At 69.4% G+C, this 110312-nt stretch carries 111 protein-coding genes and 2 tRNA genes (1 of these 113 running past the window's edge); 41 read left to right on the top strand and 72 right to left on the bottom strand.

Features of this window, described 5'->3' with window-relative positions; translation table 11 throughout:
• The 5 genes from V8J36_RS17915 to V8J36_RS17935 all read right to left on the bottom strand — a co-directional run.
• Window positions 1–107 (bottom strand): GTP-binding protein (locus tag V8J36_RS17915; protein WP_318339134.1); only part of this gene is annotated, 107 nt, incomplete at its 3' end.
• 88 nt (window positions 108–195) lie between these two features.
• Window positions 196–2319 (bottom strand): elongation factor G, encoded by a 2124-nt coding sequence (gene fusA, locus V8J36_RS17920; RefSeq protein WP_336468687.1) that lies wholly within the window; start codon window positions 2317–2319, stop codon window positions 196–198.
• Window positions 2320–2343: 24 nt separating this feature from the next.
• Window positions 2344–2814 carry a 30S ribosomal protein S7 gene (gene rpsG / locus V8J36_RS17925; protein WP_336460462.1) on the bottom strand — a complete coding sequence of 157 codons (471 nt, stop codon included), beginning with the start codon at window positions 2812–2814 and terminating at the stop codon, window positions 2344–2346.
• A gap of 11 nt (window positions 2815–2825) precedes the next feature.
• A complete protein-coding gene (rpsL, locus tag V8J36_RS17930; RefSeq protein WP_010399029.1) occupies window positions 2826–3197 on the bottom strand; it encodes a 30S ribosomal protein S12 in 372 nt (123 codons plus the stop codon).
• A 181-nt stretch (window positions 3198–3378) separates the two neighbouring features.
• Window positions 3379–4407 carry a DMT family transporter gene (locus V8J36_RS17935; RefSeq protein WP_336468688.1) on the bottom strand — a complete coding sequence of 343 codons (1029 nt, stop codon included), beginning with the start codon at window positions 4405–4407 and terminating at the stop codon, window positions 3379–3381.
• 121 nt (window positions 4408–4528) lie between these two features.
• Here V8J36_RS17935 and V8J36_RS17940 point away from each other — a divergent pair, with 121 nt between their 5' ends.
• Window positions 4529–5539, top strand: coding sequence for a glycosyltransferase family 2 protein (locus V8J36_RS17940; protein WP_336468689.1), 1011 nt, complete (start codon window positions 4529–4531; stop codon window positions 5537–5539).
• Between the two features lie 46 nt (window positions 5540–5585).
• On the top strand, window positions 5586–6059 hold the full coding sequence (locus V8J36_RS17945) for a hypothetical protein (RefSeq protein WP_336468690.1): 474 nt from the start codon (window positions 5586–5588) through the stop codon (window positions 6057–6059).
• Between the two features lie 93 nt (window positions 6060–6152).
• On the opposite strand, the gene rpoC is transcribed toward V8J36_RS17945, so the two are convergent.
• The 19 genes from rpoC to V8J36_RS18040 all read right to left on the bottom strand — a co-directional run bounded on the left by rpoC (window position 6153) and on the right by V8J36_RS18040 (window position 28079).
• Entirely contained in the window at window positions 6153–10394 is a 4242-nt protein-coding gene (gene rpoC / locus V8J36_RS17950) for a DNA-directed RNA polymerase subunit beta' (RefSeq protein ID WP_336468691.1), read from the bottom strand.
• An 82-nt stretch (window positions 10395–10476) separates the two neighbouring features.
• Window positions 10477–14613, bottom strand: coding sequence for a DNA-directed RNA polymerase subunit beta (rpoB, locus tag V8J36_RS17955; RefSeq protein ID WP_336468692.1), 4137 nt, complete (start codon window positions 14611–14613; stop codon window positions 10477–10479).
• Window positions 14614–14871: 258 nt separating this feature from the next.
• Complete coding sequence (rplL, locus tag V8J36_RS17960; protein WP_336468693.1) at window positions 14872–15246, bottom strand: 50S ribosomal protein L7/L12; 375 nt, start codon at window positions 15244–15246, stop codon at window positions 14872–14874.
• A gap of 67 nt (window positions 15247–15313) precedes the next feature.
• Window positions 15314–15829: a 50S ribosomal protein L10 gene (gene rplJ / locus V8J36_RS17965; protein ID WP_336468694.1), complete on the bottom strand. Its 516-nt coding sequence runs from the start codon at window positions 15827–15829 to the stop codon at window positions 15314–15316.
• Window positions 15830–16437: 608 nt separating this feature from the next.
• Window positions 16438–17136 (bottom strand): 50S ribosomal protein L1, encoded by a 699-nt coding sequence (rplA, locus tag V8J36_RS17970; protein WP_336468695.1) that lies wholly within the window; start codon window positions 17134–17136, stop codon window positions 16438–16440.
• A gap of 2 nt (window positions 17137–17138) precedes the next feature.
• Window positions 17139–17591 carry a 50S ribosomal protein L11 gene (gene rplK, locus V8J36_RS17975; RefSeq protein WP_336468696.1) on the bottom strand — a complete coding sequence of 151 codons (453 nt, stop codon included), beginning with the start codon at window positions 17589–17591 and terminating at the stop codon, window positions 17139–17141.
• A 108-nt stretch (window positions 17592–17699) separates the two neighbouring features.
• Window positions 17700–18233 (bottom strand): transcription termination/antitermination protein NusG, encoded by a 534-nt coding sequence (gene nusG / locus V8J36_RS17980; RefSeq protein ID WP_336468697.1) that lies wholly within the window; start codon window positions 18231–18233, stop codon window positions 17700–17702.
• A 212-nt stretch (window positions 18234–18445) separates the two neighbouring features.
• Entirely contained in the window at window positions 18446–18637 is a 192-nt protein-coding gene (gene secE, locus V8J36_RS17985; RefSeq protein WP_336468698.1) for a preprotein translocase subunit SecE, read from the bottom strand.
• Window positions 18638–18713: 76 nt separating this feature from the next.
• Window positions 18714–19403, bottom strand: coding sequence for a hypothetical protein (locus V8J36_RS17990; RefSeq protein ID WP_336468699.1), 690 nt, complete (start codon window positions 19401–19403; stop codon window positions 18714–18716).
• Window positions 19404–19573: 170 nt separating this feature from the next.
• A tRNA-Glu gene (locus V8J36_RS17995) sits at window positions 19574–19648 on the bottom strand.
• Between the two features lie 137 nt (window positions 19649–19785).
• A complete protein-coding gene (recJ, locus tag V8J36_RS18000; RefSeq protein ID WP_336468700.1) occupies window positions 19786–21534 on the bottom strand; it encodes a single-stranded-DNA-specific exonuclease RecJ in 1749 nt (582 codons plus the stop codon).
• A 50-nt stretch (window positions 21535–21584) separates the two neighbouring features.
• On the bottom strand, window positions 21585–22079 hold the full coding sequence (locus V8J36_RS18005) for a GNAT family N-acetyltransferase (RefSeq protein WP_336468701.1): 495 nt from the start codon (window positions 22077–22079) through the stop codon (window positions 21585–21587).
• Complete coding sequence (gene glpX, locus V8J36_RS18010; RefSeq protein WP_336468702.1) at window positions 22076–23041, bottom strand: class II fructose-bisphosphatase; 966 nt, start codon at window positions 23039–23041, stop codon at window positions 22076–22078. Before glpX ends, V8J36_RS18005 begins: the two co-directional genes overlap by 4 nt.
• Window positions 23042–23162: 121 nt before the next feature.
• The gene (locus V8J36_RS18015) at window positions 23163–23555 is read right to left on the bottom strand and encodes a VOC family protein (protein ID WP_336468703.1); all 393 of its coding nucleotides are present in this window, start codon (window positions 23553–23555) and stop codon (window positions 23163–23165) included.
• An 18-nt stretch (window positions 23556–23573) separates the two neighbouring features.
• Entirely contained in the window at window positions 23574–24860 is a 1287-nt protein-coding gene (locus V8J36_RS18020; protein WP_336468704.1) for a homoserine dehydrogenase, read from the bottom strand.
• A gap of 91 nt (window positions 24861–24951) precedes the next feature.
• Window positions 24952–25212, bottom strand: coding sequence for a hypothetical protein (locus V8J36_RS18025; protein ID WP_336468705.1), 261 nt, complete (start codon window positions 25210–25212; stop codon window positions 24952–24954).
• A gap of 96 nt (window positions 25213–25308) precedes the next feature.
• Window positions 25309–25875 (bottom strand): TadE/TadG family type IV pilus assembly protein, encoded by a 567-nt coding sequence (locus V8J36_RS18030; protein ID WP_336468706.1) that lies wholly within the window; start codon window positions 25873–25875, stop codon window positions 25309–25311.
• A gap of 9 nt (window positions 25876–25884) precedes the next feature.
• Entirely contained in the window at window positions 25885–26421 is a 537-nt protein-coding gene (locus tag V8J36_RS18035; protein ID WP_336468707.1) for a TadE/TadG family type IV pilus assembly protein, read from the bottom strand.
• Window positions 26418–28079: a TadE/TadG family type IV pilus assembly protein gene (locus V8J36_RS18040; protein ID WP_336468708.1), complete on the bottom strand. Its 1662-nt coding sequence runs from the start codon at window positions 28077–28079 to the stop codon at window positions 26418–26420. Before V8J36_RS18040 ends, V8J36_RS18035 begins: the two co-directional genes overlap by 4 nt.
• A 245-nt stretch (window positions 28080–28324) precedes the next feature.
• Between V8J36_RS18040 and V8J36_RS18045 the strand changes: the two genes are divergently transcribed.
• The 5 genes from V8J36_RS18045 (at window position 28325) to queG (ending at window position 33454) form a co-directional block, all read left to right on the top strand.
• Window positions 28325–29755, top strand: coding sequence for a Glu/Leu/Phe/Val family dehydrogenase (locus V8J36_RS18045; RefSeq protein WP_336468709.1), 1431 nt, complete (start codon window positions 28325–28327; stop codon window positions 29753–29755).
• Window positions 29756–29902: 147 nt separating this feature from the next.
• The gene (locus V8J36_RS18050) at window positions 29903–30319 is read left to right on the top strand and encodes a TadE/TadG family type IV pilus assembly protein (RefSeq protein ID WP_336468710.1); all 417 of its coding nucleotides are present in this window, start codon (window positions 29903–29905) and stop codon (window positions 30317–30319) included.
• Window positions 30306–31634, top strand: coding sequence for a pilus assembly protein TadG-related protein (locus tag V8J36_RS18055; RefSeq protein WP_336468711.1), 1329 nt, complete (start codon window positions 30306–30308; stop codon window positions 31632–31634). The genes V8J36_RS18050 and V8J36_RS18055 overlap by 14 nt, the downstream gene beginning before the upstream one ends.
• A gap of 127 nt (window positions 31635–31761) precedes the next feature.
• Complete coding sequence (gene fzlA, locus V8J36_RS18060) at window positions 31762–32430, top strand: FtsZ-binding protein FzlA (RefSeq protein ID WP_336468712.1); 669 nt, start codon at window positions 31762–31764, stop codon at window positions 32428–32430.
• Entirely contained in the window at window positions 32411–33454 is a 1044-nt protein-coding gene (gene queG / locus V8J36_RS18065) for a tRNA epoxyqueuosine(34) reductase QueG (protein ID WP_336468713.1), read from the top strand. Before fzlA ends, queG begins: the two co-directional genes overlap by 20 nt.
• Here the strand turns inward: queG and V8J36_RS18070 are convergent.
• Window positions 33451–33900, bottom strand: a complete 450-nt coding sequence (locus V8J36_RS18070; RefSeq protein ID WP_336468714.1) for a MarR family winged helix-turn-helix transcriptional regulator — start codon at window positions 33898–33900, stop codon at window positions 33451–33453. The genes queG and V8J36_RS18070 overlap by 4 nt on opposite strands.
• Before the next feature lie 110 nt (window positions 33901–34010).
• On the opposite strand from V8J36_RS18070, the gene V8J36_RS18075 reads away from it, so the two are divergent.
• Both V8J36_RS18075 and V8J36_RS18080 read left to right on the top strand, forming a co-directional pair.
• Window positions 34011–34433: an organic hydroperoxide resistance protein gene (locus tag V8J36_RS18075; RefSeq protein WP_336468715.1), complete on the top strand. Its 423-nt coding sequence runs from the start codon at window positions 34011–34013 to the stop codon at window positions 34431–34433.
• Window positions 34434–34544: 111 nt separating this feature from the next.
• Window positions 34545–34742 carry a hypothetical protein gene (locus V8J36_RS18080; protein ID WP_336468716.1) on the top strand — a complete coding sequence of 66 codons (198 nt, stop codon included), beginning with the start codon at window positions 34545–34547 and terminating at the stop codon, window positions 34740–34742.
• A gap of 99 nt (window positions 34743–34841) precedes the next feature.
• Here V8J36_RS18080 and V8J36_RS18085 read toward each other — a convergent pair whose 3' ends face one another.
• The 3 genes from V8J36_RS18085 to V8J36_RS18095 form a co-directional block, all read right to left on the bottom strand.
• Window positions 34842–36176, bottom strand: a complete 1335-nt coding sequence (locus V8J36_RS18085; RefSeq protein ID WP_336468717.1) for an AI-2E family transporter — start codon at window positions 36174–36176, stop codon at window positions 34842–34844.
• An 82-nt stretch (window positions 36177–36258) separates the two neighbouring features.
• Window positions 36259–36963 (bottom strand): winged helix-turn-helix domain-containing protein, encoded by a 705-nt coding sequence (locus tag V8J36_RS18090; RefSeq protein ID WP_336468718.1) that lies wholly within the window; start codon window positions 36961–36963, stop codon window positions 36259–36261.
• Window positions 36935–37237: a hypothetical protein gene (locus tag V8J36_RS18095; protein WP_336468719.1), complete on the bottom strand. Its 303-nt coding sequence runs from the start codon at window positions 37235–37237 to the stop codon at window positions 36935–36937. The genes V8J36_RS18090 and V8J36_RS18095 overlap by 29 nt, the downstream gene beginning before the upstream one ends.
• Before the next feature lie 172 nt (window positions 37238–37409).
• On the opposite strand from V8J36_RS18095, the gene V8J36_RS18100 reads away from it, so the two are divergent.
• The 5 genes from V8J36_RS18100 (at window position 37410) to V8J36_RS18120 (ending at window position 42105) form a co-directional block, all read left to right on the top strand.
• Window positions 37410–38045, top strand: coding sequence for a hypothetical protein (locus V8J36_RS18100; RefSeq protein WP_336468720.1), 636 nt, complete (start codon window positions 37410–37412; stop codon window positions 38043–38045).
• A 152-nt stretch (window positions 38046–38197) separates the two neighbouring features.
• On the top strand, window positions 38198–38794 hold the full coding sequence (locus V8J36_RS18105) for a ribonuclease HII (RefSeq protein ID WP_336468806.1): 597 nt from the start codon (window positions 38198–38200) through the stop codon (window positions 38792–38794).
• An 87-nt stretch (window positions 38795–38881) separates the two neighbouring features.
• Entirely contained in the window at window positions 38882–40003 is a 1122-nt protein-coding gene (locus tag V8J36_RS18110) for a site-specific DNA-methyltransferase (RefSeq protein WP_336468721.1), read from the top strand.
• Between the two features lie 261 nt (window positions 40004–40264).
• Window positions 40265–41329: a GSCFA domain-containing protein gene (locus V8J36_RS18115; protein WP_336468722.1), complete on the top strand. Its 1065-nt coding sequence runs from the start codon at window positions 40265–40267 to the stop codon at window positions 41327–41329.
• The gene (locus V8J36_RS18120; protein WP_336468723.1) at window positions 41326–42105 is read left to right on the top strand and encodes a hypothetical protein; all 780 of its coding nucleotides are present in this window, start codon (window positions 41326–41328) and stop codon (window positions 42103–42105) included. The genes V8J36_RS18115 and V8J36_RS18120 overlap by 4 nt, the downstream gene beginning before the upstream one ends.
• An 8-nt stretch (window positions 42106–42113) precedes the next feature.
• Here the strand turns inward: V8J36_RS18120 and V8J36_RS18125 are convergent, their stop codons facing one another.
• Together V8J36_RS18125 and mutY are read right to left on the bottom strand one after the other, a co-directional pair.
• Entirely contained in the window at window positions 42114–43193 is a 1080-nt protein-coding gene (locus V8J36_RS18125; RefSeq protein WP_336468807.1) for an alkane 1-monooxygenase, read from the bottom strand.
• Window positions 43194–43349: 156 nt separating this feature from the next.
• The gene (mutY, locus tag V8J36_RS18130; RefSeq protein WP_336468724.1) at window positions 43350–44408 is read right to left on the bottom strand and encodes an A/G-specific adenine glycosylase; all 1059 of its coding nucleotides are present in this window, start codon (window positions 44406–44408) and stop codon (window positions 43350–43352) included.
• A 118-nt stretch (window positions 44409–44526) separates the two neighbouring features.
• Between mutY and V8J36_RS18135 the strand changes: the two genes are divergently transcribed.
• From V8J36_RS18135 to V8J36_RS18145, 3 genes are read left to right on the top strand one after another with little or no spacing between them, the layout of a single operon-like run.
• On the top strand, window positions 44527–45072 hold the full coding sequence (locus V8J36_RS18135; RefSeq protein ID WP_442902508.1) for a DUF721 domain-containing protein: 546 nt from the start codon (window positions 44527–44529) through the stop codon (window positions 45070–45072).
• Between the two features lie 25 nt (window positions 45073–45097).
• A complete protein-coding gene (locus V8J36_RS18140) occupies window positions 45098–45760 on the top strand; it encodes a DsbA family protein (protein WP_336468725.1) in 663 nt (220 codons plus the stop codon).
• A gap of 4 nt (window positions 45761–45764) precedes the next feature.
• A complete protein-coding gene (locus V8J36_RS18145) occupies window positions 45765–46913 on the top strand; it encodes a CaiB/BaiF CoA transferase family protein (RefSeq protein WP_336468726.1) in 1149 nt (382 codons plus the stop codon).
• 60 nt (window positions 46914–46973) lie between these two features.
• Here the strand turns inward: V8J36_RS18145 and lpxK are convergent, their stop codons facing one another.
• Genes lpxK through V8J36_RS18160 form a run of 3 tightly spaced genes read right to left on the bottom strand, consistent with a single transcriptional unit; the run spans window position 46974 to window position 49471 of the window.
• A complete protein-coding gene (lpxK, locus tag V8J36_RS18150) occupies window positions 46974–47945 on the bottom strand; it encodes a tetraacyldisaccharide 4'-kinase (RefSeq protein ID WP_336468727.1) in 972 nt (323 codons plus the stop codon).
• Window positions 47945–49195: a 3-deoxy-D-manno-octulosonic acid transferase gene (locus V8J36_RS18155; protein WP_336468728.1), complete on the bottom strand. Its 1251-nt coding sequence runs from the start codon at window positions 49193–49195 to the stop codon at window positions 47945–47947. Before V8J36_RS18155 ends, lpxK begins: the two co-directional genes overlap by 1 nt.
• 30 nt (window positions 49196–49225) lie before the next feature.
• Window positions 49226–49471 (bottom strand): DUF4170 domain-containing protein, encoded by a 246-nt coding sequence (locus V8J36_RS18160; protein ID WP_336468729.1) that lies wholly within the window; start codon window positions 49469–49471, stop codon window positions 49226–49228.
• Between the two features lie 224 nt (window positions 49472–49695).
• On the opposite strand from V8J36_RS18160, the gene mtgA reads away from it, so the two are divergent.
• Entirely contained in the window at window positions 49696–50490 is a 795-nt protein-coding gene (gene mtgA / locus V8J36_RS18165; protein ID WP_336468730.1) for a monofunctional biosynthetic peptidoglycan transglycosylase, read from the top strand.
• 132 nt (window positions 50491–50622) lie between these two features.
• On the opposite strand, the gene V8J36_RS18170 is transcribed toward mtgA, so the two are convergent.
• The 10 genes from V8J36_RS18170 to V8J36_RS18215 are packed head-to-tail and all read right to left on the bottom strand — an operon-like array spanning window position 50623 to window position 60191.
• Complete coding sequence (locus tag V8J36_RS18170) at window positions 50623–50964, bottom strand: hypothetical protein (RefSeq protein WP_336468731.1); 342 nt, start codon at window positions 50962–50964, stop codon at window positions 50623–50625.
• Window positions 50961–52040: an EscU/YscU/HrcU family type III secretion system export apparatus switch protein gene (locus V8J36_RS18175; protein ID WP_336468732.1), complete on the bottom strand. Its 1080-nt coding sequence runs from the start codon at window positions 52038–52040 to the stop codon at window positions 50961–50963. The genes V8J36_RS18170 and V8J36_RS18175 overlap by 4 nt, the downstream gene beginning before the upstream one ends.
• A 6-nt stretch (window positions 52041–52046) precedes the next feature.
• Window positions 52047–52802 (bottom strand): flagellar biosynthetic protein FliR, encoded by a 756-nt coding sequence (locus tag V8J36_RS18180; RefSeq protein WP_336468733.1) that lies wholly within the window; start codon window positions 52800–52802, stop codon window positions 52047–52049.
• Window positions 52799–54820 carry a flagellar biosynthesis protein FlhA gene (locus V8J36_RS18185; RefSeq protein WP_336468809.1) on the bottom strand — a complete coding sequence of 674 codons (2022 nt, stop codon included), beginning with the start codon at window positions 54818–54820 and terminating at the stop codon, window positions 52799–52801. The genes V8J36_RS18180 and V8J36_RS18185 overlap by 4 nt, the downstream gene beginning before the upstream one ends.
• Window positions 54821–54870: 50 nt before the next feature.
• On the bottom strand, window positions 54871–55647 hold the full coding sequence (locus tag V8J36_RS18190) for a lytic transglycosylase domain-containing protein (RefSeq protein WP_336468734.1): 777 nt from the start codon (window positions 55645–55647) through the stop codon (window positions 54871–54873).
• A gap of 30 nt (window positions 55648–55677) precedes the next feature.
• Entirely contained in the window at window positions 55678–57789 is a 2112-nt protein-coding gene (locus V8J36_RS18195) for a hypothetical protein (protein WP_336468735.1), read from the bottom strand.
• A complete protein-coding gene (gene motA, locus V8J36_RS18200) occupies window positions 57786–58652 on the bottom strand; it encodes a flagellar motor stator protein MotA (RefSeq protein WP_336468736.1) in 867 nt (288 codons plus the stop codon). Before motA ends, V8J36_RS18195 begins: the two co-directional genes overlap by 4 nt.
• A 28-nt stretch (window positions 58653–58680) precedes the next feature.
• A complete protein-coding gene (locus V8J36_RS18205; protein WP_336468737.1) occupies window positions 58681–59337 on the bottom strand; it encodes a MotE family protein in 657 nt (218 codons plus the stop codon).
• The gene (locus tag V8J36_RS18210; protein WP_336468738.1) at window positions 59334–59687 is read right to left on the bottom strand and encodes a DUF6468 domain-containing protein; all 354 of its coding nucleotides are present in this window, start codon (window positions 59685–59687) and stop codon (window positions 59334–59336) included. Before V8J36_RS18210 ends, V8J36_RS18205 begins: the two co-directional genes overlap by 4 nt.
• Before the next feature lie 9 nt (window positions 59688–59696).
• Window positions 59697–60191 carry a flagellar basal body-associated FliL family protein gene (locus V8J36_RS18215; RefSeq protein WP_336468739.1) on the bottom strand — a complete coding sequence of 165 codons (495 nt, stop codon included), beginning with the start codon at window positions 60189–60191 and terminating at the stop codon, window positions 59697–59699.
• A gap of 117 nt (window positions 60192–60308) precedes the next feature.
• Between V8J36_RS18215 and fliF the strand changes: the two genes are divergently transcribed.
• The 11 genes from fliF (at window position 60309) to V8J36_RS18270 (ending at window position 73006) form a co-directional block, all read left to right on the top strand.
• On the top strand, window positions 60309–61904 hold the full coding sequence (gene fliF / locus V8J36_RS18220; protein WP_336468740.1) for a flagellar basal-body MS-ring/collar protein FliF: 1596 nt from the start codon (window positions 60309–60311) through the stop codon (window positions 61902–61904).
• Window positions 61901–62497 (top strand): FliH/SctL family protein, encoded by a 597-nt coding sequence (locus V8J36_RS18225; protein ID WP_336468741.1) that lies wholly within the window; start codon window positions 61901–61903, stop codon window positions 62495–62497. The genes fliF and V8J36_RS18225 overlap by 4 nt, the downstream gene beginning before the upstream one ends.
• Window positions 62494–62769 carry a FliM/FliN family flagellar motor switch protein gene (locus tag V8J36_RS18230; protein ID WP_336468742.1) on the top strand — a complete coding sequence of 92 codons (276 nt, stop codon included), beginning with the start codon at window positions 62494–62496 and terminating at the stop codon, window positions 62767–62769. Before V8J36_RS18225 ends, V8J36_RS18230 begins: the two co-directional genes overlap by 4 nt.
• Window positions 62770–63307: 538 nt before the next feature.
• The gene (fliP, locus tag V8J36_RS18235; protein WP_336468810.1) at window positions 63308–63967 is read left to right on the top strand and encodes a flagellar type III secretion system pore protein FliP; all 660 of its coding nucleotides are present in this window, start codon (window positions 63308–63310) and stop codon (window positions 63965–63967) included.
• Window positions 63968–64658: 691 nt separating this feature from the next.
• Entirely contained in the window at window positions 64659–65639 is a 981-nt protein-coding gene (locus V8J36_RS18240) for a quinone oxidoreductase family protein (RefSeq protein ID WP_336468743.1), read from the top strand.
• Between the two features lie 150 nt (window positions 65640–65789).
• Complete coding sequence (locus tag V8J36_RS18245; RefSeq protein WP_336468744.1) at window positions 65790–66614, top strand: flagellar motor protein MotB; 825 nt, start codon at window positions 65790–65792, stop codon at window positions 66612–66614.
• A 96-nt stretch (window positions 66615–66710) separates the two neighbouring features.
• On the top strand, window positions 66711–68015 hold the full coding sequence (locus tag V8J36_RS18250; RefSeq protein ID WP_336468745.1) for a flagellar hook protein FlgE: 1305 nt from the start codon (window positions 66711–66713) through the stop codon (window positions 68013–68015).
• A gap of 12 nt (window positions 68016–68027) precedes the next feature.
• On the top strand, window positions 68028–69482 hold the full coding sequence (gene flgK, locus V8J36_RS18255; protein WP_336468746.1) for a flagellar hook-associated protein FlgK: 1455 nt from the start codon (window positions 68028–68030) through the stop codon (window positions 69480–69482).
• A gap of 1 nt (window position 69483) precedes the next feature.
• On the top strand, window positions 69484–70491 hold the full coding sequence (locus V8J36_RS18260; RefSeq protein WP_336468747.1) for a flagellin: 1008 nt from the start codon (window positions 69484–69486) through the stop codon (window positions 70489–70491).
• Between the two features lie 23 nt (window positions 70492–70514).
• Window positions 70515–71594: a flagellar basal body P-ring protein FlgI gene (locus V8J36_RS18265; RefSeq protein WP_336468811.1), complete on the top strand. Its 1080-nt coding sequence runs from the start codon at window positions 70515–70517 to the stop codon at window positions 71592–71594.
• A gap of 542 nt (window positions 71595–72136) precedes the next feature.
• Window positions 72137–73006: a mechanosensitive ion channel family protein gene (locus V8J36_RS18270; RefSeq protein ID WP_336468748.1), complete on the top strand. Its 870-nt coding sequence runs from the start codon at window positions 72137–72139 to the stop codon at window positions 73004–73006.
• Between the two features lie 40 nt (window positions 73007–73046).
• Here the strand turns inward: V8J36_RS18270 and V8J36_RS18275 are convergent, their stop codons facing one another.
• Complete coding sequence (locus tag V8J36_RS18275; protein ID WP_336468749.1) at window positions 73047–73535, bottom strand: peroxiredoxin; 489 nt, start codon at window positions 73533–73535, stop codon at window positions 73047–73049.
• 95 nt (window positions 73536–73630) lie between these two features.
• Here V8J36_RS18275 and V8J36_RS18280 point away from each other — a divergent pair, with 95 nt between their 5' ends.
• Genes V8J36_RS18280 through V8J36_RS18290 form a run of 3 tightly spaced genes read left to right on the top strand, consistent with a single transcriptional unit; the run spans window position 73631 to window position 76058 of the window.
• A complete protein-coding gene (locus V8J36_RS18280; protein WP_336468750.1) occupies window positions 73631–74836 on the top strand; it encodes an NAD(P)/FAD-dependent oxidoreductase in 1206 nt (401 codons plus the stop codon).
• The gene (gene rsmD / locus V8J36_RS18285) at window positions 74833–75402 is read left to right on the top strand and encodes a 16S rRNA (guanine(966)-N(2))-methyltransferase RsmD (RefSeq protein WP_336468751.1); all 570 of its coding nucleotides are present in this window, start codon (window positions 74833–74835) and stop codon (window positions 75400–75402) included. The genes V8J36_RS18280 and rsmD overlap by 4 nt, the downstream gene beginning before the upstream one ends.
• Window positions 75402–76058, top strand: coding sequence for an HAD family hydrolase (locus V8J36_RS18290; protein WP_336468752.1), 657 nt, complete (start codon window positions 75402–75404; stop codon window positions 76056–76058). The genes rsmD and V8J36_RS18290 overlap by 1 nt, the downstream gene beginning before the upstream one ends.
• 1 nt (window position 76059) lies before the next feature.
• On the opposite strand, the gene V8J36_RS18295 is transcribed toward V8J36_RS18290, so the two are convergent.
• A complete protein-coding gene (locus V8J36_RS18295; protein WP_336468753.1) occupies window positions 76060–76518 on the bottom strand; it encodes an Lrp/AsnC family transcriptional regulator in 459 nt (152 codons plus the stop codon).
• An 83-nt stretch (window positions 76519–76601) separates the two neighbouring features.
• Complete coding sequence (mscL, locus tag V8J36_RS18300; RefSeq protein WP_336468754.1) at window positions 76602–77045, bottom strand: large conductance mechanosensitive channel protein MscL; 444 nt, start codon at window positions 77043–77045, stop codon at window positions 76602–76604.
• A gap of 245 nt (window positions 77046–77290) precedes the next feature.
• On the opposite strand from mscL, the gene V8J36_RS18305 reads away from it, so the two are divergent.
• The gene (locus V8J36_RS18305) at window positions 77291–77533 is read left to right on the top strand and encodes a hypothetical protein (RefSeq protein ID WP_336468755.1); all 243 of its coding nucleotides are present in this window, start codon (window positions 77291–77293) and stop codon (window positions 77531–77533) included.
• Window positions 77534–77728: 195 nt separating this feature from the next.
• Here V8J36_RS18305 and V8J36_RS18310 read toward each other — a convergent pair whose 3' ends face one another.
• Genes V8J36_RS18310 through V8J36_RS18330 form a run of 5 tightly spaced genes read right to left on the bottom strand, consistent with a single transcriptional unit; the run spans window position 77729 to window position 82319 of the window.
• Window positions 77729–78727 (bottom strand): branched-chain amino acid ABC transporter permease, encoded by a 999-nt coding sequence (locus V8J36_RS18310; protein WP_336468756.1) that lies wholly within the window; start codon window positions 78725–78727, stop codon window positions 77729–77731.
• Between the two features lies 1 nt (window position 78728).
• Complete coding sequence (locus tag V8J36_RS18315; protein ID WP_336468757.1) at window positions 78729–79616, bottom strand: branched-chain amino acid ABC transporter permease; 888 nt, start codon at window positions 79614–79616, stop codon at window positions 78729–78731.
• A 1-nt stretch (window position 79617) separates the two neighbouring features.
• On the bottom strand, window positions 79618–80334 hold the full coding sequence (locus V8J36_RS18320) for an ABC transporter ATP-binding protein (RefSeq protein WP_442902509.1): 717 nt from the start codon (window positions 80332–80334) through the stop codon (window positions 79618–79620).
• Window positions 80331–81107, bottom strand: coding sequence for an ABC transporter ATP-binding protein (locus V8J36_RS18325; protein WP_336468758.1), 777 nt, complete (start codon window positions 81105–81107; stop codon window positions 80331–80333). The genes V8J36_RS18320 and V8J36_RS18325 overlap by 4 nt, the downstream gene beginning before the upstream one ends.
• Window positions 81108–81116: 9 nt before the next feature.
• Complete coding sequence (locus V8J36_RS18330) at window positions 81117–82319, bottom strand: ABC transporter substrate-binding protein (protein WP_336468759.1); 1203 nt, start codon at window positions 82317–82319, stop codon at window positions 81117–81119.
• A gap of 190 nt (window positions 82320–82509) precedes the next feature.
• Here V8J36_RS18330 and V8J36_RS18335 point away from each other — a divergent pair, with 190 nt between their 5' ends.
• A complete protein-coding gene (locus V8J36_RS18335; RefSeq protein WP_336468760.1) occupies window positions 82510–83436 on the top strand; it encodes a LysR family transcriptional regulator in 927 nt (308 codons plus the stop codon).
• A 3-nt stretch (window positions 83437–83439) separates the two neighbouring features.
• On the opposite strand, the gene V8J36_RS18340 is transcribed toward V8J36_RS18335, so the two are convergent.
• The 7 genes from V8J36_RS18340 to V8J36_RS18370 are packed head-to-tail and all read right to left on the bottom strand — an operon-like array spanning window position 83440 to window position 90820.
• A complete protein-coding gene (locus tag V8J36_RS18340) occupies window positions 83440–85221 on the bottom strand; it encodes an adenine deaminase (RefSeq protein WP_336468761.1) in 1782 nt (593 codons plus the stop codon).
• 5 nt (window positions 85222–85226) lie between these two features.
• Entirely contained in the window at window positions 85227–86162 is a 936-nt protein-coding gene (locus V8J36_RS18345; protein WP_336468762.1) for a nucleoside hydrolase, read from the bottom strand.
• The gene (locus V8J36_RS18350; protein ID WP_336468763.1) at window positions 86155–87162 is read right to left on the bottom strand and encodes an ABC transporter ATP-binding protein; all 1008 of its coding nucleotides are present in this window, start codon (window positions 87160–87162) and stop codon (window positions 86155–86157) included. The genes V8J36_RS18345 and V8J36_RS18350 overlap by 8 nt, the downstream gene beginning before the upstream one ends.
• Window positions 87155–87928: an ABC transporter permease gene (locus V8J36_RS18355; protein WP_336468764.1), complete on the bottom strand. Its 774-nt coding sequence runs from the start codon at window positions 87926–87928 to the stop codon at window positions 87155–87157. Before V8J36_RS18355 ends, V8J36_RS18350 begins: the two co-directional genes overlap by 8 nt.
• The gene (locus tag V8J36_RS18360) at window positions 87928–88767 is read right to left on the bottom strand and encodes an ABC transporter permease (protein ID WP_336468765.1); all 840 of its coding nucleotides are present in this window, start codon (window positions 88765–88767) and stop codon (window positions 87928–87930) included. The genes V8J36_RS18355 and V8J36_RS18360 overlap by 1 nt, the downstream gene beginning before the upstream one ends.
• Window positions 88768–88814: 47 nt before the next feature.
• A complete protein-coding gene (locus V8J36_RS18365; protein WP_336468766.1) occupies window positions 88815–89837 on the bottom strand; it encodes a polyamine ABC transporter substrate-binding protein in 1023 nt (340 codons plus the stop codon).
• Window positions 89834–90820 (bottom strand): LacI family DNA-binding transcriptional regulator, encoded by a 987-nt coding sequence (locus V8J36_RS18370; protein ID WP_336468767.1) that lies wholly within the window; start codon window positions 90818–90820, stop codon window positions 89834–89836. Before V8J36_RS18370 ends, V8J36_RS18365 begins: the two co-directional genes overlap by 4 nt.
• Before the next feature lie 300 nt (window positions 90821–91120).
• Here V8J36_RS18370 and V8J36_RS18375 point away from each other — a divergent pair, with 300 nt between their 5' ends.
• Window positions 91121–92428 (top strand): NAD(P)/FAD-dependent oxidoreductase, encoded by a 1308-nt coding sequence (locus V8J36_RS18375; RefSeq protein WP_336468768.1) that lies wholly within the window; start codon window positions 91121–91123, stop codon window positions 92426–92428.
• 23 nt (window positions 92429–92451) lie between these two features.
• Window positions 92452–93378: a 2-hydroxyacid dehydrogenase gene (locus V8J36_RS18380; RefSeq protein ID WP_336468769.1), complete on the top strand. Its 927-nt coding sequence runs from the start codon at window positions 92452–92454 to the stop codon at window positions 93376–93378.
• 19 nt (window positions 93379–93397) lie between these two features.
• Here V8J36_RS18380 and V8J36_RS18385 read toward each other — a convergent pair whose 3' ends face one another.
• Window positions 93398–94291: a protein-disulfide reductase DsbD domain-containing protein gene (locus V8J36_RS18385; protein ID WP_336468770.1), complete on the bottom strand. Its 894-nt coding sequence runs from the start codon at window positions 94289–94291 to the stop codon at window positions 93398–93400.
• A 125-nt stretch (window positions 94292–94416) separates the two neighbouring features.
• Between V8J36_RS18385 and V8J36_RS18390 the strand changes: the two genes are divergently transcribed.
• On the top strand, window positions 94417–94983 hold the full coding sequence (locus V8J36_RS18390; RefSeq protein ID WP_336468771.1) for a YqgE/AlgH family protein: 567 nt from the start codon (window positions 94417–94419) through the stop codon (window positions 94981–94983).
• Window positions 94984–95173: 190 nt separating this feature from the next.
• On the opposite strand, the gene V8J36_RS18395 is transcribed toward V8J36_RS18390, so the two are convergent.
• Entirely contained in the window at window positions 95174–96031 is an 858-nt protein-coding gene (locus V8J36_RS18395) for a fumarylacetoacetate hydrolase family protein (protein ID WP_336468772.1), read from the bottom strand.
• A gap of 158 nt (window positions 96032–96189) precedes the next feature.
• Between V8J36_RS18395 and V8J36_RS18400 the strand changes: the two genes are divergently transcribed.
• Window positions 96190–96540 (top strand): DUF2794 domain-containing protein, encoded by a 351-nt coding sequence (locus V8J36_RS18400; RefSeq protein ID WP_336468773.1) that lies wholly within the window; start codon window positions 96190–96192, stop codon window positions 96538–96540.
• On the opposite strand, the gene V8J36_RS18405 is transcribed toward V8J36_RS18400, so the two are convergent.
• From V8J36_RS18405 to V8J36_RS18415, 3 genes are all read right to left on the bottom strand, one after another.
• Entirely contained in the window at window positions 96537–97370 is an 834-nt protein-coding gene (locus V8J36_RS18405; RefSeq protein WP_336468774.1) for a C40 family peptidase, read from the bottom strand. The two genes, V8J36_RS18400 and V8J36_RS18405, sit on opposite strands and share 4 nt — an antisense overlap.
• On the bottom strand, window positions 97367–98758 hold the full coding sequence (locus V8J36_RS18410; protein ID WP_336468775.1) for a leucyl aminopeptidase family protein: 1392 nt from the start codon (window positions 98756–98758) through the stop codon (window positions 97367–97369). The genes V8J36_RS18405 and V8J36_RS18410 overlap by 4 nt, the downstream gene beginning before the upstream one ends.
• Before the next feature lie 442 nt (window positions 98759–99200).
• Entirely contained in the window at window positions 99201–99521 is a 321-nt protein-coding gene (locus V8J36_RS18415; RefSeq protein WP_336468776.1) for a hypothetical protein, read from the bottom strand.
• 305 nt (window positions 99522–99826) lie between these two features.
• Here V8J36_RS18415 and V8J36_RS18420 point away from each other — a divergent pair, with 305 nt between their 5' ends.
• Both V8J36_RS18420 and V8J36_RS18425 read left to right on the top strand, forming a co-directional pair.
• Window positions 99827–100474 carry a carbonic anhydrase gene (locus V8J36_RS18420; RefSeq protein ID WP_336468777.1) on the top strand — a complete coding sequence of 216 codons (648 nt, stop codon included), beginning with the start codon at window positions 99827–99829 and terminating at the stop codon, window positions 100472–100474.
• A 123-nt stretch (window positions 100475–100597) separates the two neighbouring features.
• A complete protein-coding gene (locus V8J36_RS18425) occupies window positions 100598–101026 on the top strand; it encodes a DoxX family protein (RefSeq protein ID WP_336468778.1) in 429 nt (142 codons plus the stop codon).
• Between the two features lie 193 nt (window positions 101027–101219).
• On the opposite strand, the gene V8J36_RS18430 is transcribed toward V8J36_RS18425, so the two are convergent.
• The 9 genes from V8J36_RS18430 to leuB all read right to left on the bottom strand — a co-directional run bounded on the left by V8J36_RS18430 (window position 101220) and on the right by leuB (window position 109464).
• The gene (locus V8J36_RS18430) at window positions 101220–102242 is read right to left on the bottom strand and encodes an aspartate-semialdehyde dehydrogenase (protein WP_336468779.1); all 1023 of its coding nucleotides are present in this window, start codon (window positions 102240–102242) and stop codon (window positions 101220–101222) included.
• A gap of 208 nt (window positions 102243–102450) precedes the next feature.
• On the bottom strand, window positions 102451–103563 hold the full coding sequence (locus tag V8J36_RS18435; RefSeq protein ID WP_336468780.1) for a capsular polysaccharide export protein, LipB/KpsS family: 1113 nt from the start codon (window positions 103561–103563) through the stop codon (window positions 102451–102453).
• A gap of 26 nt (window positions 103564–103589) precedes the next feature.
• Window positions 103590–104774 (bottom strand): MFS transporter, encoded by a 1185-nt coding sequence (locus tag V8J36_RS18440; protein WP_336468781.1) that lies wholly within the window; start codon window positions 104772–104774, stop codon window positions 103590–103592.
• A gap of 271 nt (window positions 104775–105045) precedes the next feature.
• On the bottom strand, window positions 105046–105318 hold the full coding sequence (locus V8J36_RS18445; RefSeq protein ID WP_336468782.1) for a hypothetical protein: 273 nt from the start codon (window positions 105316–105318) through the stop codon (window positions 105046–105048).
• A 285-nt stretch (window positions 105319–105603) separates the two neighbouring features.
• Window positions 105604–105680, bottom strand: a tRNA-Pro gene (locus V8J36_RS18450).
• A gap of 67 nt (window positions 105681–105747) precedes the next feature.
• Window positions 105748–106113: a DMT family transporter gene (locus V8J36_RS18455; protein WP_336468783.1), complete on the bottom strand. Its 366-nt coding sequence runs from the start codon at window positions 106111–106113 to the stop codon at window positions 105748–105750.
• Window positions 106114–106116: 3 nt separating this feature from the next.
• On the bottom strand, window positions 106117–106707 hold the full coding sequence (locus V8J36_RS18460; protein ID WP_336468784.1) for a DMT family transporter: 591 nt from the start codon (window positions 106705–106707) through the stop codon (window positions 106117–106119).
• Between the two features lie 107 nt (window positions 106708–106814).
• Window positions 106815–108275 carry an ArnT family glycosyltransferase gene (locus V8J36_RS18465; protein ID WP_336468785.1) on the bottom strand — a complete coding sequence of 487 codons (1461 nt, stop codon included), beginning with the start codon at window positions 108273–108275 and terminating at the stop codon, window positions 106815–106817.
• Window positions 108276–108363: 88 nt separating this feature from the next.
• On the bottom strand, window positions 108364–109464 hold the full coding sequence (leuB, locus tag V8J36_RS18470; protein ID WP_336468786.1) for a 3-isopropylmalate dehydrogenase: 1101 nt from the start codon (window positions 109462–109464) through the stop codon (window positions 108364–108366).
• A gap of 182 nt (window positions 109465–109646) precedes the next feature.
• Here leuB and V8J36_RS18475 point away from each other — a divergent pair, with 182 nt between their 5' ends.
• Window positions 109647–110312 carry the start of a PAS domain S-box protein gene (locus tag V8J36_RS18475; RefSeq protein WP_336468787.1) on the top strand. 2100 nt of this gene lie beyond the right edge of the window, so only the first 666 of its 2766 coding nucleotides appear in the window; the start codon lies at window positions 109647–109649; the stop codon falls past the right edge of the window.

Genomic DNA, 110312 nt, shown 5'->3' on the forward strand with positions numbered 1-110312 from the left:
AAGTACTTGGTGATCGCCGCGGTCAGCGTGGTCTTGCCGTGGTCAACGTGGCCGATGGTGCCGATGTTGACGTGCGGTTTCGTGCGTTCGAACTTTGCCTTCGCCATGAAAGCCTCCTGTATCTGTCGTGGACCGCTCCGCCCAGGGGGAGGGCCCGAATGCGGCAAGTGCGCCCCTATTCGGGGCGCACAACGCTTAGGCGTATTTCTTCTGGATCTCGTCCGAGATGTTCTGCGGGACCGGATCGTAGTGGTCGAAGAGCATCGTGAACACCGCCCGGCCCGAGGACATCGAACGCAGGTTGTTGATGTAGCCGAACATGTTGGCCAGCGGCACCATCGCGTTGATCGCGTTGGCGTTGCCGCGGGCTTCCTGGCCGGTCACCATGCCGCGCCGCGAGGTCAGGTCACCGATGATCGAACCGGTGTATTCCTCGGGAGTGACGACTTCCACTTTCATGATCGGCTCGAGCAGCTTCGCGCCGGCCTTCTTCAGGCCTTCACGCATCGCGGCGCGCGAGGCGATCTCGAAGGCGAGAACGCTCGAGTCGACGTCGTGGAACGCACCGTCGATCAGCGCGACCTTGAAGTCGATGACCGGGAAGCCTGCCAGCGGACCCGAGTCCATGACCGACTTGATGCCCTTCTCGACGCCGGGGATGTATTCCTTCGGCACCGAGCCGCCGACGACCTTGGATTCGAACGAGTAGCCCTCGCCCGGTTCGGTCGGGTCGATCATCAGCTTCACGCGCGCGAACTGGCCGGTACCACCGGTCTGCTTCTTGTGCGTGTAGTCGATTTCCGCGGCGCGCGAGATCGTCTCGCGGTAGGCCACCTGCGGGGCACCGATGTTCGCCTCGACCTTGAACTCGCGACGCATGCGGTCGACGAGGATGTCGAGGTGAAGTTCGCCCATGCCCTTCATGATGGTCTGGCCCGACTCGAGGTCGGTCTCGACGCGGAACGACGGGTCTTCGGCAGCCAGGCGCGCCAGGGCGAGGCCCATCTTCTCCTGGTCGGCCTTCGACTTCGGCTCGACGGCGATCTCGATCACCGGTTCCGGGAAGGTCATGGTTTCGAGAACCACGGCATTCGCCGGATCGCAGAGCGTGTCACCGGTGGTGGTCTCTTTCAGACCGGCCAGCGCGATGATGTCGCCCGCGAAGGCTTCCTCGATCTCTTCCCGGTTGATGGCGTGCATCATCATCATCCGGCCGACGCGCTCTTTCCGACCCTTGGTCGAGTTGGTGAGCTGGTCGCCCTTCTTGAGCATGCCCGAGTAGATCCGGGTGAAGGTGAGCGAGCCCACGAAGGGGTCGTTCATGATCTTGAAGGCCAGGCCCGCGAAGGGCTGGTTGTCATCGGCCGAACGGGCGATGTTGCGCTCTTCCGACTCGTCGCCCGGGGCGAAGCCCATGTAGGCGGGCACGTCGAGCGGCGAGGGCAGGTAGTCGATGACGGCGTTCAGCAGCGGCTGCACGCCCTTGTTCTTGAAGGCCGAACCGGCGAGGACCGGAACGAAGGTCATCGAGAGGGTGCCCTTGCGGAGCAGCGAGCGGAGGGTCGCCTCGTCGGGCTCGTTGCCCTCGAGGTACTGCTCCATCGCGTCGTCGTCCATCTCGACGGCGATCTCGATCATGTTCGCGCGCCACTCGTCGGCTTCCGCCTTGAGGGCTTCGCGGATCGGCTGGCGCTTCCAGGAGGCGCCGAGGTCTTCGCCCTCGTACACCCACTCTTCCATCTTCACGAGGTCGATGATGCCTTCCAGCTTGTCCTCGGCGCCGATCGGCAGGGCGATCGGGCACGGGGTCGCACCGGTGCGGTCCTTGATCATCTTGACGCACTTGAAGAAGTCGGCGCCGATCTTGTCCATCTTGTTGACGAACACGATCCGCGGAACCTTGTAGCGGTCAGCCTGACGCCACACGGTTTCGGTCTGGGGCTCGACGCCGGCGTTGGCGTCGAGAAGGCAGACCGCACCATCGAGCACCGCCAGCGAACGTTCGACTTCGATGGTGAAGTCCACGTGTCCGGGGGTGTCGATGATGTTGAAGCGGAACTTGGTGTCCGAAGTGCCTTCAGCCGTCGGATCCTCCTGGCGCTGCCAGAAGGTGGTGGTGGCAGCGGAGGTGATCGTGATGCCACGCTCCTGCTCCTGCTCCATCCAGTCCATGGTCGCGGCGCCGTCGTGGACTTCGCCGATCTTATGGGACTTGCCGGTGTAATACAGGATCCGCTCGGTCGTCGTGGTCTTGCCCGCGTCGATGTGGGCCATGATCCCGAAGTTGCGGTAACGCTGCAGGGGGTAGTCGCGTGCCATTGGGAGGGTCCTCAGGCTGAAAGGTTACCAGCGGTAATGGCTGAACGCTTTGTTCGCGTCGGCCATCTTGTGGGTGTCTTCGCGCTTCTTCACGGCCGAACCGCGCGAGTTCACGGCGTCCAGAAGCTCGCCGGCGAGGCGCTCTTCCATCGTGTTCTCGTTGCGGTTCTTGGCGGCGGTGATCAGCCAGCGGATCGCAAGCGCCTCACGGCGCTCCATGCGAACCTCGACCGGCACCTGGTAGGTGGCGCCGCCGACCCGGCGCGAGCGCACCTCGACCGAGGGCTTCACGTTGTCGAGGGCTTCGTGGAACACCTCGATCGGTTCGCGCTTGAGGCGCGACTGAACGCGGTCGAAGGCCGAGTACACGATGGTCTCGGCGACGGACTTCTTGCCGTCGACCATGAGGTTGTTCATGAACTTGGTGACGACGCGATCGCCGAACTTGGCATCCGGCAGGACTTCGCGTTTTTCTGCTGCGTGACGACGCGACATTTCTCAGTTCCTCACTTCGGACGCTTCGCGCCGTATTTCGAACGGCGTTGACGACGATCTTTGACGCCCTGGGTATCCAGCACACCGCGCAGGATGTGGTAACGGACACCGGGAAGGTCTTTCACGCGGCCGCCACGGATCAGGACCACCGAGTGTTCCTGAAGGTTGTGCTTTTCGCCGGGGATGTAGCTGATGACTTCGAAGCCGTTGGTCAGGCGGACCTTGGCGACCTTCCGCATAGCGGAGTTCGGCTTCTTCGGGGTCGTGGTGTACACACGGGTGCACACGCCGCGTTTCTGCGGGCAGGATTGAAGGTGCTGCGACTTGGAGCGCTGCACCTTGGGCTGCCGCGGTTTGCGGATCAGCTGCTGGATCGTCGGCATAAAGCTCGCCTTCTCGTTGCGGCCCGTTCATCCGCGAGCGTCCGCGCGGCTTCCGGGGGCAGGTAATGTCGATGCGCCTTGCGCGTCCGCAAAACACCAAAACCGCATCCGCCCCCTTCGCGGGGACGACGCGGTGGAATTTCAGAGGATCGGGGTTTTGAGGCCCGGATCTTGACCACTTCTAAATCTGAGATCGGCGGGACGAGCCCGCAGCGATTCCCGCGGACAGAGTTACCCCTGTCCCACGAGTGGGCGCCGTATAGGAGGAGTCGGGGGGGTTGTCAACAGCACCCCCCTGCCCCGCCGGTGCCGGGGGCAGCCCGGACAGGCGTTCCGCGCGCGCCGCCAGCGCGCGTTCGCGCCAGAGCATGAACAGGCCCGAGCCCACCACCACCCCCGCCCCGGCAAGGGTCAGCGCGTTCGGAAGCTGGCCGAAGACAGACCAGCCCAGCAGCAGCCCCCAGAGCATCGCGCTGTAGCGGAACGGCGCGACCACCGCGATCTCGCCGCAGCGCGAGGCGGCGATGACCAGCTGGAAGGCCAGCATGATGAACACCGCCGAGGCCGCGAGCGCCGCCACCTGCCCGGCCGAGACCGGCACCGTCCCCTCAAAGGCCATCCCGCCAAGCGCCAGCCCCATCACCGAGACCGCGGACCAGAAGGTGATGGTCAGCCCGATCGTGGCCTCTGACAGGGCGCGGCTCGACAGGTCGCGCAGCGCCACCGCCAGCATCGCCCCCACGGTGACCAGCGACCAGACGCTGAAGCCCTCGGCCCCCGGCTGCACGATCAGCATCACACCGAGGAAGCCCACCCCGCTGGCCAGCCCGCGGCGCCAGCCGATCGACTCGCCGAAGATCCAGGCCCCGAGCAGCGTCATGGTGATCGGCAGCGACTGCATGATCGCCACCACATTGGCGAAAGGCATCCGCACCAGGGCCGACAGGAACAGCAGCGTCGCCAGAACCTCGCCCAGGCTGCGCAGCACCAGCACCCGCCGGTCGCCGCGCGCCACCCGCAACGGGATGCCCCCGCGCCAGAGCGCGATCGCGCCCAGGAGAAGGAACAGGAAGCAACCGCGGATCGCCAGCGCCTGGAACAGCGGCACCCGCTCGGTCACGAGTTTCACCACCGCGTCATTGGCCCCGAAGAAGGCCATCGCCGCCAGCATCAGGAGGATCCCCCGGCCGTTCTGGGACGCGCGTGTCATGGCCCCGTGGTAGCAGCGGCGCGATGCGACCACCAGTTCAGCCTTTCGGCGGATGGCTTGCCCGCCGCGACGTTCCGCGGCTAGGGTCGCGCAGACCGCCGCCAGCCCGAGATGACCGCCCGTGAAAACCCTCGTCCTGGCCTCGATGATGAACGAGGGCGCCTTCATCGTCGAATGGGTGACCTGGTACCGGATGCTGGGCTTCACCGACATCCTGATCGTCACCAACGACTGCACCGACCGCTCGCCCGCACTGCTCGACGCGCTGGCCGCCGCGGGATGGGTCACGCATCTGCCGCATGTGCTGCCGCCCGACGCGATCCCGCTGCGCGCCAAGCTGCGCCGTGCCGCGCGCCATCCGCTGGTGACGGGGGCGGACTGGATCTTCGTCTGCGACTGCGACGAGTTCCTGGTGATCCACGAGGGCGAGGGGCGGATCACCGACCTGCTGCCCGCCGACGCGCCCTTCCTGGGCATGGCGGTCAACTGGCGGGTCTTCGGCACCTCGGGGCGCGCGCAGCACGAAAGCGGCCTGGTGCACCGCCAGTTCACCCGCTGCGCCTGGCGCTCGCACCCGGCCTCGGCCTGGGTGAAGTCGATCTTCCGGCGGCCCGAGCTGTTCGCGGCGCTCGACGCGCATGGGCCGCAGGGCTACAAGGGTGACGCCCTGCCGTCCGAGCGGTTCTGGGTGAACAGCGACGGCGCGGGCCTGCCGAACTTCACCAAGGGCGGCCCCTACCAGCGCCACACGGCCGAGGGGATGCAGGCTTTCGCCCGCGCGCAGCTCAACCACTACATGATCCGCTCGGACGAGAATTTCGCCCTGAAGCGCGGGACGCTGTCGCCGGCGGCGCTGAAGGACCGCTACACCGACAAGTTCTATGCCCGCTACAACCGCAACGAGGGCGAGGACCTGTCGGCCCTGCGCCATGCGGCGCGCTTCGATGCGCTGCATGCGCAGGCGATGGCGCTGCCCGGGGTGCGGGCGCTGCATCACCTGTGCTGTGCGGATTACATCGCCCGGCTGGCCGCCCGCGCCGGGCGCCGCCCGGAAGAGGACGCGCGCTGGCGGCAGGAAATCGCCGCCGCCACGGCCGCGGACCGCGACGGAGATGCCGCCCCGCCCCGTTGAACCCTGCAAGGACCGGCCGAACCGGTTCGCCTACAGGAGTTCCCCCATGACTGCCCCGCTTTCCCATCCCCGCCGGCTGCTGGCCGGTGCCCTTGCCGTCGGCCTGACGCTGGGCTTCGCCACCGTCGCCTCGTCGCCGGTGCTGGCCGCCGGCGGTCAGCCGGACTGCGCCCATGACAGCCGAAACCCGGCCTGCCAGAAGCCCGGCAACGGCAAGCCCGGCAACGGCAAACCGGCGCAGACCGCACCCGGCCGCGGGGCGGACACGGCCCCCGGCAAGGCCCCCGGCAAGGGCGTCGAGCACCGCTCGGACCGCGCGGCCGAGGTCGCGCATGGGCCGAAGATCGGCGACAACGGCCGCGGCGGTCGCGAGGTGAAGCGCGCCAAGAACGGTCGCCTGCCGGTGCCGCCGGCCCACCAGCACTACCGGGTCATCGACGACAAGGTCGTGCGGGTCGACGACAACACGATGAAGATCGTGGCGATCGTCGGACTGGCCAGCGCGTTGCTGAACAACTGACGGCGCCCCCCAAGAAGCGCGCCCGGAAGAACGAAGAAGGCCCCGCGCGTCGCGCGGGGCCATCCTGTTTCAGCGACCGGTCCGGTCAGCCGCTCAATCGCGGCTTTCCGGGGTCTCGACGAGGCCGAAGGCGTCCTCGTCCATCGCGTAGTCCTCGATCGGGGCCGCGAGCGCCGCAGCGGCCTCGGCTTCCGAGCGACGCTGGTCGATGACGCGCTGGTCGCGATCGGTCGCGATCTTGCGAACGCGGCTGGTCGCGCCACCGGTACCGGCCGGGATCAGGCGGCCGACGATGACGTTCTCTTTCAGGCCGACGAGCTTGTCGCGCTTGCCCTGCACCGACGCCTCGGTCAGCACGCGGGTCGTCTCCTGGAACGACGCCGCCGAGATGAACGAGCGCGTCTGCAGCGAGGCCTTGGTGATCCCGAGCAGCACCGGCTCGCCCGACGCCGGACGGCCCCCGCGGGCTTCGACCTTCGCATTCTCCTCGTCGAATTCCGACTTGTCGATATGCTCGCCCTTGAGGAGCGTGGTCTCGCCCGAGTCGAGGATCTCGATCTTCTGCAGCATCTGCCGCACGATCACCTCGATGTGCTTGTCGTTGATCTTCACGCCCTGCAGTCGGTACACGTCCTGCACTTCGTCGATCAGGTAGTCGGCCAGCGCCTCGATGCCCATGATCCGCAGGATGTCGTGCGGGGCCGGGTTGCCGTCCATGATGTAGTCACCCTTCTGCACGAAGTCGCCTTCCTGCACCGGGATGTGCTTGCCTTTCGGCACCATGTACTCGACGGGCTCGGCGCCCTCCTGCGTCGGCTCGATCGTGATCCGGCGCTTGTTCTTGTAGTCCTTGCCGAAGCGCACGTAGCCGTCCAGCTCGGCGATGATCGCGTGGTCCTTCGGACGACGGGCCTCGAACAGTTCCGCCACGCGGGGAAGACCCCCGGTGATGTCCTTGGTCCGGGCACCCTCGCGCGGGATACGCGCCACCACGTCGCCGGCCTTCACGTCCTGACCGTCCTCGACCGACAGAATGGCGTCGACCGACATCGGGTAGGAGATCGGGTTGCCCTGATCGTTGCGCAGCGGTTCGCCCGACTCCGGATCCATCAGGATGATTTCCGGCTTCAGCTCGTTGCCCTTCGGCGCGGTCCGCCAGTCGATGACGATCTTCTGGGTCATGCCCGTGGCTTCGTCGGTCTCGTCGCGCACGGCGATGCCCGAGATCAGGTCCACGAACTTCGCCACACCGGCCTTCTCGGCGATGATCGGCAGGGTGTAGGGGTCCCATTCGAACAGCTTGGCGCCGCGTTTGACCGCCTGACCTTCCTTGACGAAGATCTTGGTGCCGTAGCCGACCTTGTGGCTCGCCCGTTCCTGACCGACCTCGTCGACGATCACGACCTGCATGTTCCGGCCCATGACGATCTGGTCGCCGTTGGCGGCTTCCAGAAGGTTCGGGTTGCGGAACTCGATCTTGCCCTCTTGCGAGGCTTCGAGGAACGACTGCTGGCCACCTTGGGCGATGCCGCCGATGTGGAAGGTCCGCATCGTCAGCTGGGTGCCCGGTTCACCGATCGACTGCGCCGCGATGATGCCCACCGCTTCGCCCTGGTTGACCAGCGTGCCGCGTGCAAGGTCGCGGCCATAGCACATGGCGCAGACACCCTCTTCGGCTTCGCAGGTCAGCGCCGAGCGGATGCGCACGGACGCGACGCCGGCGGCTTCCACCGCATCGGCCTTGCGCTCGTCGATCAGCTCGTTCTTGCGCACCAGCACCTCGTCGGTGCCCGGAACCATGACGTCATCGGCCGAGACACGGCCGAGGATGCGTTCCGACAGCGGCGAGACGACTTCACCGTCGTTGACCGCGGCCGAGGCCGTGATCGCGCGTTCGGTGCCGCAGTCGTGCATGCGGATGATGCAGTCCTGCGCCACGTCGACGAGACGACGGGTGAGGTAGCCCGAGTTCGCGGTCTTCAGCGCGGTATCCGCAAGGCCCTTCCGGGCGCCGTGGGTCGAGTTGAAGTATTCGAGAACGGTCAGGCCTTCCTTGAAGTTCGAGATGATCGGCGTCTCGATGATCTCGCCCGACGGCTTGGCCATGAGGCCGCGCATCCCGCCCAGCTGCTTCATCTGCGCCGGCGAACCCCGCGCCCCCGAGTGGGACATCATGTAGACCGAGTTCGGCTCGAGCTCGGCCCCGGCATCGTCCTTACGGACCGCCGAGATCTCCTTCATCATCTCGGCCGCGACCGCGTCCGAGCATTTCGACCAGGCGTCGACGACCTTGTTGTACTTTTCGCCCTGGGTGATCAGGCCGTCCATGTACTGCTGTTCGAATTCCTTCACCTGGTCGCGGACGTCGTTGACGATCGTCCACTTGGTGTCCGGAATGACCATGTCGTCCTTGCCGAACGAGATCCCGGCCTTGAAGGCTTCGCGGAAGCCCAGAGCCATGATCTGGTCGCAGAAGATGACCGACTCCTTCTGGCCGCAGTAGCGGTAGACGGTGTCGATGACGTTCTGCACGTCCTTCTTCCGCAGAAGACGGTTCACCAGCTCGAACGGAGCTTTCGCGTTCAGCGGCAGCAGCGCGCCCAGACGGACCCGGCCCGGCGTGGTGTCGAAGCGGATCACCACCTCGTTGCCCTCGCCGTCGATCTGCTTCACGCGGCAGGTGATCTTGGCATGCAGATGCACGGCGCCGGCGTTCAGCGCGTGTTCCACTTCCTCGACCGAGCCGAAGGCCATGCCTTCGCCGACCATGCCCTCGCGTTGCATCGAGGTGTAGTAGAGGCCCAGAACCATGTCCTGCGACGGAACGATGATCGGCGCGCCGTTGGCGGGCGACAGAACGTTGTTCGTCGACATCATCAGGACGCGGGCTTCCAGCTGCGCTTCCAGCGACAGCGGGACGTGCACGGCCATCTGGTCGCCGTCGAAGTCGGCGTTGAAGGCCGAGCAGACCAGCGGGTGCAGCTGGATCGCCTTGCCTTCGATCAGCGTCGGCTCGAAGGCCTGGATGCCCAGACGGTGCAGCGTCGGCGCGCGGTTCAGCAGGACCGGGTGTTCGCGGATGACCTCATCCAGGATGTCCCAGACCTCGGGGCGCTCTTTCTCGACCAGCTTCTTCGCCTGCTTCACGGTGCTCGAAAGCCCTTTGGCCTCGAGACGCGAGTAGATGAAGGGCTTGAACAGCTCGAGCGCCATCTTCTTCGGCAGGCCGCACTGGTGCAGCTTCAGCTCGGGCCCGGTCACGATGACCGAACGGCCCGAGAAGTCGACGCGCTTGCCCAGAAGGTTCTGACGGAAGCGGCCCTGTTTGCCCTTGAGCATGTCCGACAGCGACTTCAGCGGACGCTTGTTGGCGCCGGTGATGACGCGGCCGCGACGGCCGTTGTCGAAGAGCGCGTCGACCGATTCCTGCAGCATCCGCTTTTCGTTGCGCACGATGATGTCGGGCGCGCGAAGCTCGATCAGGCGCTTCAGGCGGTTGTTGCGGTTGATGACGCGACGATAGAGGTCGTTCAGGTCGGACGTGGCGAAGCGGCCGCCGTCCAGCGGGACCAGCGGGCGCAGTTCCGGCGGGATGACCGGGATCACGGTCAGCACCATCCACTCGGGCCGGTTGCCCGACTCGAGGAACGACTCGACGATCTTCAGACGCTTGATGATCTTCTTCGGCTTCAGCTCGCCCGTGGCCTCCTTCAGATCCTCGCGGAGCTGTTCGGCTGTGGCTTCCAGGTCGATGCCGGCCAGCATCTCGCGGATCGCTTCCGCGCCGATGTTGGCGGTGAAGGCGTCGGCGCCGTACTGGTCCTGCGCGTCGAGGAATTCTTCCTCGGTCAGAAGCTGGCCGTAGGTGAGGTCGGTCAGGCCCGGCTCGATGACGACGTAGTGTTCGAAGTATAGGATGCGCTCAAGATCGCGCAGCGTCATGTCGAGCATCAGGCCGATGCGGCTCGGCAGCGACTTCAGGAACCAGATGTGCGCGACCGGCGCGGCCAGCTCGATATGGCCCATGCGTTCGCGGCGCACCTTCTGCAGCGTGACTTCCACGCCGCATTTCTCGCAGACGACGCCGCGATACTTCATGCGCTTGTACTTGCCGCAGAGGCACTCGTAGTCCTTGATCGGGCCGAAGATCCGGGCGCAGAACAGGCCGTCGCGCTCGGGCTTGAAGGTCCGGTAGTTGATCGTCTCGGGCTTTTTGATCTCGCCGTAGGACCACGACAGGATCCGCTCGGGCGAAGCGAGCGAGATCTTGATCTCGTCGAACTGCTTCGGCGCCGCCAGCGGGTTGAACGGGTTGGTGGTGAGTTCCTGGTTCATAGGAGCTTCCTAATCAGAAATTGGCAGGGGGCGAGGGGCAACGGGCCGCCGGACCCCGAAGGGTCCGGCCGGGCGGGTTGCCTTATTCCTCGCCCTCCGCATCCAGGAGTTCCATGTTGAGGCCGAGGCCCCGAACTTCCTTGACGAGAACGTTGAACGATTCCGGCACGCCGGCTTCGAAGTTGTCCTCGCCCTTCACGATCGACTCGTAGACCTTGGTCCGGCCGGCCACGTCGTCCGACTTCACCGTCAGCATCTCCTGCAGGGTGTAGGCGGCGCCGTAGGCTTCCAGAGCCCAGACCTCCATCTCCCCGAAGCGCTGACCGCCGAACTGCGCCTTGCCGCCCAGCGGCTGCTGGGTGACGAGGCTGTACGGGCCCGTCGAACGCGCGTGGATCTTGTCGTCGACAAGGTGGTGCAGCTTCAGCAGGTACTTCATCCCCACCGTCACCTTCCGCGCGAACTGCTCGCCGGTGCGGCCGTCGAACAGAACGGACTGGCCGCTCTCGTCGAAGCCGGCGCGGCGCAGCGCGTCGTTCACGTCGGGCTCCTTGGCGCCGTCGAAGACCGGGGTCGCGATCGGCACGCCCTTGCGCACGGCCGCCGCGCGCTCGAGCATGTCGTCGTCACCCATCTCGGCGAAGGCTTCCTGATAGACGTCCTCGCCATAGCCGTGGCGCAGGGCTTCCTTGACCGGGGTCATGTCGCCGTTGCGCTTGTAGCCTTCGAGGGCCTCGTCGATCTTGATGCCAAGGCCGCGCGCGGCCCAGCCCATGTGGGTCTCGAGGATCTGGCCGACGTTCATCCGCGACGGCACGCCCAGCGGGTTGAGGCACATGTCGACCGTGGTGCCGTCCGCGAGGAACGGCATGTCTTCCACGGGGACCACGCGCGAGACGACGCCCTTGTTGCCGTGACGGCCGGCCATCTTGTCGCCCGGCTGCAGCTTGCGCTTCACCGCGACGAACACCTTGACCGACTTCATCACGCCCGGAGGCAGATCGTCGCCGCGGCGGACCTTCTCGACCTTGTCCTCGAACCGGTGATCGAGGGCGCGCTTCTGCACCTCGAACTGGCCGTTCAGGGCCTCGACCTGCTGCGCGTCCAGCTCTTCGCCAAGCGCCAGCTGCCACCACTGGCCACGCGACAGCGTCTCCAGCAGCTCTTCGGTGATCTCGGTGCCGGCCTTGATGCCCTTGGGACCCTTCACCGCGGTCTTGCCGAGGATCATGCCCTTCAGACGCGCGTAGATGTTGCGCTCGAGGATCGTCAGCTCGTCGTCCCGGTCACGGGCCAGACGTTCGACTTCCTCGCGCTCGATCTGCAGCGCACGCTCGTCCTTGTCGACGCCGTGACGGTTGAAGACCCGCACTTCCACGACCGTGCCGTAGTCGCCCGGGGGCAGACGCAGCGAGGTGTCGCGCACGTCCGAGGCCTTTTCACCGAAGATGGCGCGCAGAAGCTTTTCTTCCGGCGTCATCGGGCTTTCGCCCTTCGGGGTGATCTTGCCGACGAGGATGTCGCCCGGACCCACTTCCGCACCGATGTAGACGATGCCGGCCTCGTCGAGGTTGCGCAGGGCTTCCTCGCCGACGTTCGGGATGTCGCGGGTGATCTCTTCCGGACCCAGCTTGGTGTCGCGGGCCGAGACCTCGTATTCCTCGATGTGGATCGAGGTGAACACGTCGTCCTTGACGATGCGTTCCGAGATCAGGATCGAGTCCTCGTAGTTGTAGCCGTTCCACGGCATGAAGGCGACGCAGACGTTCTTGCCGAGCGCCAGTTCCCCCATGTCGGTCGACGGACCGTCGGCGATCACCTCGCCCTTGCCGATCTTGTCACCCACCTTCACCAGAGGCTTCTGGTTGATGCAGGTGTTCTGGTTCGAGCGCTGGAACTTGCGCAGACGGTAGATGTCCACGCCGGCATCGCCGATTTCCAGGTCTTCGGTCGCGCGGATAACGATCCGGGTGGCGTCCACCTGGTCGATGATGCCGCCACGGCGCGCCATGATCGCCGCACCCGAGTCACGGGCGACGATCGCCTCGATTCCGGTTCCGACATAGGGCGCGTCGGCCTGCAGCAGCGGAACCGCCTGACGCTGCATGTTCGAGCCCATCAGCGCGCGGTTGGCGTCGTCGTTTTCCAGGAACGGAATGAGCGAGGCCGCGACCGACACCAGCTGCTTCGGCGAGACGTCGATCAGGTCGACCGCGTCCGGCGGGTTCAGCATGAATTCGCCAGCCTGGCGCGACGAGATCAGGTCGCTGGTGAAGCGGCCTTCGGCGTCGAGCGTCGCGTTCGCCTGGGCGACCGTGTGGCGCATCTCTTCGGTCGCCGACATGTATTGCACGTCGTCGGTGACCTTGCCGTCGATGACCTTCCGGTAGGGGGTCTCGATGAAGCCGTACTTGTTCACGCGGGCGAAGGTTGCCAGCGAGTTGATCAGACCGATGTTCGGGCCTTCCGGCGTTTCGATCGGGCACATCCGGCCGTAGTGGGTCGGGTGGACGTCGCGAACCTCGAAGCCCGCACGCTCGCGGGTCAGACCGCCCGGGCCAAGCGCCGAGAGACGGCGCTTGTGGGTCACTTCCGACAGCGGGTTGGTCTGGTCCATGAACTGCGACAGCTGCGACGAGCCGAAGAATTCACGAACGGCAGCGGCGGCCGGTTTCGCGTTGATCAGATCCTGCGGCATGACCGTGTCGATCTCGACCGAGGACATGCGTTCCTTGATCGCGCGCTCCATGCGGAGCAGGCCGACGCGGTACTGGTTCTCCATCAGCTCGCCGACCGAGCGCACCCGGCGGTTGCCGAGGTGGTCGATGTCGTCGATCTCGCCCTTGCCGTCGCGCAGTTCGACCAGCGCCTTGATGCAGCTGATGATGTCGGCGTGACGCAGGGTGCGCTGGGTGTCTGGCGCGTCGAGGTCAAGGCGCATGTTCATCTTGACCCGGCCCACGGCGGACAGGTCATAGCGCTCGCTGTCGAAGAACAGCGAGTTGAACAGCGTGGTCGCGGCTTCGACGGTCGGCGGCTCGCCCGGGCGCATGACGCGGTAGATGTCCATGAGCGCGCCGTCGCGGCCCATGTTCTTGTCCGCGGCCATCGTGTTGCGGATGTAGGGACCGACGTTGACGTTGTCGATGTCGAGCACCGGGATGTCGGTCACGCCGTTGTCCAGCAGGACCTTGACGGTGCCGCCGTTCATCTCGCCGTCGCGGTCGTAGGTCGCGGTCAGCTCGTCGCCGGCCTCGACATAGATCGCGCCGGTGTCCTCGTTGATGATGTCCTTGGCGACATAGCGGCCGAGGATGTGCTCGAAGGGCACCAGCAGTTCGGTGACCTTGGCCTCGTCGATCAGCTTCTTGACCATGCGCGGCGTCATCTTGTCGCCGGCCTTGCAGATGATCTCGCCGGTGGCGGCATCCACGAGGTCATAGGTCGGGCGGGTGCCACGCACGCGCTCGGGGAAGAACTTGGTCACCCAGCCGCGGTTCTTCATGTATTTGAAGGACACGGTCTTGTAGTAGGCATCCATGATGCCTTCCTGGTCCAGGCCCAGCGCGTAGAGCAGGGTCGTGACCGGCAGCTTCCGGCGGCGGTCGATCCGCGCGAAGACGATGTCCTTGGCGTCGAACTCGAAGTCCAGCCACGAGCCGCGGTAGGGAATGATGCGGCAGGCGAACAGCAGCTTGCCCGACGAGTGGGTCTTGCCCTTGTCGTGGTCGAAGAACACGCCCGGCGAACGGTGCATCTGGCTCACGATGACCCGTTCGGTGCCGTTCACGATGAACGTACCGTTGTGCGTCATCAGGGGCATGTCGCCCATGTAGACGTCCTGTTCCTTGATGTCCTTGACCGACTTGGCCCCGGTGTCCTCGTCGATATCGAAGACGATCAGGCGGAGCGTGACCTTCAGCGGGGCGCTGTAGGTCATGTCGCGGGCCTGGCACTCTTCCACGTCGTATTTCGGCTTCTCGAGCTCGTATTTCACGAATTCGAGGATCGCGTTCTCGTTGAAGTCCTTGATCGGGAAGACCGACTGGAAGACGCCCTTGATGCCTTCGCCATCGGCGGCGATCGGGCCGTCACCGGACTTCAGGAACAGGTCGTAGGACGACTTCTGGACCTCGATGAGGTTCGGCATGTCCAGGACTTCCCGGATCTTGCCGAAATACCTGCGGATGCGCTTTTGGCCAACGTAGCTCTGAGCCATGCTCGTCGTCACCTTTCGTCATTCTCTGTCGCGCCAGTCCGTCGGGGCCACGGTCCTGTCGCCGAATGAAGGGGGGAGGGTCCAATTCCCGCGATCCGTCCCACCGGACCGCACCCGAACCCTGTTCCGCGCCTTGGGAAAGACCCACCGGATCCTTGCCAAGAAGCGTTCCCCTTGTTGGAACGGCTTTGGCCGGGCCCGGGAAATCCCGGACCCAGCCTTTTCTCAGAAGATCGGATGCAAGCGCATCCGGCTCGATTACTTGAGCTCGACTTTCGCGCCGGCTTCTTCGAGTTTCTTCTTGATCTCTTCGGCTTCGGTCTTCGGAGCGCCTTCCTTGACCTTGCCACCGGCTTCGACCAGATCCTTGGCTTCTTTCAGGCCCAGACCGGTGATCGCGCGGACTTCCTTGATCACGTTGATCTTGTTGGCGCCAGCTTCGACCAGAACGACGTCGAAGTCGGTCTTTTCTTCTTCAGCCGGGCCAGCAGCGGCAGCCGGACCAGCCATCATGACGGCGCCGCCAGCGGCCGGCTCGATGCCGTATTCGTCTTTCAGGATGGTTTTCAGTTCTTGCGCCTGGAGCAGGGTCAGGTTGACGATTTGCTCGGCGAGTGCTTTCAGATCAGCCATTTGGTTTTCCGTTCGTTAAGATGGGGTCCGACGTTCGGGGATCAACCCTACGCAGACAATCGGTTGCTCACGCGGCTTCGCGTTCCTCGAGGGTCGAGAGAATGCCGGCGATGTTCGAAGCAGGCGCGCCGATCGCACCGGCGATGTTCGAGGCAGGGGCGCCGATGCAGCCGACGATCGAAGCAATGAGCTCCTCACGCGACGGCATCTGGGCCACGACCTTCACACCGGCCGGGTCAAGCGCCGTGCCACCCATGGTGCCGCCCAGAATGACGAATTTCTCGTTCTTCTTGGCATAGGCATCCGAGACCTTCGCCGCAGCGACGGGGTCTTCGGAATAGGCGAACACGGTCATGCCCTTCAGGAGGTCGCCCATGCTTTCGCCGGGCTTTCCTTCAAGGGCGATCTTGGCGAGCTTGTTCTTGGCGACGCGCACGGACCCGCCAACGGCACGCATCTCTGCGCGAAGGTCCTGCATCTGAGCAACTGTCATGCCTTCGTAGTGGGCAACCACCACGACGCCAGAGCTTTCGAAGATCTGGCCGAGTTCCTCGACCACTTTCTCTTTCTGGGCTCTATCCACAGTTTTCTCCAAGGTTGGGGGTTTCCCCCCGGCTCAATTGCATCGGGACTATCGCCCCGACGAAGGGGTCCTTACGGGTCCTTCCCAATTCGCCCCCTGGAACCTTGCGGAACGGAGAGAATGTTCATTTCCCGTCTCAGGCCGGATTTCCGGGACGTTGCGATCCCCACCAGCCGTCTCGGACGAATCGCCTGACCTCCCGCAACCAGTCGCGGGTGGCAGACCGGCGGTTGATTAAGTGGTTTGGCCGGGAAAGGGAAGCCCCCGCGACACGGATCGCGGCAGAAACCTTGCCCGCATAACTCCACAACGCTCGCAGCCGGCAAGCAAGCCGTGGTCGGCCTGTCGGTCGACCCTGCCCTGCATCGGAACGTCCCGCAACGGTCGCGGCGGCCGGAAGGGTTGCCCCCTGCCCGCCCGGCGGGACACGGCAACACGCAGGTTCGACCGCCGAAGGGCGCGGCGGGGTCGCGCGGGACCTGTCACCCTCAGCTCGGCATCGGAGCACCGGTAGCGATGTGCGGCGCGGCGGCGAGTGTGACGGGGGAGGGCAAAACGAAAACGGGCAGGCTCGCGCCTGCCCGTTTCCCATTCACGAGGACTGCGCCTCAGGCGTTGGCGGTCGACGCCAGGTCGAGCGACACGCCCGGGCCCATGGTCGACGAGACCGAGACCTTCTTGACGTAGGTGCCCTTGGCCCCGGCCGGCTTGGCGCGGGTCACGGCTTCCACGAAGGCGCGGATGTTCTCGGCGAGCTTGGCATCGTCGAACGAGACCTTGCCGACGCCGCCGTGGATCACGCCGGCCTTCTCGACCTTGAACTGGACTTCGCCGCCCTTGGCGTTGCCCACGGCTTGCGCCACGTCCATGGTCACAGTGCCGACCTTCGGGTTCGGCATCAGGTTGCGCGGGCCGAGGATCTTACCCAGACGGCCGACCAGCGGCATCATGTCCGGGGTGGCGATGCAGCGATCGAACTCGATCTTGCCGCCCTGGATGGTTTCCAGCAGGTCTTCCGCGCCGACGATGTCGGCACCGGCGGCCTTGGCTTCGTCAGCCTTGGCACCGCGGGCGAAGACGGCGACGCGGACGGTCTTGCCCGTGCCGTTCGGCAGGGTGACGACGCCGCGGACCATCTGGTCGGCGTGACGCGGATCGACGCCGAGGTTCATCGCGATCTCGACGGTCTCGTCGAATTTCGCGGTGGCGGCGGTCTTGATCAGCTTGACGGCATCCTCGACGGTGAGGTTCGCCTTGCCCTCGAACTGGGCGCGGGCAGCCGTGGTACGTTTACCGTGCTTGGCCATGATTAACCCTTCACCTCGATACCGATCGACTTCGCCGAGCCGAGGATGATCTGCATCGCGGCTTCGATGTCGTTCGCCGAGAGATCTTTCATCTTCGCTTCGGCGATCTGACGCACCTGGGCGGCGGTCACGGTGCCCGCGACTTCACGACCCGGCTTGACCGACCCTTTCGGGCGGTTGCGCTTGCCGACCGGCTTCAGACCGGCGGCCTTTTTCAGGAAGTAGGAGGCCGGCGAGGTCTTCATCTCGAAGGTGAAGGACTTGTCGGCATAGTAGGTGATGACGGTCGGGACCGGCGCACCCTGCTCCATCTCCTGCGTGCGAGCGTTGAACTCTTTGCAGAAGGCCATGATGTTGATGCCGCGCTGACCCAGCGCAGGACCGATCGGCGGGGAGGGGTTGGCTTGCCCCGCCTTGACTTGCAGCTTCAGCTGCCCAACGACTTTCTTGGCCATGTGGCCTCTCCTTTGTCACCGGCCCGCCGGCCCGAAGGTCCGGCCAGGCTTGGTTTAGCGGTCCGGTCCGGCGGCCCGAAAGCCCCCTCGCCTCCCGCGGCTCACACCTCAGGCGCCCTTGGACACCTGGGTGAATTCCAGCTCGACCGGCGTCGGCCGGCCGAAGATCGACACCGTCACCTTCAGGCGGTTCGAGGACTCGTCGACCTCTTCCACCATGCCGGTGAAGCCCTCGAACGGGCCGTCGGCAACCTTGACCTGCTCGCCGATCTCGAAGCGGATCAGGTTGCGCGGCTGCGCCTCGCCTTCCTCGACCCGGTTCAGGATCGCGTTCACCTCGGCATCGCGCATCGGCATCGGCTTGCCCTGGGGGCCCAGGAAGCCGGTGACGCGGTTGATCGAGACGATCGCGTGATAGGCACGGTCGGTCATGTCCATCCGCACGAGCACGTAGCCCGGCATGAAGCGACGTTCCGAGGTGACCTTCTTGCCGCGGCGGATCTCGATGACCTCTTCCGTCGGCACCAGGACTTCCTCGATCTCGTCACCGAGATTCTTTTCGGCGACGGCGGACCGGATCGCCTCGGCGACCTTCTTCTCGAAGTTCGAGAGGACGCTCACCGAATACCAACGCTTCGCCATTCCGCCTTACCCCGTCTTTCCGACCCTGATGCGGCCGGCTCTTACAGTCTTTCCGGGCTGGTTCCCGGCCACGTCGCCTGCCCGGTCACAAAGCAAAACGGCACGCATCTCGCGAATCGATGCGCGCCGGACCGGAAAGGTTTGCGCGTCTTAGCGTCGGGGACCTGCCATTGCAAGCCCGCCACCCCGTCCCGCCACCGCGGCCTTGGGGTTCAGCCGAAGAGGCCGAGCACCGCGGTCAGGCCCGAGCGGATCGCCAGATCGACGAGGAAGAAGAAGACCGACGCCAGCGACGCCATCACCAGTACCATGACCGTGGTCAGGCCGACTTCGCGGCGCGTGGGCCAGGCGATCTTGCCGACCTCGGTACGCACCTGCTGAATGAACTGGAACGGATTCGCCATTTGGTCCTCACTCTCCGCACGACGGGGCCGCAAGGCCCCATGCACCGGCTGCCGATACTTGGTCGGGCGCGGGATTTCAAGTTCGATAGCGGTGCGACACCGGCGCCGAACGCCGGACCCGTTCCGCAAGGATGCGGTCGAAGGGATCGGGAAGGTCGTCGGGCGGGGCCTGACGCAGCCGCAGCACCCGTGCCAGCCGTGCGGCCAGCGCCTCGCGCAGGCTCGGCAGGGCCAGCGGCAGCACCAGCAGCACCGCCACCGCGATCGCCAGCGGCATCTGCTCGGGGCGGAGGAAGTACGTGATGACCGCAATCGCCAGCGACAGCACGCAGGCCGCGACCAGCGCCAGCTTCTCGACCGAGACCAGCGCCCGCGCCTCTGCCTGGGCGGCGGTGCGCCGGGCCAGCGCCGCACCCCGGCTTTCGACCAGCAGGGTGACCGCGGGCATCTCCTCGTCATGCTTGCGAACGTCGAACTCGGCCTTGGGCAGGCTGCGCCGGCTCATCAGCCGCAGTCCGCAGACCACCGCGACCAGCAGCGCGAGGACGACCATCACCGCCTTCTGCTCTTCGATCAGCGCGGCAAGCACCCGCTGGGCGATGTCGCGCAATTCTGGCGAGAGCATCTTTTCGGCGCTGCTCTGCCAGGCGATGCCCTCGTGCGGGGCGCGGCTCTGCACCATGGCCATGCCAAACCAGCCCAGCGCGGCGACCGAGACGAGACGGGCCCAGACCGGACCCGTGAAGAAGAAGAGCACAACACGCATCACCAGCCTCCCACGCAGCTGTCTGGGGCCATAGAGCGCGCCAATTGAGACAACCCTTTGGCGATTGCTGGATAAATTCGGGAGAATGCTGCGGCAGCGCGGCGCGGGGCCTGCGCCCGGAAACACGAAGGGCCGCCGGTGCGATGACCGCGGCCCTGAAAGCAGAGTAGTGGCAGCCCGTAGGGGAGTCGAACCCCTCTTCCCAGGTTGAAAACCTGGTGTCCTAACCGATAGACGAACGGGCCACTTTCACTGTTCCGCCGGCGTTTCGCTGACCGCGTCGCTGGCGTGGGGCGGTGTTTAGGCGAGCCCGCCGCGACTCGCAAGAGACTTTTTCATCTTTCGTCACCTTTCCTTTGCGTCAGCCTAAACGCGCCGGAAATCATGCCCTTGCAGCATCCTCGAGCCGCATCTGCACGCGCGAGCGTCCCTGCCAGCGGTTAATCTCCAGCCGCCCCGCCAGATGGAAGCGCATCCCGCCGTGTTCGGACAGCAGCGGGCCCAGAGGCGTGCCAAAGGCGCCGAAGCAGACCGCCTCGACCGTGGGGCCCGTCGCCTCGCCGAAGCCGACGCGCAGGTGGTTCTCGCCCATCTTGCGGACCGAGCGGATCGCCATCGTCGAGAAGGCGAAGCGTGGCGCCGGCGCGCCCTGCCCGAAGGGGCCGGCGCGTTCCAGATCGGCCAGCAGCTCGAGCGTGCAGGCCCCGGGCATCAGCAGCCCGTCCACCCGCAGGTCGGCCGCGCCGCCCTGCCCCGCGCCCTGCTTGGCCAGAAGCTCGGCCAGACGCTCCATCGCCGGGTCCAGCCGCTCGGTCGCGACGGTCAGGCCCGCGGCCATCCGGTGCCCGCCGCCGCGGATCAGCAGCCCCTCGGAGGCGACGCGGTGGATCGAGGCGCCCAGATCGACCCCCGCCACCGACCGGCCCGAGCCCTTGCCCTCGGCCCCGTCGAGGCCGATCACCACCGCCGGGCGGTTCGTGGCCTCTTTCAAACGCGCCGCGACGATGCCGACGACGCCCGGGTGCCAGCCCTCGGCCGCGGCCCAGACCAGGGGCGCGTCGAGCCCCCGCGCCTCGGCCTGCGCCAGCGCCGCCTCGCGCACCCGGTTCTCGATCTCGCGCCGCTCGGTGTTCAGCTTGTCCAGCCGCTCGGCCAGCGCCGCGGCCTCGTGCGGGTCCTGCGTCGCCAGAAGCCGCGCGCCCAGATCGGCCATGCCGATGCGCCCGCCGGCGTTGATCCGCGGCCCCAACAGGAACCCCAGATGATAGGCGGTGGGTTCGCTGTCCATCCGCGCCACGTCCGACAGCGCGGTGATGCCGGGCCGCTCGCGCCGCGCCATCACCTTCAGCCCCTGCCGCACCAGCGCCCGGTTGACCCCGGTCAGCGGCGCCACGTCCGCTACCGTCGCCAGCGCGACCAGATCGAGAAGCGCCATCAGGTCGGGCCCGGCGATGCCGTCGGCCCGCAGCTGGCGGTTCGCCTCGACCAGCATGAGGAACACGACCGAGGCCGCGCAGAGATGGCCCAGCTCGCCGCCTTCGTCCTGCCGGTTCGGGTTCACCACCGCCACCGCCTGCGGCAGCGTCTCGCCGCCGAGGTGATGGTCGAGCACGACCACATCCGCCCCCTCCGCCGCCGCCGCCGCCAGCGGCTCGTGCGAAAGCGTGCCGCAGTCGACGCAGACGATCAGCCGGTGGCCCTGCGCAAGCTTGGTCATCGCCGGCACGTTCGGGCCATAGCCCTCGTCGATGCGGTCGGGGATATACAGCGTCGCGTCATGGCCCATCGCCCGCAGCCAGACCAGCAGCAGCGCGCCCGAGGCCCCCCCGTCCACGTCGTAATCGGCAAAGACCGCGATCCGCTCGCGGTCGCGCAGCGCCTTCAGGAACCGCCCCACCGCCGGGCCCATGTCGCGCAGCCCCATCGGGTCGGGCAGCAGGTCCTTCAGCCGCGGCTCGAGAAACACAGGCACCTCGGCGGCCGAGACGCCGCGCCCGGCGAGGATCCGCGCCAGCGGCATCGGCACCTGCGTCTCCTGCACCAGCGCCTCGGCCTGGCGTTCGATCTCGGGCGCGGGGCCGACCCAGCGGCGACCGGTGGCGGAGGAGGAGACGTTGAGGAAATCAGCCATGCCCCACCTCTGCCCTGCCCCCGCGCGCGGTGCAAGCGGGACGGGCGGTCTCAGGCGCCGAAGGCCGGGTGATAGGCGACCACACCCTGCGGGACCGGCCCGGCAAAGGCGATGTGCAAGAAGTAGCGGGCCGGCGCGGCGGGGTAGCGCAACCGCGGGTCCGCCAGAAAGCCGAAGCGGGTGTAATAGTCGGGGTCGCCCAGCACCACGCAGCCCGCGGCGCCGCCGGCGCGGAGGCGTTCCAGCCCCGCCGCGACCAGCCGCCCGCCGATGCCGCGGCGCTGATGCTCCGGCGCGACCGACAGCGGGCCAAGGCCCAGCCAACCAAGGTCCTGCCCGTTGATGAGCACCGGCGAGAAGGCGACATGGCACAGCACCTGCCCGGCCTCTTCGGCGACCAGCGACAGGGTCAGCGCCCCCGCGTCGCGCAGGGCATCGGGAATGGCGGCCTCGGTGCCCGAGGCATGGGGCGCCCCCGCAAAGGCGGCCGCGGTCACGCTGCGGATCGCCGCGGCATCGGCGGGGGCCTCGGGGCGCAGGATCATCGGATCGGGTTGCGGTAGATCATCCGCCGCACCGACCCGGTCTTCGAGCGCATCAGGATCGTCTCGGTAGTCAGGAACCCCGGCTCGCGCTTCACGCCCTGCACGATCGAGCCGGTGGTGACCCCGGTCGCCGCGAAGATCACGTCCGAGGTCACGAGGTCGTCGCGGGCATAGACCCGGTTCAGGTCGCGCAGCCCGGCCTGCTTCGCCCGCGCCCGCTCGGCATCGTTGCGGAAGATCAGGCGTCCCCAGATCTGCCCGCCCATGCATTTCAGCGCCGAGGCCGCCAGCACCCCCTCGGGCGCCCCGCCCGAACCCATGTAGATGTCGATGCCGGTCACCGCCGCTTCGGCGCAATGGATGACGCCCGCCACGTCGCCATCGGTGATCAGCCGGATCGCGGCGCCGGTCGCGCGCAACTCGGCGATCATCTCCTCGTGGCGCGGGCGTTCGAGCACGCAGACCGTTACGTCGCAGGGCCGGACGCCCTTGGCTTTCGCCAGCGCCGCGACCCGCTCGGTCGGGCTCATCTCGAGGCTGACGAGACCCTCGGGATAGCCCGGGCCGATCGCCAGCTTCTCCATGTAGACGTCGGGGGCGTGCAGCAGCGTGCCGCGCGGCGCCATGGCGATCACCGACAGCGCGTTCGGCATGTCCTTGGCGGTCAGCGTGGCGCCCTCCAGCGGATCGAGCGCGATGTCGACCTCGGGCCCCGAGCCGGTCCCGACCTCTTCGCCGATGCACAGGATCGGCGCCTCGTCGCGCTCGCCCTCGCCGATCACCACCACGCCGCGGATGTCGAGCATGTTCAGCTGTTCGCGCATGGCGCCCGCGGCGGCAAGATCGGCGGCCTTCTCGTCGCCCCGGCCGATCAGCGCGGCCGACGCCTGGGCCGCGGCCTCGGACACGCGGGCAAGGCCCAGCGACAGCATCCGGTCATTGAAATCGATCGTCTTTGCCATGGCGGCACCCGGGAATTTGCCTTGGGTCCAGCCTAAGCCCAGCTTGGTAACAGGCACAAGGCTGAGGGGACCGGGCTGCGGGGACCGGGCTGGCAGGACGAGAGACAGGCTGGACGGGCGTTCAGGCCGGATCGTGGCAGACGATGCAAAGCTTGTTGCCGTCCGGGTCGCGCAGGTAGGCGCCGTAGTAGTCGGGATGATACTGCCGGCGCAGGCCCGGCGCGCCCTCGTCGCGGCCCCCGGCGGCAAGGCCCGCGGCATGGGCGCGGTCGACCGTCGGGCGGTCGGGGGCCAGAAGGCCCAGCATCCCGCCGTTGCCGGGCGCGGCTTCGGCGCCGTCGAAGGGGGCCATCAGGATCAGGAGCGGTCGCCCGCCCGCCGCGGGCTGCCAGATCCGCCAGCCCGCCGCCGGATCGGCCGGGCGCAGCCGGTGGCCCAGCAGCGCCATCACCGGATCCCAGAAGCGCGCGGCGCGGTCGAGGTCGTTGGTGCCGAGGGTGACGTGGCTGATCAACCCCGGCGCTCTCCCCGCTCAGACCTGCTCGATGCGCAGCGCGACCGGCTTGCCGGTGACGACCCCGGTGCCCATCACGCCCTCGCAGGCGGTGGCGATCGCGTCGGGGGTGGTCTTGTGGGTCACGATCAGCACCGGGGCGGTGGTGTCCTCGTGGCCATACTGGCGCATGCGGCTGATCGAGACGCCGGCATCGCCCAGCACCGAAGCGATCTTCGCCAGCGCGCCCGGCTTGTCGATCAGTTCGAGCCGCAGGTAATAGGCCGCCGCGCCCGAGGCATTGGCCGCCACCGGCTGCGAAAGGCTGGTCGCCGGCTGGCCGAAGGTCGACATCCGCGAGCCGCGGGCGATCTCGATCACGTCGGCCATGACGGCCGAGGCCGTCGGCCCCTCGCCCGCGCCGGCGCCGCGCAGCACGATCTGGCCGACGCTGTCGCCTTCCAGCACGACCATGTTGGTGCCGCCCTGAAGCTGGCCCAGCGGGCTGTCGGCCGGCACGAGGCAGGGCGACATGCGCTGTTCCAGCCCGCGGCCGGTCTGCTGCGCCACGCCCAGAAGCTTGATGCGATAGCCCATGTCGCCGGCGCGGCGGATGTCGTCGATCGAGATCCGGTCGATGCCTTCCAGCGCCACCGCGTCGAAGCTGACCTTGGTGCCGAAGGCGATCGCGGCCAGAAGGCTCAGCTTGTGGCCGGCGTCGATGCCGCCGATGTCCAGCGTCGGGTCGGCTTCCAGATAGCCCAGCGCCCGGGCTTCCTCGAAGACCGTCTCATAGGGCAGGCCCGCGCTTTCCATCCGGGTCAGGATGTAGTTGCAGGTGCCGTTCATCACGCCCATCACCCGGGTGATCCGGTTGGCGGCCAGACCTTCGGTCAGCGCCTTGATCACCGGGATGCCGCCGGCGACCGCGGCCTCGAAGCGGATCACCGCGCCCGCGGCCTCGGCGGCCTCGGCCAGCGCCTGGCCGGAATGGGCGAGCAGCGCCTTGTTGGCGCTGACCACGTCATGGCCCGCGGCGATCGCGGCCTCGGTCGCGGCCTTGGCCGGGCCGTCATGGCCGCCCATCACCTCGATGAAAACGTCGATGTCGCCGCGGCGGGCCAGCGCCACCGGATCGGTTTCCCAGGCATAGGCCGAAAGGTCGACGCCGCGGTCCTTGTTCGGATCGCGGGCCGAGACGGCGGTGATCTCGACGGGGCGGCCGGCGCGCTTGGCGATCAGATCGGCATGGCGCTGGACGATCTTGACCACGCCGATGCCTACGGTGCCAAGGCCGGCAATGCCGAGGCGCAGGGGATCGGTCATGGAAAGCTCCTGAAGGTCTGGTCGTTCGCCGGTCTGTTAGCCTGTTCGGAGAGCCCGCGCAACGCGCGGCACGGTCGAAACCCGCGCGCGGTCAGAGCCCGCTTTGCGCATCCAGTGCCCGGATCGCCTCGGCCCGTTTGCGCAGGTCGTCGGCGCGCGACAGTTCGGCCTCGGTCGGGTCCTCGGCGGCTTTCAGCGTGGCGGTGTCCTTCAGGATCGGGCCCAGTGGCACGAGATCCGGCCAGTCGGTGCCCGCGACCTTCGGCGCACCGCGCTGCGAGGCCGCCGGCGGCCCGCAGGCGGCAAGCGCCAGCAGGCCGAGGGCAAGGGCGGAAAAGCGCAGGACGGTCATCGGATCCCCCGGTCGGACAGCCGGCGCAGCATAGGCTCCGCCGCAGGGGGCGGCAAGGCAGGCTCCGTCGCCAAGGGGGCGCCGCCCGGTCGCGCGTCAGCTCGACGCGCTGTAGCTGACCTGCGAGGCGAAGCGGGGCGCGGTGGTAATGAAGTAGTCGTAGTCGATGTCGTTGATGCCGATGTTGAAGGTCGGGTCGTAGTCCATGTGGGTCTCGACCAGCACCAGCGTCTCGCCCTCCAGCAGGTTGGGGATCCGCGCGGCCTCCTTGGCGATGCTCGTGTCGGTCTGCACGGTGGTGGTGCCGCCGACGGCATAGGACCAGTTCACCCGGTAGGCCTTCTTCGTGCTGTCGTAATAGACCGAGGTGACGCGCAGCGTCGTCGGCCGCGTCGCGCGCGACACGTAGTCGAAGAGCGACTTCATGTTGGCGATGTACTTGGGGCCCACGCTCGAGGTCTCGCGCGAGATCATGTCGGCGACGGTGTAGGTGGCGCGCAGGTTCACGGTATGGGTGCGGAAGGCGTCGAAGAACTGGACGCACATGATCCAGACCCAGAGCCAGACGGGCAGGATCAGGCAGGCCTCGACAGTCATCGAGCCGGACTCGTCACGACGGAAGCGGTAGAGGCGGCGCAGAAGCGACGGGCGGCGGTGGGTCATGCTCGGTCCTCAGCCCTGCGGCTCGACCACGAAGGCCGAGACCGCGGTCAGCGCGTAATAGCCGTTGCGGTCCTTCGCGAGGTCGAGTCCCAGCCCGACACCCGGCAGGATCGGGCGGAAGGTCGCGCAGGCGCGCACCAGCATCATCTGGTTCTCCTTGCCCTGCACGAAGGTGACAGAGGGCGTGACTGAGGCCGCGCGGTCCACGCAGGGCGCCGCCGCCGAAGGCAGGCTCGCGCCCTTGGCGATCTGGGTCATTTCGACGACCAGAGACGTGTTGCAATCTGACAGCGCGATGACCGAGTTGCAGATGCGCGTGCGCAGCAGGTCCTGCGTCACTGTCGGCCAGGTGTTGATCCTGAGGTCGCGCACCGCGATGTCGACGCCGCGATCGAGCATCACCTGGCGCATCATCAGCGTGCCGGTTTCGGCCATCGAGCAGAGCACCAGCATGAACACCGGGAAGACGATGCAGAACTCGACGGTGGCGGTGCCGGCCTCGTCGCGCAGCCGCGCGCGCAAGCCACGCAGAAGACGTCGGATCATTGCGTCAGCCTCAGCATGCGGATCGAGTTGGCGATGCCGGCGAAGGCGGTGGCGATGTCGGTGCCCGAGCTTTCGTAATAATAGGCCGGCGCCGAGACGCAGTCCTTCAGCGCGGCCTGCCCGGCGGGGCCGGCCCCGAAGGCGATCGCGAAGATCTTGGTGCCGGCGTCCTTGGCCTTGGTGCAGACCGAGCTGAGCCGCGAGTCCTTGGCGGCGTTGTCGGACGAGTCGACCGCGGCGGACATGAAGGCAGCCGCCGTCATCCCCGAGGCCTTTGCGGCGTAGGTCTTGGCGAAGTAGTCGACGTTCCAGTTCTGCCAGACCTGCGGCCAGGTCATCGTCACGGAGTTGCTGACGCTGGTCCACTTCGAGTTCGCGAAATCGTAGTACTTGTTCGAACTGCGGCTGGAGTCGTACCAGTAATAGTTGGTCGTGGTGACGCCCTTGCTGGTGGTCTGGTTGTAGACCATGTTCGAGTTGCCCGAACGGTAGTTCTTCAGCCGGAAGGTGTAGGTGTTCTCGCCGTCGGTCATCAGAACCATGATCTTGAGCGTGTCGTTGCTCTTGTAGGCGGTCGGATGGTCCGTGAGCGACTTGTCGACGGTGCCGGCGGTGACCATTTTGTTCAGCGCCGGGCGGATTGCGGGATCCAGCAGCGCCAGCCCCCATTTCGCACCGATCTCGATCGCGGTGTCGCCCTCGGCGGTCAGGGCATTGATCTTGTCGATCAGGGTCTGCTGGTTCTGCGAGAAGGCCAGCACCGGCGAGATCGGGGTCGTGTCGTAGCCGAAGCATTCACGCAGGTAGGGCGCTGCGTAGCTCGAGGGGTGGTAGGCCGCGGGGCGCACGTCGGCATAGGCGGTGCGCGCCAAGGTCTCGGTCGGCGTGATCGCGACGCTATTGAAGTCCGAACCGATAAAATCGACGCAGTTCGACATCGTGTGCTCGGTCGTCAGCGTCATCTTGGCGGCAAGGGCAGAGCTGATGTTCACCTGCTCGGCATAGGGCACGATCGAGATCATCAGGTTGCCTCCGGTGCCGCCGGCGCCCGAGACGTTGGTGAACATCGTCTTCACGAACTGCACCGCGGCCGGCTTCAGCAGGGTCAGCTTGTAGACGTATTTGCCGCTGGCGCTGTCGTAGACCTTCATGCTGTCGTTCGCCATCGAGCCAGAGACGTCCAGCACCATCGAGATCTCGACGTTGCCGATCGATTCCTGCGCGACCGCGCTGCTCGGCGCTTCGAGCGAGTAGACCCCGGTATGGCGCAGGAACCAGGTGTCGGTCTTCACGTCGACCGTGCCCGAGACCTTTTTCCATTCGTTCAGCGTGCCGTAGCTGGCCGCCGCGACAGGCTTGAAGCGCGAGATGCCGGCCTTGGCGAAATAGTCGTTGAGCACGTCCTGCGGCTTGGTGGTGTTGCTGAGGTCGGCCGCAGCGAGGACCGCGCGGTCGAGCGTCGCCACCGCGGTGGTGCGCTCGGCCTCGAAATGGATCACGTCGAGCGCCAGCCCGCACAGCAGGATCACCATGGTCAGCATGATGATCCCGAAGATCAGGATCGAGCCGCTCTCGTCGCGGCGGAACCGGCGCAGGCGCACGGCGGCGCGCTTCGTCCGCATCGACATCACGCCGCGACCACCGGGTTTCATGCTCATCGACTCATCTCCGCCGTTCTGCGCGCCTTGCGGCCCGACAGCGCCATAAACAGCGGGATGGGGGCGGATTTATGGCGTCTCCGCGACGCTCGCCGCGCCTTTGGCGGACCGCCTCGCGGCAGGCGGCGGCAGGTGCATCCCAAGGTTGCCGCAGCGGCCGCCGACATGGGCCCTGCGCGGTCCGGCTGGCGGCGAAACGCGCGCGGGGCTAGCCTGAGCCCATCATCCAGGGAGGGAGGAACCTGATGAGCCTTGCCGGAGAACCGAGCTTCCGCGAATCCGTCGACCTGATGTTCAACCGCGCGGTCAGGGTCATGGGCCTGTCGCCGGGGCTCGAGGAGAAGATCCGCGTCTGCAACTCGTGCTACACCGTGCGCTTCGGCGTGCGGCTGCGCGGCGACATCCACACTTTCACCGGCTATCGCGCGGTGCATTCCGAACATGCGGAGCCGGTGAAGGGCGGCATCCGCTACGCGATGAGCGTGAACCAGGACGAGGTCGAGGCGCTGGCGGCGCTGATGACCTACAAATGCGCGCTGGTCGAGACGCCCTTCGGCGGCTCGAAGGGCGGGCTGCGCATCGACCCCTCGAAATGGGAGGAGGACGAGCTGGAACGCATCACCCGCCGCTTCGCCTACGAGCTGATCAAGCGCGACCTGATCAATCCCAGCCAGAACGTCCCCGCCCCCGACATGGGCACGTCCGAGCGCGAGATGGCCTGGATCGTCGACCAGTACCAGCGGATGAACACCACCGACATCAACGCGCTGGCCTGCGTCACCGGCAAGCCGCTGCACCAGGGCGGCATCGCCGGCCGGGTCGAGGCGACGGGCCGCGGGCTGCAATACGCGCTGCGCGAGTTCTTCCGCCATCCCGAGGACGTGGCCCGCGCGGGCCTTTCGGGCGGGCTCGAGGGCAAGCGCGCGATCGTGCAGGGCCTGGGCAACGTCGGCTATCACACCGCGAAGTTCCTGACCGAAGAGGACGGCGTCCGGTTGCTCGCGATCATCGAGCGCGACGGGGCGATCTTCTCGGCCGAGGGGCTGGACGTAGAGGCGGTGCGCGACTGGATCCGGCTGAACGGGGGCGTGAAGGGCTTCCCCGGCGCGACCTTCTCGGCCGACGGGCCGGGGATGCTGGAGACCGACTGCGACATCCTGATCCCCGCGGCGATGGAGGGGGTCATCAACCTTGGCAACGCGGCCCGGCTGAAGGCGCCGCTGATTCTCGAGGCGGCGAACGGGCCGATCACCGCCGGGGCCGACGAGGCGCTGCGCGAAAAGGGCGTGGTGGTGATTCCCGACATGTTCGCCAATGCCGGCGGGGTCACGGTCTCGTATTTCGAGTGGGTCAAGAACCTCGGCCACATCGGCTTCGGGCGGATGGAACGGCGCCAGGAAGAGGCCCGGCACAAGCTGCTGATCGACGAGCTGGAACGTCTGTCGGCCGATCAGGACCTGGGCTGGACGCTGTCGCCCCGCTTCAAGCACCGCTATCTGAAGGGCGCCGACGAGCTAGAACTGGTGCGATCCGGCCTCGATGACACGATGCGTGGGGCCTACCAGCAGATGCGCGTGCTGTGGCACGACCGGCCCGAAATCACCGACCTGCGCATGGCCGCCTATGTTGTCGCGATCGACCGGATTGCGAAATCATACAAATCAAAAGGACTTTAAAAGCGGAGAATTTGCGGCGTCCGGGCGGATTCCCTGTGACCGCCCGGACTCCGGCGCAAGTCCGCCGCAAACCGGCCATAATTTTCTTAACAACTTGTAGCTGTCCGGAGGGACCAAGCAAACAGTTCGAGTTGTCGGGGAAGAGTTATGAGCAAATCCCGAAAGATCACGGGTCGACAGATCGCGGCGCAGGCGCGCGACGAGGAGGGAAGTGCAACGATCGAGGCCGTCCTGTGGATGCCGATCCTGCTCTTCCTGTTCATGCTGGCCGCGAACGCCTGTCTGGCGTTCTTCGCGCACAGCCAGATGATGCGCGTCCTGCAGGACGTGAACCGCTCGATGTCGGTCGGGCGCATCGCCTCGGCCAGCGAAGCCGAGCAGACGGTGCGCGACATGCTGCCCGACTTCGCGGACGAGCTGACGGTCGAGACGACGGTGAGCAACGGCATCATCGAAACCATCGCCTCGCTGCCGGTGAGCGCGGTGATCACCTTCCACTCTCTCGACGGCTGGATCGGCAATGCCGCCATCACGGTGAGGAGCTACCAGTATGCAGAGCTCTGATCGTCGCCCCGCCCCGCTGGCCGCCTTCGCCCGCCACGAGGACGGTGCCATCACCGCCTTCGCGATCTTCACCGTGGTCTGCCTGTGCATGATGCTGGGCATCGCCGTCGATGCCGGCAACGCCTATCGCCAGCGCACCCAGCTTCAGGTCGCCACCGACGTGGCCGCCCATGCCGCGATCTACATCCGCGAGACCAGCACCCAGAGCGACGCCACCTCGAAGGCGGTGGCGATCGCCCACGACACGATGGCGGTCGAGGACGATCTCGACCCGACGCTGACCTCGGCCGATGTCACCTTCGGCACCTGGGACGAGACCACCCGCACCTTCACCGCCAACAGCGCCTCGCGCAGTGCCGTCCGCGTGTCCGCCGGCCGCACCGAAGAGCGCGAGAACCCGGTGTCGACCTTCATGCTGCGGCTGGCGGGCGTCGACATCTGGAACGTCTCGGCCTCGACCGTGGCCGAGACCTACCGCCCGACCTGCCTGCGCGAGGGCTTCGTCGCCGAGGGCGTCGTCGACATCCAGTCGAACAACACCTTCGTGAACGGGTTCTGCATGCACTCGAACACCTATGTGTCGCTGAACCAGAACAACACCTTCGAGGCCGGGACCATCGTCTCGATGCCGCATCTCGACGATCTCGACGTCCCGAACTCGGGGATGGAGAAGAACGACGGTCTGGAAGAGGCGCTGCGCGAAAGCTTCTACAACATCCGCATCCTGTCGCGGGTCGGCGGGATCATCGACGGCATCGCCAATCTGTCGGCAGACTACCTGCCCGACTACATCACCAACACGACCGTGGTCACCCTCACCTCGAAATCGCCGACGGTGACCGATTTCGTCGCCGGCAAGATGTACCGGCTCGCCTGCTCGGGCAACAAGGTGACGATCTCGACGAACGGCGCCGCGACCACGGTGAGCAAGGTGGTGATCATGGCCTCCTGCCCCGTCACTTTCGCGCAGGGCGTGGCGCTGGAAGATGTCGTTTTCACCAACACTTCGACCGACGCCAAGTCCTTCAACGCCCCTTCGGGCGTGCGGCTGGGCAAGGACGACGGCTGCGCCGCGGGTGGCGGCGCCCAGCTGGTGACCATGGGCGGGGTCAACTTCGCCGCCGCCATGCAGATGTACGGCAGCCAGATCCTCGCGCTGGGCACCGTCGAGTTCGCGGCGAATGCCGACGGGATCGAGGGCGCCTCGATCGTCAGCCGCGACGGCATCGACGGCACCTCGAACATGACCATGGGCTATTGCGGCTCTGGCATGGAGGACAATTTCGAGGCCGACTACTTCCGGATCGTGCAGTAGAGGGAACCCGCCGGCGGACCCCCGTCCTGGGGGTTCCGGGATTGAACCGCCGCAGGGGCGCGCTTAAACCCGTGAGGGGGCGCCGCCTGCTGCGGCCGTGCCCGGAAGACTGACGATAGGGTCCCGCATGGCTGTCCGCCTCTACCACTTCCCGCTTTCGCCCTTCTGCCGCAAGGTGCGCCTGACCCTTGCCGAGAAGCGCATCGAGGTGGAGCTGATCGAGGAACGCTACTGGGAGCCGAGCAACGACTTCCTGCGCCGCAACCCGGCCGGCAAGGTGCCGGTGCTGCGCTGGGACAGCCGGGTGATGTCGGAAAGCCAGGCGATCTGCGAATGGCTGGACGAGACCCAGGGCGCGCCGCAGCTGCTGCCCCGCGACCCCGACCAGCGGTTCGAGGTCCGCAGGCTCTGCGCCTGGTTCGACGACAAGTTCCACGAGGATGTCACCTCGAAGCTGCTCTACGAGCGGGTGAACAAGAAGGTGATGGGCCTCGGCTATCCGGATTCGAAGAACGTCAAGTTCGGCGCGACCCGGATCAAGTACCACATCGACTACATGGCCTGGCTGCTGGAAACCCGTCGCTGGCTTGCCGGCAACGACATGACCCTGGCCGATTTCGCCGCGGCCGCGCATCTGAGCTGCCTCGACTACATCTCGGACGTCGACTGGAACCGCCAGCCCGCGGTGCGCGACTGGTATGCGAAGATAAAGTCGCGGCCCTCGTTCCGCTCGCTGCTGGCCGACCAGGTGCCGGGCTTCCCGCCGCCCGCGCATTATGCCGATCTCGACTTCTGATCTGCGCGACCGCCTCGCCGCCCGCGCGGTCGAGGAGGGCTTCACCGCCATCGGCCTGTGCGATCCGGGCGCGATCCCCGGCGCCGCCGCGCGGTTGGCCGCCTTCGTGGCCGAGGGCCGGCACGGGCAGATGGGCTGGATGGCCGAGCGGATGGAATGGCGCGGCGATCCGACCGCGCTCTGGCCCGAGGCGCGCACGGTGATCATGCTGGCCGAGGCCTATACGCCGGGGCATGACCCGCTGGCGGTGCTGTCACGGCCCGAGGCGGGGGCGGTCAGCGTCTATGCGCAGGGCAAGGATTACCACGACCTCGTCAAGAAGCGGCTGAAGCGGCTGGGGCGCTGGCTGATCGACGCCGCGGGGCCCGAGACGCAGATCAAGGTCTTCGTCGACACCGCCCCGGTGATGGAAAAGCCGCTCGCGCAGGCCGCGGGGCTGGGCTGGCAGGGCAAGCACACCAACCTGCTGGGCCGCGGCATCGGCAACTGGGTGTTCCTTGGCGCGATCTTCACCACGCTCGACCTGCCGAAGGACGCGCCCGAGCCCGAGCGCTGCGGCAGCTGTACCGCCTGCCTCGACGCCTGCCCGACCAAGGCGTTTCCGGCGCCCTTCCAGCTCGATGCGCGGCGCTGCATCTCGTATCTGACGATCGAGCATCGCGGGCCGGTGGACCCTGACCTGCGGCCGCTGATGGGCAACCGGATCTATGGCTGCGACGATTGCCTGGCGGTCTGTCCCTGGAACAAGTTCGCGCAAGAGGCGCGCGAGATCGGCTATGCCCCGCGCGTGCCCGAGGCGCCGCTGCTGGCAGAGCTTGCGGCGCTGGACGACGCGGGGTTCCGCGCGCGTTTTGCCGGCAGCCCGATCAAGCGGATCGGGCGCGACCGGATGGTGCGCAACGTGCTGTACGCGATCGGGAATTCCGGCCTGCGCGGCTTGCGCCCCGCAGCCGAGGCCCTGACCGCCGACCCGGACGAGACGGTGGCAGAGGCCGCCGCCTGGGCGCTGGCGCGCCTGCCCTAGCCCTTCTTGCGGATCGCCGCGTCGAAGGCCTGCACCCCGTCCTTCAGCGCCAGCAGGTCCGCAGGCGGCATCTGCGACTGCTCGAGCACGCAGCGCGCCATCGCCCCCGCCTTGTGATAGAGCGCCCGGCCCTTGTCGCTGAGCGTGATCCGCACCTGCCGCTCGTCCTCGGGGTCGCGGGCGCGGGTCAGAAGCCCCGCCGCCTCCATCCGCTTCAGGAGCGGCGTCAACGTGTTCGATTCAAGCCGCATCGCCTGGCCCAGGTCCGACACCGTGCGCCCGTCGCGCTCCCACAGCGCGGTCAGCACAAGGAACTGCGGATAGGTCAGCCCCATCTCGTCCAGCACCGGCTTGTAGAGGTGCTGAACGGCATGCGCGGCGGAATAAAGTGCGAAGCACAGCATTCCGTCCAGCGGTGGCACATAGTTCGAATAGTCTTCTTCCATGAGGCCAAGATAAATCGCGCGCGATCTAATCGCAAGAGATTGACATTCTCCCGACGAGTCGGCTATTCAGTCGCACACGATCTAATCGCAAGCGATCAAGGAAGCCTGCCATGACCACCGCGCCCCTCTACACCACCAAGGCCCATGTCACCGGCGGTCGCGACGGGCGCGGCGTCACCTCGGACGGCAGGCTTTCCGTGCGTTTGACCCCGCCGCGGGAACTCGGTGGCTCGGGCGAGGGCACCAATCCCGAGCAGCTGTTCGGGGTCGGTTACGCCGCCTGCTTCCTCAGCGCGCTGAAGCTGGTCGCCGGCCAGCAGAAGATCCCCCTGCCGCCCGAAACCGCGATCGACGTCTCGACCACGATCGGCAAGCGCGAGGACGGCGGCTTCCAGCTGTCGGTCGAACTCGGCGTGTTCCTGCCGGGTGTCAGCGCCGAGGATGCCGAGGACCTGTTCTTCAGAACCCACGCCGTCTGCCCTTATACGCACGCCACCAAGGGAAACATCCCGGTGGTGACCAGACTGGTGTGATGCCGCAGGCGCAATGCCGCGGCGCAGGGCGACCCGGTGGTCAGCGGGTCGCCCTGACCCTATCCTGAGGGAGCCCGCCCTGGACGCGGGTGCAACCCGAAGGAGGCCCTGATGAGCCGACATCTCGTGGACAAGCGCAGCCCCAGCGATGGCGGGCGCATGAAACATTTCGTCGCCGCCGAGCGGCGCAGCGGACCTGAAGGGTCCCACCCGGCCGTGATGACGAAGCTGCGCGAGCCGAAGCTGGTCGCCGGCGGCACGCGTCGGATGAAAGAGTTCCTGCGCATCGCGCGCGGACATACGGTCTGACCGGATCGACGACCGGTCTACGGCACGCCCGAGGGGACCGGGCAAGGGGGGGCGGTGGAGTGGGGCCACCGCCCCTTCTCCAATCCGCCCCTGTCCCGTTCAGACGGCAAGCCGGCCGTTCGGGGCCTTTTCGTCGCCGGTCTCGCGCTGGCCGTCGTCACCGCGCACCTCGTCCCCTTCAGGGCCCAGGGGCGCGGGCTTCTCGCCACCCAGGAAGTTGCCCAGGCGCTCGAGCCCCGGAATGTGGTCGCACAGCACCCGCATCACCACCAGCATCGGCACCGCGACGATCATCCCCGCCACCGACCACAGCCAGGCCCAGAGCGCGATGGTGATGAAGACCACCACCGTGTTCATCTCGAGCCGGCGCGAGACGAAGTAGGGCGTTACCAGCTGCCCCTCGATCGACGAGAGCAGCACGTAGGTCCCGCCCACCATCAGCGGCGTCACGAAGCCCGGCATCGAGACCAGCGCGATGATCGTCGCGACCACCGCCCCGGCGCCAAGGCCGATGTAGGGGATATAGTTCAGCAGGAAGGCCGCGATACCGATCACGATCGGTGCAGGCATCCCCCAGAGCCACATCGCGGTGCCGATCGCCACGCCAAGGCCTGCGTTGATGATGGTGATGGTGCCAAGATAGCTGCCCAGGCTCGCCTCGATCTCGCGCAGCGCCGAATAGGCGCGGCGCTTCTCGCCCATCATGTCGAAGCTCTGCACGATCTTGAGGTAGAGAAGATCGCCCGAGGCCAGCAGGAAGAACAGCAGGAGCAGCACGAACATCAGCTGCCCGGCCAGCGCCGGGGTCGAGCTGAGCACCATCAGCAGGATGTTGGTGCTGTCCACCGGCACGAGGTCGTTCATCGTCTGCTTGGCATTGTCCGCGCGCCTTTCGCGGGCCGAGCGCTCGTCGGGCGGCGGCTCTTCGCCGGCCTTGGCGTCGGGCGCCGGGGCGGGCTCGCCCTTGGCCTCGGCGGGCAGGGACGAGGCGACATCCGGCGGCGGCGGCGGCGCCTCGCCCTTGGCGGCGTTGTCGATCTTCTCCTGCATGTCGCGGAACTTCTCGAGCTGCTTCGAGAGGCCTTGGAACTTCACCTCGAGCCGCTCGGCGATCTGCGGCGCGCCGCTGGCCATGTTGCTGGCCGGACCCGACAGCGCCACCGCGATCATCACGAGGATCGCGACCAGCCCCGCGATCACCAGCGTCGCCGTGGCGGCCGAGGGGATGCCCAACCGTTCGGCCTTGCGGCGCAGGGGGGCGAAGACGAAGAACAGCAGCACCGACATCGACAGCGGCATCAGGAAATCGCGGGCATGGGCGATCGAGCCGAAGGCCGCGATCAGGAAAAGCCCTATCACCGCCCAGCGCGGACCAAGCCTGACCTTCGGCTGCTGGAGGGGATCGTCGACGTTCGTCTGCGCATCTGCGGGCATCGCGGGCTCCTGCTCCAACCCTGCCGCAACACGCCGAGGCGGGATTTGTTTCGCGGTCCGGGGCCCCGGCGCGAAAGAATCCTCAGATCATCCGGATCGAACCCTTCTCGACCGACAGCACGTAGCCCTTGCGGGCGATGTTCTTCACCAGAAGCTCGGTCACCAGCTGGTTGCCCAGCGCATCGCGCAGACGCTTGATCCGGGTGGCCCCGGCCGCCTCGTCGCAATCGGCGGCGTCGCGGCCCGAGATCACGGCCTCGATCTGCGCGCCGGTCAGCACCTCTCCGTCCATCCGCGCCTCTGCCAGCACCGCCAGCGTCTCGATCGCCGCGGGGGTCAGCTTGAAGGTCAGGTCGTTCAGCGCCACGGCGTTTTCAGCCCGGCTGATGACCAGCGACACCACCTCGATCCCCTGGCGCTGGATGGTTCCCATCCGCCGGTTCAGCCCGAGGATCACCACCAGGAAGACCAGCGCCGCCACCAGAAGCGCGGTGGAAAAGGCCAGCAGCACGAAGATGATCATCCGATACGAGTTAAGAACCTCTGAAAACGCCGTGCCGGACTGGGCCAGAACCTCGAGCAGCCGGATCTCGGCCGGGGCGACCAGCGCGTCGTTGTCGACGAAGATCCGCTCGACCCGTTCGTTGAAGGCATTGGCGTCGGGAAGGTTGGCGAACAGCATCGCCGCCGTGATCGCAAGGATCGCGACGATGGCGGCGATCCCCACCAGAAGCACGCGGTGCGAGTGGCGCAGCTGCTCAGTAGCGGAGGAAGTATCGTCCTGCACTGGCTTTCCTTGAGTCGAGTCCTTCGGGTCCGAAGATCGACATGATACTCAGCAGCGTCCAGCCGTCACGTGCCAGACGCGGCGCCAGCGCATCGGCCGCCGCCCCGCGCGAGCCGCAGGCGCCTTCGGGGATCTGGGCCACGCCGTAATGCAGCTGCAGGGCCCCGCCCTCGCGCTTGGCCTTGTAGTCGGCATAGCAGTCGGCCCGGGCGGCACCGGCACCGGTACCGAGGGCCAGCGCAAGCAGGACGGGAAGGGCGAGGGACGCTTTCATGCCGGCGATCCTGCGCAAGACGCCGCCGCTATGCAATCGCCGGGGCACATTTCTGCCCGTGTTATCGGATAACCGGTCCCCGATATTGCCCTTCCGCGTTCACTCGTCACATCTGCTGCCATCCGCGACACCGGCCCGCCGGCGCTCGTGCTGTCCTCTTGAGGAGAAACCGATGGACATCCGTCTGCCCCGACTGAAGACCCTTGCCGCGACGCTGACCGCCGCGGCGCTCGCGTTCGGAACGGTCGCCACCCCCGTGCAGGCCGAGAACCGCGATCGCGAGATGCTCACCATCCTCGGCGGGCTCGCCGCGGCCGGCATCCTGCTGAACCAGACCCAGAACAGCCGCGGGGGCGTCACCGTCTATCAGGCCGACCGCGGCTACGGCTATCAGGGCCGCAACTACGGCTATCAGGCCGAACAGCCGCGGTTCCGCCGCGGCTATGACGATCCGCGCTATTACCGCTATGGTGCGCCGCCGGCCTATGGCTACGACCAGCCGCGCGGCAATGGCTGGGGATACGACCGCGGCTATGCCCGCGGGCATGACCGCCGCGACGACTGGCGCCATGACCAGCGCCGCGACCTGCGCAGCGACAACGGGCGCCAGCTGATCCCCTCGCGCTGCATCGGCACCGGCCGCGTCGGCGGCCGCATGGCCAATGTCGTGAACGAGGACTGCTACCGCGGCGTCTCGGGCCGCGGCTTCCCGAACGACTGCGCCGTGGACGTGCGCACCCGCCACGGCAAGAAGGAGGCCTACGGGCTGAACTGCCTGGGCCGGCTGGGCTACGACACCCGGCGCTGAGCGCCGCGACACGGCCGGATGCGCCTTGACGACTGGCGCATCCGGCGCTTTCTGGGCCCATGTCCGATGTGCCCAGCCCCCGCCGCCCGAAGCCTGCCGCCCCCACCGGCGAAAAGCCCGCGGGCCCCGATTTCCTGCACGAGACCGAGGCGATGGCCTCTGGCGCGCGCTTCGTCGCGGGCTGCGACGAGGTCGGGCGCGGGCCGCTGTGCGGGCCGGTGGTGGCCGCGGCGGTGATCCTCGATCCCGACCGGATTCCGCCGGGGCTGAACGACAGCAAGAAGCTGTCGGCCGGACGGCGGCGCGTGCTGGAAGCGCAGATCATGGAGACCGCGGTCTGGGCGGTGGGCCTGGCCACGGTCGAGGAGATCGACGAGATCAACATCCTGCGCGCCGCGCATCTGGCGATGTGCCGGGCGGTTTCGGGGCTGCTGCGGCGCCCGGACCTGGTGCTGATCGACGGCAACATGATCCCGCGCGGCTTCCCCGCCGCCGGCCTGCCGCTGGTGAAGGGCGACACCCGCTCGCTCTCGATCGCGGCGGCCTCGATCATCGCCAAGGAGCACCGCGACCGGGTCATGGTGGACCTTGCGCAACAGCATCCGGGATACGGCTGGGACCACAACGCCGGATACCCGACACGCGAGCATCTGCAGGCGCTTCTAGATTTGGGGGCCACCCCTCACCATAGAAGGTCCTTTAAGCCCGTCCACAATATCTTGTATCAAGAGGTTTCTATAACCCCTTGATTCAAAAAAGAATTTGACGGCGAATCGGCGCTGACTCATCCTGTGGACACAAACCGGCACAAAATAAAGCCGGATGCAGGAGCAGACATGGCGAAGACGATGACCGCGGCGGCCCCGAAGGCCTTGCCGCTCAACACGATCATTGACGGAGATTGCATCGAGGTGATGCGCGGCCTTCCCGAGGCCTCGGTCGACCTGATCTTCGCCGACCCGCCCTACAACCTGCAACTGCGCGGCGACCTGCACCGCCCCGACAATTCCCGCGTCGATGCCGTCGACGACCACTGGGACCAGTTCTCCAGCTTCGAGGCCTACGACCGCTTCACCCGCGACTGGCTGGCCGCGGCGCGGCGGATCCTGAAGCCGAACGGGGCGCTTTGGGTCATCGGGTCCTATCACAACGTCTTCCGCATGGGCGCCGAGCTGCAGAACCAGGGGTTCTGGATCCTCAACGACGTGGTCTGGCGCAAGTCGAACCCGATGCCGAACTTCCGCGGCAAGCGCTTCACCAATGCGCACGAGACCCTGATCTGGGCCTCGAAATCCGAGGCCGGGAAATACACCTTCAACTATGAGGCGCTGAAAGCCCTTAACGAAGGTGTGCAGATGCGGTCGGACTGGATGATCCCGCTGTGCACCGGGTCGGAACGCCTGAAGGACGCGAACGGCGACAAGGCGCATCCGACGCAGAAGCCCGAGGCGCTGCTGCACCGGGTGCTGGTCGGCACGACCAACCCCGGCGACGTGGTGCTGGACCCGTTCTTCGGCACCGGCACCACCGGCGCGGTGGCGAAGATGCTGGGCCGCGACTTCATCGGGATCGAGCGCGAGGCCGACTATCGCCGCGTGGCCGAAGAGCGCATCGCCCGCGTGCGCAAGTTCGACAAATCCGCCCTTGAAACAACCACTTCCAAGCGCGCCGAGCCGCGCGTGCCCTTCGGCACCGTGGTCGAGCGCGGCATGCTGCGCCCGGGCGAAGAGCTGTTCAGCCCCCGCGGCGGCGTGGCCAAGGTCCGCGCCGACGGCACGCTGATCGGGCTGGACGTCAAGGGCTCGATCCACCAGGTCGGCGCCCATCTGGAAGGCGCGCCCAGCTGCAACGGCTGGACCTACTGGCACTTCAAGCGCGACGGGAAGCTGATCCCGATCGACATCCTGCGCCAGCAGATCCGCGCCGAGATCGAGGCCGACGCCCGCCCCGCGCACTGATTTCCCGACATTCCCGGCCCCTGCCGGAGAGCGAACCGCCGGTGTCGGCGGGCGCCCTGCGCCTGCGACACTCACTTGCCCCGCCGTCTTCGCACGGCGGGGATTTTTCGTTTTTGGCCAACGGGATGAGGGGGGGTGACATCCGTGCACCCGCCGTACACCCCCCGTACACCCCCTGCGGGCGATTTCTTGAGCCTTCGTCTACCCTTGGCCCCGCGAAGCCGCTTGGCCGCAGCGCGCCCGGCTTGCTAGGATCGCGCCATGGATCACCCTTATGCCTCCCTCCCCGCCGGGGCCTTCTGGAGCACCGGCACCGCCGCGGCGGCCCCGGCGGCGCTGCATGGCATCTTCGCGCCGCAGGTGGCGGTGACCGGCGAGACCCGGATCACGACGGCGGGGTCGTGCTTCGCCCAGCACATCGGTCGGGCGCTGGCCCGCGCGGGCGTCGCGGTGCAGGATGCCGAGCCGCCCCCTGCCCTGCCGGTGGCCCTGAGCGAGGAGAGGCTGCGGGCCTGGGGCTACGGGCTCTATTCCGGGCGCTATGGCAACATCTACACCGCGCGGCAGATGCTGCAGCTTCTGCAGGAGATCGCCGAGGGCACGCCGCGGACGGAAGCCTGGAGCCGCGGGCTGCGGGTCTTCGATGCGCTGCGCCCGAATGTCGAGCCCGAGGGGCTGGAGACCGAGGCCGAGATGCTGGCGCTGCGCGAGGCGCATCTGCTGGCGGTGGGGCGGATGCTGCTGGAGACGGATGTCTTCGTCTTCACGCTGGGCCTGACCGAGGCCTGGGCGAACCGCGCGACGGGGCTTGTCTATCCGACGGCGCCGGGGGTGATCGCGGGGGCCTATGACCCGGCTTCGCATGGTTTCGTGAACTTCCGGGTGGCCGAGGTGCGCGCGGATCTGGAGGCGATCCTCGCGCTGCTGCGCGCGTTCAACCCGGCGATGCGGATGATCGTCACCGTCTCGCCGGTGTCGCTGTCGGCCACGGCTTCGGGTGGGCATGTGCTGACGGCGACGACGGCGTCGAAGGCGGTGCTGCGGGCGGCGGCGGGCGGCTTCGCGGCGGCGCATCCGGGCGTGGTGGACTATTTCCCCAGCTTCGAGATCGTCACCAACCCGGCCGCGCGCGGCGCCTTCTTCGCGGAGGGCGCGCGCGAGGTGCGACCCGAGGGGGTAGCGGCGGTGATGGCGGTGTTTCTGGCCGCGCATGGGCTGGTCGCGGGCGAGGCCCCCGCGCCGCGGGCCGTGGCCAGGGTCGAGGTCGAAGAGGACGGCGACGCGGTGATCTGCGAGGACCTGCTTCTGGACGCGTTCCGCAAATGACCCGGCTGCTGATCCTTGGCAATTCCCATGTCGCGGCGTTGAAGTCGGCCCATGCGGCCGAGCCCGGTCGCTGGCCCGTCGAGGTCGATTTCCTTGGCGCGCCGGGCGGGGCGCTGGACAGCCTGACGCTGCAGGACGGCGCGCTGGTCGCGGGCGCGGCCGAGGTGTTCGAGCGGCTGAACGGCCGCGCGGTGGTGCCGCTGGCGGGCTATGACGCGGTGGTGATCGCGGGCTGCGAGATCTCGATGTTCCGCGCGCTGTCGGTGCTGCGCGGCGTGATCTGGCCGGGCGCCGTGGCCCCGCCCGAGGCGCCAGTGCGCAAGGGGCAGGTGCTGGTCAGCCGGGCACTGGTCGAAGAGGCGGTCACCGCCTCGTTGCAGGCGGCGCTGGGGGCGCGGCTGGCGCGGCTGATCGCGGGCGGGACCGATGCGCCGATCGTGGTGACGCAGCAGCCGAACCCCTGCTGGCTGGGCGAGGGCGCGGCGCCGGTTGCGGCCTTCCTGCGCGCGCGGCAGCTGGGCTATGCCGAGGAGATCGCGCGGATCTTCCGCACCGCCGCCGGGCGGGCACTGGCCCCGGCGGTGCTGCTGCCGCAGCCGCCCGAGACGCTGCGCGGGCCGGTCTTCACCCGGCCGGTGTTCTCGCAGGGCTCGGTCCGGCTGACGCGCGAGATGAAGGCCGCGCATGACGGCGACGACTTCCTGCATGCCAATGCCGCCTATGGCGCGCTGGTGCTGGATCAGCTGGTGGCGGTGCTGGCGCCCGCAGAGGCTTAGGCAGTGGCCTAGATCGAGCCGCGCGGCATCGGGGTTTCGCCGCGGTTGTAGGGCTTCCAGTCCTCGACCTCGGGGTAGTATTTCCGCCGCCAGGCACGCACCCGCGGGTTCATCCTCCGCCGCCAGACCGGTGGCACCATCGCCATCGCGGTCATCGCCGGATAGCCGCGGGGCAGCTGCGGGGCTTCGTCCTCGGAATAGGTCTGCAGCAGCGGGAAGCGGCGGTCGGGCTTGTAATGGTGGTCGGAATGGCGCTGCAGGTTGATCAGCAGCCAGTTCGAGGCGGTCTCGGCCGAGTTCCAGGAATGACGCGGCAGGACGTGCTCGTAGCGCCCGTCGCCGAGGTGTTTGCGGGTCAGGCCGTAGTGTTCGACGTAATTGGTCAGTTCGAGCTGCCAGACCGCGACGAAGGCCTGCCAGAAGAAAAGCGCGAGGCCCTGCCAGCCGCCGAGGGCGAGGGCTGCGCCCAGCATGACCAGTTGCAGCGCCGCGTAGCGCCAGAACGGGTTGCGCCGGTCGAGCGGCCGGCGACCGGCGCGGGCGAGAAGCCGGGTTTCGGCCGCCCAGGCCGAGCCCGGGCAGTGGCGCAGCACGCGGGCGAAATAGCGGTGGAACCCCTCGTTGTAGCGCGCGGTGACCGCGTCGCGCGGGGTGCCGACCCAGAGGTGGTGGACCAGCAGGTGTTCCGAGCGGAAATGCGAATAGAGCACCGAGGCCAAGAGCAGATCCGCGAGCCAGCGTTCCAGCCGGTTGCGCTGGTGCAGCAGTTCATGGGCATAGACGATGCCGATCGTGCCCGAGATCACGCCCATCCCGAAGAAAAGCGCGATCTTCTCGCCCATCCCGAGGTGGCCGGTATGGGTGACCCACCAGATCATCCCGAACAGCGTCACCGCCTGCACCGGGAACCAGATCAGGGTGATGGCGCGGTGCCAGACCAGGCGGTGCTCGGGCGTGGCGGGATCGGGGTTTTCGTCATTGTCGCCCAGGAGCGCGTCGAGGACCGAGATCATCACCCAGCCATAAAGCGGCAGCGCGGCGGTGGCCCAGCCGCCCGACCAGCCACCGGCGAGGGCGAGCGGGATCATCCCCAGCGACAGCCAGAAGGGCAGCGCGGATCCGGGCGGTCTGGGGTCTGTGGCGGTCAAGGGCGGGCTCTCGCGGGCGGAGGGGCGGCTCGGCGGTGGCCTGGCGGTGGCCTGGCGTCGGGCCACAGTAACGCCGGGACGCGGCGGGGCAAAGGGTCAGGAGGCGGCGTCCCAGACCTTGCGCATCACCGTGGGCAACGCGCCGGGGTCGAAGGCCGTTCGGGCCACGAAGGCACCGCGTTCGGGGTTCGTGCCGGCGGCGGCGGTGGCGGTCAGGACCGTCAGCTCCAGATGGAAATGCGTGAAGGTGTGGCGCACGGTGTCGGGCCGGGCCTGCCAGTCGGCCGACAGCGGCGGCGCGGGCTCGGGGCTGGCGGACCAGTCCGAGCCCGGGAAACCCAGCATGCCGCCCAGAAGCCCCTTCGCCGGCCGCGTCTCGACCAGCACCGCGCCCGAGGGGTCGGTCGCGACATAGGCGAAACCGCGGCGGGTGGGCTTTTCGGGCTTCGGGCTCTTGCGCGGCAGCTCGGCCGCAATCCCGCCCGCGCGGGCGAGGCAGCCCTCGGTCAGCGGGCAGAGCGCGCAGGCGGGCTTGCGCGGCGTGCAGATCGTGGCGCCGAGGTCCATCATCGCCTGCGCGAAATCGCCCGGACGCGCCTCGGGCGTGAGGGTGACGGCCAGCGCGGCGAGCCAGGGCCTGGCGCCGGGCAGCGGCGCCTCGACCGCGAAGAGCCGCGCGGTCACCCGCTCGACATTGCCGTCGACCACCGCCACCGGCTCGTCATAAGCGATGGCGGCGACGGCGGCGGCGGTATAGGGGCCGATGCCCGGCAGGGCCAGCAGCGCGTCGCGGGTGTCGGGGAAGCCGCCGCGCGCGGCGACGGCACGGGCGCATTTCAGCAGGTTGCGGGCGCGGGCGTAGTAACCGAGCCCCGCCCACTCGGCCATCACCGCGGCATCCTCGGCCGCGGCAAGGTCCTGCACCGTGGGCCAGCGGGCGGTGAAGCGCTCGAAATAGCCGCGCACCGCGGCAACGGTGGTCTGCTGCAGCATCACCTCTGACAGCCAGACGCGGTAGGGATCGGGGCGCACCCCGGCGGCGCGCTCGGCCGGCGGCACCCGCCAGGGCATGGTGCGGTGATGCCGGTCGTACCAGTCGAGCAGGCGCGTCGCGACCTGCGAGGCATCGGGGCCGGAACCGGCGTCTGGGGTCATTCTGCGGCGATCCTCGCGTCACGCATTCTTTATGGTCTGCACAGGGTCCGTGCGCGCATTTGGCTGGCATCGGCGCGGCGGTTTGACCAAGAATAGCGGCGAGATTGCGCGAGGCCAGATGCCACAAGACCCCGACAGCACGCCGAAGGCCAAACGTGGCGCCCCGAAGGGCGCCGCGGCCCGGCGGATGCGCGGGTTCGAGGCGGCCTCGGGCCTGCTCGCCGACCGCATCCGCGTCGCGGGCGAGGCGCGCGGCTTCGCGGTGGCGCGGCTTCTGACCGACTGGGCCGAGATCGTGGGCCCGGATCTGGCGCAGATCGCCCGGCCGGTAAAGATCGGCTACGCCGCCAAAGACGGCTTCGGCGCGACGCTGACGCTGCTGGTCACCGGCCCCGCCGCACCGCGCGTGCAGATGGAGCTGCCGCGGATCCGCGAGAAGGTGAACGCCTGCTACGGCTACAACGCCATCGCCCGGGTGCGGCTGACCCAGACCGCGCCCGAGGGTTTCGGGCCGCTGCCCGTGGCCCCGAAGCCCCGCCCCTCCCCCTCGCCCGAGGCCTGCGCCCGCGCGCGCGAGGTGGCCGAGGGCGTCAGCGATCCCACGCTCCATGCCGCGCTCGAGCGGCTGGCGCAGAATGTGCTCTCCCGCGGCCCGAGGGGCTGACGGGCTTACAACGAAAGGTCTTTTCATGCAGCGCCGTACCTTCACCCTCGCGCTTCTGACCACCGCCCTGGTCGGCGGCGGATCGTGGATCGCCCGCGGCCTCGGGCTTGGCCAGACGCAGATCCCGGCCGGCGCCGCCTTCGCGCAGGACGCCGCCGATGCGCCGATCCGCGAGGACATGGTCATGGGCAAGGCCGACGCCCCGGTGACGGTGATCGAATATGCCTCGTTCACCTGCCCGCACTGCCAGCACTGGCACGAGACCGTCTGGCCCGAGTTCAAGAAGAACTACATCGACACCGGCAAGGTGAAGTTCATCCTGCGCGAGGTCTATTTCGACAAGTTCGGGCTCTGGGCAGGCATGGTCGCGCAATGCGGCGGCGAGATGCGCTATTACGGCATGGTCGACATGATCTACGACCAGCAGAAGGAATGGATCGGCTCGGGCCAGCCGACCGAGATCGCCGACAACCTGCGCAAGATCGGCGCCAAGGCCGGCCTGTCGAAGGACCAGATCGACGCCTGCCTGAACGACAAGGCGCTGGCGCAGTCGATGGTGGCGACCTACCAGAAGAACGCCACCGCCGACGGGGTCGACGCGACGCCGACCTTCTTCGTGAACGGCACCAAGCATTCGAACATGGATTACGAGGAATTCGCCAAGGTCCTCGACGAAGCGCTCGGCTGATCCGATGCGGCCGCTGGAAGGTCTGCGGGTCGTCGAACTGGCCCGCATCCTCGCCGGTCCCTGGTGCGGCCAGCTTCTGGCCGACCTCGGCGCCGAGGTCGTCAAGGTCGAGGCGCCCGAGGGCGACGACACCCGCCGCTGGGGCCCGCCGTTCATCGAGCGCGAGGGCGACCGATCCGCGGCCTATTTCCACGCGACGAACCGGGGCAAGGCCTCGGTCACCGCCGATTTCCGCGACCCGGGCGACCTTGCCCGGGTGAAGGCGCTGATCGCCACCGCCGACGTGGTGATCGAGAACTTCAAGGTGGGCGGGCTCGCGAAGTTCGGGCTGGATGGCGAAAGCCTGACGGCGGCGCATCCGCGGCTGGTCTATTGCTCGGTCACCGGCTTCGGGCAGGACGGGCCCTATGCGCATCGCGCGGGCTACGACTACATCATCCAGGGCATGTCCGGGCTGATGAGCGTGACCGGCGAGCCGGACGCCCAGCCGCAGAAGGTGGGCGTCGCGGTGATCGACGTCTTCACCGGGATCTATGCCGCGACCGCGGTGCTGGCGGCGCTGCAGGCGCGCACCCGCACCGGACGCGGCGACCGGATCGACATGTCGCTGTTCGACGTGGCGACGGCGATCATGGCCAACCAGGCGATGAACTACCTGGCGACCGGCACCGCGCCCGAGCGGCTGGGCAACGCCCATCCGAACCTGGTGCCCTACCAGGTCTTCGACTGCGCCGACGGCTTCCTGATCATCGCCACCGGCAATGACGGCCAGTACCGCCGGCTGTGCGGCCTGCTGGGCCTGCCCGGCCTGGCCGAGGCGCCGGACTACCGCACCAATGCCGACCGCATCGCCAACCGCGAGGTGCTGATCGCCACCCTTTCGGCCGCGACCCGCGGCCGGACCAAGGCCGACCTCCTGGCCGCCTGCGAGGCCGAGGGCGTGCCCGCGGGCCCGATCAATGACATGGCCGAGGTCTTCGCCGATCCGCAGATCCTCGCCCGCGCGATGCGGATCGCGCCCGAGGGGGTGCCCGGCGTGCGCAGCCCGATCCGCTTCGCCGGGGGCGAACTGGCGCTCGACGCCGCCTCGCCGAAGCTCGGGGCGGACAATGCCCGGATCTGGGCCGGGCTCGACACGACGGTCGAGGGCTGATCGCGCTTTCTTGCTGGTGAAAATATCCCGGGGTCCGGGGCAGAGCCCCGGCCCTGCCCCTCAAAGCCCGAGCGTGTCCAGAGCCGCATCGAGCGGCCCCCAGTCGTCCAGCTCCAGCCGCACCGGCAGCGCCAACACCTGCGGCCGGAAGCCGGCCGGCATCCGCGCCGCATCCTTCTCGGTGGTGACGATCTGCGCGCCCAGCAGCTTCGCCTCGGCGGAAAGCCGGGTCAGCAGCTGCGGCGTGTAGGGCTGGTGATCCTCGAGCGGTTCGGCGCGCGCGATTTCGGCCCCCAGCCCGCGCAACGTGTCGAAGAATTTCTGCGGATGGCCGATGCCCGCGACGGCCAGCACGCGCAGCCCGCGCCAGTCCATGCCGGTCGGCAGCGGCACCAGCGCGCCCTTCAGCCGCGGCACGGGGGCGGTGATCGCGAGGGCGGCCTGCGCGGCGGCGTCGCCGATGCTCAGCACCAGATCGGCACGGGCAAGGCCCACCGCCACCGGCTCGCGCAGCGGTCCCGCCGGGATGCAGTGGCCGTTGCCGAAGCCGCGCGCGGCATCGACGACGACGATCGACAGGTCCTTGTGCAGGTCGGGATTCTGGAAGCCGTCGTCCATGACGATGACCTCCGCCCCGGCCCCGGCCATCGCGCGGGCGCCCGCGGCGCGGTCGCGGCTGATCCAGGCGGGGGCGAAGGCCGACAGGAGCAGCGGCTCGTCCCCGACCTCGGCCGCGGTGTGGCGGCGGGCGTCGACCTGGACGGGCCCGGCCAGGCTGCCGCCATGGCCGCGGCTCAGGATCATCGGCGCCCGGCCGCGGGCCAGCAGGCGCTGCACCAGCGCGGTGACGGTCGGGGTCTTGCCGGTGCCGCCGGCGGTCAGGTTGCCCACGCAGATCACCGGCGGGCCGGGACGGACGCCCTCGCGCCCCGCCAGCCGGCGCGCGGTCCCCGCCGCGTAGAGCCGGCCGAGCGGCGCCAGCAGATGCGCCTGCCAGCCGGCGGGCCGGTTCCAGAACCCGGGCGTGTGCATCAGGCGGCCCCCTTCAGGTCGGCTCCGGCCGGCGCGGGCAGCCGGGCGAGCACCGCGTGCAGCACATCCTCGGCCGCGCCGGCGCCCCCGGACGAGACCGACCAGGCGGCATGGGCCAGAAGCGCGGCGCGGTCGGCGGCGATCAGGTCGACCAGCGCCTCGGCCAGCGCCTCCTCGGCGGCGACCTGCCGCGCCGCGCCCGCCGCCGCCAGCCGGGCATAGAGCGCGGAATGGGCGCCGTGCGCCGGCCCGTGCAGGATCGCCGAACCCAGCGCCGCGGGTTCGAGCGGGCTGCGCGCGGCGGGCGTGCCCGCGCCGAAGGTGCCGGCCATGAAGCTGACCGGGGCGAGGCGATACCACAGGCCGGTCTCGCCCTCGGCGTCGGCCACGAACACCTGCACCTCTGGCTCGGGCTCTTCGTCGCGCGAGCGCAGCGCCACCTGCCAGTCGCGGGCGGCGGCGGCGGCGGCGATCTCGGGGCCGCGGGCGGGATCGGCAGGGGCGAGGATCAGCAGCATCCGGTGCGCATACTGGCTGGCGCGGGCGTGGGCGGCAAGGATCGCCTCTTCATCCTCGGCGGTGGTGCCGGCGGCGAACCAGACCGGCCGGGCGCGCAGCAGCAGTGCCAGCGCCTCGCGCTCGGCCTCGTTGGCGGGCAGCGGGTCCAGCGCGCTTTCGATGGCGCCGGTGACCTCGATCGGCAGGGCGTATCCGGCAAGGCGGCGCAGGCGGCGGGCGCTGTCGGCATCCTGCACGAGGATCACCGCGCAACGGTCGAGCAGCGCCGCGGCCAGGCTGGAATGCCAGCGCCAGCGCCGCCAGTGGTCCATCGTCATCACCGCATCGGCATAGACGACCGGGGTCGAGCGGTCATGCAGCGCCGCCAGCGTCGCCACCGGCAGCGCGGTGCCGGTGAAGACCATGAGCGCCGGGCGGTAGCGGTCGAGGAAGGCCGCGACGGGGCCGGTGCGCTCGGGCGGGGCCGGCAGCAGCAGAGTGCCGGGCGGGAAGTCGACGCCCTCCATCTGCCCGGGATCGAGCGCGGGATCGGCGGTCACCATCAGCCGCAGGTCGGGGCGGGCGCGGCGCAGCTTCGCGGCCAGCAGCGCAAGCCCCGCGGGGCCCGCACCGGGGCCGGGGCGCAGCCAGACCAGCGCCCCCTGCCCCTCGGGCGGCGGCGGCAGATCGGTCGGCACCGCGGGTCCGCGTGCCCGGACCAGGGCCAGCCAGAGCGCGAGCGATTTCGCCATCGGTGCCGCCGTCAGCCGCTGCCCGGGGCCTCAGGCCCCGAGTTCCTCGGTCGGGCCGGCCGGCGTCTCTTCGTCACGCAGGCGGTGCAGGTGCGCGATGAAGTAGCGGGTATGGGCATCGTCGACGGTGCGCTGCGCCTCGGCCTTCCAGGCCGAATGGGCAGAGGCATAGTCGGGGAAGATGCCGACCATGTGGATCTTGGCCACATCCTTGAAGACGTTCTTGTTGGGAGAGACAAGCTCGCCGCCGAAGACGAGGTGAAGCCTTTGCGCCATGGGAGTGCTCCTGGGGCCGGGGATCGGGTGCGTCCTACATGCCAGCGCCGGCCCGCGCATTCAAGGGAATGCCCCCGGGGGCCTTCAGGGACTCCCCCGGCCCGGGCCTGCGTCGGGTGCGCGTCGCGGGCTGGCGTCTCGGGCGGTCGTCTCTGGCGGTCGTCTCTGGCGGTCGTCTCGGGCCGGGGTGGTCCCGCGCGAGGCTTGACCGGGGCGGCGCCGGCGTGACACTCAGCGGCATGGCGGCACGACAGGGTGGCAAGGGCAAGGGCGGCGGATCGCGACGGTCCGGGACGGGCGCGGCGGGCAGGGCCGCGGCGGCCCCGGTGGCGCTGCCCGCGCCGAAGGGCGGCTGGAAGCGGCTGGCACGGCGCTGGCTGCTGCGGCTGGCGCTGGTGCTGGCGGTGGCGCTGGCGGTGCTGCGCTTCGTGAACCCGCCCTGGACGCCCTACATGTTCGCGGAACGGCTGCGGCTGGGCCGGATGGAGCAGGATTGGGTGCCGATCTCGGGGATCGCGCCGGTCATGGCCCGTTCGGTGGTGGCGGCGGAAGATGCCAATTTCTGCCTGCACTGGGGCTTCGACATGGCCGCGATCCGCTCCGCGCTCGATCGCGGCGCGCAGCGCGGCGCCTCGACGCTGAGCCAGCAGACCACCAAGAACGTCTTCCTCTGGCAGGGGCGCAGCTGGCCGCGCAAGGCGCTCGAAGGGCTGATGACGCCGCTGGTCGAGGCAGCCTGGCCGAAGCGGCGGATCCTCGAGGTCTATCTGAACGTGGCCGAGATGGGCGAGGGCGTCTTCGGGGTCGAGGCGGCAGCGCGGCATTACTTCGGGGTCGGCGCGGCGGATCTGACCGCACGCCAGGCGGCGCGGCTGGCGGCCGCCCTGCCCGATCCGAAGGGACGCGATCCGGCGAAGCCCACGCAATGGCTCGACCGGCGGGCGCGCGCCATCGCCGATGGCGCCCGCACCATCGAAAGCGACGGCCGCGCGGCCTGTTTCGAGAGCGAGCCGCTCTGATCCCGGGGTCATGACGGCCAGCGCGGGCGGGCCCTGCGGAATGGCGATGCTGTCAGGAGTTCGGACCGGCCGTCCTCGGGCGGCTCCGGCGGCCGCCGCCGCGGTCCGGCGCGGCGGGCCGGGCATCCTGCCTCAACGCGGGCGCGACAACGTGCGCAGCACATCGGCGCGTCCGACGGCGGGGGCGGCGCGGGCCAAGGCCGCCTCGCAGGCGACGCGAGCCGCGGCGAGGCGGATCATCAGCGCGCGGCGCTGCCCGGTCAGCCAGGCCTCGTGACGGTCCAGCGCCCGCGGGTCCGCGCCCTCCCCCAGCGCGGCGGCGCGGGCCGCGGCCGCGGCGGCGTCCAGGGCGGCGACCTCTGCCTCGATCGCGGCGAGATCGGCGCGGGCCCGGGCCAGCTCTGCCAGCCGCGCCTCGCGGATCATGCCGGCCAGCGCCGCAAGCTCGGCGTAGCCGCGCCCCCCGCGGCTCATCGCGCGCCCCGTTGCCGGGCCTTGCGGCGCATCGCCTCGGCGAAGCGGATCGCGGCGGCGACGGCGCGGTAGTGGTCGGGATGGATCTGGCGGCCGATCTCGACCGTGGCATGCAGCGCGCGGGCGGTGGGCGGGTCGCGGTGGATCGGCACCCCGGCCTCGGCCGCGCGGGCGCGGATCCGCAGGGCGACGGCGTCGGTGCCCTTGGCCACGCATTCCGGCGCCCGGCCGGTGCCGCGCCGCCAGCGCAGGGCGACGGCGTAATGCTCGGGGTTGACGATCACCACGTCGGCGCGGGCCACATCGGCCAGCATGCGGTTGGTGGCGATCTCGCGGCCACGGGCCTGGCGGCGGGCGCGGACATGGGGATCGCCCTCGGACTCCTTCATCTCGTCCAGCATCTCCTGCCGGCTCATCGCAAGCCGCCGGCGGCGTTCGACCCATTGCCAGAAGACATCGGCGCCGCCGATCGCCAGCGCGAGGATCGCGGCATAGAGCAGCAGGTCGCGGATTTCGGTCGCGAGCAGGGCCACGACCTGCCCCGGGCTAGCGGCGGCCGCGGCGATGAAGCCGTCGACGCGCCCGTTCATCAGCGCCCAGGCCAGCCAGCCGACCAGCCCCATCTTGACCAGCGAGCGCAGGAACTCGACCAGCCCCGAGCGTCCGAAGCGCTGCCCGGCATTGGCCAGCGGCGAGATCCGCGACAGTTTCGGCGCGATCCGGGCCGGGGCAAAGACCAGCCCGCCGGTGGCCAGCCCCGCCGCGACCCCGCAGACCAGCGTGACGAGCAGCAGCGGCAGCACCGCGCCCGCGACCCCGACCAGCGCTTGGCCAAGCCCGGTGGCACCGCCGGTCAGCGGGTTGGGGCCGGCGCTGCCCGGCAGGCTCAGCAGCCCCATCAGCGCGGTGCCGGCCCGGCGCGCCGCCCCGGCCCCGATCGTCGCGATCGCGGCCGCCATGCCGAACAGCGCGACCGCCCCCGCAAGCTCTGGCGAGCGGAGCGTGTCGCCGCGCCGCCTGGCATCGGCCAGCCGCTTCTCGGTCGGGGGAAGATCGCGTTCCGCATCTTCGGCCATGCGGGGTCACTTCGGCAGGCCGAAGGGATCGGCCAGCGCCCCGGCCAGCGCCGCCTGCCAGACCTGGAGCACCAGCGGCGCGGCCAGGGCCAGCAGCAGCAGCGCCACACCCGCCAGCGCCGGCGCGCCGATCAGCATCACCATCAGCTGCGGCATCGCCCGGTTCATCAGGCCAAGCGCGAGGTTCAGCACCATGCCGGTGACGAGGAAGGGCGCGGCGAGGCTGAAGCCCAGCGCCGTCGCGCGGGCGACCTGCGCGACGGCCCAGCCCAGCGATTCGCCCGCGGCGGGCAGCTGGCCGGGCGGCAGCAGGCGGTAGGACAGCAGCAAAAGTTCGACCAGCCGTTCGGTGACCCCGGTCTGCATCAGCAGCGCAAGCGCCGCGGCGTAGAGGATCTGGCCATTGGCGGGCAGCGGATCGGGGACCGCGGCGGGAAACAGCTGCGCCAGCGAGATCGCCTGGGCCATGATCGCGCTGGCAAGGTCGAGCGCGATGAACAGCAGCCGCAGGAAGAGGCCGATCATCAGCCCGATCACCGGCTCGGTCAGGAACAGGCGCGGCCCGGCGGCGGGAGCCTCCCCGGCCAGAAGCGGCACGAGCAGCGCGGTCAGCGCCAGCGCCAGTCCCAGCCGCACCCGCGCCGGCACCCGCAGGTCGCCAAGGCCCGGCAAAAGCGCAATCACCGCGCCGATGCGCAGGAAGACGACGCCCGCCTCGGCCAGCGGGGCCTGCCAGAGCTGGGCAAGCTCGGCCGCGGTCATGCCGGCACCATGCCCAGAAGCGCGGGCCGCGCGTCGAGCCCGATCTCGTCGAAGCAGAGCACCGGCGCCGCGACCCCGCGCGCCCCGAGCACGGTCTTGAGGAACCGCCGGCGCCGGGCCGAGGTGACGACGGCCGGGAAGTTCCCCTGCTCGCCCGCCCGCGCGAGCCGGTCGGCGACATTGCCGGCCAGCTTGTTGAAAAGCTCGGGCGGCAGCGCGATGTCTTGCTGGCCGCGCTCGCCTTCGACCTGGTAGCGCAGGAAGGTCTCTTCCCATTCCGGCGCCAGCTGCAGCAGCGGCAGCGTGCCATCGGCCCGGCGCAGCTCTGCCACCAGCTGGAAGCCGAGACGGCGGCGGACATGCTCGCAGACCGCCTCGGGCGCGCCGAGCCCGCGCCCCTCGGCGATCGCCTCGAGGATCATCGGCAGGTTGCGGATCGACACGCCCTCTTCGAGCAGCAGCCGCAGCACCGCCAGCAGCAGGTCGATCGGCACCCGGTCGGGGATCAGCTCGTCGAAGAGGCGCCGGTTCGCCTCGGCCCGGGCGGGATCCGAGACGCGGGTCAGCTCGTCCAGCAGCCGGCGCAGCGCCTTCAGCGTCATCAGCCGGCCAAGATTGCGCCGGATCGTTTCGAGCAGATGGGTTGCCAGCACCTCGATCGGCGTGACGACGGTCGAGCCGACCAGCACCGCGTCCTCCTGCTGATCCGCCGGGATCCAGCGCGCCGGGGCGCCGAAGACCGGCTCGCGGATGTCCTCGCCGCCGGGCAGGATCTCGGCATTGGAGGCGATCAGCGCCAGCACCGCCCCCGGGCGCAGCCGGTCCTGCGCCTGCTCGACCCCCTGCACGCGGATCCGGTAGTGGTCGGGCTCGAGCAGCGGATCGTCGGTCAGCCGCATCTCCGGCAACAGCAGGCCGAAGGTGCGCGCGACGTGGTTGCGCATGTTGGCCACCCGGATGTCGAGGCCGGTGGCGGGCTCTAGCACCATGGGGATCAGGCTGCGCGAGAATTCGACGTGGATCTCGTCGAGTTCGAGCAGGTCGCCCAGCGCCGTCCGCGGCGCCTCGGGCGGCGGCGGTGCGGCCTGCGCGACGCGGGCGCGCAGCTGCGCCCTGCGGGTCATCAGCGCGAAGCCGGCCAGCGCCACCGCGGCGCCGAGGAAGGGCAGGAACGGCAGGCCGGGCAGCAGCGCGAAGCCCAGCAGCAGCGCCGCGACCGTCCCGAGCGCGCCCGGATGCGCGCCGAGCTGGCGGAAGAACTCGACATCCGCCGCGCCCTTGGTGCCGCCGCGCGACAGCAGGATCGCCGCCGCGATCGAGATGATCACCGCCGGGATCTGGCTGACCAGCCCGTCGCCGACGGTGAGGATCGCATAGGTCTCGACCGCGCGGCCAAGCTCCATCCCGTGGATCAGCGTGCCGACCGTCAGGCCCATCAGCATGTTGATCGCGGTGATCAGCAGGCCCGCCACCGCGTCGCCCTTGACGAATTTCGACGCCCCGTCGAGCGAGCCGAAGAAGGTCGTCTCGGCCTGTTCGCGCTCGCGCCGGGCCTTGGCCTCGGCATGGTCGATGGCCCCGGCGGCAAGGTCGGCATCGATCGCCAGCTGCTTGCCGGGCATCGCATCCAGCGCGAAGCGGGCGCCCACCTCGGCCATGCGGCCGGCACCCTTGGTGATCACCACGAAGTTCACGATCATGATCACGCAGAAGACCACGAGGCCGATGGTCAGCGAGCCGCCCATGATGAAATCGGCAAAGGCCTGGATGACATGGCCCGCGGCGGCAGTGCCGGTGTGCCCCTCGCCGACGATCAGTTTCGTCGAGGACACGTTGAGCGAGAGGCGCAGCATCAGCGAGGCGAGCAGCGCGGTGGGGAAGGCCGAGAAGTCCAGCGGCCGCTCGATGAACAGGGTGACGGTGAACATCAGGATCGCCAGCGCGAAGGACAGGGTCAGCCCGATGTCGAGCACCACCGCCGGCACCGGCAGGATCATCATCACGATCACCGCCATCATCGCCAGGGCGAGCAGGATGGTGGGCTGGAACAGGCGGGCGAACAGCGGCGTCACAGCGCTGGCCTAGCGGTGAAGTCGAGGAAGGGCGTGACCGTCTGCATCTGCGACTGTGGGAGCGGCACCAGCGAGGCGCCGCCCGCGGCGGCCTCGGCCAGGAAGAGCGGACGGGCGGGCCCGATGCCGCGCCGCGCTGGATCGCCGCCGGGGGCCAGCAGGTCTGGCAACCGCTCTGGCAGACGATCCGGCAGCGGCGCGCCGGCAAGACGCCGGCGAAAACCTTCGAACCGCGCGGCATAGGCCCGGGCCCGCTCGGGCGTGCGCGAATGATAGGCACCGGCGGCCGCGGTCCAGTCGCCGGTCTCTGACCGCAGGCGGGTCAGGAAGTCGGCCGCGTAGCGCGCGTTGGTCAGCGGGTCGAACATCGCCTCGACCGAGCGGAAGGCGGTGCCATGCCAGAGATGGTTGATCTGGAAGCAGCCGATGTCGAAGCTGCGCGCGCCCCGCGCCTGCTCCCGCGTGACGTAATCGAGCGCGGCGGAGCGGGTCTGGAACCAGTGGCCGGCGCCCTCCATGTTCACGGTCCAGGGCCAGGGACGCATCGTGCCTTCCGAGGTTCGGCCGGTTTCGGTCAGCGCGATGGCGCGCAGCACCTCGATCGGAACGCCGCTTTCCTGCGCCGCGGTCATCGCCGCGCGGTCGCAGAGCGCTGCGGTATTGGCCGCGTCGGTCGGGCTGGCCCGCAGCGCGCCCGCCGTCAGCAGGGTCATCAGGATCAGCGCCAGCGAAAGCGGCAGCGAAGGCGGCAGGACGGGTCGGAGATGCGGCACGGGGTCAGCCCTTCTGGGACAGGTGCGAGCCTAGGGAGAGTTGGTTGCCGTTTGCTGAACGCCGCCCGCCTGCGCCGCGGTCTGGCCGAGGGCGGCCGCAATCGCCTCGCGCGTGCTGCGACTGGCCGCGAGGGCATCGCGCCCCTCGCGCAGGCTCGGCGCGGCGGCGGGGGGCAGGGCGGCGGGCGGCGCTGCAGAGGCCGGGGCATCCGGTGCCGCGTCTGCCGCGACGGGTGGAGGCGCGGCGGCTTCAGCGGCTGCCGGGCCTTCGATTGCCGTCGCGCGGTCGGGAAAGCCCGCGGCGCGCAGCCGCTCGGCAATCGCGGGACGCAGCGGGTCCGACGCAGGCAGCGCCTCGATCTGCGGCAGCGCGCGGAAGGCCGCCGTCAGGAAGGCGACCTCGTCCGGCTGCGCCGCGATCGCCGCGACAAGGCCGTGATCAAGCGTGGACCACGAAGCGGGCGGTGCCTCGTCCCGGGCAATGTCGCGTTCCGCGAAGGCCTCGTCGATCCGCCCGCCCGCAACCAGCGCCCGCAGCGCCGCCTGCCGGAGCGCGATGCCATCCGCCGTGCCCCGCGCCGCGAAGGCCCGGGCCTGCGCCAGCGCAATATCGCCCGGCGCAACCGGTTCGCCCGCGGAAAGGCGCTGGTCGATCAAGGCCACCAGAGCGGCACCGGACAGCGGCTCTTCGCCGCGACTGAGCGTGGCGAGACGCCCCTCCGCCGCCGCCTGCTCGCCGTCTCCGGCCTCGACCCGCGCGGCGAGCATCTCGGCCGCGGCGCCGGCGGTGCCCGGCGCACGGTAAAGCGCGTCACGGATGATCCGCGCGGCCTCGGCATCGCCGGAGCTCAGGAAGCGCTCGGCCAGTCCCGGCGCGATCTGCCGGCGCAGGCCCAGCGGCAGGCCGGAGAGGCCGCGCAGGATCGCCCCGCGCGGGGCGAGGTCGCGCGGATCGCCCTGCCCCGCCAGCGCGGCCCAGGGCGCGACGAGGCCCGCGCAGCCCGCCTGGTCCGACAGCGGGCCCTCCGCCGGAGCAGCCCCGTCGACGATGCGCGCCATCTGCTCGAGCAGCCCGCGCACGAGCGGCGTCCCGGCCTGCGGATAGCCCGCGAGCAGGGCCCGCGCCTCGGCCCCGAAGCCCTGCGCGATCTGGAAGCGCGCCATCGCGAGGATCTTGGCGGGATCGACGGCGTCGAGATCCGCCATGACCTCGGTCCGGTGATCGGCCAGCTGCTCGACATAGGGGCGATCGTCCGACCAGGCGGCGACATCGATCGCATCGTCGGCAAGGCAGGCATGAGCCTGCGGCGAGACTTCCGGCCGCGCCGGCCGCCCGAGGGCGCGGTCCATGCTGGTCTCGGCCGCGACCGGGGCCGCGCGCGCGTCGAGCGCCGAGGTCACGTCGGGCAGGACCGCAGGCAACGGCTCGGCCCCGGGCAGCTTCGGCAGCGCCGAGGGGTCGATGGTGATCAGGCCCTGGACGGCGGCGCGGGCCAGCTGATCGAGCAATTCCTTCTCGACCGCCTGCGCGCGCTCTTCCGGGCGCGCCCGGGGCGTCTGGTCCGCCGCCGAGGCGGGCGACACCACGATCGCTTCGGGCGCAGGGCCCGACGCGGCAGAGCGCTGGCCGCCTCCGCCCCCCTCTGTGTCCGCGGCGGCGGCAGGCGCCGGCAGGGGACGGTCGCGCCAGAAGATGCCGACATCGGCCAGCGGCGGCAGCAAAGGCCGATAGAGCCGCGCCCCTTCCGCCGCTGTCGCCGAGACGGAGACCGGGGCCGGGAGGCTGCCCGGCGTCGGATCCCCGAGGTCGATGACGATCGAGCGCCGATCCTCGGCGATGAAGCCGTCGGCCGGGACATCGGGCGCCGTGCGCAGCCGCAGCGCCCCCGGCCCCGCGGGCTCGACCGCCAGCAGGCGCGCGCGCGGGATGCGGCGAAAGATCTCGGACAGATCGAAGCCGACACGCCCGTCCAGAACCAGCCGGTAGCCGCCCTCTTCCGGGTCGATGCGCCAGTCGAGGGCCCGCGGCGGCGTCAGCACGAGGCGCGAGAAACCCGGATGTTCGCCCGAGATCACCCGGATCCGTTCTTGCGCCGCGGCCGGGCCGGCGAGCAGCAGCAGCAGCACGAACGAACGGATCATGCCGCGTCCTTCACGGCCTTCAGCGCTTCCTCGAGATCCGAGAAGCCGGGCCGGATGTGATGGGGCGTGTTCTGGCGCCCGACCTCGATGCAGATGTTGGTTGCGTGGTTGTGCAGGTTCGCCACCAGCACCTCGCGGATCAACTGGTAGAAATGGGCATCCTCCTCGACCACGGCCTTCACGCGCCCGGCCATCGGACCGACGAAGCCATAGGCGATGAACACGCCGAGGAAGGTGCCGACCAGCGCGCCGCCGATCATGCCGCCCAGAACCTCGGGCGGCTGGTCGATCGAACCCATGGTCTTGATCACCCCCAGCACCGCCGCGACGATGCCCAGCGCCGGCAGCCCGTCGGCCATCGACTGCAGCGCATGGCTCGAATGCAGCGCATGGTGCAGGTTCTGCTCCATCCGCTTGTCGAGAACCTCTTCCACCTGGTGCGGGTCGTCGTAGTTCATCGAGGCCGAGCGCATCGTGTCGCAGATCAGGTCGATCGCCTCGTGATCATGCAGGATCTTCGGATACTTGCCGAAGATCGTCGACCCGTGCGGCGCTTCGATATGCTCTTCGATCGCGACCGGGTTCTGCCGGGCGAGGCGCAACAGTTCGAACAGCAGACACAGCAGGTCGCGGTAGTCCGAGGGCTTCCAGCTCGGCCCCTTGAAGACCTTGCCGACGTCCTTGCCGGTCTGCTTGACCCCGCCCATGTCGTTCGACAGCAGGAAGGCCCCCACCGCCGCCCCGAGAATGGTGATCAGCTCGTGCGGGGCGGCATGGAGGATCGGCTCCATCTTGCCGCCGGCAATAAGGTAGCCGCCGAAAACAGTGACGAAGATCACCACGACGCCGATGATGCCGATCATGCGGCGCACTCCACTGAGACGGAAACGGTCATTGCTGCGGGGCCCCGGCATTGCGCCCGGCCAGCACGACGCTGACCGAGTAGGCCTTCTTCGGCTCCATCGCCGCGAGCACTGCGCCGGCGGCGGCCGGCTGCATCCTTCCGAGGAAGCCCGCGGCGAAATCCGGGGTCATCTCTTCGAAAAGATGCGCGGCGTCCTTCGGCTTCATCGCCTCGTACATCGAGGTCAGGTGGCCGACGTCGCCCTCGGCGCCGGCATCGGCCTGCGCGATGGTCTTCGACAGCCGGTCCTCGGCGGCTGAAAGCTCTGCCAGGCGGGCGTCGATCTGCCCGCCGGCCTCGTCGAGCACCTTCTGACGGGCCGCCTGCTCGGCCTCGCGCGCGGCGAGGCGCGCTTCCCGTGCCTTCAGTTCTGCCAGAAGCGCGGCCGCATCCTCGGTCGATGCGGCCGGCGCGGCGGCCGGTGCGGGCTCGGTCACCGGCGCGGCCTCGCCGGCGGCGCGGGCCAGCATCATGCCGCCGTCCGCCAGCCGCCAGCCGCCGCCAAGGATCAGCATCGTCGCGATCGCGGCGAGCAGCGAGGGGCGGCGGCGGCGCGGGGGCGCTCCCGCCGTGCGCGGACCACGCTTCGCCCGGATCGGCCGGCCCGCCGGGATCCGCCCGGCCGCGCTGTCCTGTCGGGTCATGCGTCGAGCTCCTCTTCCGAGCGGTTGCGGGGCTGCCGGCGCAGCCGACGTCGCGGTCCGCCCGGCTCCGGCAGGTCGTGCATCGAGGCAAGGATCAGATCGAGCCGCTCGGCGACCTCCTCGGCCCGACGGGTGCGGCCCTCGAGCGCCGCGGCCGATTCGCCGGCGGCGCCGCGCGCCCGCTCGAGCGCGCGCGTCATCTCGTCGACCTGCACCGAGAGCACCGCGATCGCGCCGCCCATGCCGCTTTCAAGCTTCGAGAAGCTCGCGAGCCGGCGCGACAGGATCAGGCAGTAGATCCCTGCGGACAGCGCCCCGGCGGCGAGCAGGAAATCGGCGATCAGCTGCATTCCCGTCTCCTATGAGAGCACGAATTCGGTGATGAGCAGGTCGCGCACCCGCCCCTCGCCGGTGACGACCTGGACGCGGCGCAGCATCTGCGAGCGCAGCCGCACCAAGGCGGTCGGATCCTCGAGATCGCGGGCATCGACCGCGCGCAGATAGCTGTTCAGCACATCGAGGATGCGCGGCATCAGATGCTCGACCTCCTCGCGCCGCGCGGCCCCGACCTCGACCGAGGCGGTGAAGCGCAGGTGGCGCCGGCTTTCGGCCCCCACCGAGAGCACCATCGGCGTCAGGGCCACGAATTCGGTCTCGGCCATCGGTTCGACCTCGGGCTCTGCGGCGGCATGCTCGCCGCCGGCGGACGGCGCGAGGATCATGCCCGACCAGACCGCGAAGAAGCTGCCGCCGCCCAGCACGACGGCAAGAACCGCCCCCAGCAGCAGCGGCAGCTTCGATTTCTTCTTCGGTTCCCCGGCGCCCTCTTCCGGGGCGGGCTTGGCGTCGGCCATGGCAGGACCTCCATCGTCGCTGCCGCCGGTCTAGCCGTTTGTCACTAACCGATTCTTAAGCGCAATCCGCGAGTCATCGGGACGAGAGATGGGCAGAAGCCCCTGAGGAGTCGCGCCTTGCAGAACATCGTCGCGGTCTGGGAAGAACTGGACGGCCGTCGCCGCGGAACGCTGGTCGGCGCCGCGCTGATCCTGGCGATCGCGCTGGTAGTGCTGCTGCGGATCGCAACGGCGCCCGCCGCGCTTGGCCTGCTCTATGCCGGGCTCGATCCGCAGGCGTCCGGCGGTCTGCTGTCGGCGCTGGACCAGCGCGGGATCGCCTACGAGGTGCGCGGCGATGCGATCTGGGTGCCGCGCGACCAGCGCGATTCGCTGCGGCTCGAGCTTGCCGGCGAGGGGCTGCCGGCCAGTGGCGGCGTTGGCTACGAGCTGCTGGACGGGCTGACCGGCTTCGGGACCACCGCGCAGATGTTCGACGCCGCCTACTGGCGCGCGAAGGAGGGGGAACTGGCGCGGACCATCGTCGCCGGGCGCAGCTTCACCGCGGCGCGCGTCCATATCGCGGTGCCTCCGGGCCAGGCCTTCCGCACGGCCGACCACCCGACGGCCGCGGTCACCGTGACCCCGGCCGGCCCCGCGGTCACGCCCGAGCAGGCCCGCGCGCTGCGCCACCTGGTGGGCGCCGCCGTCACCGGCATGAGCCCGCGCGACGTCTCGGTGATCGATGCGGCATCGGGCCGGGTGCTCGAGGAGGGCGACGAGGGCACGCCGCGGGCGGTCACCGACCGCGCGGCGGACTTGCGCCAGTCGGTTCTGCGGCTGCTCGAAGCGCGGGTCGGCGCCGGCCGGGCCCGCGTCGAGATCGCCATCGAGGCCGAAACCGAGCGCGAGGCGATCACCGAACGCAAGCTCGATCCCCAAGGCCGCGTGCCGATCTCGACCGAGACGCAGGAGCGCAGCGATTCGTCCAACAACACCGCTCCCGCGGCCACCACGGTCGCCTCGAACCTGCCGGCGGGCCAGGCGCAGAATGGCGGAACCTCGCAGAGCAACGGCAGCGAGACGCGGGAGCGGACGAATTACGAGGTGTCGGAGACGACGCGCGAGCTGCTGCGCAGCCCGGGCGCCATCCGGCGGATGACGGTGGCGGTGCTTGTCGACGGGATCACGACGGTCGCCGCGGATGGCAGCCGAAGCTGGCAGCCGCGCCCCGAGGCGGAGATCGCCCAGCTGCGCGACCTCGTGTCGTCGGCCGTCGGCTTCGACCAGCAGCGCGGCGACGTGATCACGCTGCAGACCCTTGCCTTCGAACCTATCCCCGAAAGCGGCACCCTTGCCGAGGGAGGCGGCCTTCTCGGCCAGCTCGACATCACCCAGCTGATCATGGCCACGCTGGTGGCGGCGGTGGCGCTGGCACTGGGGCTGTTCGTGCTGCGCCCGCTCCTGCTCGGCCCGCCGCGTGCGGCAGCGACGGCCGAGACCGGCGATGCCCTGACCGGCGAGATCACCGAGGAGGGCGGCGCGATGCCCGACATGACGCTGGTGTCGGGGCTCGGCGGCGACGGTTTCGCGATGGGCTTCGGCGGCTTCGAGGCCCCGCAGGACGAAGAGCCCGTCGACCGCCTGCGCCGCCTGATCGGCGAACGCCGGGTCGAGGCCGCGCAGATCCTGCGCGGATGGATGGAAGAGCGTGACGAGGAGAAGGTAGGATGACACGCAGGCTGGAGCTGCAATCCTTCGAACCCAGCGTCACGCCGCCCCCGCCCCCCGCAGAGGCTTCCGCGCTGGAGGTCGAGGAGGCGCGGCTGGCGGGCTACGAGCAGGGCTATGCCGCCGGCTGGGAGGATGCCGTCGCCGCGCAGGACCGCGATCTCGAGGCCCTGCGCGGGGACCTGGGGCGCAACCTGCGCGAGCTGTCTTTCAGCTATCAGCAGGCGCGCAGCCATGTTCTGCAGTCGCTCGAGCCGCTGCTGGTCGACATGGTGGCCAAGGTCTTGCCCCGGCTCGCCCAGGAGGCGCTGGGGCCGATGGTGATCGAGACGCTGCGCCCGATGGCGGAAGCGCTGTCGGCGGCGCCCGTGGAAATCACTCTGAACCCCTCGGCCAGACCGGCGGTCGAAAGCCTGCTGGACCGCTCGGAGGCGCCGCCGTTCCGGATCCTCGAGGAACCGACGCTGGGCGAGGGCCAGGCCTTCCTGCGGCTTGGGTCGACCGAGCGGCAGATCGACCTCGACGGCACGGTCGCCGCCATCGGCGCGGCAGTCAGCGCCTTCTTCCGTCCTGACAGAAGGGAGGCTTCGGAATGACCGAGATGAGCGGCGTGGCGGGCAGCCCCCTGACCCAGATCCCCATCGAGATCGTCATCTCCGTCGGCCGGGCACGCCCGCTACTGCGCGACCTGTTGCGCCTGCAGCCGGATGCGGTGCTGGCACTCGACCGCCGCGTCGAGGACCCGGTCGAACTTTATGTCGGGGATCGACTGATCGCCCGCGGCGAGTTGACGGAACTCGAGGGGGACCGGGCCGGGCAGTTGGCGGTACGACTGACCGAGGTCGTCGATCTGCAGGACGGCATATGAGGCGGGCCCGTCACGACGCTGCCGCCATCGCGGCCCCTGCAGCCCGACCGTCCGGACAGCCGACTCGGTGCCTGAGGACACGCAGGGCGTCCAAGAGCCCTGGTCTTCCGTCCGGCCCAGCAGGCATTGGTCTCGATGAGTGTTCCCCGGAACGCTCCGGGGCGCCGCGGCCTCTGGCGGTGACGGCCATTGCGCGGGCGGAAACGTCGCGTTCGTGTTCGAAGCGGAAACCGCATCCGGGGGACGCGGACGTTTGCCGGCGCCGCGTCCCGCGCCTGTTGCAACCGGCTGCGACCCGCAGCACTGCGCGGCCCCGGGCAATTCATCGGCCTGTCTGCGAGCACTGCCTGTGTGACCCACGGTGCCGCAGGTGAGCGGGCGACGTCCTCGGCCCGCAGCCGTTCTGACGCGGCGAAAACGGGTTCGGGATGGGTTGCCGACCGGCCCCCTGCAGGCTGCGCTGCAGACCCTGTTCGGAATCGTGACGCTCATCTGGCTGCTGGCGGGGGCGGCGGCGGCGCAGGAACTGGGCCCCGGCATGCCGGCGGACCTCGGTCAGACGCTGCATGGGCTGCTGTCGGACCGCGTCACCCTGATGGTGGTGATGTTCGGCCTGCTCGGTGTCGCGCCCGGGTTGCTGATCATGCTCAGCTGCTTCCCGCTGATCGTGACCGTGCTCAGCATCTTGCGCCAAGGCATCGGCCTGCCCCAGTCCCCGCCGAACATGCTGATCGTCTCGCTCGCGCTTTTCCTCACCTGGTTCATCATGGACCCGGTGCTCGACCAGACCTGGACGACGGCCGTTCAGCCGCTGTTGGCTGAACAAATCTCTCCGGCCGAGGCCCTGGCCGCCGCGATCGTGCCGTTTCGCGGGTTCATGGAGCACCGCGTGAGCGCAGACGAGGTGGCCGCGCTCTCGGCGCTGCGCCCTATCCCGCCGCCCGCCGACAGTCCGCCCCCTTTGTCCATTCTGGTCCCGGCCTTCATGCTGTCGGAAGTCCAGCGCGCCTTCGAGATCGGCTTCCTTCTGCTGCTGCCGTTCCTGATCATCGATCTGGTGGTCTCGGCGCTGCTGATGTCGATGGGGATGATGATGGTGCCGCCCGCGGTGGTCTCGCTGCCCTTCAAGCTCGCCTTTTTCGTGGTTGCGGACGGCTGGACCCTGGTCGCCAGCGCGCTGGTGCGCAGCTATTCCTGACCCCAAGCGTGTCGACCGTGGCTGGCGCGGGTGGCCGCCGGGCCGCCGGCGCACCGGTCGGCCGGACGGTTATCCGCTGGCGGGCGGCCTGCACCTGACTTGTCCCGAGAGGCTGTCGCACCTCGACGGCCGCACCTTCCGAGATCCACGACGCCGGCGGCGCAGTCCGGAACGCGCTCGGCGGGCGAGGCGGTCAATCCGGCCGGGACGCGGTGGGAGACGGACACGGTCGGGGACTTACACCGTCGAGGACGGGCGCAGCCGAGACGCGCAGACTGGCGACAGCGAACCGCAGCCGACTATCGCGGATGGCACCGAAGCGTGTGTGCGGTGCGGGATCTTCCCGCCCGCTGCCCGGCCATCCCGAAGGGCGCACGCCCTTGGGTCAGGGCGGCGCGACCGCGGTCTGCTCCTGCCCCACTCCACGTCAAGGCTTGCAGGGCTTCGCGGCCGACGGTCCGATCCGGGTTATCCCGCCGCCGCGGCAGAACAGCCGCGGGACGCCGGGGACAGGGCGGGGTCCGGGTAGGACGCCGCGTGGCAGGCCAGGCGCACCGGCCAGAGAAGGCGGGGCCCCCTCGCGACCCTCTCGTCGCGGACCCGCCGCAGCGGAACCCCGAGGTCGCGTCACAGCCCCTTGACCTCGCGGGACAAGCTGCGAGGCTCCGGGCCGCGACAGGAGGAGGTAGAGATGACCGAAGTCTATGCGATGCGCGCCGACCGGCCCGGCGGCTCGGAGGTTCTGCGGCAGGTGGCGATCGACCGACCGGAGCCCGGCCCGGGCGAGGTGCTGATCCGGCACACCGCGATCGGGATCAACTTCATCGACGTCTACTTCCGGACCGGCGCCTATCCCTGGCCCGAGGGCGATACGCTGATCACCGGCTCGGAAGGGGCGGGCGTGATCGAGGCGGTGGGCCCCGGCGTGACCGAGTTCGCCCCCGGCCAGCGCGTGGCCTACACGAAGCCGAACGGCGCCTATGCCACGCACCGGGTGATCGCCGCCGCGATGGTGGTCCCGCTGCCCGACGACATCCCGGACGAGATCGCGGCGGCGGTGATGCTGAAGGGCCTGACCGCGCATTACCTCATCCACCACTCCTATCCCGCGCAGCCCGGCGAGACGGTGCTGTTCCATGCCGCCGCCGGTAGCGTCGGCCTGATCGCCGGCCAGTGGCTCGCGGCGCGGGGCGTGCGCGCGATCGGCACCGCGGGCGGGGCCGAGAAATGCGCGCTGGCCGCCGAGCACGGCTATGCCGAGACCATCGACTATCGCGCCGGCGATTTCGTCGCCGAGGTGAAGCGGCTGACCGGCGGTGCCGGGGTCCAGGCGGTCTATGACAGCATCGGCCACGACACGGTGCTGGGCTCGCTCGACTGTCTTGCGCAGTTCGGGACGCTGGTGATGTTCGGCCAGTCCTCGGGCGCGCCGGACCAGTTCCGGATCTCGCATCTCGCCCGCGGCTCGCTGCGGGTGACGCGCCCGACGCTGTTCCACCACGCGGCGCGGCGCGAGTGGCTGCTGTCGGCCAGCGCAGAGCTGTTCGAGATGATCCGCAGCGGCCGCATCCGGATTCGCATCGGACAGGAATTCGCGCTGTCCGACGTGGCGCAGGCGCATGACGCGCTCGAAGGGCGGGCGACGACCGGCTCGACGGTGTTGAGACCCTAGGCGAAGTTGCGGCAGCCGGGCGCCGCGCGCGGCCGGCTGCCGGCGGATTCATGGCCGAATCTGGGCGTTTGGCCGAGGTCAGGCTTTGGTAAGATCTCGGGAACCCTGCGACTGCTACCGCCAAGGGGCAGAGCAACCCGGGGGTCGTCCATGTCGAGCGCGAACGCAGTCCAGCCGATCATCATCAAGCGCAAGAAGGTCTCTGGCGGCGGCGGCCACCACGGCGGCGCCTGGAAGGTCGCCTATGCCGATTTCGTCACCGCGATGATGGCGTTCTTCCTGCTGATGTGGCTGCTGAACGCCACCACCGAGCAGCAGCGCAAGGGCATCGCCGACTTCTTCAACCCGACGATCCCCGTCAACCGGATCTCGGGCGGCGGCGAGGGCGCGATGGGCGGCGACAACATCTTCACCCAGGACGCGCTCGCCCATTCCGGCACCGGCGCCGCGCAGATGAGCCCGACGCTGGCCGACAAGGCCTCGGGCAGCGCCGCGCAAGAGGCGGAAACCCGCGCCTTCGCCGAGTTGGCCGAGAAGATGACCGCCCGCGGCGGCGAGTCGATGGTGAGCGAGACGCTCTCGCGCCACATCCTGACCCGCGTCACCGACGAGGGGCTGATCGTAGAGTTCTTCGACACCCCCGGCGAGCCGCTGTTCGAGGGCACGGAACCGACCGCGATCACCCGCGCCCTCGCCGGCGTCGCGGCCAAGGTCTTCTCGCTGGTCGGCAATCAGGTTGCCGTCCAGGGCTTCACCGCGGCCCCGCCCGAGGTGCTGCGCCACAACCCCAGCTGGGATCTCTCGACCGCCCATGCGCAGGTGATGCGCGAGATCGTGGGCACGGCCGGGCTTGACGAGGCGCGGTTCCAGCGGATCTCGGGCTTCGCGGACCGCCGGCCGTCCGACGACGCCAACCCGATGGCGCTGCGCAACAACCGCATCGAGCTGATCCTGCTGCGCTCGCCCGGGACCTGACCCGCACAATTCGATCTGTTTGCCGCGGCGGGGTTAGGAGCTTGCTAACCTCGCCTGCCGCAGTCTGCCCCGGTCCGCAACAGAAGGCCGCAGCGCATGTCGATCTCCTCCTCGCTGAATTCCGCCGTCTCTGGCCTGGCCGCGAACGCGACCAAGCTGGCGACGATCTCCGACAACATCGCGAACTCCGGGACCTATGGCTACAAGCGGGCCGAAACCGAGTTCAACGCGCTGGTGCTCAGCGGGAACAGCGGCGCCGGGGTCTATTTCGCCGGCGGCACGCGGCCGCTGACCAGCCGCGCGATCGATGCCCGCGGCGCGCTGGTGGCGACCTCGAACGCGCTCGACATCGCGATCTCGGGGCGCGGGATGCTGCCGGTGACGACCTACAGCGCGCTCAGCTCGGTCTCGAGCGAACCGATGAAGATGACGACGACGGGCTCGTTCCACACCGATGCCTCCGGCGTTCTGCGCACGGATTCGGGTCTTGTCCTTCTGGGATGGGCGGCGAATGCCGACGGTTCGATCCCGGTCTATCCGCGCGGCACCCAGACCGGGCTGGTGCCGATCGTGATCAACACCAACCAGACCGCAGGCGATCCGACGACGCAGATGACGCTGGCAGTGAACCTGCCGGCGACCGAGACCCGCGCCGGCGAAAGCGGCGAGGTGCGGGTGATGTCGACGGAATATTTCGGCAACCTCGGCACCTCGGAATCGCTGGATGTTGAATTCGAACCGACGGTGCCGCTGTCCGGCGAGTCGAATGAATGGACGATGCGGATTTACGATTCTGCCTCGGGCGGGGCGTTGATAGGGGAATATGTGCTGGTCTTCGACGACAGCCGCGGCGCGGGGGGGACGCTGGCGAGCGTGACCGTGGTCTCGGGCGGCGCCTATGATGCCAGCACCGGGATCCTCGACCTGGCGGTGGCCGGCGGGCCGCTGGCGATGACGATCGGCAAGATCGGCGACACCAACGGCCTGACCCAGCTGTCGGACAGTTTCACGCCGACCTCGATCACCAAGGACGGCTCGCCCGTCGGCAACCTGACCGATGTCGAGATCGACGAGAACGGCTTCATCACCGCAACCTATGATACCGGCTTCACCCGGCGGATCTATCAGGTGCCGCTGGTCGACGTGCCCAATCCCAACGGGTTGAAGGCGCTGAACAACCAGACCTTCCAGGTCTCGCCGGACAGCGGCTCGTTCACGCTCTGGGATGCCGGCGACGGCCCGACCGGCGATGTCGTCGGCTACGCGCGCGAAGGCTCGACCACCGACGTGGCGGCTGAACTGACCTCGCTGATCCAGACGCAGCGCGCCTATTCGTCGAATGCCAAGGTCATCCAGACCGTCGACGAGATGCTGCAGGAAACCACCAACATCAAGCGCTGAGCGGAGTGAACCATGAGCCTCGGCACTGCCCTTTCCAACGCGGTCTCCGGCCTGACGGCGACGGCGCGCGCCGCCGAGGTCGTGTCGAACAACGTCTCGAACGCGCTGACGCCCGGTTACGCCAAGCGCGAGCTGATGATCTCGTCGCGGCTGATCAGCGGCGCCGCCGCGGGGGTGAAGATCGACGGCGTGGTCCGGGTGCAGGACAAGGTCGCGCTGTCGACCAGCCGCACCGCCAGTTCCGCCTCGGCCCGTGACACACTGATCAGCAGCTTCGGGCTGCGGATGGAACAGGTCTTCGGCCTGCCGGATGCGGCGGATTCGCTGTCGGGGCGGCTCGACGGGTTCGATGCGGCGCTGGTCGCGGCGATGAACGAGCCGTCGAGCGACGCCTATCTGCGGGCGCTCTCGGATAGTGCCGCGGCCGTGTCGGACCGGTTCAACGAAATCTCGGATGCGATCCAGTCCGAACGCCTTGCCGCGGACAACCAGATCGCGTCGCAGGTGCGCGTGCTCAACGATTCTCTGGCCAGCATCGACGCGCTCAACCGCGAGATCGTGAAGCTGCGGCTGCGCAGCGACGACGTCTCGGGCCTGATCGACCAGCGCCAGGTGCTGGTCGACCGCATTTCGGCCATCGTGCCGGTGCGCGAGTTGGACCGGCAGGGCGGCACCATCGCGCTTTACACCGAGGGCGGCGCGATGCTGCTCGAGGGAAAGCCGGTCAAGATCGAGTTCTCACCGGTCGGGGTGATAGATCCCGAAAGCAGTGTCGCGGGCGGAGCCCTGTCCGGACTGACGATCGGCGACCGGTCCTATTCCGCCCAGGCCGACGAGGCCTTTGCCGGCGGCTCGCTGCAGGCGTTGTTCCAACTGCGGGACGAGACCGCCCCCGCCATGCAGCGCCAGATCGATGCATTGGCCCGTGATCTGGTCGAGCGTTTCCAGGACCCCACGCTCGACACGACGCTGTCGACGGGTGACGCGGGCCTGTTCACCGACGGCGGGGCCGCCTTCGATCCCGCCAACGAAGTCGGCCTCGCCGGCCGGATGCGGCTGAACGCTGCAGTGGACCTGGCGGCCGGTGGCCAGGCCTGGCATCTGCGTGACGGGCTCGGGGCGATCAGTGCCGGCGCACCGGGCAACAGCACGCTTCTGGAAGCGATGAGCGACCGCTTGCGCGAGGCACGGGTGCCGGTGTCCGGAAGCTATCTCGGGGCGCAGAAGTCGACACAGGGCCTGGCTGCCGACCTGCTATCGCAGATCGCGCAGGACCGGCTTGCGGCCGAGGATCGCAGCGCGGCGAGCACGGCCCGCCTGACCGCCGCACAGCAGACGCTGGCGCGCGACGGGGTCGATACCGATCAGGAAATCCAGACGCTGCTGGTCGTCCAGCAGGCCTATGCCGCCAATGCCAAGGTGATCCAGACGCTGGACGACCTGCTGACCCGCCTGATGGAGATCTGAGATGAGCTTCGCGTCGATCGGCGACCTCGCCAAAGCCCTGCAATTCCGCACGAACAATGCGCAGCTGCGCCAGCGTCTGGCCCAGAGTTCGACCGAGATGTCGACGGGACGGTCCCACGACATCTCTGCGCGACTGGGCGGCAACCTGACGCTTCTCGCCGGCATCGAGCGCAACGAGCGGCGGTCGCAGGTTTACCTTCGCGCCTCAGACGTCGCGGCGGCCGAAGGCGACGCGCTGCAGTCCAGCCTCGGCGTGCTGTCGGACTTCACGACGGCCCTCGGCACCGATCTTGCGGGCACCGCCGAACTCGCCATGCCGAGCGCGGTCAAGACCCAGAGCATCGTCGCGCGGCAGGGGCTCGACACGGCGATCGCGGCCCTGAATGTTCGCGTCGGCGAAGGCTACCTGCTTTCGGGTCAGCGCAGCGACCAGAAGCCCCTGCCCGGCGCCGACGCGATGCTTTCGGCACTGCGCGCCGCAACCAGCGGCCTGACCACGGCCGGCGATGTCGCCGCGGCGGTCGACGACTGGTTTGCGGCCCCGGCCGGGGATGGCGGCTTTGTCGACTTCTATCAGGGCGATGCCGGCCCGGTCACGACCCATCGCCTGTCGGAGAACGAGTCGGTCAGCTTCGGGATGACCGCGACCAACGATGCCTTCCGCAGCGTGCTCGCCGGCCTGGCGATCGCCAGCCTGGCCGGCGACGACAGCCTGGAGCCGACGGTGCAGGCGGCGGACATGCTCCATCAGGCCTCGACCCGACTGATCGGGACGACGGACAGCATCGCGGCCCTGCGCAGCCAGTTGGGTCGCAGCGAACAAACGATCGAGGACGTGGCGACGCGGACCCGCGCCAATACCACCGCCATGTCACTGGCACGCGAGAAGCTGATCGGCGTCGACACTGCCGATGCCGCGACCGAGGTGGTCGCCGTGCAGGGCCAGCTCGAAGCGCTCTACACGCTGACGGCCCGGGTCACGCAGATGAAGCTGGTGAACTACCTGTGAGATCCGCCGTCGGTCTTCTCGTGATGCTGGCGCTGCTGCTGCCGTCGCTCGCCTTGGCGGCACCGATCCGGATCAAGGACCTCGTCGAGATCGACGGCGTCCGCGGCAACGACCTTGTCGGCTACGGCCTGATTGTCGGCCTGAACGGAACCGGCGACGGCATCCGCAACGCGCCCTTCACCGAAGAGATCATGGCCAGCATTCTGGAACGGCTGGGGGTGAACATCGCCGGAGAGCAGTTTCGGCCGCGGAACGTGGCGGCAGTGATGGTCACCGCCGCCCTGCCGCCCTTTGCCCGGGCCGGGGGACGGATCGACGTCACCGTCTCGGCCATCGGCGACGCGACCAGCCTGCTGGGCGGCACACTGATCATGACGCCGCTGAACGCCGCGGACGGCCAGATCTATGCCGTCGCCCAGGGCACGGTCCTTGCCGGAGGCGCCGCGGCGCAAGGTGCCGCCGCCTCCGTGGTGCAGGGGGTCCCGACCTCGGGGACCATCCCTGCCGGGGCGCGGGTCGAGCGCGAGGTCTCCTTCGAACTCTCGAGCCTGTCCGCGGTCCGCCTTGCCCTGCGCGACCCCGACTTCACCACCGCCGACCGGATCGCCGCCATCATCAACCGCGAATTCGGGCGCGGCGTGGCCGAGATGACAGATCCGGGGACGGTGGCCATGAACATCGCGGCCGCGCGCTCTGGCAGCCCGGCGCAGGTGCTGTCGCGGATCGAGGCCTTGCAGATCGAACCCGAGACCCGCGCGCGCGTCGTCATCGACCAGCGGTCGGGGACGATCGTGATGGGCGCGGATGTCCGGGTCAGCCGCGTCGCGGTCAGCCAGGGCAATCTTACCCTCCGCGTCGAGGAAGCCCCGATCGTGGTCCAGCCGAATCCGTTCTCGCAAGGGGAAACCGTCGTCGTGCCCCGCAGCGGCGCCGACCTCACCGAGGAGCCCGGCATCCGCATGGCCGAGATCGCCGGGTCCAGTTCACTGACCGATGTCGTCGCCGGGCTGAATGCGCTTGGCGTCAGCCCGCGCGACATGATCGACATTCTCAAGACCATCCACGCCGCCGGCGCGCTTCACGCAGAGTTCATCGTGAACTGAGCCGAGATCACCGCGCGGGCCGGCAAGCTCTGCGCGGGCCACTACGGCAGGAACCGGCAAGATTGCCGCAGCCTGTGGAACGGCCTCCCGCGCGCCTGCTTGCCATGGCGAACCGCCGACGCTTCGGACATGCACCGCGCCACATCGGACCGTGGACGCACGCGCCTCGCCACGATCACCAGCCGATCATCCCCGACAGATGCAACCCGCGCGGGACCCTTTCCCTCGGTCTTCGTCCTGACGCGCTGAAATCGATGCCGCGTTACGCCACCCGCAACGGGGCATCTCTCAGTCGCCACATATCGCCACCGCTGACGCCCCCCGGTTGCAGACTGCAGGCACTGCAGTGACACCGCTAAGCGACAAGGTCGCCTCAAGGCGCCAAGGGGCGCTCCACCGCGCCCCCTCGCACGCGACGCCCTCGGGGCACCGGCAGGCACCGGCCGACGCCGGGCGGTGCGGGTTGAACTCGTCGGTACGCGTGCTAGGCCCAAGGCAGGAGGATGGACATCCAGCGCGCCCCCACAGGCCGGAAAGGAGAGATGATGGATCTGACCAACTGGAACTGGCACAACTTCGTCACAGACGATCGTATCGCGACACTGATCGCCCTCGCGCTCAACGTCGTCTACGCCTTCGTCATCATCATCGTCGCGATGATCGTGTCGGGCTGGGCCAAGGGTCGGGTCGCGGCCATCGCCCGCCGGTATCCGCGCGTCGATGCCACGCTGTTCGGCTTCCTCGGAAACCTGCTCAAATACATGATCCTGGCGATGGCCGCGATCTTCGTGCTGAACCGGTTCGGGATCCAGACCACCTCGCTGGTCGCGCTGATCGGTGCCGCCGGCCTCGCCGTCGGGCTCGCGCTGCAGGGGACGCTGTCGAACCTGGCCGCGGGGGTGATGATCGTGATGTTCCGCCCGTTCCGCGTCGGCGACTTCATCGAGGCAGGCGGCCAGTCCGGCACCGTGCGCGAGATCGCCCTGTTCTACACCGAGCTCGCGACTTTCGACGGTCTGCAGATCATCATCCCGAACAGCGACGTCTGGTCGAAGCCGATCAAGAACTTCTCGTCGAACCCGACGCGGATGACCGACCTGACCGTCGGCATCTCGTACCGGTCCGACCTTCGCGCGGCGCAGCGCATCCTCGAGGGGATCGCCGAGTCCGATCCGCGGGCGCTGAAGGAACCGGCCCCCTTCATCAAGGTGAAGGCGCTCAACGACAGCTCGGTCGATTTCGCCTATCGGGTCTGGGCGAACCGGGCGGACTGGTGGGGCATGCAGTGCGACATGATCCAGCGGATCAAGGAGGAGTTCGACGCCAACGGCATCGAGATCCCGTTCCCCAGCCAGACCGTGTTCTACGAACGCGAGCCCGACGGGGCGGTCGAGACGCCGCGCGTCTCGTGAAAGGTCCGCCCTCCCCGCACAGGCGGGGAGGGCGCGGAGATCAGATTTCGGCCAGAAGCGCTTCGCCGCCCGAGATCTCGCAGGTGCCGGGGCTGTCCTCGGCATGCAGAACCTTGACCACGCCGTCCTCGACCAGCATCGCGTAGCGCTTCGAGCGGCCGATCAGCCCCACCGGCGGCGCGGTGAATTCCATGCCCACGGCGCGGGTGAAGGCGCCCTCGGCATCGGCCAGCGTCTCGATCCCCGCGGCACCTGCGCCGGTCGCGTCGGTCCAGGCCTTCAGCACGAAGGGGTCGTTGACCGAAAGGCAGACGATCGCGTCGACGCCCTTGGCCTCGAAGCCCGCCTTGGTGCGGATGAAGCTGGGGACATGGGCGGTGGTGCAGACATCGGTGTAGGCCCCGGGCAGTGCGAAGATCACCACCTTGCGGCCCGCCAGCAGCGCGCCGAGGTCGACCGTTTCGACCCCTTTTTCCCCGACTTTCAGCAGCGTGGCCCCCGGCAGCTTGCTGCCCACGGAAATCGTCATCTGGCGCTCCCTTCGCGTTGTCTTCGACGTCAGGGCGGTTATAGGCTCCGGCCGGGATCGTGGCCAGCCTGCATGGATGGCCAAGGAAGGACAGCATGATGGACGCGTCGATCGTCATCCTCGGGGCCGGACAGGCCGCAGCCTCGGCCGCGGCGAAACTGCGCGCGCTGGGCCACCGCGGCCCGCTGACGCTGATCGGCGACGAGCCCGTCGCCCCCTATCAGCGCCCGCCGCTGTCCAAGGCCTATCTGCTGGGCGAGATGCCGCTGGAGCGGCTGACCCTGCGCGCCGAGGCATTCTGGGCCGAGAACGACATCACCCTGCGGCTGGGCCAGCCGGCCACCGCGATCGACCGGGCGGCGCGCTGCGTGCGGATCGGCGCAGAAGGCGTGCCCTATGACAGGTTGCTGATCGCGACCGGGGCGCGGGCCCGGGGACTGCCTGCGGCGATCGGCGGCGCGCTGGGCAAGGTCTTCACGGTGCGCACGCTGGCCGATGTCGATGCGATGGCCCCGGCGATGCGGTCGGGGGCGCGGGTGGTGATCGTCGGCGGCGGCTACATCGGGCTGGAGGCGGCCGCGGTGGCTGCGAAGCTGGGGCTGCGGGTGACGCTGATCGAGGCCGCGCCGCGGATCCTCGGCCGGGTCGCCAGCGCCGAGACCGCGGCCTGGTTCCGCGACCTGCATGTCCGCCACGGGGTCGAGATCCGCGAGGCGACACCGATCGAGCGGCTTCTGGGCGAGACCGAGGTGACCGGCGTGCGGCTGGCGGACGGGACGGAGATCGCGGCCGATCTGGTGATCCTCGGGATCGGGATCGCGCCGGACGTGACCCTGGCCGAGGCCGCGGGGCTGGCGATCGACAACGGCATCGCCTGCGACGAAACCGGGCAGACCTCGGACCCGGCGATCTGGGCGGCGGGCGACTGCGCGAGTTTCCTTGCCGGTGGCGCGCGGATCAGGCTGGAAAGCGTCGGCAATGCCATCGACATGGCCGAGCAGGTCGCGGCGAACATGATCGGCGCGCCGCAGCCCTATCTGCCGAAGCCCTGGTTCTGGTCGGACCAGTATGACGTGAAGCTGCAGATCGCGGGGCTCAACACCGGCCACGACCGGGTGGTGACGCGGCCGGGCGCCGCGGGCGTCTCGTTCTGGTATTACGCGGACGGGCGCCTGATCGCGGTCGATGCCGCCAACGAGCCGCGCGCCTACATGGTCGGCAAGCGCCTGATCGAGGCCGGCCGCAGCGCCGACCCCGCGCAGGTCGCCGATCCGGCCTTCGACCTGAAAGGACTGCTGTGAGGATCATCGGCGGCGAGCGGCGGGGCCTGAAGCTGGCCGAGGTGGGCGCGGGCGATCCGGCGGCACATCTGCGCCCGACGACAGACCGGGTGCGCGAGTCGATCTTCAACCTCGTCGTCAACGGCGGCTACGGCGATCCGATCACCGGGGCGCGGGTGCTCGACCTCTTCGCGGGCACCGGGGCGCTGGGGCTCGAGGCGCTGTCGCGCGGCGCGGCGCGGGTGGCCTTCGTCGATGACGGCACCGCCGCGCGCGCGCTTCTGCGCCGCAACATCGAGCTGATGCGCGCGATGGGCACCACCGATGTCTGGCGTCGCGACGCGACCCGGATGGGGCCGAACCGCGGCCCGGCCTATGGGCTGGTGTTCCTCGACCCGCCTTATGGCAAGGGGCTGGGAGAGCGGGCGCTGGCCTCGTGCATCGAGGGCGGCTGGCTGGCCCCCGGCGCGCTGGTCGTCTGGGAGGAAGGCGCCCCCCCTGCCCCACCCGAAGGCTTTGACCTTCTCGACCAACGCAAGTACGGCGATACCGTCGTGACCCTTCTCTCTGCCCCGGACCGGACCTGATGCCCAGATATGACGCGGTGCTTTTCGACTGCGACGGCGTGATCGTCGACAGCGAACCGGCCGCCTTCGAGCTGCTGATCGCCGATTTCCGCGCCCATGGCGTGACGCTCTCGGACGAAGAGATCGAAGAGACGTTCATCGGCGGCACCATTCCCGGCGTCTTCGAGCGCGCCCGCGGCATGGGCGTGCCGCTGCCCGACGGCTGGCCCGACGACTTCTACGCCCGGCTCTATGCGCGGCTGGCCGAGGGCACGGCGCTGGTGGCGGGGGTCGAGGCGTTGCTCGACCGGCTGGATGCGGCCGGGATCCGCTACGCCATCGGCTCGAACGGGTCGCTGCGCAAGATGGAGATCACGCTGGGCCAGCACCCGGCCCTGCGCGCGCGCTTCGGGGCGCATGTCTATTCCGGGCAGGAGCTGGGCGCGCCGAAGCCCGCGCCCGATCTTTACCTGCACGCGGCGGCCGCGCTGGGGGTCAGCCCGGACCGTGCCGCGGTGGTCGAGGACAGCGCGACTGGGGCCCGGGCGGCCGCGGCGGCGCAGATGGACTGCTTCGGGCATGCCGCTGGCCATGCCGGCGCCGCGCGGCGCCTGACGGCCGAGGGCGCGCGGGTCTTTGACCGGATGGACGAGCTGCCGGCGCTGCTGGGACTGTAGGTCAGACCGGGATCGCGGTCGTCTGCTGCACCGTGCGCAGCGAGAAGGACGAATGCATCTGCGCCACCCCCGGCAGCCGGGCCAGCTGCTGGCGGTGGATGCGGGCGAAATCCTCGGTGTCGCGGGCGACCACCTTCAACAGGTAATCGGCCGAGCCCGCCATCAGGTGGCATTCCAGCACGTCCGGCACCCGGCGCACCTCGCGCTCGAACGCTTCGAGCACCTCGTCCGCCTGCCCCGACAGGGTGATCTCGACGAAGACCGTCGTCGGCCGGTCGAGCCTGCGCGCGTTCAGCAGCGCGACATAGGCGTCGATATAGCCCTCCGCCTCGAGCCGCTGCACGCGGCGATGGCAGGCCGAGGCCGAAAGGTTCACCTGTTCGGCCAGCTCGGCATTGGTGATCCGTCCCTGACGTTGCAGGACGGTGAGGATGCGGCGATCCGTGGCGTCGAGATCCATGATGGCGCAAGCTTCTTCGAGAAATGGCGAACAGGCTCGAAGATATGCGCCAGTCGTGCCCCCGACGCCAGCGGATTTCGCCGTCAGACCGTCGGACGGGTCTTCAGCAGGTCGCGGATCTCGGCCAGCAGCTGTTCCTGCGTCGGGCCCTTGGGCGCGGATTCCGCCGGCGCCTCGCCCTTCTCGACCGCCATCTCTTTGGCCTTGTTCACCGCCTTGACCAGCATGAAGACCACGAAGGCGATGATCAGGAAGTTGATGACCGCCATGATGAACGAGCCATAGGCGAAGACCGCCGCGCCCGAATCCTTGGCCGTCTGCAGGCCGGCACCCTCCGGCACGTTGCCTGAAAGCACGACATAGAGGTTGGTGAAGTCGATCCCGCCGATGATCAGGCCGATGATCGGATTGATCAGATCCTGCACCATCGAGTTCACGATCGCGGTGAAGGCCGCGCCGATGATGATCCCGACCGCGAGGTCGAGAACGTTGCCGCGCGAAATAAAGGCACGGAATTCCTTAATCATGACTGTCCCCTTCGGTTCCGGCAGCCGGAGAAAGGCGCACCTGGCGCGCTGCCGCAAACAGATTGTAGCACTTTGCGGCAAAGTCACCGCTTCTTTTCATATTTTCCGCCCGTTAGCTGCGGCAACTCCGCTCGCGCAGCTATCGCAATTCGCGGCGTGCGACAGCCTCGGGTTGCGAAAATTGAGCATTTGGTCCAAGATTTACCAGTCATGCGGTGCGCCCTGCCCGCGCAGGAGGCGGCACGTTGCCTGAACGGAAGAGATTGCGGCTGGAGATCGTGCGCTATCTGATCGCGCGTGGAGCCCGCTCGGCCGAGGAGTCGATCGATGCCATGGAGCATTTCATCGGCACCGGCATCCGCAGCGCCGATTACGCCGAGGCGATCACCGATCTGGTGTCGCTGCGGGTGATCGCGCGCGGCGGCAGCGGCGAGTATGTCACCGACGAGGGCGAAAGTTTCCTGTCGCCGCGCCGGCGCAAGGCCTGAGCGCCGAGGCCGGGCCGCAGACGGGGCGGGGCGGGGCCGCAGACGGGGAAGGAGCTCGGCTGCCATTTCGTCGGCCAAGGCGGGAAACCGGGAAAACCGCCCTGTTCTCCATACCGTCGCGCCCGGTTGACATGCGGGCCGCGCCTGCAGGGAAAACGCGCCGGGAGGCGGCGCGTTCCCTGATCGCAGGAAGGCTCAGCGCTCGGGTCGGAAGCCCAGCCGCCGGCCAAGGCGCGAGGCGTAGAACTCCCCGATCAGGCCGCGACGGAACAGCAGCACGCAGACCATGAACACAACGCCGGTGATGATCGTCACCGGAAAGTCCGAGGTGGCCAGATAGTTCTGCAGCGTGACCACCAGCCCCGCGCCGACCACCGGGCCGATCAGCGTGCCGATGCCGCCCAGCAGCGTCATCAGGATCACCTCGCCCGACATCTGCCAGGCGACATCGGTGAGCGTGGCGAACTGGAAGACCAGCGCCTTGGTGCCGCCGGCCAGCCCCGCCAGCGCCGCCGACATCACGAAGGCACCCAGCTTGTAGCCGGCCACCGAATAGCCCAGCGAGACCGCCCGCGCCTCGTTCTCGCGGATCGACTTCAGGATCATCCCGAAGGGCGAATTCACGAAGCGCCACACGATGCCGACGCCCAGCAGGAACACCGCCAGCACGAAGAAATACATGTTGGTCTGCGACGACAGGTCGATCACCCCGAAGAGATGGCCGCGCGGCACGCCCTGCAAGCCGTCCTCGCCGTGGGTGAATGGCGCCTGAAGGCAGAAGAAGAAGAACATCTGGCTGAGGGCCAAGGTGATCATCGCGAAGTAGATGCCGGTGCGGCGGATCGCGATCAGGCCCATGACCAGCCCCAGCGCCGCGGCGAAGGCCACGCCCAGCAGGATGCCGACTTCCGGGGTGACGCCCCATTCCTTGACCGCATGGGCCGAGACATAGGCGGCGCCCCCGAAGAAGGCCGCATGGCCGAAGCTCAGGAACCCGGTGTAGCCCAGAAGCAGGTTGAAGGCCGAGGCGAAGAGCGCGAAGCACAGCAGCTTCATCAGGAAGATCGGATAGAACAGGAACGGCGCGACCATCAGGAAGGCGAGGATCGCCACCAGCGCCGCGGCGCGGATGGTGGCGGCCTGCGGCAGCGTGGGTTCAGCGGGCGCGGCGTGGCTTTCGGATTTCGCGCTCATCTCACGCCTCCTTGCCGAAGAGGCCCGCGGGCCGCAGGATCAGCACCACCGCCATGATGACGAAGATCACGATGTTCGAGGCCTCGGGGTAGAAGACCTTGGTCAGGCCCTCGGCGATGCCCAGGAGATAGCCGGTGACGATCGCCCCCATGATCGAGCCCATGCCGCCCACCACCACCACCGCGAAGACGATGATGATCAGGTTCGAGCCCATCAGCGGCGAGACCTGGTAGACCGGCGCCGCCAGCACCCCCGCGAAGGCCGCAAGCCCCGCGCCAAGCGCATAGGTCCCGGTGAGCAGCAGGGGCACGTTGACGCCGAAACTTTGCACCAGGATCGGATTCTCGGTCGCGGCGCGCAGATAGGCGCCGAGCTTGGTCTTCTCGATCAGGAACCAGACGGCCAGGCAGACGACGAGCGAGGCGATCACCACCCAGCCGCGGTAGATCGGCAGGAACATGAAGCCGAGGTTCACCGCCCCCGCCAGTTCCTTCGGCGGCGAATAGGGCTGGCCCGAGGCGCCGAAGTAGTAGCGGAAGATCCCCTCGACCGTCAGCGCGAGGCCGAAGGTGAAGAGAAGCCCGTAGAGCGGGTCTAGGTCGTAAAGGCGGCGCAGCATCGTGCGCTCGACCACCGCCGACAGCAGCCCGACGATCACCGGGGCAAGGATCACCGCCCACCAGTAGCCGACGCCGCCCATCTTCAGCAGCAGAAGTGCTGCGAAGGCGCCGACCATGTATTGCGCGCCATGCGCGAAGTTGATGACGCGCAGAAGGCCGAAGATCACCGCTAGGCCCAGCGACAGCAGCGCGTAGAACGAGCCGTTGATCAGCCCGACCAGCAACTGGCCCATCAGCGCGACCATCGGGATGCCGAAGATCATGGTCATCTCAGACCCCCAGTTCTCGGTTGAGCATCTCCATCCGGTCCGGCAGCTGGGCCACCGGGAACTCGGCGGTCATGCGGCCATGGTCCATCAGGTAGAAACGGTCGGCGACGCGGGCGGCGAAGCGGAAGTTCTGCTCGACCAGCACCACGGTCATGCCGCGTTTCTTCAGTTCCGCCAGCACCTCGCCGATGCGCTGGATGATCACCGGGGCAAGGCCCTCGGTCGGCTCGTCCAGCAGCAGGCAGCGCGCGCCGGTGCGCAGGATCCGCGCCATGGCCAGCATCTGCTGCTCGCCCCCCGACAGCTTGGTGCCCTGCGAATTGCGGCGTTCCGCAAGGTTCGGAAACAGGTCGTAGATCTCGGCCACCGACATGCCGCCCTCGGCGACCTTCGGCGGCAGCATCAGATTTTCTTCGACCGACAGAGACGAGAAGATGCCGCGTTCCTCGGGCACGAAGCCCAGCCCCGCGCGGGCCGAGCGGTGCAGCGGCAGGCCGATCATGCTCTGCCCTGCAAAGCGGATCGTGCCCTCGCGGCGCTTCAGGATGCCCATGATCGCGCGCAGGGTCGTGGTCTTGCCCATGCCGTTGCGGCCGAGGATGCAGATCGTCTCGCCCTCGTTCACCTGCAGGTCGACCCCGTGCAGCACGTGGCTTTCGCCGTACCAGCCGTGCAGGCCCTCGACCGACAGGAGCGCGGTGGTGGTCATGTCCCTCATGCCTCGCTTCCCATGTAGGCGGTGCGCACCTGCGGATCGTTCGACACGGTGGCATAGTCGCCGCGGGCCAGGATCTCGCCCCGCTGCAGCACCGTGACCTCGTGCGCGATGTCCGAGACGACGTGCAGGTTGTGCTCGACCATCAGCACCGCGCGGGTGGTGGCGACGTCGCGGATGATGTCGGCGACCATCGCCACGTCCTCCTGCCCCATGCCCGCCATCGGTTCGTCCAGCAGCAGCACGTCGGGCTCGAGCGCGAGCGTCGTCGCGATCTCCAGCACGCGCTTGCGGCCATAGCTCAGATCCGCGGCGCGGGTGTCGCGATAGCGTTTCAGGCCCAGTTGCGCGATCAGCGCATCGGCCCGCGGGTTCAGCCGGTCCAGCGCCGACAGCGGGCGCCAGAACTGCGTGGCCAGCCCCGACGGCCGTTGCAGTGCGACCCGGACGTTTTCCAGCACCGTCAGATGCGGGAACACGGCCGAGATCTGGAAGCTGCGGACCAGCCCCATCCGCGCCACCTTGTCGGGGCGCATCCGGGTGATGTCCTCGCCCTTCAGCGTGATCGTGCCGCGGCTGGGCTGCAGGAACTTGGTGAGCAGGTTGAAGACGGTGGTCTTGCCCGCCCCGTTCGGCCCGATCAGCGCGTGGATCCGGGCATGGGCCACGTCGAGATCGACGCCATTCACGGCGGTGAAGCCGGCGAAATCCTTGCCGAGGCCGCGGGCGGACAACACCACCCGCGGCTCGGCCGAGCCATGGCCCAGATCCAGCATCCGCGCGCCTTACTGGCTGACCAGCGGACAGCCGGACTTGGCCGGGTCCATGAAGGCCTGGTCGCCCGGGATCGTCGCGAGGACGTCGTAATAGTCGTAGTCCTCCTTGCTGTCGGCCGGCTTCTTCACCCGCATCAGGTAGACGTCCTTGATCAGGCGGCCGTTGGCGCCGACATGGGCGTCTTCCGCGAAGACGTCCTTCACCGGCAGCTCGTGCAGCTTGGCGGCGACGGCATCGGAGTCGTCGGTGCCCGCGGCCTCGACCGCCTTCAGGTAGGACAGCACCGCCGAATAGGTTCCGGCATGGATCATGTTCGGCATCGCCCCGGTCCGCTCCTTGAAGCGGCGGCCGAACTCGGCGGTCTCGGGCGTGCGGTTCCAGTAGAAGCTTTCGGTCAGGGTCAGGCCCTGCGCGGCTTCGAGCCCGATGCCATGCACCTCGGCCAGCGTGAACAGCAGCGCGGCAAGGCTCTGCCCGCCCTGGGTGATGCCGAACTCGGCGGCCTGCTTGATCGCGTTCTGGGTGTCCATGCCGGCGTTCGCGAGGCCGACGACCTTGGCGCCCGAGGCCTGGGCCTGCAGCAGGAAGGACGAGAAGTCGGTGGTCGCCAGCGGGTGGCGGACCGAGCCGACCACGGTGCCACCGTTCTCTTTCACGACATTGCCGGTGTTCTCTTCCAGCGAATAGCCGAAGGCGTAGTCGGCGGTCAGGAAGTACCAGCTGTCACCGCCTTCCTTCACCAGCGCGCCACCGGTCCCGACGGCGAGGGCATGGGTGTCATAGGCCCAGTGGAAGCCGTAGGGCGAGCATTGCTTGCCGGTCAGTTCCGTGGTCGCGGCGCCGGTGTTGATGGTGATCTTCTTGGCGTCCTTCGACAGCGCCTGCACGGCAAGGCCGACCGAGGACGAGGTCAGCTCCATGATCGTGTCGACCTGCTCGGTATCGTACCACTGGCGCGCGATGTTCGAGGCGATGTCGGCCTTGTTCTGGTGGTCGGCGGTCACGACCTCGACCGGCTGGCCCAGCACCGTGCCGCCGAAATCCTCGACCGCCATCTTCGCGGCCTCGTAGGAATACTTGCCGCCGAAGTCGGCATAGACCCCGGACTGGTCATTCAGGATGCCGATCTTCACCTTGCCATCGCTCAGATCGGCCAGCGCGGGCGTCGCCAGCGCCGCCAGCGCGGTCGCGGACATCAGGAACTTGCGCATGAAATCCTCCCTCCCCGACGGCCGCGCGGGCATGCGGAACCGACCCGGAAAATTCCGGGCGCGCGCCGTCTGTTGTTCAAAAACGTCCAGACGGGCTCCTCTTCCCGCCGAGATGACAGAACGATCACCGGATTCCCGCTTTGACACAACCCGGTCCGTAACGTTATTTCGCGGCCAGATCTGAACGATTTTGAACAGGACGTGTGAGGAAACGGTGCGGCTGGACTGGGACGACCTGCAGTATTTCCTGGCACTGGCCCGCACCGGGCAGCTCAGCCGCGCCGCGCGCCAGCTGCGCACCAGCCATGTGACCGTCTCGCGACGTGTCGACCGGCTGGAAGCGGCGCTGTCGCTGCGGCTCTTCGAGCGCAACCCCCGCGGCTACGCGCTGACGGCCCATGGCCGACGGCTGGTCGCGACCGCCGAGCGGATGGAGGTCGAGGCGGAACGCATGCAGGCCGAGCTGTCGGGCACCGCGACCGGCACCCGCGGCGTGCTGCGGCTGGCCGCGCCCGAGGGATTCGCGAGCCTTTTCTGCAACCGGCTGCTGCCCGCCTTCGGGCGGCGTTTTCCGAACATCCTGCTGGAACTCATCACCCTGCCGCAGGTGATGTCGCTGTCGCGGCGCGAGGCGGATCTGACGGTGACGCTCGATCCGCCGAAGGCCACGCCCTATGTCTCGGAGAAGATCAGCGACTACACGCTGCAGGTCTATGGCACGCGGGGCTATCTCGACAGCCACCCGCCGGTGACGGGCCGCGCCGACCTGCCGTCGCACCGCTTCATCGGCTATATCGAAGAGCTGATCTTCGCACCCGGGCTCGACTATCTGGGCGAGCTGCATTCGGGCCTGCGGGCCGAGGTGAAAAGCTCGTCGATCTTCAACCAGCTGGCGGCGACGCGGCTGGGCGAAGGGCTTTGCGTGCTGCCGCATTTCATCGCCGCGCGGCACCCGGAACTGGTGGCGGTCCTGCCGGAAGAGCTGGAGATCCGCCGCAGCTACTGGATGACCTGCCACCGCGACGTGCGCCCGATCCCGCGCGAGCGGGCGGTGATGGACTGGATCACCGCCGAGATCCGCGCGCTGGCGCCCGGGCATCTGCTGCCCGAGCGCTGAGGCCTACGCCGGGCGCAGGTCGAACACCCCGCGCAGCTCGCCCGTCGCGCCGTCGCCCAGCCCCATGTCCGTCACCCGCGGGCCGGGGTTGCAGGCAAGGCTCGCCCCGGTCAGCGCCTTGAAGCTGCGGAGCGGCGGCAGCCAGTCGGCGACCTCTGCCGCGGCATCGCGCAGCCGGGCCAGCGCCAGCGCGGTCTCGGTCGCGGGCTCGTCCGACAGCAGGCCGCAGACCGGCAGCGGCAGCAGCGCCGTCACCTTGGCCCCGCGCGCCACCGCCATGCCACCGCCGCAGCCGATCAGCGCATTGGCCGCGGCCGCCATGTCGGCGGGGTCGCGGCCGAAGACGCAAAGGTTGTGACTGTCATGGGCGATGGTAGTGGCGATCGCCCCGGTCCAGCTGCCCCAGTCGTCCAGCACGCCAAGGCTCGGGCGGGCATCGCGGCGGCCGTGGCGGTGGATCACCGCCATGATCAGCTTGTCCTCGGGCAGGTCCAGCAGCCCCTCGCGCACCGCCACCTCGAGCCGGCGCCACTCGGTGAAGCGCGGGCGGAAGACGGTGTTGATCTCGACCCGTTCGACCGTGGCATCGGGCGCGCGCAGCAGGAAATCCTCGGGCGACAGCGGCGCAAGCTTCACCGTGTCGGTGAAGGCCGCGGCGGGCTGGCCGGGCTCGCCGCCCAGCAGGTGACCGCTGCGCGCGACCTCGCGGCCCGAGACGAAGACATGCTCGACCGCGAACCGCTCGAAATCGCCCAGCACGATCAGGTCGGCGCGGCGCCCGGGCGCGACGCGGCCCAGATCCTCGCGCCCCAGCCGCATCGCCGCATTCAGCGTCGCGGCCCGGATCGCGTCGACCGGCGGCAGACCGTAGCGGACCAGACGGCGGATCACGTCGATCATCCCGCCCTCGGTCACCAGATCGTCCGGGAAGACGTCATCGGTGCACAGCGTCAGCGTCTGCGGCATGTGCGGCAGGCCCGAGATCGCCGCGACCGCGCCCGGCAGGACATAGTCGTGCGAGCCGCGCAGCTCGATCGTGAAACCCGCGCGCAGCTTTTCCAGCAGGTCCTCGCCAGAGGTGATCTCGTGGTCCGAGCCGATGCCCGCGGCGGCGAAGCCCTGCACCTCTGCCCCTTCCAGCCCGCGTCCGTGGCCGCAGACCAGCTTGCCCGAGGCCAGCCCCGCATCGACGATGCCGCGCATCTTTTCGGACCGGTTCAGCACGCCGCGCATGTCCATGACCTCGGCCACGCCGTGGATGCCGTCCCAGGCTAGCATCTCGGCCATCTCGGGGGCGTTGAACTCGGCCCCCGCGGTCTCGATCCCCGGGGCGGAAGGAACGCAGGAGGGCGCAAGGGTCAGAACGCGCAGCGGCAGGTCCTTCGCGGCCGCGATCGCCCATTCCACGCCCGGCAGGCCCGCGACATTGCCCACCTCGTGCGGGTCCCAGACCACGGTCGTCGTGCCCTGCGGCACCACCACCTCGGCATAGCGGCGCGGCGTGGTCATCGAGCTTTCGATGTGCATGTGCATGTCGATCAGCCCCGGCGCGACCAGCGCGCCCTCGAGCGCGATCACCTGCCCCGCGTCCGAGCGGCTGCCGCGCGGATGGACCGAGGCGATCAGCGGGCCGACAAGGCCCACGTCGGCCTCGCGGATCTCGCTGGTGGCGGTGTCGATGACCCGCCCGCCGGTCAGCAGCACGTCGAAGGGCGCGCGGCCCAGTGCGGCGGCGACGGCGCGGTCGCGCAGCTCGGGCGCGTTCAGGTCCTGCGGTTCTGCCATGATCTTCATCCTTGGGCGGCGCGGATCAGCGCCTCGGTCATCAGCGCGCGGATGCGCGGCGCGTCGGCCCCGGTCGAAACCAGCGCATTCGGGGCGGCCTTGCGCGCGCGCCATTCGACAAGGGTCATGCCGCGGGTGAGGCTGCCCTTCAGCTCCATGTCCAGCCGCGCAGGGGTGAAGGTCACCGAACCCGGGGCCGCCAGAACCGCCGCCGCGACAGGGTCGTAAAGCGCCATCGGCCGCTGGCCATCGTCGGCGATGCGCACATAGCCTTCCAGCAGATCGGCAAGGATCGCGGCCCGCTCGCCCGGGATCGCGCGCAGGGGCGTGACGTCGTCGAGCGTCACCGTGACCTGCCGGCAGCAGACCAGATCGACCATCTCGACCTCGACCCCGGCGGCGATCAGCAGCGCCAGCGCCTCGGGATCGACGGCGGCGTTGAACTCGGCCGCGGTGGTGTGATTGCCCGCCCCCGCCGAGCCGCCCATCCACACCAGCCGCAGCCCGGCATGATCGGGGCGCGCCTCGATCGCGCGGGCAAGGTTGGTCAGCGGGCCCAGCGCCAGAACCTCTTGCCCGCCGGCGTCGAGGAAGGCGATCAGCGCCTCGACCCCGCCGGATTCCGCGCGCGTCGTCGGCTCGGGCAGCTTGCGCCCGGTGCCGGGCATCCCATCGGCGCCCAGCACGTAATCGGCCGTCACCAGCTCGCCCGACAGCGGCACCGCGGCGCCGGTGTGGATCGGCATCGTCCAGCCGAAGCACTCGGCGGCGGCGCAGGCGTTGCGGGCGACCTGCGGCAGGGGCGTGTTGCCCGCGACCAGCGACAGGCCCGCGACCTCGCGATGCGCCAGCACCATCAGGATCGCGGCGAGGTCGTCGAAGCCCATGTCGGTGTCGATCCAGACCGGGCCGAGGTCGGTCACGAAATCGAGGTCAGTCACGATGCAGCACCACCGCGCCAGCTTGCGGCAGGTCGAAGGCGATCTCGGCCCCGATGGCGTGGCGCGGATCGGCGGCCGGCGCCTCGGCCTTGATGTCGCCAAGCGGCGTCGCCAGCAGGTATTCGACCACCTGCCCCAGATAGCTGGCCCCGGCGACGGTGCCGCGATGCGCGCCGGTTCCCAGCCGCACCGCGTTCGGCCGCCAGGCCAGCCCCTTCGCCGTGCCGGTGTCGAAGCCCGGGGCGGCCACGCCCTTCAGCTTGCCGTCCTTCAGCGCGAAGCAGTTTTCGAAGCCGATGAAATTCGCCACGAAGGCCGAGACGGGACGCTCGTAGATCTCTTCCGGCGTTCCCGCCTGCTCGATCCTCCCCTCGCGCATGACGATGATCCGGTCGGCCAGCGCCAGCGCCTCGGCCTGGTCATGGGTGACGTAGATCATCGCGATGCCCAGCTCGCGTTGCAGCCGCGACAGTTCCGAGCGCATTTCCAGCCGCAGCCGGGCGTCGAGGTTCGACAGCGGCTCGTCCAGCAGCAAGAGCTTCGGCTCGACCACGATCGAGCGCGCCAGCGCCACCCGCTGCTGCTGGCCGCCCGACAGCGCCTTGGGCTGGCGGTCGGCCAGATGCGACAGCCCGACCGAGGCCAGCGCCGCATCGACCCGCGCCTTCACCTGCTGGGCCGGCACCTTGGCCAGCCGCAGCCCGAAGGCCACGTTCTCGAACACCGTCAGATGCGGGAAGAGCGCGTAGGACTGGAAGACCAGCCCCACCCCGCGCTTGTTGGCAGGCACCCGCGTCACGTCGCGCCCGTCCAGCACGATCCGGCCCGAAACCGGCGTCATCAACCCGGCGATGGCGCGCATGGTGGTGGTCTTGCCGCAGCCCGAGGGGCCAAGCAGCGCCACTAGCTCGCCCGGCTTCATCGCGAAGTCGAGGCTGTCGACGGCGATGGTGGCGCCATAGCCGAGGGTGAGTTTGTCGAGGGTCAGAAAGTCAGACATAGCGGGACAGCCCCAGCAGTTTCTCGGCCACCATCACGACGCCCAGCGACATCAGGGCCAGCAGGCCCGACAGCGCGGCGACCGAGGGGTCGTAGTTGAATTCCATGTAGAACATCATGTCGATCGGCAGGGTGGTGACGCCCGGCCCGGTCAGGAACAGCGACACCGGCACCTGATTGAACGAGGTGATGAAGCCGATGATGAAGGCAGCCATGATGCCGGCGCGGATGTTGGGCAGCACGACCTTGAAGAAGGCCTGCAGACGGCTCGCGCCCAGCATCACCGCCGCCTCCTCGATATCGGGGCGCAGGTTCACGAGGCTGCCCGACACGACGCGGACCGCGTAGGGGATCAGCAGCGCGGTATGGCCAATGACGAGCGCGACCGGCACCGGGATGCCGAGCGGGATCACCAGATGACGCAAGAGCGCGAGGCCGACGATGATCCCCGGCACCACGATCGGCGCGGTGACGATGTTGCGCACCACCTCGGCCCCGGGCGGATTGTAGCGTTCCAGCGCATAGGCCGCCGGGATGCCCAGAGCCAGCGCCACCGCGGTCGAGCCCAGCGCCAGCGTGATCGACAGCCAGAAGGCCGCGCGGAAGCTGTCGACGGTGAAGACCTTCGCGACCCAGCGCAGGGACAGGCCCTCGGGCGGGAAGGCCAGCGTCTCGCCGCCCGAGAGGCCGGCGATGCAGATGATGACGAAGGGACCGATCAGGAAGACCAGCACCAGCGCCAGAAGCAGATGACCCGCGCTGCGCATCACTTCGCCTCCGCCTTGCTGCGCCGGACCGAGGCCAGCCGTTTCAGAAGCACGTTGGTTGCGACCGACATGACGATGAGGATGACGGCGATCACCGCCGCGGAGGCGAAGTCATTGGCGACCGAGACCCGCTGGTAAAGCAGCGTTTCAAGCATCAGCACCTTCGAGCCGCCGAGGATCGCGGGGGTGACGTAAGCGGTCAGCGAGCCCACGAAGACCAGCGTGCCGCCGACGACGAGGCCTTCCTTGGTCAGGGGCAGCACCACCTTGAAGAAGACTGCAGGCCAGCTTGCCCCCAGCACGCGCGCGGCCGGGATCACGTCGCGCGGCAGGTTCTCCAGCGACGAGATCAGCGGCAGCACCATCAGCGGGAAGAACAGCTGGATCAGCCCGATGAAGACCGCGGTTTCGGTGAACAGCAGCCGCAGCGGGCTGTCGATCAGGCCGATGTCGGTCAGGAACACGTTCACGAAGCCGGTGCGCCCGAGGATCACCAGCCAGGCATAGGTCCGCGCCACCGGCGAGATCATCAGCGGCAGCACCAGCAGCGCCACCAGCCGCCCCTTCGACTTCGGCCCCGCCTCGACCACCGCCATCGCCACGCCATAGCCGACGACCGCCGAGACGGCGGTGACGATCAGCCCCAGCCGGAAGGTGCGCAGGAACACCTCGCGGTTCAGCGGCTGGGCGAAGAACTCGAGGTAGTGGCCCAGCGTCCAGCCGCCCTCGGCGCGGAAGGCGCCCGACAGCAGGATCAGGACCGGCACGATGAAGCCCAGCGCGACGAAGATGGTCGCGGGGGCAAGAAGAAGAAGGCCGAGACGGCGGTTCTGGAACATCGGAACTCCGGGTGGGGCGGCGGCGCACCGCCGCCCGCAAGGGTTGGTTACTGGGCGACCTTGGCGTTCCAGCCGGCCAGCCAGGCCTCGCGGTTGGTCAGCTGCTGCTCGGCCGGCAGGAAGTGGATCGCGGCGGCGGTGTCGGCGCCGTAGGTCAGGCCCTCGGCGATCACGTCATCGACCTTGACCGAGGTGTTCACCGGGCTGTCCACCAGCCCCTCGGCCAGCTTCTGCTGCACCTCGGCCGACAGCCAGTAGTCGATGAACTCCTGCGCCAGTGCCGGGTCCTTGGCGCCCTTGACCATCGCCAGCACGTTCATGCCGCCGGTCTGGCCTTCCTTGGGCTTGGCCCATTCCACCGGCAGGCCGAGCTTGGCGATGTTGGCCCAGCCGAACCGGCCGACGACGGCGGCCATGATCTCTTCCTGCTGCAGCAGCTGCGGGATCTGCGAGCCGCGCTCGTAGAAGGTGACGATGTCGCCCTTGTGCTCGGCCACCAGGTCGATGGCGTCGGCGAAGTCCGGGTCGTCCTTGCCCAGCGCCTTTTCCAGCATGAACAGCGTGATCGGCCCCTGCGTGGTGGTGATGTTCGGCAGCGCGACCTGCCCCGCCAGTTCCGGCTTGAAGAGGTCGAGCCAGCTTTCGATCTTCACCACGTCAGAGCGGTAGACGATCGAGGTGCCGTAGAAGGTGTAGCCCACTGCCATGTTGTCGCCGACCGGGTCCTTGGCGAAGTCGTAGATCTGGCCCAGGCTCGGGATCGCCGCCGGGTCGAGCGGGGCGAGAAGGCCCTTCTTCGCCGCATCGAGCGCATTCGCGTCCGAGAAGGCGATCACGTCCACGACCGGCGCCGCGGCATTCGCCTCGAGCTTGGCCAGACGCTCCGAGCTGTTGCCGGTCTCGATCACCAGCTTGCAGCCGCATTTCGCCTCGAAGGGCTTGTAGAGCGCCACGTCATAGGCGTCCTGAGCGATCCCGTAGACCGAGATCGTCAGGGTCTTGTCCTGCGCGAGGGCGGGGCTGGCGGCGGCAAGGGCCAGAAGGCTGGCGGCAAGCGAGAGGCGGGTCATGGGCGATCCTTTGTTGAGGAAGGGGGCGGGCAGGTCGAGGCCCGGACGACAAGCGCGACCGGGGTAAGGCGGGGGCCCTGCGCCTCGCCCGTCACCACGTCGAGCGCGTGCTCGGCGATGGCGGCAAGGTCCTGGCGCACGGTGGTCAGGGCGGGGCTGACGATGCGGCCCCAGATCACGTCGTCGAAGCCGGTGACCGAGACATCCTCGGGCACCCGCAGGCCGCGCTCGGCCAGGCCCGAGATCACGCCAACGCCCAGCGCATCATAAGCCGCGCAGATCGCGGTCGCGCCCTCGGGCTGCCATTGCGCGGCAAAGGCGCGGGCGCTGTCGAGATCGGGGGCGATGCGGCTGATCCGGGTCTGCACGCCGGCCTCGGCGAAGACTTCGAGCATCCCCGCGCCGCGCTCGTCCGAGACGTTCGACTGCAGGCTGGCCAGCAGCAGCTCGACATGGCGGTGGCCCAGCGCCACGAGGTGGCGCGCGACCAGCCGCCCGCCTTCGCGGTGGTCGGACGAGGCGGTGTTCAGCGGATTGGCGGCGGCGTCGATCACCGCCACCGGCACCGGCAGGGTCGCAGGGTCGAACCGGCCGCCGCGCAGCGGGATCAAGATCAGCGCATCGGCGCCACGGGCGGCGAAATCGCGCAGCTGCTCGTCCTGCGTCTGGGCAGAACCCATGCTGTCGCCGATCAGCAGCGCAAGCCCGCGGGCCTTGGCGGCGCGTTCGAAGGCCTGCACGAAGACCCCGAACAGAGGCATCGTGAAATCCGGCACCACCAGCCCGATGATCGTCGAGCGGCCCAGCCGCAGCGCCCGGCCGGCATGCGAGGGCACGAAGTTCAGCTCTGCCGCCATCTGCCGCACCCGCTCGGCCATCGCGGCCGAGACGCGGCCCCGCCCGCCCAGCGCATTGGCCACGGTGACCCGCGACACGCCCAGCGCATCGGCGATCTGCTGCATGGAAACGGGACGATCCGACATGATTTCTCGTGAAAGCAACGTTGCTTTTTCGTGAAACCAAAGCAGGCACCGCGTCAAGTCCCGTCTTGCCTCACGCGTCCTGCAACGTCGCATTGCCCAAATCATGGGCAGGTGCTGTCGCGATCGCCTGACAGGCGGGCATCCGGACGCGCCTCCGCGGCCCGGCGGGGCGCGGGGCCGAGTCGGCAGGCGGAAGCACCGGCGAACGGGTGGCGGTCGGCGGGGGGATGTGCTCTTGATCCGGCCTGTCGCGCCACCGCGACGACCGACCGAAGCCCCTCGCCTGAACGGACCGCGCCCATGCCCGATGCCAGACCCGCCGGGAAGACCACCCCCTTCTGGTGGGAGGAGGCACCCCCCGCCCCCCTGCCCGCCCAGCCCCTCGCCCGCACGGCCGATGTCGTGATCGTCGGCGCGGGCTACACCGGGCTGACCGCGGGGATGACGCTGGCCCGGGCCGGGCGCGCGGTGACCATCCTCGACAAGATGCTGCCCGGCGAGGGCGCCTCGACCCGCAATGGCGGCATCACCAGCGGCAACATCCGTCCCGGCTTCGACGAGCTGACCCGCAAGTACGGCGAGACGCGCGCGCTGGCGATCGAGGCCGAGGGCAAGGAGGCCCGCGCCTTCACCTACGACTTCATCCGCAGCGAGGGCATCGACTGCGACCTGCAGATGACCGGCCGCTTCTCGGGCGTGATCGGTCGCGCGCAATACGAGGCCGGCGCCCGCAGCGCCGAGAAGCTGGCGAAGTCGCTGGGCATCGAATCCTACGCGGTGCCGCAGGCCGAACAGCGCGCCTATATCGGCAGCGACTTCTACCGCGGCGGCTCGGTCCGGATGGACATCGGCGGCCTGCACCCGGCGAAATACCACGCCGGCATCCTGCGGCTGGCGCTGGCCGCGGGCGTCAGCCTGCACTCCGGCACCGCCGTCACCTCGGTCGCGCGCGACGGCGCGGGGTTCACGGTCACCACCTCTGCCGGCACGATCTCGGCCCGGCAGGTGCTGGTCTGCACCAATGGCCATACCGACGGTTCTGACCCCTGGCTGCGCCGCCGGCTGGTCCCGATCCGCAGCCGCATCATCGTGACCGAGCCGCTGCCCCCCGAGCTCATGCAGAGCCTGATGCCGCGCAGGATGATGTACAGCGAGGGCATGATCCTCGGCTGCTACTACCGGCCGACGCCGGACGGCACCCGGATCCTGCTGGGCGGGCGCGATGCCTCGCAGTCGGGCGACGCGCAGTGGCCGATCGAGATGCTGCGCCAGAACATGCTGCGCATCTTCCCCGAACTGGCCGGCACCGGGCTCAGCCACACCTGGTTCGGCAATGTCGCGATGAACCGCGACATGATGCCCCGGATCTTCGAGCATGACGGCATCACCTATGCCACCGGCTTCTGCGGGTCGGGCGTGGTCTGGGCGCCCTGGTTCGGCACCCGCGCCGCGCAGCGCCTGATGGGCGACACGGCACAGCGCTCGGCCTTCGACTTCCGGCCGCCGGCCTTCATCCCCTTCTACGCCGGCAAACCGTATTTCATGCCGCCCCTGATCTCGCTCTACCGGGTGCAGGACCGCCTCGCGCTGGCGCGCGCCCAACGCTGATCCCTCCCCTCACGAGCCTGACAATGACCTTCCTGATCCAGTCGCTTCCCGAACGCGTCGAGACCTTCCGCCGCCACTTCGCCGCAGACCTCCCCGAAGTCGCCTTCGCCACCGACCCCGATGCGGTCGACCCCGCCGATGTCCGCTACCTGATGGCCTGGACGTTCCCCGAGGATCTGGCGACGCGCTATCCGAACCTGGAACTGGTGTTCTCGACCGGGGCCGGGATCGACCAGGTGGTAAAGGCGCCGCTGCCGCCGAAGGCACGGCTGGTGCGGATGGTCGAGGCCGGCATCACTTCGCTGATCCGCGAATACGCCGTGATGGCGGTGATGGCGCTGCACCGCGACCTGCCGGGCTACATCGCGCAGCAGCGCAGCGGCACCTGGCAGGCGCTGTCCTTCACCTATGCCGACGAGCGCCGGATCGGGGTGCTGGGTCTGGGCGAGCTGGGGCAGGCGGTGCTCGACGCGCTGCGCCCCTTCGGTTTCCCGCTGTCGGGCTGGAGCCGCAGCCCCAAGGACATCCCCGGCGTCGCCTGCCACCACGGGCCCGAGGGGCTCGATGCCGTGCTGGCGGCCTCCGACATCCTGATCTGCCTGCTGCCGCTGACCGACGAGACCCGCGGCATCCTGAACGCCGCGCTGTTCGCAAAGCTGCCGCGCGGCGCGGGGCTCATCCACATGGGGCGGGGCGGGCATTCCGACCAGGAGGCGATCTTGGCCGCGCTCGACGAAGGTCAGCTGGGCGGCGTGGTGATCGACGTGACCGAGCCCGAGCCGCTGCCGGCCGACCACCCGCTCTGGCGGCATCCGCGGGTGATCCTGACGCCGCATGTCGGCGCACGCTCGCGGGCCGAAAGCGGGGCGGTCGCGACCGTGGCGAACATCCGCCGGCATCTGGCCGGCGAGGATCCGCAGGGGCTGGTCGACCCGGCGCGCGGCTACTGAGGCCGGGCGCGCGGCGGGTTCAGCCGTCGCAGCCCGCGATCTCGACCGCGCGGCCCGGGCTCAGCACGGTGATGCGCAGCCGCGAGCGGTCCAGCATCACCGGTCCCGGGGTCGAGGGCACGAGATCGGACGAGGCGACCAGCCGGTCGCCCTGCCGCTCGGTCTCGCTGTCCGAAACCCACAGCGTCGGGTCCGAGGGCTCGAAGACCGCGATCTCGGCCGCGCCGGCCCCGCCGGGGCCCGCCAGCTGCGCGGTGCCGCGCGGCGCGGGCAGGGTCAGGGTCGCGGTGACCCGCAGCCCGTCGGCGGTCGGCGCCACCGTGCAGGACACGCGCGAGACGCCGGCATCGGCGCCGCGCAACGGCTGATGGCTCAGCGCGGCGCGGATCGCCGGGTCGGGCGCGCCCTCGCCCGTCAGGTCCAGCGCGGTGCGCAGGCTGACCGGCACGCAGATGTCGCGGCAGACCCCGATGTCGATTCCGGCGTTCAGATGGACAGGCTGCGAGGGGTCCTTGGGCGTGATCTCGATCGGCAGCACCAGCGCGTGCTTGTAGCCGATCGAGCGCATGCCGTTCAGCTCGAACACCTCGGGCACCGGCCAGCGGATCGACACCGACCCAAGGTTCTGCGACCCCGACCAGTTGAACTCGGGCGGGATGCCCGCATCGCCCGGCGACCGCCAGTAGGTCTTCCAGCCGTCGGCCAGTTCAAGCTTCAGCGCGGTCATCCGCGTGCCGCTGGCGGTCTGCCAGCCGGGCAGCAGGCTGGCCTGCACCATGTCGGACACTTGCGGGCCGGCCAGCGCCGGCATCGCCGTGGCCCCCGACAGGACGGCACCCGCCGACAGCATGACGGCGGACACCAGCCGGCGAAGGGCGGGCAGCGGGCGGGAGATGGGGGGCCAGGCGATCATGCGGCGCAAGTTCGCGCAGCGGGGCGCGCAGCGGAAGTCACATCTGCGCCAGTTCCCGCGAAGCGTTGCACCGGCGACACCGGCTTGAACTTGACGGCAGGGATCGACGTGCAAAGGTCATGGTCATGGACCGCGATCTCGATCTGACCGGAAAGCTGCTCGTCGCAATGCCGGGCATGGGCGACCCCCGCTTCGAGCGGAGCGTCATCTTCCTTTGCGTCCACTCGCCCGAGGGGGCGATGGGGCTGATCGTCAACAAGCCTGCGCGCGAGATCAGCTTTCCGCAGCTGCTCGACCAGCTGGGCGTCGAACGCCGCCCGGGCGGGCGCGACATCCGCGTGCATGTCGGCGGACCGGTCGAGCATGGCCGCGGCTTCGTGCTGCATTCGGGCGACTACCCGGGCAGCGAGGCGACGCTGCAGGTCGACGAGCGTTTCGCGATGACCGCGACGATGGACATCCTGACCGCGCTGGCGCAGGGCCACGGGCCGCGGCAGTCGCTGATGGCGCTCGGCTATGCCGGCTGGGGTCCGGGGCAGCTCGAATCCGAGATCCTGCAGAACGGCTGGCTCACGGCAGAGGCCTCGCCCGACCTCGTGTTCAGCGAGGCGGACGGCGCGAAATGGGAAGAGGCGCTGCGCAGCCTCGGCGTCGATCCCTCGGGCCTGTCCTCGACCGCCGGCCGCGCCTGACCCGGACGGCCATTCCTGCGCCGGGGCTGTGCCCCGCCCACCTGCACCACGGACCATCGTCGGCACAGCCCCCAGCAGGATTGGAGATTCCGGGCCACGCGGCGCCGGCACGAGTGACAGCCCGGGCCGCCGCCGTCGCGCAAGCGCTGCACGCGCGAGAACTGCGCGCGCCCCTTTGGATACCGCGGGATCAGCCCGCCGCGACGACCTTCTGCGTCTGCGTGCCCAGCCCGTCGATCCCCAGCCGCATCACGTCGCCCGCGCGCAGGAAGCGCGGCGGCGTCTTGCCCAGCCCCACGCCCGGCGGGGTGCCGGTGGTGATGATGTCGCCCGGTTCCAGCGTCAGGAAGCGGCTGACATAGGTGATGATCTCGGGAACCTTGAAGATCATCGTCTTCGAGCTGCCGTCCTGCATCATCTCGCCCGAGACCTCGCACCACATCCGCAGATCGGCCACGTCGCCCGCCTCGTCCGGCGTCACCAGCCAGGGGCCGACCGGGCCGAAGCCGTCGAAGCCCTTGCCCTTGTCCCAGGTCCCGCCGCGCTCGGCCTGCCATTCGCGTTCCGAGATGTCGTTAACCAGGCAATAGCCCGCGACATGGTCCAGCGCCCGGGCCTCGGGGATATAGCTGCCGCCGGTGCCGATCACGACGCCCAGCTCGACCTCCCAGTCGGTCTTCACCGAGTCGCGCGGCAGGACCACCGTGTCGTCCGGCCCTGCCAGGCACGAGGTCCATTTCGAGAAGACGATCGGCTCTTTCGGCACCGGCGCGCCGGTTTCCGCGGCATGGTCGGCGAAGTTCAGCCCGATGGCGATGAACTTCGGCGGCCGCGCCACGCAGGACCCGAGCCGCAGGCCGGCCTGCGGCGCGCCCTCGACCAGCGGCAGCGTCTCGGGGTCGAGCGCGGCCAGACGGCGCAGGCTGCCGGGCGACAGCGACTCGCCGGCCAGATCCGGGATCACCGCCGACAGGTCGCGCACGCGGCCCGCCGCATCCAGCATCCCGGGCTTCTCGCTGCCCTTGTCCCCGTAGCGCACCAGTTTCATGCCCGTCTCCCTCTGCGGTCCTCGCCCCCACAGGTAGCAAGGCGCGCGACGAGGGTCAAAGCCCGGGGGTCAAAGCCCCGGCGGCAAAGCCCCGGAGCCAGCGCCAAGATCGGACCCCGGCCCTTGATTTGGCGGCCGGCTCTTGTCATCCTGCCGTCATGTCGGTGCTTCCGCCCACACCCTTCCCCGCCGCCCCCGTCCCCGACCGGGTCACCTTCGACCGTGCCGAGCTGTCGGCGCTGCTGTCGCTGTACGGCCGGATGGTCGCCGCCGGCGAATGGCGCGACTACGGGATGAGCTTCCTGCGCGAGGCGGCGGTGTTCTCGGTCTTCCGGCGCACCGCGGAAAACCCGCTTTATGCCATCGAGAAGCGACCGAAGCTGCGCGCCCGGCAGGGAATGTACGCGGTGATCGGCATGGACGGACAGGTGCTGCGCCGCGGGCACGAGCTGCCCACGGTGCTGCGGGTGCTGGAACGCAAGCTGATCCGCCCCGTCGATCCGGATTAAAGCCGCTTCACCGCCAGCAGCGGCCCCTCGCCCGCGGCGTCGATCCGCGCGAGGCACATCTCGATCCCTTCGTGCGTGACCGCGGCGCGGAAGCCGTTCGCGTGGATCAGGCAGGTCTCGTCCACCGCCATCGCGACATGGCCCGGCCAGAAGAACAGGTCGCCCCGCTGCCAGGGCCCGGCCTTGTCGACCTCGTGCCCGACCTCGGCGCGTTGCTGGTCGCTGTCGCCGGGGCAGGGCTGCCCGCAGGCCAGAAGCGCCGCCTGCACGAGGCCCGAACAGTCGATCCCCTCGTGCGAATTGCCACCCCAGAGATAGGGCGCGCCCAGAAACAGCTCGGCCACCGCCACCGGGTCGGTCTCCAGCTGCGCCACCGGCGCGACATGGGCGCGGGGCACATACCAGCCCTCGGCGGTCTGCACGAACTTGCCGCTCTCGCCGGTGACGGTCAGCGTCGCGCCATAGCTCAGCGGACCGACCGCGCGCGATTTCAGCGAGGGTTCGGGGTAGCAATGCGTGGCCCGGCCCGAGATGCGGTGCGTGGGCACCGCATCGGGCCCCAGCGCCGCCTCGGCCAGCCAGCCGCAATAGCCATCCTTGGCCGCCATCACGAAGGCCCAGCCCTGATGCCGCTCGACCACCGTCAGCCGGTCGCCGAACAGCACCTGCCGGTCGCGCGCCCCGCCCGGCGCGGCCAGCAGGTCGGCCAGCGGCGCGGTGACCCGCGCGGGCTCGCCTTCCGTGAAATGCTTCGCCTCGATCTCGCCCTTCAGCGAGGCATGGGCCACCCGCGGCGTGGCGGGGGTGCGGCGGCGGTCGCGCTTGGTCATAGCCCCAGAACCTCCGGAAGGGCCTCGAGCAGCGCGCGCGCCCCCTGCCCCACGCCGCCCTTCGGCCGCGCGGGCTGGGCCGTGGGCTGCCAGCCGTAGATGTCGAAATGCGCATAGCGCGGCGTGTCGGTCACGAAACGGCGCAGGAACAGCGCGGCGGTGATCGCCCCCGCCATCCCGCCCGAGGGCGCATTGTCGAGATCGGCGATCCCGGGCTCGATCAGCGTCTCGTAGGGCTGCCAGAACGGCATCCGCCACAGCGGGTCGCGGGCGGTGGCGGCGCCGCGGGCAATCGCCGCGGCGAAGGCCTCGTCATCGGTGAAGAAGGGCGGGATGTCCGGGCCCAGCGCCACCCGCGCCGCGCCGGTCAGCGTCGCCATCGACACGATCAGGTCGGGCCTGCCCTCGTCGGCCAGCGCCAGCGCGTCGCCCAGCACCAGCCGTCCCTCGGCATCGGTGTTGTTGATCTCGACCGTCAGCCCCTTGCGAGAGGTCAGGATGTCCTGCGGGCGGAAGGCATTGCCCGCGACCGCATTCTCGACCGCAGGGACCAGCAGCCTGAGCCGCACCTTCATCTTCGTGGCCATGATCATCCGCGCGAGCCCGATCGTCGTCGCGGCACCACCCATGTCCTTCTTCATCAGCCCCATGCTCGAGGCGGGCTTCAGGTCGAGCCCGCCGGTGTCGAAGCACACCCCCTTGCCGACCAGCGTCACCGCCGGGCCGCTGTCGCCCCAGGTCATCTCGACCAGCCGCGGCGCGCGGGGCGAGGCGCGGCCCACGGCGTGGATCATCGGGAAGTTCCGCGCCAGCAGCTCGTCGCCGCGGATCGCCGAGGCCTCGGCCCCGAACTCGGCCGCCAGCGCGAAGATCGCGGCCTCGAGCTCGTCCGGCCCCATGTCCGAGGCCGGCGTGTTGATCAGGTCGCGGGTCAGCGCCTCGCTGTCGGCGATGGCGAGGATCCGTGCCGCATCGACACCCGCGGGCGCCTTCAGCCGGGCCGCGGGGGCCTTGCCGGCGCGGTAGCGGGTGAAGCGGTAGCCGGCCAGCAGCCAGCCCAGCGCCGCCTCGGCCAGCGCCTCGGGCGGCAGCCGCTCGTCGCCCGGTTCCAGATGCCAGTCGCCGGCCGGCAGCTCGGCCGCGGCGCGGGCCAGCGCGAAACGGCCGCGTCCCCGCGCCGCCGGCTCGCCAAGACCCGCCACCGCGCCGGCGGGACGGCCGTCCGCGCCCGGCAGCAGGCAGCATTCGCCCGCGCCCGCGGCGAAGCCGGTGGCCTCGATCCATGGGGCGGCGCCCGGCAGGCGGTCCTTCAGCGCGGCAAGCCCGGCGGGGCTGACGAGGTGCAGGGGCAGCGACGGGGCGTCGGGGGCGGAGAAGGCGAAGGGCATGGGTCCTCACGGTCATTGCGTCGGGCGCGGAACGGGGCCCGCGCGCCCCGCCAGCCTAGACCTTTGCCCCCGCCCCGCAAGGCCGACCGCGCGCAGCCGCCGTCGCGGCAAGGGGCCGGGGTGCCCGCATCGATCACGCTTTCCCCCGGCCCATGCCACCCGATCCGCGCCCCCGGCGCGGCATCCGCCAGCAGACCCGAGACCACAGAATCGCGCCCTCCGACCGACCGGGACGGCGCGTCGCGAGTCCAGCGGCCCGAACGCTCCGTCGCGACCCTCGCGGCCAACCCCGGCAGAGCGCCCGTAACGGCAGATCGCCCCGGAACTGCAAGAGCGCGCCGCGCTGTCCGGTCCCAGCAGGGCAACGGCGCGGCGCACTCGGTCTTGCAGCGCGCGGGCACCGGCGACCGAGCCGGCCCGCGCGCGGGCGCGGACAGGCCGCTCATCCCCGGGACGCGCCGCCCAGAATGTCGCCCAGCGCCTGCTCGCCCAGCCGCAGGGTCCGCGCCAACACCGCCAGCGTCGCCGTGCTGTCCCGCCCCGCCGCGCAGAGCGCGAGCGCGCGTCCCGCCCCTGCCAGCGCCGACAGGCCAAGGCCCGCCGCCTCTTCCGCGACGCTCAGCGCCATCGGCACGATGCCGGCCACGCGCCCCGAGGCGACCAGCTCGCGCAGGTCGATCAGCCGCAGCGCGATGATCTCGACCGAGGCGGCGATCCGCCGCTCGGCCTCCAGCTCGCCCAGCACCTCGTACAAGGCCACCATGACCGCGCGGTCGATGCCCGCCGTCTCGCGCCGCGGGACGAGCAGCGTAACGCTGCCAGCCCGCGCCGACGGCTGGGCGGACGCTGCCGCGCCCGTCCGTCCCCCATGTGGTGTCACCCGTCACCCCTTCAGAACAGGCGCCCCCACGCCGAGGCCACCTTGGTCGCAAGACGTCAAGAAACCGTTGCCGCACCGCTGCATTTCCGCTCGAATGCCGCCGAGCGGCGGGCTATGTCGCCCGCGAGGCCCTGGTCGGGACGCCACGCGAGGCCGCAAGACCGAGCCGAGACCGAGTTGGAGACGACATGCAGAACGCCAAACCCCTGCCGAGTTACCTCGTTCATCGCTATCAGGGCTGGAAAGCCACCTCGTTCACCGAAAACCGCGCCTGGTACAAGCGCCTGGCCGACGATGGCCAGCGGCCGCGCGCCATGATCATCTCGTGCTGCGACAGCCGGGTGCATGTCGGCTCGCTGTTCGGGGCGGATTCGGGCGAGTTCTTCATCCACCGCAACATCGCCAACCTCGTGCCGCCCTACGAGCCCGACGGCAACCAGCACGGCACCTCGGCCGCGGTGGAATACGCCACGACGGCCCTGAAGGTCGCGCATGTCATCGTCATGGGCCATTCGGGCTGCGGTGGCGTGCAGGGCTGCCACGACATGTGCTCGGGCCACGCCCCGCAGCTGGAAGAGAAGACCTCGTTCGTCGGGCGCTGGATGGACATCCTGCGCCCCGGCTACGACCGCGTGACCGGCCTTGCCGCCGAGGCGCAGGTCCGCGCGCTCGAGCATCAGGCGGTGATGGTCAGCCTCGAGAACCTGATGACCTTCCCCTTCGTGCGCGAGCGGGTCGAGGCGGGCGAGCTGTCGCTGCACGGCCTCTGGCACCACCTCGGCGAGGGCACGCTGATGCAGTACGACCCGGCCAGCAGCAGCTTCGAAGCCGTCTGACATCTTCCCGAACGGAAGAAGTGTTCAGCCTTCCGCCCGGATTATCGCCCGGGCGGAAGGCGCGTACATCGGTCCTGCAACCCAAGCCGCGCGGGGTGACCCGCCCGCACCGGAGACAGGACCATGATCGATACCCGCACCGCCCCCTATGCCATCTTCGCCCTGCGCCTCGCGCTGGGCGCGCTGTTCCTCGCCCATGCCGGGCTGAAGATCTTCGTCTTCACCCCCGCCGGCACCGCGCAATTCTTCGCCTCGCTCGGCCTGCCGGGCGGGCTCGCCTATGTCACCATTCTGTGGGAACTGCTCGGCGCCGCCGCGCTGATCCTCGGCATCCTGCCGCGGCTGGCGGCGCTGGCGCTGGTGCCGGTGATGCTGGGCACGATCTTCACCGTCCACGGGCCGGCCGGCTTCTGGTTCACCAACCCGAACGGCGGCTGGGAATATCCCGCCTTCTGGACCCTGTCGCTGGTCGTGCTGGCCGGGCTCGGCAACGGCGCCTTCGCGCTGAAACCGACGCTGGGCCGCGCCGGGGCCGTGTCTTACGCGGGTTGAGGGAGGCGAGGGGGGCGCTGCCCCCTCTGTGCCTGACGGCACATTCCCCCCCCCGGAGTGTTTCCACCAAGCCGAACATGCGCTTTCGGCTTGGCCCAAATACTCGATCCACGCCCGCAACCCGCGCGCGACCGGGACAACGCGAAAGGGCCGCCCCGAGGGGCGGCCCTTCCTGCGTCCGGTCGCGCGGGGTTCAGCCCTTCTTCAGGCAGCGCCGGCCCAGGGTCTCGGCAATCTGGACCGCGTTCAGGGCCGCGCCCTTGCGCAGGTTGTCCGAGACGCACCAGAAGTTCAGGCCGTTGTCGATGGTCGAGTCCTGGCGGATGCGGCTGATGTAGGTCGCGTATTCGCCCACGCATTCGATCGGCGTCACGTAGCCGCCGGGCTCGCGCTTGTCGACGACCATGATGCCGGGCGCCTCGCGCAGGATATCGGTGGCCTCTTCCCAGTCGAGAAACTCCTCGGTCTCGATGTTGATCGATTCCGAATGGCCGACGAAGACCGGAACGCGCACGCAGGTCGCGGTGACCTTGATCGAGGTGTCGAGGATCTTCTTGGTCTCGGCGACCATCTTCCACTCTTCCTTGGTCGAGCCGTCATCGAGGAAGACGTCGATATGCGGGATCACGTTGAAGGCGATCTGCTTCGAGAACTTCTTCGGCGGCACTTCCTGAACCGGGTTGTAGATCGCCTTGGTCTGGTCCCAAAGCTCGTCCATGCCCTCTTTGCCGGCGCCGGACACCGACTGGTAGGTCGAGACCACCACCCGCTTGATCTTCGCGCGGTCATGCAGCGGCTTCAGCGCCACCACCATCTGCGCGGTCGAGCAGTTGGGGTTCGCGATGATCATCTTGTTGGTGTACTGGTCCACCGCCTCGGGGTTCACTTCCGGAACGACCAGCGGGATCTGCGGATCGTAGCGGTAGAGCGAGGAGTTGTCGATCACGACGCAGCCCGCGGCGGCGGCCTTGGGAGCATAGGTCTTGGTCGCGTCCGAGCCGATCGCGAACAGCGCCATGTCCCAGCCAGCGAAGTCGAAGCTGGCGATGTCCTGGATCTTCAGCGTGCGCTCGCCGAACGAGACCTCGGTCCCCATCGAGCGGCGCGAGGCCAGCACCGCGATCTCGTCCACCGGGAATTCCCGCTCGGCGAGGATGTTCAGCATCTCGCGACCCACGTTCCCCGTGGCGCCGGCAACGACGACCTTGTAGCCCATGAGAGGACCTCCCGATTGACAAATCGACCGCCCCTTAGCCGATGCGCGACCCAAGGGAAAGGGCCTGAAACCGGGGGGGACGGGCGTGCACCCCCTGTACACCCCCCGTGCATCCCGCAGGTGCCGCGCGCTTGAGCCCGCGGCAGGCCGGGGAGGGCCGCCTGCCCTCCCCGGACCCCTCCCGGGGATATTTGGACCAATGCGAAAATCAGGACGCGAGGCGGGCGCGGACCTCTGCGGGGTCGAGTGCCCAGGCGCCGTCGGGGGCGACCTCGATCCGCGGGTAGTAGACGCGGTCGAGCCAGTTCAGGAAGCGGGCGCGGAAGAGCGGGTCGAAGCCCAGCGTCGGGGCGGCGGCGAGGGCTGCGGCGAGGGCGGGCTCGGAGTCGGCGGGGCTGGTCAGGCCGGGCTGGTTCCAGAAGGCGCGGCCGGTGGCGATCACCGGGCGATCGCGGAAGAAGGCCTGCAGGCCCATCGAGGAATTGATCGTCAGCACCGCCGCCGCGGCCGCGACCAGCGCGAAACTGTCGGTGGCGTTGTCGATCACGATCCGGCCCGGGGCGGCGGCCTGAGCGGCGGCGAGAGGGCCGGCCATGGACTGCTTCGCCGAGGGGTGTTCCTTCACCCGCAGCACCCAGCCCTCGGGCAGGGCCGCGGCGGTGCGGCCGAGGGCGGCGATGAAGCCCTCGAGCCCGCCGGCCCAGCCCGCGAAGAGCCGCATCTGGCTGTCGTCGGGCACCTGCAGCGGCACGAAGACGAAGGGCTGCGTGAGATCGCCCGCCGCGCCCTGCCCCACATCCGCCCGGCGCGAGCCGCGGGCCACGAGGCCCTGGCCCAGCCCGCGCCAGCCCTCGCCCGAGCGGTCGGGGTTCCCAGCCGACCAGGCGTCGTAGAAGGCGCGATCCTGCGGGACCGAGCCTTCGGCATTCACCCCTTCGGGGTCGAGGGTGATGCGGCCCGGGAAGGGCGCGAGTTCGAGATAGAGCCGGCGCGCGCCGGCGTCGCGCGCGCCCTGCATGAAGGCCCAGCGGCTGCCGGTGAGGCCGTTCCAGCACATCGCCACGTCGCCGGGGCGCGCGGTGAAATGGGTGCGCGACCAGTTGTACTGCGCCCGGATCAGCGCCCGCTTGGCGGTGAGCGCGAGGCCGGTGGGCTGCTTCTTGGCGCGGGCCAGCGCCTCGGCCACCCGCGCGGCGGTTTCCGGGTGGTCGCGGAACGACAGGCCGATCGCCGGCAGCGCGCGACCGCCGCCGGCGGCCCTGGCCACCGAGGCGAAGGCCGTGTCTTTCTTGCGGGCATATTCACGGGGGTAGACGAGCATGGCGGGCCTTTCCGGTCTGCCCTCCCCTACCCCCTCGCGTCGCGGCTGAAAAGGTAAAGGCCGAGGCCCGCCACCACCGGCACCAGGAAGAACAGCCAGATCGCGGCGAAGGCCTGCGCGGGCTCGCCCGTCTCGGCCAGGCGCCAGGCGTAGAGCCGGCCCGAGGCGAATTGCATCGCCCCGGCGCCGGCGATGCCGAACATGTTCACGAAGGTGACGCCGCGGCCGACGAGATGGGCGGGGAAGAAGGCGCGGCCATGCGACATGATCGCGGGGAAGGACTGGCCGAAGAAGCCGAGCGCGGCCAGCAGCGCCGCCGCGCCCCAGATCCCGGGCGGCGGCAGCAGCCACAGCGCCGCGAGGCAGAGTGCCATCAGCGTGTTGCCGATCAGGATCGGCCCTTTCCACGACCGGCAGATCCGCCCCGCCGGACCATAGACCAGATTGCCCGCCACCATCGCCAGCGCCATCGCCAGCGTCACCGTGCCCACGGTGCCGATCCCCGCCCCGTCGAGCTGGCGCAGCCAGGGCCCGGCCCAGAGCCCGCGGATCGAGGCCGCCGGGCCATAGGCCACCAGCATCATCACCAGGATCGCCCAGAGCCGCGGCACCCGCAGCAGGTCGAGCACCGATCCGCCCTGCCCGCCCTCGGCCCGCGCCGGCGGCGGGTCGGTGACGAAGACCGCGATGCCCGCCGCCACCGCGAGCGTGATCGCGACCATGCCCCAGAGCGTCTCGCGCCAGCCCAGCGCCTCGACCGTCCAGGCCAGCGGTGCTGCGCCGGCGATGTTGCCGAGCGAGCCCGCGGCGATGATCAGCCCGGCAAGGCCGCCGAAGGCCGCGGGCGGGAACTGGCGGGCGAAGATGTAGTAGGAGGCCATCAGTACAGGCGCGCAGCCGATGCCGATCAGCGTCATCGCGAGGTGGATCGAGCCGGGGCCGGTCGCGGTGGCGAAGGCGATCGAGCCGCCGCCGCCGCCCAGCGCCAGCAGGATCGCCGCGGTCCGGCGCGGGCCGAAGCGGTCGAGCGCGCCGCCGATCGGCAGCTGCATCGCCGCGAAGGCCAGGAACCACAGCGACGACGAGGTCGCGAGATCGCCCGAAGCGACGCCAAGTTCGGATGTCAGGACCGGGGCCAGCACCGCGAGGAACGCGCGGTAGAACTGGCTCAGCATATAGGCCGCGACCAGGAACGTCAGTCCCGTGCGCATCTCTCCCCCCTTTCACGCGGCCGATGCGGGGACCGCGCGGAGGGACCCTGCGGTGCCGCGGGGGCACGCGCAAGGGCGCGAATTGTATGGGTTACGCGGGCGGTGCCCAAGGACTGGGGTCAAGTGGCCAAGGCCAGGCGGCCGGGATCGGGCGGCCGGGGCCGGGCGGGCGCTGTCGCCGCGCCGGGTAGCCCCGGCGGGCGCCGTCGGTCCGGGGCCAGCCGGGCAGATCGGACCGGATCGGGATGGCCGGTCCGGGCCCGGGCCGCGCTCAGCGCTTGCGGCGCAGGTGCAGCACGAAGTCGGTGGCGAGGCCCAGCACCAGCGTCGTCAGGGCGGCGGCGCCGACCATCTCGAGCTTGGCGAAATCAGGCCACATGTGCATGTCGGACAGCGCCGGCAGCATCGAGACCACGAGCGCGGCCGAAATCGCGTACATGGTCAGGATCGCCTTGGTCTGGCTGCCGGCCGAGGCCAGCGCCACCAGGCGGGGCGGAAGTTTCACGGGCTTCTTAAGCTCGGGCTTCTTCAGGCGGATCTTCATTCGGTCGGTCCCCGTCGACAGGCTTGGTGGTGGGTTCTGGCCGCGGCTCCCCTCGGCCGGCTCCGGCCGGGCCGGGGCACGACCGCTCCGCGCCGGCAGACATTAGCCGAGGCATCGGCGAAGGTCCGATCACATTTCACGTCGGAGGGAACTTTTTCGCGGCAGCGGTGCGGTTCTGCCCGTCCCTGCCCAAGACTGCGGCAGGACAGGCAAATCCCCACGTGACGCGGCTGCCGCGCGGCGGGGCCGAACGGGGTTCCGTCTGTGAAGGGATGCGGGAGATACTGGTCGGAGCGAGAGGATTCGAACCTCCGACCCCCTGCTCCCGAAGCAGGTGCGCTACCAGGCTGCGCTACGCTCCGACCGTGTGGCGGGGGATTACCGATTCCCCTCGGGCTTGGCAAGGGGCGATTCCCGCCTGCCGTACGGTTAATGCCAGTTCAGGATCCGGCGCAGCACCGGTGGACGCGGCGCGAGGGTCTGGGCCTTGCCCTCGGTGGTCAGCACCGGCTGCAGCGAGCCGGGCTTTCCGCGCTCGCGCAGGACGATGTAGATGCCCGAGCCGATGATCACCGCCGCGCCCAGCAGCGTGGTGCGGTCCGGCGTCTCGCCGAACAGCAGCATGCCATAGGCGGTGGCCCAGAGGATCTGCGAATATTGCATGGGGGCGACGATCACCGCCTCGCCGCTGGAATAGGCGCGGATCTGCAGGAAGGCGCCGCAGAGCCCGAGGCAGGCGACGATCGCCCAGAGCCCGAGATGGCCGATCGGCACCGGGACGTAGACGAAGGGCATGACTCAGGCCATGGCGAGAAAGTTGCCCAGCAGCGGGAACAGCATCAGCACCACCGGGCGCTCGTCCCGGGCGATCTTGCGAACGGTGACCGCGGCGAGCGAGGCGGTGAGCGCCGAGACCATCCCCGCGGCATGGCCGAGGCCCAGCTGCGTGTCGCCGCCGGGGCGCAGCACGATCAGCACGCCGATCAGGCCGACCACGACCGCGGCCCAGCGCCGGGCATGGACCTTTTCGCCCAGGATCGGGACCGAGAAGACGGTGACCAGCAGCGGCGTGGCGAAGAGCAGCGCATAGGTCTGCGCCAGCGGCAGGACCGAGAACGCGTAGAAGGCCGAGGTGCCGGTGATCACCGCGCAGGCGGTGCGCAGCGCCGTCCACCACGGATGCACCGGGCGCAGGTTCCCGCCCGAGCGGTCGCGCACGAGGATCAGGGTGACCAGCGGGAAGCTGAGCAGCGCCGCGAAGAACACGATCTGGAAGGCGGTGTAATGCGCGCCCAGCGTCTTGATGATCACGTCATGCGTCGCGTAGACGCCCATCGCCGCAAGCGCGTAAAGCGCGCCCTGCACGTTGTTCCTGCCTGTGTCTTCCATCGGATGCTCCGCCGGGAGGGCTGGGCGTCTCGTCCCTGGCCCTCAGAGTAGCGGGCGGCGGGGCGACGTCCAGAGGCGCCGCGCCCGTGGGGCGGGGCGGCGGCGGATCAGTGCAGGTCGGTCGCGGTGAAGGCGCGCCAGTCGCCCGAGGTGCCGACGATCTCGAGCCCGTCGAAATGCGGGGCAAGCTCGGCCAGCGCCTCGGCCGAGCAGAAGCCGATCAGCGGCGCGCCGATCAGCCCGTTCGCGCGGGCGCGCTCAAGGCTGTCGGCATCGGTGATCGAGACGACCGGCTGCCCGGCGCTGGCCCAGGCCGAGACCGCCGAGGCGTTCATCGTCGTCGAGCCGCCGTAGTAGCGGCAGAAGATCAGCGTGTCCTCGGGGCGGACCCGCGCGGCGAGGCCGCGGATCAGCGCGTCGCGGGCGGCGTCGTCGGGATCGGGGGTGTTCACATCCATCCGGGCGGCGCCGGTGGTGAAGACGGCGGCGGCGGCCAGCACCGCGGGCAGCAGCGGCAGGCGCAGCGCCGCGACCAGCGCGGTGGCCAGCCCCGCCGCCAGCACCGGCAGCAGCACCAGCAGGTAGCGCGAATAGGTGTCGCCGTCGGCGAAGGTCATCCCGAGGATGAAGATCAGCGCCCAGGCTGAGACCACCACCGACTCGCCCCGTCGCCGCCAGAGCGGCAGGCTGAGGGTCGCCGCCAGCGCCGCCGGCCACAGCAGCGCGCTGTCGTCGATCATCCAGTTGATCCACGAGGTCCAATTGCCCGCGGTGTCGTCGTCGATCGTCGGCACGAAACGCTCGGCCATCTCGGTCAGGAGGCTGGTCTTGAAGGCGCCGTAGCCGTGCTGCAGCGCCTGGAACACCGGCCAGGCCAGGATCAGCAGCACCGCCACCCGGAAGGCGCGGCGGCGCAGGGGCTTGGCCTCGGGCGCGGCCAGCGGCAGGCCCGGCTCGACCCGCCAGTAGCGCAGCGCGATCGCGGCCGCGGCCATGGCGGCGATGCCCACGGGGGCCTTCTGCAGCGCCCCCAGCCAGACGCCGGCCACCGCGATCCAGATCAGCCGCGGCTCGCGCAGCGCCAGCACAAGGCCGAGGATGGTCACCAGCGTGAAGAGCGCCGCCCCCGCGTCGAGCATCGCCGCCGTGGCCTGCGACCACAGCATCGGCGAGGCCGCCAGCAGCAGCACCGCGGTCGCGGCGGCGGTGGGGCCGTTGCGGGGCGACAGCCGCGCGGCCAGCACCCCGGTCAGTGCCAGCAGGCCCAGCCCGAAGCCCATCGCCACGGTCCGCATCGCCAGAAGCGGCTCGAGCCCGGCGCGGACGAGAAGCGCCCCCAGCCAGTATTGCAGCGGCGGCTTGCGGAAGCTGGGCCCGTGGTTGGCATAGACCGAAGACCAGTGCCCGTCCCGCGCCGCCGCCAGCGTGCGGTCGAGCGTGTGATACTCGTCATACTGGTTCATCCCCGGCTTGCCGAGCTGCGGGGCGTAATGCGCCAGCAGCACTGCGACCACCGCCAGCGCCAGCAGGATCGAAAGGGCAGAGGCCGCCCGGGTCAGCTGTCTCATGGCGTGGCGCCTCCGGGTGCCGGCGAGAGGAGCGGGGGCGAGAGCCGGGCGGCCCGCGCCGCCCGGGTCGGTGTCGGGTGCGGCGCGCTCAGGCGGCGGCCAGCGCGGCGACGATCAGGTCGCCCATCTGCGAGGTCGAGACCGGCGCGCCGCCCTCGGGGCCCATCAGATCGGCGGTGCGCACGCCGTCGGCCAGCACCTTGGCGACCGCGGCTTCCAGCTTGTCGGCCTCGGCGATCAGGCCGAACGAGTAGCGCAGCGCCATCGCGAACGAGAGGATGCAGGCGATCGGGTTCGCCTTGCCCTGCCCCGCGATGTCCGGCGCCGAGCCGTGCACGGGTTCATAGAGCGCCTTCGGGCGGCCGTTGGCCATCGGCGCGCCGAGCGAGGCCGAGGGCAGCATGCCGAGCGAGCCGGTCAGCATCGCCGCGAGGTCCGACAGCAGGTCTCCGAACAGGTTGTCGGTGACGATGACGTCGAACTGCTTGGGCCAGCGGGTCAGCTGCATGGCGCCGGCATCGGCATACATGTGCGACAGCTCGACCTCGGGATATTCCTCGTCGTGGATCTTCTGGACGACCTCGCGCCACAGGATCCCCGATTCCATCACGTTGGCCTTCTCCATCGAGCAGACCTTGTTGCCGCGTTTCTTCGCCAGCTCGAAGGCCGAGCGGGCGACGCGGGCGATCTCGGATTCCGTGTAGCGCTGGGTGTTGATGCCCACGCGCTCGTTGCCTTCGGTGAAGATACCGCGCGGCTCGCCGAAATAGACGCCCGAGGTCAGTTCGCGCACGATCATGATGTCGAGCCCGGCGACGACTTCTTTCTTCAGCGACGAGAAGTCGGCCAGCGCGTCGAAGCACTGCGCGGGGCGCAGGTTCGCGTAAAGGTCCATCTCCTTGCGCAGGCGCAGCAGGCCGCGTTCCGGCTTCACCGAGAAGTCGAGCACGTCGTATTTCGGCCCGCCGACGGCGCCGAGCAGCACGGCGTCGACCTCTTGCGCCTTCGCCATGGTGGCGTCGGTCAGCGGCGTGCCATGCGCGTCATAGGCGCAGCCGCCCACCAGGTCTTCCGAGACGTCGAAGGTCAGGCCCTGCGTGCCGAACCAGCCGATGACCTTCTTGACCTCGGCCATGACCTCGGGGCCGATGCCGTCGCCGGCGAGAATGAGAAGCGAGGGATTGGCCAAGATGTCCTCCATAACGTCTGGGGCCGGGCGCCCTTCCGAACGGTGCGGGCCGGCGCGGATGCGCCCCTGCGGTAACGGCGATGCCGCGGTGGGTCAAGCCGCGGCGGGCCGATCTGGCTTAGGTGTTCCTTAAAGGGACAAGCTTATCAGACAGGGGCGAGGCTGAACGGAGAGCTGCCCCCATGGGCGCGGATATGAGCGATGTCGATCTCGAGGCGCTGCGCAAGCTGACCGTGAAGGCCAGCATGCTGATGCGCGTCGGGCTGAACGGCTACAAGATCGAGGCCGCCAACCGCGCGGCCGCGCAGCTGGTCGGCGGGGGCAACCAGACGCCGATCGGACGGAAGTTCACCGAGCTGTTCCGTGAATCCGCCTATGTGCAGAAATGCCTCGAACAGGCGGCGGACAGCGAAGACCCGGTGCAGTTTCACGTCCATATGGCCGACGAGGGGGCGGTGGTCACCTTCTTCGGCGTCGCCTCGCAGGCGCCGGGCGGCGGCACCTCGGTGATCGTCGACGGGCGCACCGTGCCCTTCGACACGGAAACGCAGTCGAAGCTGGACGCCGTGCAGCGCACGCAGGCGGTGATCGAGTTCGGACGTGACGGCACGATCCTGGCCGCGAACGGCAATTTCCTCGATCTGACCGGCTACAAGCGCGAGGCGCTGGTCGGCAAGAACCACAAGATCCTCTGCCGCCGCGAGTTCGCCGAATCGGCCGACTACCAGAAGATGTGGGAGCGGCTCTCGCGCGGCGAGGTGGTGGATGGCGAGTTCGAGCGGCTCGGCCGCGACGGCGAGCCGATCTGGATCCGCGCGAATTACAACCCGGTGCTGGGCCCCGACGGC

Source organism: Frigidibacter sp. MR17.14 (assembly GCF_037095735.1).
Classification (GTDB): domain Bacteria; phylum Pseudomonadota; class Alphaproteobacteria; order Rhodobacterales; family Rhodobacteraceae; genus Frigidibacter.

Bases quoted from the DNA above. Each gene is read 5' to 3' on its own strand.
- V8J36_RS18310 (WP_336468756.1), bottom strand. From the start codon at position 78,727: ATGAGCGCGAAATCCGAAAGCCACGCCGCGCCCGCTGAACCCACGCTG.
- V8J36_RS18315 (WP_336468757.1), bottom strand. From the start codon at position 79,616: ATGACCATGATCTTCGGCATCCCGATGGTCGCGCTGATGGGCCAGTTG.
- recJ (WP_336468700.1), bottom strand. From the start codon at position 21,534: ATGGCTGATTTCCTCAACGTCTCCTCCTCCGCCACCGGTCGCCGCTGG.
- V8J36_RS18380 (WP_336468769.1), top strand. From the start codon at position 92,452: ATGACCTTCCTGATCCAGTCGCTTCCCGAACGCGTCGAGACCTTCCGC.
- V8J36_RS18270 (WP_336468748.1), top strand. From the start codon at position 72,137: ATGATGGATCTGACCAACTGGAACTGGCACAACTTCGTCACAGACGAT.
- fliP (WP_336468810.1), top strand. From the start codon at position 63,308: ATGCCGGCGGACCTCGGTCAGACGCTGCATGGGCTGCTGTCGGACCGC.
- V8J36_RS18205 (WP_336468737.1), bottom strand. From the start codon at position 59,337: ATGACCCGACAGGACAGCGCGGCCGGGCGGATCCCGGCGGGCCGGCCG.
- V8J36_RS18430 (WP_336468779.1), bottom strand. From the start codon at position 102,242: ATGGGCTACAAGGTCGTCGTTGCCGGCGCCACGGGGAACGTGGGTCGC.
- V8J36_RS18125 (WP_336468807.1), bottom strand. From the start codon at position 43,193: ATGATCCCGCTCGCCCTCGCCGGTGGCTGGTCGGGCGGCTGGGCCACC.
- V8J36_RS18080 (WP_336468716.1), top strand. From the start codon at position 34,545: ATGAGCCGACATCTCGTGGACAAGCGCAGCCCCAGCGATGGCGGGCGC.
- glpX (WP_336468702.1), bottom strand. From the start codon at position 23,041: ATGGCAAAGACGATCGATTTCAATGACCGGATGCTGTCGCTGGGCCTT.
- V8J36_RS18400 (WP_336468773.1), top strand. From the start codon at position 96,190: ATGTCGGTGCTTCCGCCCACACCCTTCCCCGCCGCCCCCGTCCCCGAC.
- V8J36_RS18325 (WP_336468758.1), bottom strand. From the start codon at position 81,107: ATGCTGGATCTGGGCCATGGCTCGGCCGAGCCGCGGGTGGTGTTGTCC.
- V8J36_RS18145 (WP_336468726.1), top strand. From the start codon at position 45,765: ATGCGGCCGCTGGAAGGTCTGCGGGTCGTCGAACTGGCCCGCATCCTC.
- V8J36_RS18355 (WP_336468764.1), bottom strand. From the start codon at position 87,928: ATGCGCAGCGCGGGTCATCTGCTTCTGGCGCTGGTGCTGGTCTTCCTG.
- V8J36_RS18120 (WP_336468723.1), top strand. From the start codon at position 41,326: ATGACCCGGCTGCTGATCCTTGGCAATTCCCATGTCGCGGCGTTGAAG.
- V8J36_RS18035 (WP_336468707.1), bottom strand. From the start codon at position 26,421: ATGATCCGACGTCTTCTGCGTGGCTTGCGCGCGCGGCTGCGCGACGAG.
- V8J36_RS18330 (WP_336468759.1), bottom strand. From the start codon at position 82,319: ATGCGCAAGTTCCTGATGTCCGCGACCGCGCTGGCGGCGCTGGCGACG.
- V8J36_RS18340 (WP_336468761.1), bottom strand. From the start codon at position 85,221: ATGGCAGAACCGCAGGACCTGAACGCGCCCGAGCTGCGCGACCGCGCC.
- V8J36_RS18025 (WP_336468705.1), bottom strand. From the start codon at position 25,212: ATGACCGTCCTGCGCTTTTCCGCCCTTGCCCTCGGCCTGCTGGCGCTT.
- V8J36_RS18030 (WP_336468706.1), bottom strand. From the start codon at position 25,875: ATGACCCACCGCCGCCCGTCGCTTCTGCGCCGCCTCTACCGCTTCCGT.
- V8J36_RS18225 (WP_336468741.1), top strand. From the start codon at position 61,901: ATGACACGCAGGCTGGAGCTGCAATCCTTCGAACCCAGCGTCACGCCG.
- lpxK (WP_336468727.1), bottom strand. From the start codon at position 47,945: ATGCACACGCCCGGGTTCTGGAACCGGCCCGCCGGCTGGCAGGCGCAT.
- V8J36_RS18435 (WP_336468780.1), bottom strand. From the start codon at position 103,563: ATGCTCGTCTACCCCCGTGAATATGCCCGCAAGAAAGACACGGCCTTC.
- flgK (WP_336468746.1), top strand. From the start codon at position 68,028: ATGAGCCTCGGCACTGCCCTTTCCAACGCGGTCTCCGGCCTGACGGCG.
- V8J36_RS18050 (WP_336468710.1), top strand. From the start codon at position 29,903: ATGAGCAAATCCCGAAAGATCACGGGTCGACAGATCGCGGCGCAGGCG.
- V8J36_RS18175 (WP_336468732.1), bottom strand. From the start codon at position 52,040: ATGGCCGAAGATGCGGAACGCGATCTTCCCCCGACCGAGAAGCGGCTG.
- V8J36_RS18320 (WP_442902509.1), bottom strand. From the start codon at position 80,334: ATGAGGGACATGACCACCACCGCGCTCCTGTCGGTCGAGGGCCTGCAC.
- V8J36_RS18100 (WP_336468720.1), top strand. From the start codon at position 37,410: ATGGACATCCGTCTGCCCCGACTGAAGACCCTTGCCGCGACGCTGACC.
- V8J36_RS18110 (WP_336468721.1), top strand. From the start codon at position 38,882: ATGGCGAAGACGATGACCGCGGCGGCCCCGAAGGCCTTGCCGCTCAAC.
- V8J36_RS18040 (WP_336468708.1), bottom strand. From the start codon at position 28,079: ATGAGCATGAAACCCGGTGGTCGCGGCGTGATGTCGATGCGGACGAAG.
- V8J36_RS18245 (WP_336468744.1), top strand. From the start codon at position 65,790: ATGTCGAGCGCGAACGCAGTCCAGCCGATCATCATCAAGCGCAAGAAG.
- V8J36_RS18390 (WP_336468771.1), top strand. From the start codon at position 94,417: ATGGACCGCGATCTCGATCTGACCGGAAAGCTGCTCGTCGCAATGCCG.
- rpsG (WP_336460462.1), bottom strand. From the start codon at position 2,814: ATGTCGCGTCGTCACGCAGCAGAAAAACGCGAAGTCCTGCCGGATGCC.
- V8J36_RS18135 (WP_442902508.1), top strand. From the start codon at position 44,527: ATGCCACAAGACCCCGACAGCACGCCGAAGGCCAAACGTGGCGCCCCG.
- V8J36_RS18055 (WP_336468711.1), top strand. From the start codon at position 30,306: ATGCAGAGCTCTGATCGTCGCCCCGCCCCGCTGGCCGCCTTCGCCCGC.
- V8J36_RS18265 (WP_336468811.1), top strand. From the start codon at position 70,515: ATGCTGGCGCTGCTGCTGCCGTCGCTCGCCTTGGCGGCACCGATCCGG.
- mscL (WP_336468754.1), bottom strand. From the start codon at position 77,045: ATGATTAAGGAATTCCGTGCCTTTATTTCGCGCGGCAACGTTCTCGAC.
- fzlA (WP_336468712.1), top strand. From the start codon at position 31,762: ATGGCTGTCCGCCTCTACCACTTCCCGCTTTCGCCCTTCTGCCGCAAG.
- V8J36_RS18405 (WP_336468774.1), bottom strand. From the start codon at position 97,370: ATGACCAAGCGCGACCGCCGCCGCACCCCCGCCACGCCGCGGGTGGCC.
- rpsL (WP_010399029.1), bottom strand. From the start codon at position 3,197: ATGCCGACGATCCAGCAGCTGATCCGCAAACCGCGGCAGCCCAAGGTG.
- motA (WP_336468736.1), bottom strand. From the start codon at position 58,652: ATGATCGGCATCATCGGCGTCGTGGTGATCTTCGTCACTGTTTTCGGC.
- V8J36_RS18170 (WP_336468731.1), bottom strand. From the start codon at position 50,964: ATGAGCCGCGGGGGGCGCGGCTACGCCGAGCTTGCGGCGCTGGCCGGC.
- V8J36_RS18210 (WP_336468738.1), bottom strand. From the start codon at position 59,687: ATGCAGCTGATCGCCGATTTCCTGCTCGCCGCCGGGGCGCTGTCCGCA.
- mutY (WP_336468724.1), bottom strand. From the start codon at position 44,408: ATGACCCCAGACGCCGGTTCCGGCCCCGATGCCTCGCAGGTCGCGACG.
- V8J36_RS18460 (WP_336468784.1), bottom strand. From the start codon at position 106,707: ATGGAAGACACAGGCAGGAACAACGTGCAGGGCGCGCTTTACGCGCTT.
- V8J36_RS18395 (WP_336468772.1), bottom strand. From the start codon at position 96,031: ATGAAACTGGTGCGCTACGGGGACAAGGGCAGCGAGAAGCCCGGGATG.
- rpoC (WP_336468691.1), bottom strand. From the start codon at position 10,394: ATGAACCAGGAACTCACCACCAACCCGTTCAACCCGCTGGCGGCGCCG.
- rplL (WP_336468693.1), bottom strand. From the start codon at position 15,246: ATGGCTGATCTGAAAGCACTCGCCGAGCAAATCGTCAACCTGACCCTG.
- V8J36_RS17990 (WP_336468699.1), bottom strand. From the start codon at position 19,403: ATGCGTGTTGTGCTCTTCTTCTTCACGGGTCCGGTCTGGGCCCGTCTC.
- V8J36_RS18085 (WP_336468717.1), bottom strand. From the start codon at position 36,176: ATGCCCGCAGATGCGCAGACGAACGTCGACGATCCCCTCCAGCAGCCG.
- queG (WP_336468713.1), top strand. From the start codon at position 32,411: ATGCCGATCTCGACTTCTGATCTGCGCGACCGCCTCGCCGCCCGCGCG.
- V8J36_RS18455 (WP_336468783.1), bottom strand. From the start codon at position 106,113: ATGCCCTTCGTCTACGTCCCGGTGCCGATCGGCCATCTCGGGCTCTGG.
- V8J36_RS18360 (WP_336468765.1), bottom strand. From the start codon at position 88,767: ATGTTCCAGAACCGCCGTCTCGGCCTTCTTCTTCTTGCCCCCGCGACC.
- V8J36_RS18005 (WP_336468701.1), bottom strand. From the start codon at position 22,079: ATGATCCTGCGCCCCGAGGCCCCCGCCGATGCCGCGGCGATCCGCAGC.
- V8J36_RS18215 (WP_336468739.1), bottom strand. From the start codon at position 60,191: ATGGCCGACGCCAAGCCCGCCCCGGAAGAGGGCGCCGGGGAACCGAAG.
- V8J36_RS18365 (WP_336468766.1), bottom strand. From the start codon at position 89,837: ATGACCCGCCTCTCGCTTGCCGCCAGCCTTCTGGCCCTTGCCGCCGCC.
- rplK (WP_336468696.1), bottom strand. From the start codon at position 17,591: ATGGCCAAGAAAGTCGTTGGGCAGCTGAAGCTGCAAGTCAAGGCGGGG.
- V8J36_RS18045 (WP_336468709.1), top strand. From the start codon at position 28,325: ATGAGCCTTGCCGGAGAACCGAGCTTCCGCGAATCCGTCGACCTGATG.
- V8J36_RS18415 (WP_336468776.1), bottom strand. From the start codon at position 99,521: ATGGTGGCCTTGTACGAGGTGCTGGGCGAGCTGGAGGCCGAGCGGCGG.
- V8J36_RS18290 (WP_336468752.1), top strand. From the start codon at position 75,402: ATGCCCAGATATGACGCGGTGCTTTTCGACTGCGACGGCGTGATCGTC.
- V8J36_RS18240 (WP_336468743.1), top strand. From the start codon at position 64,659: ATGACCGAAGTCTATGCGATGCGCGCCGACCGGCCCGGCGGCTCGGAG.
- V8J36_RS18440 (WP_336468781.1), bottom strand. From the start codon at position 104,774: ATGCGCACGGGACTGACGTTCCTGGTCGCGGCCTATATGCTGAGCCAG.
- V8J36_RS18275 (WP_336468749.1), bottom strand. From the start codon at position 73,535: ATGACGATTTCCGTGGGCAGCAAGCTGCCGGGGGCCACGCTGCTGAAA.
- nusG (WP_336468697.1), bottom strand. From the start codon at position 18,233: ATGGCGAAGCGTTGGTATTCGGTGAGCGTCCTCTCGAACTTCGAGAAG.
- V8J36_RS18465 (WP_336468785.1), bottom strand. From the start codon at position 108,275: ATGAGACAGCTGACCCGGGCGGCCTCTGCCCTTTCGATCCTGCTGGCG.
- V8J36_RS18280 (WP_336468750.1), top strand. From the start codon at position 73,631: ATGATGGACGCGTCGATCGTCATCCTCGGGGCCGGACAGGCCGCAGCC.
- V8J36_RS18115 (WP_336468722.1), top strand. From the start codon at position 40,265: ATGGATCACCCTTATGCCTCCCTCCCCGCCGGGGCCTTCTGGAGCACC.
- V8J36_RS18295 (WP_336468753.1), bottom strand. From the start codon at position 76,518: ATGGATCTCGACGCCACGGATCGCCGCATCCTCACCGTCCTGCAACGT.
- V8J36_RS18020 (WP_336468704.1), bottom strand. From the start codon at position 24,860: ATGACCGATCCCCTGCGCCTCGGCATTGCCGGCCTTGGCACCGTAGGC.
- V8J36_RS18195 (WP_336468735.1), bottom strand. From the start codon at position 57,789: ATGATCCGTTCGTTCGTGCTGCTGCTGCTGCTCGCCGGCCCGGCCGCG.
- V8J36_RS18185 (WP_336468809.1), bottom strand. From the start codon at position 54,820: ATGATGGCGGTGATCGTGATGATGATCCTGCCGGTGCCGGCGGTGGTG.
- V8J36_RS18075 (WP_336468715.1), top strand. From the start codon at position 34,011: ATGACCACCGCGCCCCTCTACACCACCAAGGCCCATGTCACCGGCGGT.
- V8J36_RS18095 (WP_336468719.1), bottom strand. From the start codon at position 37,237: ATGAAAGCGTCCCTCGCCCTTCCCGTCCTGCTTGCGCTGGCCCTCGGT.
- secE (WP_336468698.1), bottom strand. From the start codon at position 18,637: ATGGCGAATCCGTTCCAGTTCATTCAGCAGGTGCGTACCGAGGTCGGC.
- V8J36_RS18385 (WP_336468770.1), bottom strand. From the start codon at position 94,291: ATGATCGCCTGGCCCCCCATCTCCCGCCCGCTGCCCGCCCTTCGCCGG.
- V8J36_RS18105 (WP_336468806.1), top strand. From the start codon at position 38,198: ATGGCCTCTGGCGCGCGCTTCGTCGCGGGCTGCGACGAGGTCGGGCGC.
- V8J36_RS18250 (WP_336468745.1), top strand. From the start codon at position 66,711: ATGTCGATCTCCTCCTCGCTGAATTCCGCCGTCTCTGGCCTGGCCGCG.
- V8J36_RS18425 (WP_336468778.1), top strand. From the start codon at position 100,598: ATGATCGATACCCGCACCGCCCCCTATGCCATCTTCGCCCTGCGCCTC.
- V8J36_RS18070 (WP_336468714.1), bottom strand. From the start codon at position 33,900: ATGGAAGAAGACTATTCGAACTATGTGCCACCGCTGGACGGAATGCTG.
- V8J36_RS18410 (WP_336468775.1), bottom strand. From the start codon at position 98,758: ATGCCCTTCGCCTTCTCCGCCCCCGACGCCCCGTCGCTGCCCCTGCAC.
- V8J36_RS18160 (WP_336468729.1), bottom strand. From the start codon at position 49,471: ATGGCGCAAAGGCTTCACCTCGTCTTCGGCGGCGAGCTTGTCTCTCCC.
- V8J36_RS18180 (WP_336468733.1), bottom strand. From the start codon at position 52,802: ATGACCGCGGCCGAGCTTGCCCAGCTCTGGCAGGCCCCGCTGGCCGAG.
- V8J36_RS18445 (WP_336468782.1), bottom strand. From the start codon at position 105,318: ATGAAGATCCGCCTGAAGAAGCCCGAGCTTAAGAAGCCCGTGAAACTT.
- V8J36_RS18230 (WP_336468742.1), top strand. From the start codon at position 62,494: ATGACCGAGATGAGCGGCGTGGCGGGCAGCCCCCTGACCCAGATCCCC.
- rplA (WP_336468695.1), bottom strand. From the start codon at position 17,136: ATGGCCAAGCACGGTAAACGTACCACGGCTGCCCGCGCCCAGTTCGAG.
- V8J36_RS18375 (WP_336468768.1), top strand. From the start codon at position 91,121: ATGCCCGATGCCAGACCCGCCGGGAAGACCACCCCCTTCTGGTGGGAG.
- rpoB (WP_336468692.1), bottom strand. From the start codon at position 14,613: ATGGCTCAGAGCTACGTTGGCCAAAAGCGCATCCGCAGGTATTTCGGC.
- V8J36_RS18260 (WP_336468747.1), top strand. From the start codon at position 69,484: ATGAGCTTCGCGTCGATCGGCGACCTCGCCAAAGCCCTGCAATTCCGC.
- V8J36_RS18140 (WP_336468725.1), top strand. From the start codon at position 45,098: ATGCAGCGCCGTACCTTCACCCTCGCGCTTCTGACCACCGCCCTGGTC.
- V8J36_RS17945 (WP_336468690.1), top strand. From the start codon at position 5,586: ATGACTGCCCCGCTTTCCCATCCCCGCCGGCTGCTGGCCGGTGCCCTT.
- V8J36_RS18155 (WP_336468728.1), bottom strand. From the start codon at position 49,195: ATGGCGAAATCGCTCGCGCTCTGGCTGGCCCTGGTCCGGGCACGCGGA.
- V8J36_RS18420 (WP_336468777.1), top strand. From the start codon at position 99,827: ATGCAGAACGCCAAACCCCTGCCGAGTTACCTCGTTCATCGCTATCAG.
- V8J36_RS17935 (WP_336468688.1), bottom strand. From the start codon at position 4,407: ATGACACGCGCGTCCCAGAACGGCCGGGGGATCCTCCTGATGCTGGCG.
- V8J36_RS18350 (WP_336468763.1), bottom strand. From the start codon at position 87,162: ATGTCTGACTTTCTGACCCTCGACAAACTCACCCTCGGCTATGGCGCC.
- V8J36_RS18370 (WP_336468767.1), bottom strand. From the start codon at position 90,820: ATGTCGGATCGTCCCGTTTCCATGCAGCAGATCGCCGATGCGCTGGGC.
- fusA (WP_336468687.1), bottom strand. From the start codon at position 2,319: ATGGCACGCGACTACCCCCTGCAGCGTTACCGCAACTTCGGGATCATG.